The organism is Parolsenella sp. LCP21S3_E11, assembly GCF_052118165.1.
Lineage (GTDB): Bacteria > Actinomycetota > Coriobacteriia > Coriobacteriales > Atopobiaceae > Parolsenella.
Map to the genome: position 1 here is coordinate 1 of NZ_JBQKHS010000005.1, position 112,885 is coordinate 112,885.

Consider the following 112,885-nt stretch of genomic DNA (forward strand, 5'->3'; position numbering starts at 1 on the left):
GGACCGCCGCGGGCTTGGCAGCGGAAGTCGCTGCGGGCTTGCGGCGAGGCAGGGGCGGCGGCGTAAACGGTTTCGGCGCCGCAGCCGCAGGCGCAGGCGCAGGGGCGGGCCTCGGCGCGGGCGATGACGCTACCACAGGCGCCACCGCAGGCGTGGACGCACCGACAGCGGGGGCCACCGCCACTCCCCCGCGCTCGAGGCGCTCGATACGCTCGGCCAGGGCTTCGAGCGTAAGGTCGCCTTCGGGCCTCGCGCAGCGAGTTAGGGCAATCTCGAGAACAAGGCGCTGGTTGACGGCGGTGCGCATCTCGCTCGCCGCATCGCCGAGCACGGTAAGCACGCGCGCAAGACGGTCACTGCTGCCATACGCCGCGGCCTCGTCCGCAAGCTCGGCCAGAGCCTCGTCAGACGCGTTCACCACGCCCGGCTTGGCACCGGCAACGCTCACCACATAGGCATCGCGCACGCGGCTCGCGAGCTCGCGCGTGAACTGCAATAGGTCTCCGCCGTTGTTGACGAGCTCCGCCACCTCGGAGAAGAGCGCGGGCACGTCACGGTTCGCGAGTGCCAGCGACACGCCGGAGAGCGCAGACCCGCTTGCCTCGCCGAGAAGATCGCGCGCGGCCTCGGCACTCACATCTCCCGCGCCAAAGACAGAGAGTTGCTCGAGCGCGGAGAGCGCGTCACGCATGCCTCCGCGAGCATGGCGCACAACGATGTCGAGCGCCTCGCCATCGAAGGTGAAGCCCTCCTTCTCGCACACGTCAACGAGGTGGGCGCGCATCTCGTCCGGCGCGATGGAGTGGAAGTCGAAGCGCTGGACGCGCGACAGGATGGTGGCGAGGATCTTCTGCGGATCCGTCGTGCACATGATGAAGACGACGTGTGCCGGCGGCTCCTCGAGCGTCTTGAGCAGCGCGTTAAACGCCGCAGGCGTCAGCATGTGGACCTCGTCGATGATGTAGACCTTGTAGCGGCCACGCACCGGCGCATAGTCGACGCGGTTGATGATCTCCTCGCGCACGTTGTCAACGCCCGTGCGGCTTGCCGCGTCGAGCTCGTAGACATCCGGGTGCTCGCCGGCGGCGATGAGGCGACACTCCTCACAGGTGCCATCCGGCAGGTGGCCCTCGCCCTGCTCGCACATGAGGGCCTTCGCAAGGATGCGGGCCATGGTGGTCTTGCCAGTGCCGCGCGGGCCGCAGAAGAGGTACGCATGGCTCGTGCGGCCCTCGCACACGGCACGCTCGAGCGTAGAGACCACGTGCGCCTGGCCGACTACCTGCTCAAACGTCTGCGGACGATATTTGCGATACAGCGACTCCATGGGACCTCCGGCAATCGTAGCGGCGCGACCGAGACGGGCCACGCCAGACCAGACCAGTATACCCGGGCCGCCTGATGCGCTCGCGCCTGACACCGCGCGGACACCCATGACGGCGACACTCGACCAGCGGCCCGCGCCGCCGGCAGAGCCTTTTCGACACCCAACGCCATCCCCAGCACATCGGGGGCACCCCGGCCTCCTTCTCCCGCGCTACCGTCCACCTAATACGCACGCCCCGCCCGAGTCGCAAGGCGTACGCTTTCGAAAGTGCGCAGAGACCGAGGGGGAAACCATGACAAATATTGATGACGCGCTCGATGCAGCTGCGGCGAGCAACACGGACGAGGCAGTTCTCGGCCTCGACATCGGCGGTACGAGCATCAAGATGGGCGTCGTGACGAGGGACGGGAAAATCCTCGCCACAGCGAAGGTCCCAACCGGCGAGCTTGATAATGCCGAATCATTTGATAGGGTCTCCACCTCCGCTGTCGCCCTCGTGCGCGAGGCGGGAAAGGACCCCGAGACGCTCAGCGCCGTCGGCATCGACGTTCCCGGCGTCGTCCTCGAGGACGGCACGCTGGCCATGGCCCCCAACACCGTTCTCGATCTCGACGGTCTGACCGCAGCCCTCAAGGCCGCCTTCCCCAGCGCCCGCACCCACGCGCTCAACGACGCGAACGCCGCGGCGCTTGGAGAGGCCTGGCTCGGAGCGGGCGACGGCGTCAGAAGCGCCGTCATGCTTACGCTCGGCACGGGCGTGGGCGCCGGCGTCATCGTTGACGGAAAGGTTGTCGTTGGAACGCACGGCGCGGGCGGGGAAGCCGGCCACATCAACGTTAACCCCAGCGAACCCGAAGCCTGCGGCTGCGGCTGCCACGGATGCCTCGAGCAATATGCGAGCGCCCGCGGCCTCATCCGCCTCTATCGCGAGGAGTGCGCGGCGTCCGGCGCCGTCGAGGTCCCGATTGCCCACGCGACCGACGCGCTTGCCGTCTTCGAGGCCGCACGCGCGGACAATCCCGAGGCCCTGCGCGCCTGCGACCGCCTCGCCGACTACCTCGCGCGCGCCATGTCGATCATCGCCGCCCTTGTCGACCCGGAGATGTTCATTCTGGGCGGGGGCATGTGCGGAGGCTGGGATACGTTTGGTGACGTTTGCCTGGAGAAATACCGTGCCTACGCCATCCCTGGTTGCCGCGACACCCTCATTCGCGTTGCCACGCTGGGAAACGACGCCGGCTTCCTCGGCGCGGCGCGCCTGGCGATCGCGCTGTTGTAAGCAGGCTCCTCACCATAGGCGGGCGACTTCATGAAGCGACGCAGGTCCATGCCAAGCCGCGTTCCCCGATCGCCCGGCGAGCCCATGCGCCTTATAGCCATCGAGCCGCGAGGTCCACAGATTCAGAATCCCAGGCACAAAAAAGCGCCCCGATCATCCGGGGCGCTTGCCGGGCCATGGCAGCCAAAGACTCCTTTTCCCGCTTAGCGGGCGACCCGGATCTTCCAATCGGCGCGCGCCCTCCCAGAGAACAGGGGGTTGGAAGAATCTCTGAAGAACTAAATGGGCGTGCCGTTGAATGCGCCCAGCATGCTACCCGACGACCGGAGGGGAGACGAGCGTTCAGGAGGGCGCGCGCTTTACTCATATTGTGTACAACCGAGCCCGACTTGAATCACTGCCAGGGTTTTTACCGCCGCGAACGGTACTCATGGCCTGGCGAAAGGTATATCGGGAGTATCGGTAAAAGCGGGTGGAATTAGTGTTCTAGCTGCGGTATCGATTTCCGCGGTGGGTAAGATTCGAGCGTGATGCCGGGACACTCGTGGCCGGGGCGCACGGGCACGCAGGACCGAGGCTCACGCACGAGCGACGCGGACGCGCGGCAGCCACGCGACGCACAAAAAGGCCGCGGGAGCACCTGCGTCCCGCGGCCTTCGCCATCACTATGAGGGGCGCCCGCCCCGCGGCGCACGTCCCGCGCTACTCGGCCTTCTTGGCGAGCTTCGCCTTCACGAGGCCCGCAACCGTCGGGATGACGGAGACGAGCACGATGCCCACGATCAGCAGCTCGAAATGCTCCTGGACAAACGGGATTCCACCGAAGAAGTAGCCGAGGAGCGTGAAGAGCGTCGACCAGGTAATGCCGCCCAGGATGTTGTAGATGCCGAAGTTGCGCCAGTGCATGCCGCCCATGCCCGCAATGAAGGGCACGAAGGTGCGGATGAACGGAAAGAAGCGGCCGAGGAAGATGGCGAGGTGGCCCCACTTGTCGAGGAACTTCTCGGACTTCTCGAGGCGCTCGGGCGTCATGGCCTTGACCTTGCCCGAGGCGACGATCTTCTTGCCGAAGAAGTGGCCGATCATGAAGTTGCACTGGTCGCCCAGGATTGCAGCGGCCCAGGCAACGCCGAGAAGGGCCACGATGTTGAAGCCGCCGTTGTGCGCGAAGAAGCCCGACGCGAACAGCAGCGAGTCGCCCGGAAGGAACGGGAAGAACACGACACCCGTCTCGATGAAGATGATGAGGAAAACGCAGCCGTAGGCCATGAGGGGGCCGGCGGCAATCCAGCTGGCGATTGCCGTGCGCGGATCCTGCAGAAGCTCGACGATGAAGTTGATGAAGCCCATGGTCACTCCCGTCCGGCGTGACGGGCCGCAAGCGGCGCGACGTTGCCGAGTCAGAAAAACGCCCCTCGGATGCAGCCATCGCATTCCTCGGGGCGTCGATTTGCTGATCAATAAGTGAGTTCGATGGGAACGGGTGCCCGTCAGAGGCCCCTTATGGCTGCTGCCTTCCGGCCCTGACCAGGTTCGAGGTGTGACGTCACCCGAACCCATCGAACTCACTCGGGGATTAAGTATACAGAAGACGGGCGCCCGGCCGCAAAGGCAGGGCGCCCGCTACCAAAGCTACACGAGTCAGCACCACAAAAGTTGACAAAGGGACTGTCCCTTTGTCACTCCCTTTGTCACTCCGCGCGGCACCACCTGAAAAAGGGACTGTCCCTTTTTCAGGTTTAGAAGAGCGTGCCGGAGACGATGAGGGCGACGGCGATGAGGAGCGCTGCGTAGTCGGTGGCGACGAGCGGGTAGCGTTTGTAGCTGCTCTCGCGTGTGCGCAGGTAGAAGCCGCGCTGTTCGGCGGCGAGAGCGGTGGCGTCGGTCTTGCCCACCGAGCTCACGAGCAAAGGAATGCACAGCGGCAGCATGAGCTGGACCTTCTTCAAGGGGTTCTTCGTGTCGTACTCCACACCGCGCGCGGTCTGGGCCTCCATGATCGCGTTCATCTCCTGGCTGAACACGGGCACGAAGCGCAGCGCCGTCGTAAAAGTGAAGGCGTAGCGATAGGGCACGTGGAGGATCTCGACACAGGCGTTCGCGAGGTCGTTCAGCTTGGTAACGGTGAGCATGAGGATGAGCGGCAGCGCCACGCCGAGGAGGCGCAGGCACGCCTTCGAGCCCGTGACCAGGCCGTCGACCGTCATCCACAGCGCGACGACATCGCCCGTGCGCACGAAGGCGGTCTGGAGCGCGAGCATCACCACGGCAAGCGGGACGAGCAGCTTGAGCAGCGAGAGCAGGTTCTTGAAGACTCCGGCATAGGCGCCCAGCGCGAGCGTGAGGGCAAGCAGGCCCAGAAGCATCGGGTAGGTGTCGCCGAGGAAGGTCGCAATGATGATGCCCGACGCGAGCGCGAGCTTGGCGACGGGATTAAGGCGGTGCAGGACGGTGTCGCCCGGAACGTAGTCAATGACATTAACCACGACGGATCATCTCCTCGGTGACGCGGACGATGTCGGAAACCTCACTCATGCCACTGAACTCGGATGACACGTCAGCCGCAAGGCGTGCGGAAAGTTCGACGGCCTGGGGCGGCGCGACGTAGGCGCGCCTCATGAGGTCCTCGTTCGCGAAGACCTCGGCGACAGGACCGCGGTCGAGGATCTCGCCATTCGCCATGACCACGAGGCGCTCGGCGAAGTCGCTCACGACCTCCATGTCGTGGCAGACCATGATGACGGCACATCCGCGCTCGGCCATCTCTCGCACGGTCTCCATGACGGTCATGCACTCGCGGTAGTCGAGGCCACTCGTGGGCTCATCGAGCAGGACGACGTCCGGATCGGTGACGACGACGCTCGCGAGCGCCACCATCTGGCGCTGCCCGCGCGAGAGGGAGAAGGGCGCCTCGTCGAGGGGCAGCCCGAAGCGTAGAGCGACCTGCTCGGCGCGCCTCTTCGCCTCCTGCGCCTCGACGCCTTGGAGCTCGAGTCCGAAGGCAACCTCCTCGAGGACCGTATCCTTGCACAGCTGGCGATCCGGATTCTGGAAGAGTGTCGCGCAGCGGGCGGCAATGGCGCTCGTCGGCACCTCGCGCGTGTCGAGGCCCGCGACGCGAACGCTGCCGGAAGAGGGCTTGAGCAGACCGTTCAGCAACTTGGTGAGCGTGGTCTTGCCGGCGCCGTTCTGGCCCACGACGCCCACGAGCTCGCCGGGATAGACGCGTATCTCGAGGTCGCGCACGGAGGCGCCGCCATGCGGATAGGAGAAGTTCACGCCCTGGAGCAGAACGACAGGCTCGGCGCCCTCGGCGTGGGGGCGCAGGGCGGGGGCGTGCGGGGACGCGGCGGGGCGGGTCTCCGCCGTCGCGTCGGCCGCGGCCTGTCCGCCAGTCGCGGCACCCTCGCGAACGCCCACGAGCCCGGCGACGAGGGCCTCGGCCTCGGCCACGTTCAGGCAGGGCTCGCCCGCCGTGATGAGGCCATCCCTGACGAGGCAGTTCGAGATGCGAGCGACGCGCGGGCTGTCGACGCCAATCGCGCGGAGCTCCTCGGAGTGGCAGAACACCTCGTGCGGCGTGCCGGAGAAGGCGACGTGGCCGCGGTCCATCACGACGATGCGGCCACAGTACTCGGAGAGCAGGGCGACCTTCTGCTCGATGACGACGACGGTGACGCCAAGGCGTTCATTCGCCTCGCGCAGCGTCTCGAAGACGAGGCGCGAGCTGGCGGGGTCGAGCGCAGCCGTGGGCTCGTCAAGCACGAGGACGCGCGGCTCGAGCGCAAGAATGGCGGCGATGGCGACCTTCTGCTTCTGCCCGCCGGACAGCGTCGCGATCTCGCGGTCGCGGAGATCGGAGATACCCACGGTCTCGAGCGTGGTCGCGATGCGTCTCTCGATCTGGTCGTGCGGCACGCCGAAGTTCTCGAGGCCAAAGAGCATCTCGTCCTCCACGACGGACGCGACCATCTGCGCGTCGATGTCCTGGAGCACGCTGCCGACGACGCTCGAGATGTCCGTCAGGGTAACGTCGCAGGTATCCCTGCCGTCGACGAACGTCGCGCCGAAGAGTTGGCCAGTGAAGTGATGCGGGATTGCGCCGCTCATGACAGCGGCGAGGGTGGACTTGCCGGCGCCTGACGGGCCGATGATGCCCACGAAGTCTCCCTCGCTGATGGAGAGGGACACCCGGTCGAGCGCCTTCTCCCCCGCAGGCTCGCCGGATCCGTCATAGGAGAAGCTGACGTCCTTGAGCTCGATGATTGATGTGCCCGTGGTCATGGTGGATGGGGCCTTTCGAAGCGGTCGCGAACTTTTACGATACGTGCGCGCGGCCCCGCGAGGGCGCGGCGCACGAAAAGGCGCCGGCCCGCATGAGGGCCAGCGCCAACATGGTATCTAAGTTACTTGCCGAGAACCTTGACGAGCGGGATGTAGAGCGCCTGGACGACGGCCGCGTTGAACACGGCGGTGCCGAGGACGAGCGGGACCTTGACCATGGCGCTGGCAATCGGCGCGCCCATCATCACGGTGCCGATGACGGCGAAGAGGGCGCCAGAGACGAGCGTCGTCAGGAAGGTGGCGACGAGCGGGGTCAGGGCGAAGCCCCCGGACTTGCGATCGAGACTGCAGAGGCCGCACATCACGATGGCGGCGACGGTCTCGGTAAGGAAGTTCAGGCCGGGAATGGACGTCGTGATCTGAATGACGCAGGCGGAGACGACGGCGTAGATGACGGACTGGACGAGGTTGGCGCGGGTGAGGATGATCGCGAGCGCGTAGGCGGCGATGATGAACTGTGGCTTGATGCCAACGGTGGCAAGGGCGTTGCCCACGGTCATGTTGAGGATGAATCCGGCGGCGAGCAGAATCGCCAGCAGGACGAGGGACTTGATGTCGACGAGGCCGTTGGACTTGGCAGAGGCGGAGACGGTGCGAGCTTCGGTGCTGGCCATGGTGGAATCCCTTCGGGCGAGCTTTGCGCGAGGTGGTGCCGGCGTGCCGAGTCGAGGTGGCGCCGGCGGGGTGACGCTTTCCGAGTCGTGCCTGGCGACGGACGCAAGCAGCGCCCAAAGCCGGGAGGCTAGTCGTTGAGCTTGAGGGCCTTCTTGATGGGGACGTAGAGCGCGGCAACGAGGATTGCGTTGAAGACGGCGGTGAGCATGATGACGGGGAGCATCGCGGCGGCGAGCTGCTCGGCGGCGCCGACCATCGCGATCTTGATGACCATGAAGATGACGCCGGAGACCGCGGTGGTCGCGAAGGTGGCGACAGCGGCGGTAACCGGGCTGACGGAGCCCTTCTTGGCGGCGGCGGACACGATGCCGGCCATGAGCATGGCGGCAATGCCCTCGGCGGCGAAGTCGATGAAGGGCGAAGTCGTGGTGAGCTGGATCACGGCGGCGGAGATGAGGCCGATGACGAGCGCCTGGGGGATGTTCGGGCGGACGACGAGGATCGTGATGCAGAAGGCCGAGATGATGAACTCGGGGGAGATCATGCCGCCCGACATCGTGGAGATAGCCTTGCCGAGGGTGAAGTTCAGGATGAAGCCGGCGGCGAGCAGGATGGCGAGCAGGACGAGGGCCTTGAGGTCGAGGGCGTCGGTGGACTTGGCGGAGACGGTGCGGGCCTGCTGGGTGTTCTCGGACATTTTTGGATTCCTTCCTTTGTTCCCGGTTGGTCGTCGGGATTGCTTACTTGCTATGGCTAAAGCTTGCGGACATAGCCGCGATACGAAAAAAGGGCCCCCGGTCGCCCGGGAGCCCTTCTAATCGCGAGAAATTTGGCGCGACAAGACTCACCATCGACCGAGAGAGATCGAGTTGCGCCACCACCAGTTGTTGTTCTGGGACTTGAACATGTTGGCACTCCTCTCTGCTCTCTCGACTTCGATTCGATGCGCTCTTGCGCGTTGCCGGAGACTATACGCGCATCCCCCGCGCAGAAGCAAGAACTTTTTCTGTAAACGATACGTTACGCTGCGTATGCGCAGGTAGATGCTCCGTTTTTGTCAATCGGCGAATGGCCGCAAGGGAACGAAGCGGCGCGCGGCGGCTCACGCGTCCGGCTCGACGCCAGCCCTCGCCGTGCTCCGTCGTCCTCGAACGCCTCCTACTTCGTCATCTTCTCGCGCCAGCCGTCGAGACGATCGAGGGCGGCCTTCAGCACCTCGTCAGACTTGGCGAAGTGGAAACGCACAAAGCGGTTCTCCGGCGTGTCATAGAAGCAGCTCGCAGGCACCGTGCCCACACCCACCTTCTTGATGAGGTCCACTGCGCAGTCATAATCGCTCTCGTAGCCCAGGCTCGAGACGTCGGCCATGACGTAGTAGGCGCCCTGCGGCTCGATGAAGTCGAAGCCGAGGCTGCGCAAGCCGTCACAGAACAGGTCACGCTTGTGGGTGTAGAGCGCCGTGAGCTCGTCATAGTAGGACTGCGGCAGCTCGAGGCCCGCGACGGCCGCCTCCATGAGAGGAGCCGCGGCGCCCACGGTAAGGAAGTCATGCACCTTGCGCGCGCGGTCGATGACGTCGGCGGGAGCGATGACGTAGCCCAGTCGCCAGCCGGTCATGCTGTAGGTCTTCGAGAGCGAGCTGCAGGAGAGCGTGCGCTTCTCCATGCCCGGCAGGCTCGCGAAGTAGATGTGCTCGTACGGCGCGTACACGATGTGCTCGTAGACCTCGTCGGTGATGACCCACAGGTCGTACTTCTCGGCCATCTTGGCAATGAACTCGAGCTCGGAGCGCGAGAAAACGTGACCGCAGGGGTTAGATGGGTTGCACAGGATCAACGCCTTCGTGCCCGGCACGGCGCACGCCGCCTCGAGCTCGGCCTCATCGAAGGTGAAGGTGGGCGCGTGAAGCTCCACGTACGTGGGGTCGGCGCCGCACAGGATCGTGTCCGCTCCGTAGTTCTCGTAGAACGGCGAGAAGATCACGATGCGGTCACCGGGGTTGGTGACCGTCATGACGGAGCACATCATGGCCTCGGTCGACCCGCAGGTGACGACGATCTGGGTCTCGGGGTCGATATCGATACCCATGCGCGGGCTCTGCTTGGCAGCAAGCGCCGCACGGAAGTTGGGCGCTCCCCAGGTGATGGCGTACTGGTGCGGGCCCTTGTGGGCGACCTCGGCAAGGCGGTCGGTGATTTCCGCAGGGGGATCGAAATCAGGGAAGCCCTGTGACAGGTTGATCGCGTCGTACTTCATGGAAACGCGCGTCATGCGGCGAATCACGGAATCCGTGAACTGCGACGTGCGCTGGCTGAGCTCTTGCATGCTTGCCTCCCGTAGTGGCGAATAGTCCTCGAGCCACGCTACCACCGCAACGTTGCGCTTCGATAACGGGAGGAGATTGGTTTTTGCTTTGCTGGCGTGGCGGCACGCTTGGCGGCCAACCGCGCCAAATCGCAGCCGGGGTATCGCCAGGCGCCCACGGCGCCCGCGGGTGTCGCGCGCGACATCGCACGCGACGGTCCCGCCGTCGCGCCCGCTACACGTCGATCGTGACGTCGTCGCCAATGACCTCGCGCGTCTTGTCTATGAGCCAGGCATGCGGGTCATCGAGGGTCGAGAGGAGCTCGTTCGCGTGGGCGTCCTCGTCCGAGTAGCCCTTCACGAAGCGAACCACGTCAGCATCGCCCACCATGTGCTCGACAAGCGGGTGCCACACGACATTCTCGACGGCGATACCGCCGGGGCCGACGTTGTCCCCCTCCTCTTCCGTGCGCACGAAATCGAAGGTGATCATGCCGCTCATGATGCAGTCAGGGTTGCCGCCGTAGCCGGCGAGGAAATCGCCCAGGCCATAGGCGCAGAGCATCTTGCCGCCATCCGAGCGGCTCACCCACTCGACCGGCTGGATCACGTGAACATGGCTGCCAATCACCACGTCAACGCCGGCGTCGGCACACACCTGTGCCATCTCGCGCTGCTCGTCACTCGGCTCGTTCTTGTACTCCGCGCCCCAGTGCATGTAGACGAGGACGACGTCCGCCACCTTGCGCGCCTGAGCAACCTCCTCCTTGAGCCTATCCGCGTCATAGGGAACGGCATAGTAGTCATTGGGGAGGTCACTCTGCTCGTAACCGTTCTGGCCATAGCTATACGAAAGCGCGGCGACCTTGATGCCGTTGCACTCGACGACGCGAACCGTCGCGCGGTCTTCCTCGCTCGCATAGCTGCCGATGGTGACGAGGCCCGACTTGCTGTTCCAGACCTCCTGGGCATGCTCGATCGAGGGCGTCCAAGTGTCATAGGTGTGGTTCGAGTTGGTCGCGACGATTCGCCAGCCGGTGTCAGCCACGGCATCTGCCATGGAGTCCGGCGTGTTGTAGCTGGGATAACCCATGTAATCGAAACGGTCCGTGCCACCAAGCGTCGTCTCCTGGTTCACGAAGGAGACATCGCACTGGTCTTGGATGAACGGCTTCACCTCGCTGTAGAAGGGCGTGAAGTCATACTCGCCGTCACCGGTGGAGCCCGCCCAGGAATCCGCGAGTTTGAGGAGGTTCTCGTTGATGAGATTGTCGCCCACGGCAGAGAAGCTCATGCGCCCCTCGCCACTTGCGGTCCTGCGTCCGGCGTCGAGAACCTTGGTCGCGGGAGCCGTCGGGTCTGCGGAGGCGGGCTCGGTCGTTGCCGCGACGGAAGTGGTCGCAGCCACGGGCTCGGGCTCCTCCTGAGGCTTGACTAGGCCGGCGACGCATCCGGAAACGCCGCGCACGATAAGGACGAGAAGGACGACGGCAAGAACGCCCGCCGCGACGAGGCCCCACTTCGGCGCCGCCGACCGCCTGGGCTTGAGAGCCTTAAAACCCCAGCCACCATTGCTCGCGATGGTCTTGTGCATCTGGGGGACGTTCTCCGTGCTCCAACCCAAGGGGCGCTGCTGCTGCGGGCGCCTGCGAGGACGCGGAGCGCGGTCATCAGGGATTGCCGAGCGACCGTAGGACGAGTACTCCGCCGAGCCATATTCATTGCGATGAGCAGGGCCCGAGCGGTGGTAGCCCCCACGCTCCCCCGGACGCTCGCCAGAGACGGAGCGGCGGCGCGCGTTGGGAAGCGACGCCGCGGCACTTCTACCCTCGGCGGGATCGATGCGGCGACCGTCCTTGCGCGGGCGCGAGGGACGCGCGCCATAGCCTCCCGAGGAGGACTCGCGCGCAGGGCCCCGGCGCGCGGGCTGCGCATCGGCATGCGGATAGGACGCCCGACGCTCGTTTACGTCAGGCTCGTCATGCTGCCACCAGGCGCCGTCTGACGGCTCCCCCATCGCGCATCCCTCCGGCTCGGTTGCGTTCGAATTGCGAATTTGTCCGCGAAATCCCTCGTTAGCACATAAGCGTAACCCCTTTGAGCTGCGCGATAAGCATACTTCCGCTACAGTGTTCTCGTCTAATCGATAATCGGTATACCAACGGCCGCGAGCGTAGCAACCCGCCGCCCGCCTAGCCGCAGACGAGGAGCCGGGGCGAATCTCCGCCCCAAGCCCTCCCCACAGATAGGAACGAACTACATGACCCAGAGCACCACCCCGGGCGACGCCGTCGCCTTCTCCGGCCTCGGCCTTTCCGAGCCGGTCCTTGCCGCTGTCGACGCCCTTGGCTACACGGAGCCCACGCCCGTCCAAGCGCGCGCCATCCCCTATGTTCTTGAGGGGCGCGACCTGCTTGCTGCCGCCCAGACGGGCACCGGCAAGACCGCGGCCTTCGTCCTTCCCTCCATGAGCCGTCTCACCCACGTCGCGCGCCATCATGGCCCCGCCATGCTCGTCGTGACCCCCACCCGCGAGCTCGCCCAGCAAATCGCCGACGTCTGCACCACCGTCGAGGCATACACGCATCACCGCAGCGTCACCATCGTAGGTGGCGTTGGCTACGAGCCGCAGAAGCAGGCCCTTCGCCGCGGCTGCGACATCCTCGTCGCCACGCCTGGTCGCCTCGTCGATCTCATCGAGCAGGGCGAGGCTCATCTTGACGAGGTCGAGGTGCTTGTCCTCGACGAGGCGGACCGTATGCTCGACATGGGCTTCCTGCCCCAGATGCGCAAGATCGTGTCCGAGACGCCTTCCACGCGTCAGACGCTGCTCTTCTCCGCCACGCTCGACGAGACCGCCATCGGCGGCATTCGCGACCTCGTACATGACCCCGCCACCGTCGAGATCGCCCACAAGGGCACTGTCGCCGAGACGATCGACCAGTACGTTCTCCCCGTCTCCCTTGACGAGAAGAACGGCCTGCTCACCAAGGTCCTCAAGAGCGAGGGCACGGACCGCGTGATCGTCTTCACCCGCACCAAGCACCGTGCGGACGCCTGCTGCCGTCGCCTGCGCCGCGCCGGCATCGCCTGCGCGCCCATCCACGGCGACCGCAGCCAAAACCAGCGCGAGCGCGCACTTCGCGACTTCCGCGACGGCAAGGTCGACATCCTCGTCGCCACGGACGTCCTCGCTCGTGGCATCGACGTCTCCGACGTTCGATACGTCGTCAACTTCGACGTCCCGGAGGATCCCGAGGACTACATCCACCGCATTGGCCGCACGGGCCGTGCCGGCGAGACGGGCTGGGCGCTCACCTTCGTGACCGTCAATGACGCCGAGGACCTCTTTGACATCGAGCGCCTCATGGGCCAGGTCGTCCCTCCCTACGAGGCAAAGGTCGAACTCGAGCTGGGCGAGGAACTCCCCGAACTCGACCCCAACCGCACCGCGGACGCTCCCGCGCACGGCGCCGGCAAGAAGCACAGGAAGCGCGGCGGCAAGGGCAGGTCTGGGCGCGGCGGCGAGGGTCGCGAAGGCGGCAGGTCCGAGGGTCGCAAGCGTGAGGGCCGTAAGGACCACGAGACGAGCGACCGCAAAGAGCGTGCTGGCCGTGACGCCCAGACGGACCGCGACCCCCGAGAGAGCACCCCTCGCGGCAGGCGCAAGATCGACGCGACCGGCGCTCTCCTCAGCCGCGGTGAGATTGCAGAACTCGAAGCCGAGGCCAGCGGCAAGAAGCGTAGGCGCAAGGGCAAGGGTTCCGGCGTTCGCGCCCAGGCTCCGAGCGGTGTTCGCAAGGGGTCGAGCCAGCGCCAGGGCGACGCCGCGAGGCGCCAGAAGGCCGCTGGCGGAACCTCGAAGTCCGGCAAGCCCGCCTCGAAACACGCGACCAAGCCGACCGGCAAGCCGCGTCGTCGCGTGGGCGACCGTCAGGGCCGCGAGCGCGGAATCTACTAGTCAAACGCCGGACCGCAGGGTCGGCAGGCACGGGAGTCATCATGGCAAAGAAGAGCACCTCAAAGCAGTCCCCGGACAACCACCTTTTCTCGTTCAGCTATGACGTGAACCACACCCTCCTCGAGGATGCCTCTCTCGCCATGATGGGCAATCGCCTCCGCAACCCGTCGAACATCGCGAGCGTCCTTCTGCTCATCGTGATTATCTTCATCGCGATGTCGCCCAACGGAAGGCAGGTGACTCTCCTCCTCGCCTCGCTCGTCTGCGTCGAGGTTGTCCTCTGGTTCGTCTCCGACCACTGGAATCAGTTCCACCTCAGGCGCCTCAAGAAGGCTGGCCTCGACATCACCGGGCTCCCCAAGGAAAGCCGCCGCGTCAAGGTCGAGGTCTACCCCGATCACCTCGTCGCCAACGTTCCCGGCAAAGAGGCCGAGGAGCTTCCGCTCTCGACCGTTCATAAGCTGCACCTCGGCCGCGAGGTCAGCGTGGTCGAGTTCGTGGGCCCGCGCTACGTCATCGTGCCCAAGCGCGCCCTCAGCGAACAGCGTCACCGCGATCTGATTCAGCTCGTTTCGCCCGCAAAGTAGCTCGAATTTCCGGCATGCTTAGCCCGCCTAAGCATGCATCTTTGCAAATCCCTAGTCGTCTACGAAGGCGCAGCAAAAAGCGGGCCACACCCAAACGGTGTGGCCCGCTTTATCGTCAGTTCAAGCTCGCGAACGCGCAACGGCTTGCGCACGCGCGATAGTCCCTACTTGCGGTGAGCGCGATAGTAGGCGATGAGCGCCTGGGTGCTCGCGTCCTGCTCGGCGAGCGCGGCGTCGTCGTGGAATGCCGGGGTAATCTGCTTGACGAGCTGCTTGCCAAGCTCGACGCCCCACTGGTCGTAGGAGTCGAGGCCCCAGACGGTGCCCTCGACGAAGGTGATGTGCTCGTACAGCGCGATGAGCTCGCCCAGCGCGTGCGGCGTGAGCGCCTCGCCAAAGATCGAAGTGCTCGGGCGGTTACCAGTGAAGACGCGAGCGGGCACGATCTGCTCGGGCGTGCCCTCGGCGCGGACCTCGTCGGCCGTTTTACCAAAGGCGAGGGCCTTGGTCTGGGCGAGGAAGTTGCCCAGGAAGAGCTCGTGAACGTCCTGGCCGCCGTCGGTAAACGGGTTGGGCGTGTTCACGAAGGCGATGAAGTCCGCGGGGATCATGCGGGTGCCCTGGTGAATCAGCTGGTAGAAGGCGTGCTGGCCGTTGGTGCCCGGCTCGCCCCAGAAAATCTCGCCCGTGGCGCTCGTCACCGGAGTACCGTCCCAGCGCACGCTCTTACCGTTCGACTCCATCGTGAGCTGCTGGAGATAGGCCGGGAAGCGGTGCAGGTACTGGTTGTAGGGCAGCACGGCGTGGCTCTCGGCGCCATAGAAGTTGACGTACCAGACGTTGATGAGGCCGAGAAGGGCGACGACGTTCTCCTCCAGCGGCACGTTCTTGAAGTACTCGTCGAGGTCATGGAAGCCGGCGAGGAACTCCTGGAAGCGCTTCGGACCAAAGGCGATGATGAGCGAGAGGCCCACAGCGGAATCGACGGAATAACGGCCGCCAACCCAGCTCCAGAAGCCAAAGGCGTTCTCCGGGTCGATGCCGAACTGCTCGACAAGGTCAAGCGCGGTGGAGACGGCGACGAAGTGCTTGCGAATGGCCTCCGCGTCCTTCTCGGCGGAGCCATCAATGGCGCCGGCGGCACGAAGGGCGTCGAGCATCCAGGCCTTCGCCTCGCGGGCGTTGGTAAGGGTCTCGAGCGTGATAAAGGTCTTGGAGACGACGATCACGAGCGTGGTCTCGGGGTCGAGGCCGCGAGTCTTCTCGGCCATGTCGTTCGGGTCGATGTTAGAGACGAAGGTGCAGTCGATTCCGGCGTCGGCATAGGGCTTGAGAGCCTCGTAGACCATAACCGGGCCGAGGTCAGAGCCACCGATGCCGATAGCGAGGACGTGCTTGATCTCCTTGCCGGAGACGCCCTTCCACTCGCCGGAACGGACACGCTCGGCAAAGGCGTACATGCGGTCGAGGACCTCGTGGACGTCGGCCACGGTGTCCTGGCCATCGACGATGAACTTGCCAATCTGTTCCTTCGGACGACGAAGGGCGGTGTGGAGAACGGCGCGGTCCTCGGTAGTGTTAATGTGCTCGCCACAGTACATGGCATTGCGACGCTCCTCGAGCTTGACGGCGCGAGCGAGGTCGACGAGCAGCTTCAGGGTCTCCTCGGTCACGAGGTTCTTGGAGAGGTCGAAGTGGAGGTCGCTCGTCTCAAAGGTGAGCTTCTCGACGCGCTCGGCATCCGTCGCGAAGGCGCTCTTGAGGTTGAACCCATCGGCAACGAGCTTGTCATGGTGCGCCTTAAGGGCCGCCCACTCGGGGGTGGCGGTGGCGTCAATGGGCGCGGGGATGTTCGACATAAGTCCTCCTTGACCGCAGGCCCCGGACACTCCGGGGCGATTCTCAGCAGGCTTAAGCGTAGCGCAACGCGCAAGCGAAGAAACCGAAGTCTGTCGGTTTGTTACGAGCTGCTAGCCTGCGCGGCCTGCCCGCCACCCGGGCGAGCACGCCGCCCCGCCAGCGCCAGACCCGATCCGGTGCCCGGCCCGCCACGCCTAGTACAGCTCGCCCAGCCCGGTCCGCTGCCCAACCCGGCCCGCCGCGCCTAGTACGGCTCGCCCAGCGGCGGAACCTGCTTCAGGCGAGCCCACATGACCTGCTTTGCCTTTGCGTCCGCGAGGCTCTGCTCGAAACCGCCGAGGGCAAGGACGCGCATGCCCAGCAGGCGCACCACATACCCGGGCGCAAGCGTCGCCGCCTCGAGGCTCTCAAGCTCGACGAGCTCATCGGCAAAAGCCTCGCAAATGGCGGAGGCGGCAGGATCGTCCAGCGCAATGACCGTGGCGGGGTCGAGCGTGGCGATGGCAAGGCGTAACGTTCCCGGCACCAGGGGGAATCCCTCCGCATCGCGAACGGAGAGCGCGGCCCACTCCTCCGGCGCATAGCCGAGGGCGCCAAGGGCGGCGCGCAGGGCATCGCCATCCGGGCCAGCCAGAAGCTTGACGCCAGCCTCCTCGGGCTCGCCCTTCACGAGCAGCACGGGAGAGAAGGCGTTGCCAGACATGACCACGCCGGCATCAGCGAGATCGCCGAGCTCGGCCTTCGCCTTGTTCACGTACTCGTCACTCACACCCATGGGACCTCCGCCGCTAACTTAACCGGTCTTTGATTCTAGCGCCCATTTTCCGGGTATAACCCCGTCGTCAACAATCGCGTGGGCCGCGCCTCACGCCACAAGATCATAGGAGGGCCACCATGGCTGCAAAGGCAATCACCCAGGATACATTCGATGACATCATCAGCAGCTCTGACAAGCCCGTCCTCGTCGACTTCTGGGCATCTTGGTGCGGACCCTGCCGTGCTCTCTCCCCCATCATCGAGGAAATTGCCAACGAGATGCCCAGCGAGCTTGCCATCTATAAGTGCAACGTCGAGGACGAGCAGGACCTCGCCATGCGCTTCCAGGTCATGTCCATCCCTACGCTCATCCTCTTCAAGGGTGGCAAGGCGGTTCACACGATGGTCGGCAGCGCCCCCAAGGCCCGCATCCTCGCAGAGCTGCGCGAGTACCTGTAGACAAGCACCGGCAAGCTCAGGGCCCAGACGCGCCGGACACACCGGGACTCCAGCTCATCACTCGCGCCCAGCACCACCAGCAAGATATGCCAAGCGCCCGCGGAACCCATCGGCTCCGTGGGCGCTTCGCGTTCCATATCTCGAATCGTCTCTGGCCGCATCGGCACCATGCTCGCCCTAGCCCACAGCATCAGCCACGCCATCACGGCTCAGGCATAGGCTCACCCCGCCACGGCCAGGCTACCAGCCCATGAAGAAGCGGCCCCTACCGCGCCCGTCCTTCTCGGGGACCTTCAGCTCCACGATATTCGAAGAAACCACGTGGCCGTCCTGCACCATGAGGCGAGCGATCGTCGGGCCCGCCATGCTCCTCGGGAACGTCGGGCTACCCGGGTTCACGATGATGGAACCGTTCGCGCGCTCGACGATCTCCGGCACGTGGGTGTGGCCGCAAACCCCCACGTCGCAGTGCTCGCCCGTAAGGTTTTCGCGATAGTGCGTGACGCTGAACTGCAACCCCTCGTATTCGAAGCGCACGAGACGCTTCACCTCGGGCCCGTACTCGCCCGCCCAGTCATTGTTGCCCAGGCACATCCGCAGGGGCGCAAGCGCCTTGAGCGTAATGAAGTCGTCCTCCGAGGTAATGTCGCCGGCGTGGACGATGAGGTCGCAGCCATCAAGCGCGTCAAGCAGCTCGCGGGAGAGCCTGCCGTGGGTGTCCGAGATAACGTCGATACGTCGCAGCGCCATGGGCTAGAGCCCCAGGGCGCGCTTGAGCTGCACCACGCGGCGGCGCGAGACAGAAATCTTCTTGCCCTCAACGCCAGCAATGCCAAGCTGCATCACGCCACTCGACACGACCTCGACGTCCTCGACGTACCGAAGATTGACGATGTAGCCACGGTGCACGCGGAAGAATCCGTGCGGGGAGAGCTTCGCCTCGAGTTGCGCGAGCGAAATGACCGAAAGATAGCGATTGGAGTCCGTGTAGATGCAGGAATAATCGTCCTTCGCCTCGATATAGCGAATCTGGTCGATGGGGACGAGGACCTTGCGGCCGCCCTTCTCGACGGGAATGCGCTCGGCCGGGGCAGCCGGGGCGGAAGCTTGCTTACCACGAGCCTCAACCTTGTCGAGGGCTCGCTCGAGGCGATCCGTCTCGACGGGCTTCATCAGGTAGTCGACGGCGTCGACGTCAAACGCCTCGAGCGCATACTCGCTGTAGGCGGTGACGAACACCACCGCAGGCGGGTTTTTGAGCTTATGGAGCGCCTCGGCGAGCTGCATGCCGTTCGTCTTGGGCATAGAGATGTCCAGGAACAGCACGTCCGGGCGGCTATCCATCAGCTTCTCGACGGCGTCACGAGCGCTCGAAGCCTCGGTAATGTTCTCAACCCTTCCGGTCTCCTCGAGGAGGAAGCGGAGCTCGGAACGAGCAGGGGCTTCGTCGTCAACGATCATGGCACGCAGCATAGAATCACATTCCTCGTCAGTCGTGGGCGGCGGTGCGCGCGAGGCGCAGCGTCACGCACGTCCCCTCGCCGGGCTTCGACATGATGTCGATTCCCGAGTCGAAACCATAAAACCTCTCGAGCCTCTCTGCAACATTCCTCAGAGCGATGCCCGTTCCCTTCTCCTCGTCCGAGCAGCCACAGGGCTGGTCGGTCGAGACGCTGCAGCGCAGCTTTTCAAGCGTTTCCTCATCCATTCCAAGGCCGTCGTCCGTTACGGCAATTAGGACGTCAGACCCATCGATCTCTGCTCTGATGTCAATGTTCAGGGCACCTTCATCGCGCATGGCATGACGAACGGCGTTCTCCACGATCGGCTGGACGATAAAGGCCGGGACGAGCACGTCCCCGCACCCGAAGCCAACATGCTCGTGCTCGGAGATGCGGTCCTCGCCAAAGCGAGCGTGCTCGAAGCGCAGGTAGCGCCTGGTCTGCTCGAGCTCACGAGCGAGCGGGATGAGTTGGTCAGAGCTCTCGAGCGTCTGACGATAGAAGACCGCGAACTCGCGCAGGAGATTGCGGGCACGCGTCGGGTCCGTGCGCGTAAATGCCGCAATGGTGTTGATGGTGTTGAACAGAAAATGCGGGTTGATCTGCGCCTGCAGAGCCTTCACCTCGGCCTTTGCCGTGAGCTCAGCCTGACGATCAAGCTCGTGGGTGGATAGCTGGGTGGAGAGCAACTGGCCAAAGCCACGCGCGATCGCAAGCTGGCTACGGTTGATGTCCGCAGGCGAGCGATAGTAGAACTTGATGGTTCCGCACACGCGGTCCTGCACGTTAAGCGGAACAACGATGCCGCCACGCATGTTGCGAGGCAACTCCGTGTTGTCATCCTCGTTGCGCGACTGGAACATCCCGAGCTTGCCCGTCTTGAGCACCTCGAGCGTGCCCGCCGTGTGAATGGGGCTGCCGGGAGGGAAGTCCGCGGCAAGCGCACCCTCGTAGGCGAGCACATGCTCCGTGTCCGTCATGGCAACGGCGACGGCCGTGGTCTCAGGCAGAAGGAGGCTGCAAACCGCCTTGCAAGCCTGCGGAGTAAGGCCAGCTCGCATGAGATCGAGCGTCCTGGAGGCAAGGCCCAGGATATGCTCGGTGCCCTGTGAGCTGCGAATGTCCCCGTAGCGAGCGAGCCCCTTGTTCAAGCGGTGCGCCGTCATGCCTCCCCTTCCCTACTCGTGGTGGTGTCTTTCCGATTCTCGCCCTGCGTTCGGGCCCCATATTGGCTCTGAAGCCGTGGCTCGCCCTGGCGCTCAGCGCGCGCCTTGCTCTTTCTCCCACCGCATCGCGGGATGGGTTCCGGGCGCTTCGCCTGAATCTCCGCGACCTTAGCGGCAAGCTCTTCGTCGTTCCAGAGCCCGTCAATCGCGGTTGGCCAGAAGCTCAGCAGGCGCGCATAGTTCTGCGCGTTCGCGCCGGCGTAGGCGCGAGCCTCGCCGATGCCGCGGTGCCAGATAGCAAAGCTCTGGCGCCTTCCCGGGCCCGCCACGATGCGGGCGAGGGTCGCCTTCGTGATCCTGCCCTCGACCTCCGGCGAGATCCAGCGCCCGGGATAGGGCATGAGGGACGCGGGCGTGACCTGGCGGAGCTCCTGCCTCTGCGAGCAGAACGCGAGCTTGGCGCGTTCATACAGCCAGCGGTAGATATCCTGGAGGAAGCGGTTTGGCTCATCCGGCGTCGCGGGCGGCAGATGGCGCACGTACCACTTGTTGTCAAACCACATCTCCAGGCCGGAAAGACGCAGGTTGAAGAGGTAGTCGAGGTCCTCGCCACGCGTGATCCAGGGATCGAAGGGCACCTGGGAGAAGGCACTCGCGTGAATGGCAAGACATCCGCCACAGACGTAGTTGGAGCGGCAGATGCGCGTGCCCGCAAGCGCGGAGGACATCCACTCGTTAAACTCCTCGCGCTTCGACCACCAGCGCTCCCAGAAGCGACGCTTGCCGCCGTCCGCGAGGTGAGATCCCTCGGCATCCACGAAGTGTCCGGTCTTCGCGAGAATCTTCAGGTCCTGACGCGTAAGGTGACCCAGACCGAAGACCGCATCCACGAGGAAATCCGGGGAAAGGGCGACTTCGTCGTCATCCATAAAGACGGCGACATCGTGGCCGAGCATGGCGCAGACGGCGAGGCCGAGATTACGGATGGCACCGTAGCCGCGAAGCGAAACCGGCTCACCGCCGATACCCGGGCAGAGGCTCTCGATGTGGGCGGCAATGAGGCGGGCCTCAGGGGCACCCACAACATACGGCGAAAGGCCCTCGTGATCACGAACGATGGCGTTGATGCGTGCGCGGGCCGCAGCCTGTGCACTCGGCGGGGCAACGACGAGGATGATCGTCCTCATCACACCGCGAACATCGTCGAGCGAGTCGAGACAGCGCGCGAGCTCGGGCAGGGGCTCGTCTATGGACGTGGCATGGTCATAGACTCCCGGCTGCGAGGGATCAGTAGCCCAGTAGGTTGGTATGACGACGACGGGATTCAATGGCACTACCAGCGATATCCAGTGCGGGGAGCGACAGCATGGGCCATGACGTCGCGCACGACGCAAGCCCGCCCGAGGCAGGTAAGAGACTTGTCCATGAATACCAACTCCCCTTCATCTCTTTCTGACATTCTACCTCACGGAGCATTTGCAACCGCTCGCCGCATGGCAGATGAGGGGTCGCGGCAAGCAATACGCGCCGCTTGTCAGGGTCGCGGCAAGCAATACGCGCCGCTTGTCCCACAAAAAGGCCCGCCCCGGTTTCCCGAAGCGGGCCCTAGCCCAAACTATGTCAGGCGCGCGAACCTAGCTCGTGGCTTAGGCCTCGTTGTAGAGGGCCTTGAGCTTGAGCAGGTGAGCGTAACGCTCCATGGCGGCCTGCTCGTTCTCGGCGAAGAGCTCCTTGGCGCGCTCGGGGAACGAACGGGTGAGCGAGGCATAACGGGCCTCGTTCATCAGGAACTCCTGGTAGCCACCCGCCGGCTCCTTGGAGTCGAGCGAGAACTTCTTGCCCTCCGGCGCGGCCGGGTTGAAGCGGAAGAGGTTCCAGTAACCGCAGTCCACAGCCTTCTTCATCTCGGACTGGCAGTTCATCATGCCGCCCTTCTTGATGGAGTGCATCTCGCACGGGCTGTAGCCGATGACCAGGGACGGGCCGTCGTAGGCCTCGGCCTCGGTGATGGCCTTGAGGGTCTGGGCCGGGTTGGCACCCATGGCGACCTGAGCGACGTAGACGTAGCCGTAGGACATCTCGATCTCGGCGAGGGACTTCTTCTTGGTCACCTTGCCGGCGGCAGCGAACTGCGCGACCTGGCCGAGGTTAGAGGCCTTGGAGGCCTGACCACCCGTGTTGGAGTAGACCTCGGTGTCAAAGACGAAGACGTTGATGTTGTGGTTGGAAGCCAGGACGTGGTCGAGACCGCCGAAGCCGATGTCGTAGGCCCAGCCGTCGCCGCCGAAGATCCAGAAGGACTTCTTGGTGAGGTAAGCCTTGTCGGCCAGGATGGCCTTAGAAGCGTCGCAGCCGCACTTCTCGAGCTCGGCGATGTAGGCAGCGGCCGTGGTCTTGGAGGCCTCGGTGTCGTTGCGGTTCTCGAGCCAGGCGGTGGCAGCAGCCTTCAGCTCGTCAGAGGCGTCGCCCTGAAGGATAGCCTCAGTCTCGGCGACGAGCTTGTTCTGGACGGCGGCATAACCAACGGCGAGGCCGAGGCCATGCTCCGCGTTGTCCTCGAACAGGGAGTTGTTCCAGGCCGGGCCGTGACCCTCAGCGTTGACGGTGAAGGGCGAGACGGCAGCCGGGTTGCCCCAAATGGAGGAGCAGCCGGTGGCGTTGGAGATGAACATGCGGTCGCCGCAGAGCTGGGTGACGAGGCGCGCGTAAGCGGTCTCGGCGCAGCCGGCGCAGGAGCCGGAGAACTCCAGGTACGGCTTGGCGAACTGGCTGCCCTTGACGTTGGAGGCAACGAGCTCCTTCTTCTCCGTGACCTTGTTGACAGCGTAATCCCAGACGGGAGCCTGGTCGAGCTCGTCCTCCTGCGGAACCATGGTGAGGGCGTCCTTCGGGCAGACCTGGACGCAGTTGTAGCAGCCCATGCAGTCGAGCGGGGAGACGGCGATGGCGAACTTCAGGCCCTCGGCGCCCTTGCCCTTGGCATCGATCATGCGCATGTTCTCAGGAGCCGCGGCAGCCTCGTCAGCCGTGAGGGCGATCGGGCGAATCGTGGCGTGCGAGCAGACATAGGCGCACTGGTTGCACTGGATGCACTTGGTCTCATCCCAGTGCGGAACCATAACGGCAACGCCGCGCTTCTCGTACTGAGAGGCACCGAGCTCCCACTGGCCGTCGACGTACTTCTCGAAGGCGGAAACGGGCAGCGAGTCGCCGTCCATGCGGTTGATCGGGTCCATGATCTTCTTGACCTGCTCGACGATCTCCGCGCGACCCTCGATAGAGAGCGTGGAGGGAGCGTCCTCGGCAGTGGCCCAGTCAGCGGGAACCTCGAACTTGTGGAAGGCGGTGGCGCCGGCGTCGATGGCCTTGTGGTTGGCGTCGACGATGGCCTGGCCCTTCTTCATGTAGGACTTGGTGGCGGCGTCCTTCATGTACTGGAGGGCGTCAGCGGCCGGCAGGACGTTAGCCAGCGCGAAGAACGCGGACTGCAGCACGGTGTTGGTGCGCTTGCCCATGCCCACCTTGGCGGCGAGGTCGATGGCGTCGATGAGGTAGACGTTCACGTTGTTCTTGGCGATGTAGCGCTTAGCCACGGCCGGCATGTGCTCGGCGAACTCCTCGTCAGACCACTGGCAGTTCACGAGGAACGTGCCGCCCGGCTTGACGTCGCGGACCATCTTGAAGCCCTTGATGATGTAGGACGGGTTGTGGCAGGCCACGAAGTCGGCCTTCGTGACGTAGTACGGCGAGCGGATCGGGGAATCACCGAAGCGCAGGTGCGAGACGGTAACGCCGCCGGTCTTCTTGGAGTCGTACTGGAAGTAGGCCTGGACGTACTTGTCCGTGTGGTCACCGATGATCTTGATCGAGTTCTTGTTGGCGCCAACGGTGCCGTCGCCGCCGAGACCCCAGAACTTGCACTCGATGGTGCTCGGGTCAGCGGTGTTGGGCGCATCCTCGTCCTCGGGGAGGCTGAGGTGCGTGACATCGTCGTTGATGCCGATGGTGAACTCGCGCTTGGGCTCGTCCTTCTTGAGCTCCTCGAAGACGGCGAAGGCAGACGCGGGCGGCGTGTCCTTGCTGCCGAGGCCGTAACGGCCGCCGGAGACGTGGATATTGGTCTTGCCGGCCTCGTAGAGGGCAGAGACGACGTCCTGGTAGAGCGGCTCGCCGATGGAGCCCGGCTCCTTCGTGCGGTCCATGACGGCGATCTTCTTGACGGTCTCGGGGAGGACGTCAACGAAGTGCTTGATGGAGAACGGACGGAACAGGCGGACCTTCACCAGGCCGACCTTCTCGCCATGGGCGTTGAGGTAGTCAATGACCTCCTCGAGCACGTCGCAGAAGGAGCCCATGCAGACGACGACGCGGTCGGCATCGGGAGCGCCGTAGTAGTTGAACAGGCCGTAATCAGTGCCGAGCTTGGCATTGATCTTGCCCATGTACTCCTCGACGACGGCCGGCAGCTCGTCATAGGCCTTGTTGCAGGCCTCACGGTGCTGGAAGAAGACATCGCCGTTCTCGTGGGAGCCGCGGGCGTGCGGGTGCTCGGGGTTCAGGGCGTGGTCACGGAAGGCCTGGACGGCATCCATGTCGAGCATGTCCTTGAGGTCGTCGAAGTCCCACATGGCGACCTTCTGGATCTCGTGCGAGGTGCGGAAGCCGTCGAAGAAGTTCAGGAACGGCACGCGGCCCTTGATGGCAGCGAGGTGGGCGACAGGCGAAAGGTCCATGACCTCCTGGACGTTGCCCTCGGCGAGCATGGCGAAGCCGGTCTGGCGGCAGGCCATGACGTCGGAGTGATCGCCGAAGATGTTGAGCGCGTGAGAAGCGACGGTACGAGCGGAGACGTGGAACACGCCCGGCAGGCCCTCGCCAGCGATCTTGTACATGTTCGGGATCATGAGCAGCAGGCCCTGGGACGCCGTGTAGGTCGTCGTGAGGGCGCCAGCGCCAAGGGAGCCGTGGACGGTGCCGGCGGCACCAGCCTCGGACTCCATCTCGACGACGTTGACCGGGGTACCAAAGACGTTCTTGATGCCCTGGGCGGCCCACTGGTCGACGTGGTCGGCCATCGGGCTGGACGGCGTGATCGGGTAGATGCCCGCCACCTCGGTGTAGGCGTACGAGACCCAAGCAGCAGCCTCGTTGCCGTCCATAGACTTGAACTTACGTGCCATATCCTCTCCTTCTGATGAGGTCGCGCGGCGGCAGGTGACGTGGGTCACCACCACCCCCTGGCGGTTGCCTCTCCACGCGAAATCGCCCCCTGGCCACTTCCCCGGCGGCCAAAAGGCGGCTATTTCATAGCCATTTGATTATCCCGCATTCTGGGCCGGTTCAATCGGGTTTTTGAGAAAGCATGCCAGCGATCTGCCGAGCGGTCATCGACACGTCACAGCGCGACGTCCGCTCGAAGGCGTTATCCTCCGGTATTCACGCTTGCTTCCTGCGGCTTTGCTGCAAAGGGGCCACAGGAAGCGATGGCGTTTCCTACTTTGCGGCCCGGGCGGTCTTGGCGAGCAAGGCCTCCCAGCTCTGGGCGAAGCGCTCGCCCATGGGGCCCTTGGCGTCCGACGCCGGCACGACGCCGTGTTCGTCCGAGACGAGGAAGGCCTCGTCGCAGGCGGCGCCCATCTCGAGATCTTCGGCGAGGGAGTCCGCGCGCTCGACCGGGATGCCGAGGGTCGCCGCGAGGTCGAGGACGAGCGACGCCGCGCCCGAGGAGATCGAGCCCACGCCCGCGCCGTAGACGAGAGAGCCGCCGCGAGCCACCCAGATCGTCTCGGGGGCGACGTCGGTCTCGCCCGCCTCGAGCTCAGAAGCCTTGGCGCGTTCGACGAGCGCCGAAAGCGAGATGTCTGCGAGTGGCTCGTACTCCCCCACGGCCATGGCGGCACGGCCGAGCTCGTCAGTCATCAGCATGAGGACGCCGTTGGGATGCTCATACGAGCCATCCTTGAGGGTCCACTCCACGTGCTGCTTGACCCAGCCCAGAAGCTGCGGAGTGAGATGCTTGCCCAGCACCATGCGCTTACCGAGCGCGCGCATGTGGCGATTCATGGCAGGCAGCTCGCCGCCCTGAATTCGCCAGCGGCACACGAGGACGGGAGCGCCAACCTCGAACTCCTCGGGAATCTTGCTATCTGCCATGAAGAACCGCCTTTCTGCGGGCGCTTCGCGCCAGGACCTAGAGGCGCCGCGCGCACGGCGCCCAACATTACATTTTTGCAACCACACTGTAAGCCAATTCGATGGCTCCGCAGAGGCGGTCGCGCAACGATACTGGTGTCATGCAGCCGCGCCCCGGCGACGGGGCGTAAAAGAAAGGATACCCATGGGCAACCACTATCAGCCCAACTCCAACATTCCTCTCGATGGGCCTGCGGTGCGCCAGGCGCCTGCGAATTCGGTCCTCTCCGTCCAGCACCTCGAGAAGACCTACGGGAACCGCGGCAAGAGGGGTCGTGGAGCGACCACCCGCGCCCTGGCGGACGTCTCCTTCGACGTGAACGAGGGCGAGTTCGTAGCCATCATGGGCGCCTCGGGCTCCGGCAAGTCGACGCTGCTCAACTGCGTCTCGACTATCGACTCTGCCACGAGCGGCCACGTCTTCGTACGCGGTGTCGACGTCACGTCCATGCGCGCCGGCGAGCTCGCGCGCTTCCGCCGCGAGCAGCTCGGCTTCGTCTTCCAGGACTCGAACCTGCTCGACACCCTCACTGCCCGCGAGAACATTGCCCTGCCGCTCACCATCTCCCGCGTCTCCGCCGGCGAGACGCTCGCCCGCGTGGAGGAGATGGCCCGCCGCCTGAACATCGCGGACGTGCTCGACAAGTATCCCTACCAGCTCTCCGGCGGCCAGCAGCAGCGCGTCGCCGCCGCCCGCGCGCTCGTCACCAAGCCTGCCGTCATCATGGCAGACGAGCCCACCGGCGCCCTCGACTCCAAGAGCGCCCGCCTCTTGCTCGAGAGCCTCCAGCAGCTCAACGAGGAGAGGAGCGCCACGATCCTCATGGTCACCCATGACAGCTTCGCCGCGAGCTACACGGGACGCGTCCTGTTCATCCGCGACGGCAAGATCTTCACCGAGCTCCGCCGCGGAAGCTCTCCTCGCCGCGAGTTCTTCGACCGCATCATGGAGGTTGTCGCGATGATGGGCAGTGAGGGTTCCGATGCTCTGTAAGCTCGCCTGGGGCAACGTCGCCCGTGCGCGGCGCGACTACCTCATCTACCTGCTCACGCTCACGCTTGGCGTGACCGTCTTCTACGCTTTCAACACCATCAGCCTGCAGGTCGACCTCGCCGGCGTCGACATCGAAGGGCTGGGCGAGCTCCTCGGAGAGCTGCTTGGCGGCCTCACCGTGTTCCTCGGCGCGGTCATGGGCTTTCTCATGGTCTACGCCAACAACTTCATCATGAAGCGTCGCAATAAGGAGTTTGGCCTCTACCAGGTGCTGGGCATGACGCGCGGCCAGGTCGCCCGCATCATGGCGCTCGAGACGGTCATCGTGTCCGCCGCGGCACTCGCCCTCGGCATCATCTTGGGCGTGGGCCTCTCCCAGTTGATGGTCTTCTTCACCGCGTCGCTCTTCAAAACGCAGATCGCCAACTTCAAGTTCATCTTCTCCACGAGCGCCCTGGCGCTCACCGTGGAATGCCTCGCCACGATCTTCCTCGTGACGCTCGTGTTCAACCTTCTCGTGGTGCGCAAGTCATGCCTCGTCGACCTCATGGGGTCGGGGCGTCGCAACGAGTCGATCAAGACGCGCAACCCGCTGCTCGCAGGTCTGGTGTGCCTGTTTGGCGCCGTGCTCATCGGGGCGGCCTACTCCCGTCTGCTGCGCGACGGCCTCCCCATCACGGCCAGGAGCGAAGAGCTCGGGGCCGCGATGACCCAGTTTGAGATCACCACGGGGATGGTGACCCTCGGAACCGTCCTGTTCTTCTTCGGTCTCTCGGGCCTGCTGCTGAAACTCCTCCAGGCGGCGCGCGGAATCTATTGGAGGGGGCTGAACGCCTTCACGCTTCGCCAGCTTTCCGCCAAGGTCAACACCGTCTCCTTCTCAATGGCCATGATCTCGATGATCCTGTTCCTCGCCATCACCTCCGTCACCACCGGCATGTCGATGGTCAACGCCATGACCAACAGCATCGAGCGCGTGAACCCCGTCGACTTCAGCCAGAGCTTCTGGTACAACTACAGCCTCTCCGAGGGCACCGACGAGGACCTCAACCCCGTGCGCTACGTCGCGCTGGACCAGCCGCTCGATGTCGCGAGCGAACTCGAGGCACGCGGGGTCGACCTTGGCTCCGTCTGCGACTCCACGGTCCAGCTCGACACCTACTTCCCGCTCGGAAGCGAACAGGTCACCCGCATCACGAGCGGCGAGGGCACACCCGACGAGAATCCACTCACCATTGGCGCCCTCGCCGAGAGGACGGGAGCCGAAGTTCCCGGCGGCATGACCAACTCGGACGCCGAGCTCCTGGGGCTCGACGTCATGAGGGAGAGCCAGTACAACCAGCTCCTCGCCTATCTCGGCAAGCCGCGGGTGGACCTGGGCGAGAATGACTACCTCATCACCTGCGACATGGGCGACACCATCGCCGGTTTCTACGACAAGGTCCTCGCCTCCGAACCCACCATCAAGCTGGGAGACCACGAGCTCAAGCCCGCGACCCAGAAGGTCGACGTCGACAACAGCGCCCTGACGAACTCCGCCATGGGCTCCAACTCCGGCACCGTCATCGTCCCCGACGCCGTCGTCGACGACGCGCACCTCCAGGTCAAGAGCTCATACCTGCTCGTCAACTACAACAAGCGGGGCGTCAGCACCGAGCAGGGCGACGAGTTCATGAGCCAGGCGGCGCTTAGCCACATCGAGTACAGCAACATCAGGTCGGGCAGCGACGTCTTCGGCTTCTTCGGGCCCAGCGTGACCCGCAGTCAGATGCTCGCCCAAACCAACACGACGGCGGGCGCCGTCAGCTACCTCGCCATCTACATCGGCTTCGTGCTCGTGATCGCCTGCGCCGCCATCCTTGCCATCCAACAGCTCTCCGGCGTGTCCGACGCCAGCCGCAGCTATCGCGTGCTCTCCGAGCTCGGCTGCGACAAGCGACAGGTCGCCCACTCCATGCTCGCGCAGCAGACCGTGTTCTTCATGTTCCCGCTCGCGGTCGGCGTCGCCCACTCGCTCGTGGCGCTGAGGGTCGTCATCGACCTCGTCAGGTTGTTCGGCGGCCTCACCATCAGCGCCATGGTGGGCTTCACCTGCGTGATCTTCCTCGCTGCATACGGTGGCTACTTCCTGGTCACCTACGCCATGAGCCGCGGCATCCTGAACGACGCAGTTCGCATCCGTTACACGGCGTAGCGCGAGCGGCGAGCAGGACACTGCCTGGCACCCGAGGGTCGGCCACATGGCCGGCCCTCTTTCTTTCGTCCGAGCTCGGACCCGCGGGCGGCGGGGCGAGCGCGCCGGGCGCTCGGCAAGCCTCGAGCGGCAACGCCCGAACATGCGGGCGGCCAGGCCGAGCCAACAGCGCGCAGCCGCTAGTCCTCGAAGTAGTGCATCTTGTTAGCGGGGAAGGCAAACGTCACGGAGAAGAACTCGTCCTCTGCCGAGTCAACCGCGACCGAGACGCCCATCTTCCGGGCGAGGCGCGCGACGAGCCAAAGGCCCAGGCCCGTCGACTGCTTGTGGGTGCGGCCGTTGTCGCCCGTGAAGCCGCGCTCGAGCACGCGCGGCAGGTCCGCCGCACTCACACCGCATCCGTTATCCCGCACGGTCAGTTCAACGCGCTCGTTCGCGAGGCCCTCGTCCAAGAGGCGCGCGTCAAACCAGACCTGAGGCCAGCCCTCGCAACCGGGGCGCACGTAGCGGGCCGTGTTCTGGAGGAGCTGCCCCAGCATGAAGACGAGCCACTTGTCGTCCGTGAAGACCTTGAGGTCGAGGCCCTCGCCCAGGCGCGGCGTCACGCCGGCGGCGATGAGCAGGTTCGCGTTGGCCTTGATGGCCGAGGCCACCATCTCGCGAAGCGAGTGGGAGCGGACGAGGAAGTCACGCTCGAGCGTCTCGGAGCGCGCGTAGAACAGCGCCTGCTCAACGTAGCGCTCGACGCGGGCGAGCTCGTCTTCGACCGAGCGCAAGCGCGGAACGACCGGCTCGACCTCGCGCGGGCAGACCGCGCACGCATCCGCGTCCTCCTCGAGGTTTGAGAGCGCCAGGCGCGCGGCGGTAATCGGGCTCTTTGCCTCATGCACCCAGGTCTCGACGTAGGCGCGATACTCCCCGACGAAGCGGCGCTGCTCGGCGACCTCGTCGTTGGCGGACTTCGCCACGGAGACAAGCGCGTCATAGGCCGCCTGGCCCTCGGGAAACTCCGGCCTGTCGATGAGCTCGGGCAGCAGGCACGCGTTGTCGAGCGAGGAGCAGGTCTCGGAGAGGGAGTCCCAGAAGCCGCGCTCGCGGGCAAACCCCAGCGCGACGGCGACAACCGCCGAGACGAGCACGATCGAGCAAACGAACGCGACAAAGTCCGTACCCATGCCGGAGATGCGCAGCACGAGCACGAGGAGGAGCTCGAGCGCCACGAGGACCAGAAGCTCCGGGACGCGCGAGCGGATGTAGCTTCCCAGCCTCATCGGCTACGCCCGGACCGAATAGCCCTGGCCACGGTGCGTGACCAGGAAGCCCTCGACGCCCACCCTCGCGAGCTGGGCACGGAGGCGGTTCACGTTGACCGTAAGCGTGTTGTCATCGACGAAAGCGTCTGAGTCCCAGAGCTCGCGCATAAGGTCCTCGCGCGAGACGATCGCGGGGGAACGGCGCATGAGCAGGCCCAGAATACGCATCTCGTTCTTGGTGAGCTCGACGGTCTTGCCGTTCGCGGCGGCGCAGGAGCGGGAGAGGTCGAGCGTCACGGCCCCGCGCTCGATGGTCGAGGCGGGTGCCGCAGCCTGGCCCGCGCGACGCAGCAGGGCCTGGATGTGGGCCACAAGCACGCGAGGGCTATAGGGCTTGGGCACGAAGTCGTCCGCGCCCAGCGTCATGGAGACCACCTCGTCCGCCTCGGTCACGCGGCTCGTGAGCACGATGACCGGGACGGAGGAGGCGGCGCGGATCTCCCGGCAGACGAGCTGCCCATCCGTGCCCGGAAGCGTGAGATCGAGAAGGGCGAGGTCCGGGGCGGCGGCGAGGGCGAGCTCGGCGGCACGGGAGAAGTCCTCGCACGCCTCGACCTCGAAGCCCTCGCGCTCGAGCATGCGAACGAGCTCGACGCGGATGCCTTCGTCGTCCTCTATGACATAGATTTTGGACAACGCTCCCCCAAACCAAATGCCGGCGGGCCGAAGCCCGCCGGACTACCACCAGCTACTAGTGACGGAAGTGCCTGGTTCCGGTGAACACCATGGCGATGCCGTGCTCGTCGCAGGCCTGGATGGACTCCTCGTCGCGAATGGAGCCGCCGGGCTGGATGATCGCGGTGATGCCGTGTTCGGCGAGGACGTCAACGTCATCGCGGAACGGCAGGAAGGCGTCGGACGCGGCGACCATGCCCTCGGTCGAGACGCCCATGCGCTCGCAGGCGGCCTCGGCGCGCTCGCAGGCGATGCGAGCGGAGTCCGTGCGGTTGGGCTGGCCGGGGCCCATGCCGATGCCGGCGCGGCCCTTGGCGACGAGGATGGCGTTGGACTTCACGGCCTTGCAGACGCGCCAGGCGAACAGCAGGTCGTCCATCTCGGGGTCCGTGGGCTTGCGCTTGGTGGGCACCGTGAAGGTCGCAGGGTCCTCGCTCACGTGGTCGATGTCCTGGACGAGGACGCCGCCGTCGACGGTGCGGACCTCGTGACCGATCGTGCGGTCGACGCCGCCGGTGGCGAGCACGCGCATGTTCTTGCGCTTGGAGAGGCGCTCGAGGGCCTCGGGCGTATAGCTCGGGGCGATCATGACCTCGACGAACTGCTTGTTCACGTCGGCGAAGTGCTCGCACAGCGACAGGGGCACCTCACGGTTGACGGCGATGATGCCACCATAGGCGGAGATGGGGTCGCAGGCGAAGGCACGGTCATACGCCTCGGTGACATCCGCGGCGGTGGCGGAGCCACACGGATTCTGGTGCTTGAGGATGACCACCGCGGGCTCGTCGAACTCGCGGACGGCCGCCCAGGCGGCGTCGGCGTCGAGGATGTTGTTGTAGGAGAGCGGCTTGCCCTGGATCTGCTCGGCGCGAGCGAGCGAGTGCTCCGGCGCATCCGGGCTCACGTAGAAGGCGGCAGCCTGCTGCGGGTTCTCGCCGTAGCGGAGGTCCTGCTCCTTCGTGGCGGTGAGGACGAACTTCTCGGGGAAGGCGCTCGTGGCCTCGCCCTCGGCGGAGGCCTTGGCGGCCTGCTCGCCCAGCCAGGCGGCGATGGCCGTGTCATAGGCGGCGGTCGTCTGGTAGACCTTCAGCTGCAGGCGGCGACGGGTCTCGAGCGTGGTGGCGCCGTCGTTGGCGCGCATCTCGGCGAGGACGGCGTCGTAGTCCGCCGGGTCGCTGACGACGGTCACGGCGTCGGCGTTCTTGGCGGCGGAACGGAGCATGGAGGGGCCACCGATGTCGATGTGCTCGATGGCGTCCGCGAAGGTGACGTCGGGCTTGGCGACGGTCTTCTCGAACTCGTAGAGGTTGACGACGACAAGGTCGATCATGCCGATGCCATGCTCCGCGGCCTCGGCCATGTGCTTCTCGTCGTCGCGGCGGGCAAGCAGGCCGCCGTGCACCTTGGGGTGCAGGGTCTTGACGCGACCATCCATCATCTCGGGGAATCCCGTGTACTGCTCGATGGGGACGACGTTGACGCCGGCGTCCGCGAGCACGCGGGCCGTGCCGCCGGTAGAAATCACCTCGACGCCGAACTCATCCTCGAGCGTCTTGACGAACTCGACGACACCGGTCTTGTCAGTGACCGAGACGAGCGCCCTCTTGATGGAACCCTGTGCCATGAAACCTCCTCGTTGATTGCTAGCAGTCCGGGAGCGGCCTCCGCCAGGCACGCGCAGCGCCAAAAGATGGCACAGGGGACGCCCGGGGTTTCAACTCCCAACGCTTCATTGTGACGCATGCGGCGCCTTCTCGCCCGTCCAGAACGCGAAAAACGGGTAGGCTTTTGGAATAGCACCCGAAACGGAGGAATTATGGCTTTGTTTGGCGACGGCATCACGTTCGAACCACTCACCGTAGATGACCTAGACGACATCGCAGGCCTTGCTGCGGACGCCTGGTATTCGCCCGACGGGCTGGGGGACATGACGAGCGCCGCCATGGAGGGCACGTGGCTCGACGACTCAGAGCGCGACCGCGTGGCGCGCCTCATGGCGACCGATGAGATCGCCGCCTATCTCCAGGAGATGACGTGGGGCGTGAAGGCCCTGCTCAAGGGCAGGATGGTTGGCGTCATTGTGACGCATGGCACCCACACGAGCGCAGAGACTGCCGAGCATTTCGGGCACGTTGGTGCGGAGGCCCGCAAGCGCGCCGAGGAGCTCCTCACGGCGGCACGCGAGCGCGCCGAACACCCGGACAACATCGAGCCAACCGAACCCATCTACCTCGATGAAATCCGCGCCACGAAGGAAATGCGCGCCGAGGCGGACCTCAGCTCTATTCCGCGCATCCTCCTGCTCGTAGTCAGCGCGGAGGCGCGCGGCCACGGCCTTGGCAAGCGCCTCATCAACCGGGCACTCGACCACTTCCGTCGCCACGGCGCGGAGCGCTATTGGCTCGTCACGGACACGGACTGCGATTGGACCTTCTACGAGCACCTTGGCCTCGAGAGGCTCGCGGATCGCCCCGGCATGGTGCCTGGCGCCCCGGAGCATTACTTTGTCTACGGAGGCAGGGCCTAGGCGCCAGAGAACGCAAGCGCGGCCAGCGTGCCAGAGGTGGAATCCTGCAGGCTGCGCAACGTCGCGAGCGCCAGAGAGCACAAACACGACCGGCGTGCCTGATGCACCAGGCACGCCGGTCGCTCAACAAAGGCCGCGCGGACGCGCGAGCACGCTAGAACGCGCCGCCTCCGCCGCCTCCGCCACCGCCTCCGCCGCCACCGCCGGAGAATCCACCGCCGCCACCGCCGCCGGAACTCGAGGAAGACGCAGCGAGGGCGGCAGTGCTTACGTTGTGGGCGCTGCCGAAGTCCGTGGTGAGGCAGCTGGCGGGCCTATCGAGGCCGACATAGCCGTAGTCGTGGAGCCAGCAGTAGCTGTAGAAGTACGGACTTGCGAGGACCTCGGGCGCCGCGACCTTGAGCTGCTCGATCACGCGATCCGCCACGCCGAGGACGACGGCCATGACGAGCAGGCGATCCCACAGGGCGACGTCGCGAGGCACCGCCTCGTTGAGCAGCGTGAAGTCCTTGAGCCAGCGCTTGAGGGCCTCAAGCTTGCCCGCAAGCTCCATGCCCTCGCGAGACATCGGCGCGAGCCTGGCGCACGTGATGATGCCGACCGTCATCGCCACGATAGAGAGCACAAGCACGGCAATGCCCGCCAAGATGGCGTCATCAGCCAAGAGCACAACGCCGCAGACCATGCCCACCAGGCCAAACAGCACGGAGAAGATGGCAAGAGGAACACGGCCGGTCACCTCTTCGCCATTGAAGAAGCCTCGTTTCTCTGCGACCGCCTTGACCTCGTGCTCCCAGTCGCTCAGGGCCTCGCTATAGGTGGCGGGTGCCTTCTTGGCGGCGCGCTTGAAATCCGAGAAGCGCAGCGTGGAATAGCCGGCGGCGGGAGCCGTGCTCATCTTGCGGTCCTTGCCGCGGGGTGCCACGACGTCAAACATGAGATGCATCGCGGCATCATCGATAGGATCGGTCGCAACGCGCGCACTGCGAGTGATCTGATAGTCCTTCGCTCTGCCCTTGCTATCGCAGACGAGGTCAAGGCCGATGATGCCATCGTCCGTGAGCTTCATAAGCGTGGCGGTGAAGCATTCGCTCGGAACCTTGCCACCCTTCAGCAGCGCGCCAAGCACGGCGGGATGGTCTGCAGAGGGGACGTCGCGGAAGTACTCGTCTGGGAAGGCCTTCCTGCGCATACGCTTATAACGCCTCGTCAGGAAGAGCGTCAGACCTCCCGTCGCCGCGATCGAGATGCCGCCCACGGTCCCAAAGATCGCAAGCTCGAGGCGAGCGCGCTCGCGACGCTCGTTCGCCTCGTCTGCCCAGCGCTGCTCGTCACGCAGGATCGAAGACATGTGCTCGGTGGAGCTGGGCACCATGCCCGTGAGCCACTCGACCGGGAAGGTCACGCGGGCCTCGGCGTACTCGCTCGTTCCCACGCCGGGAATGGTGTAGACGATCTCGTTGCCGTCGAAGGCGAGCGACGCGTCAAGCGGGCCATGGCCCCAGGCGCGGACGTTATCCTCGGGACGCACCGTCTCACCAGCGGGGACGGGAAGATGAACGCGATAGGTGACGTTATCAGAGGGCACGTCCCAGCCGTTCGAGACGAGCTTCCAGTAGAGTTCGCCGGTATCGGCCCAGGCGTTGACCACGTTGGTGACGGTGTAGGTGATGCGCACCGTGGCAGATTCGTCCTCGTGCGAGGAGAAGATCTTCACCTTGAGCGCGCTGCCGCTGTCCGTGAGCTGATAGGTGCCATCAGCCCCCGAATCAGACTCGGTGAAGCCGCCCAGCTCGGGAGAGGACAGGTCCTCCACCGCGATGTTGGTGATGTTCACGTCACCAGAGTTGGTGGTGGCAACGGGCCCGCGCTTCGAGAGGTTCCAGTAGACGCCATGGAAAGACCCGTCGAAGTCGAAGGTTCGCTCCTCGGCAACCGTAATCGACCCGTCCGTGTTGACGGTTAGATCCCCAACAACCTCGTTAATCGAATACTCGCGCGCCTGCGCCGGCGTGGGCGCGAGGACGAGGGCAAGTGCGAGAAGCGCGATGACGGGGACGAGCGCCCCGACTATCCCGCGCCACCTCTTGCAAGACATAGCCATGTGGCTCCCTTGAACGGGCCAGTGTTGGCCACATGGTACCCGATGGAGGACGATGTCAGCCTGCGGGTGGGAACACGGCGGCCGCCCAGTGCGACGACGCGAATCGGCACTCACGGCAGCGGCCCGGTACGGTTGGGGGCCACAGCACGACAACACAGGCCGGCACAGCGCATCGGCGCAAAAGAAAAGCCCCGCGGGGATGAATCCCTGCGGGGCTGCGCGTTCTGGCGGAGAGCTGGGGATTCGAACCCCAGATACCCTTGGGGGGTATACTCGCTTAGCAGGCGAGCACCTTCGGCCTCTCGGTCAGCTCTCCGTAAAAGGTGCTAGAGAATCATACCTCACACCGGCAAAACTGCAAGGGTTTCCTCACACGAAAGACAAGAAGTCTTCGTCCACCACTATATCCTCGCGATGACTGGCGACCGTCCCCCACGAAAAACGGGGTACGAGGGCATCCGCAGTCAGGCTCTCCCCCACCTCGGCAAGGCCCAGACGGCTCGCGATGGCGCCAATCAGAAGACCGGGAGTCTCGAAACGCTCGCGGAGGGCGCCCAGATCGAGGTCTCGCTCGCGCTTGGAGAGGCGGCGGCCGTCCGGCGCCACAAGCAGCGGCACGTGGCCATACTCCGGATTGCCGTAGCCCAGCAGGCTCTGGAGATACATCTGACGAGGCGCGGAACCCAACAGGTCACGCCCGCGGACCACCTGCGTGACGCCCATCTCCGCGTCATCGACCACCACGGCAAGCTGATAGGCGACCACGCCGTCGCTTCTCCGTACGAGAAAGTCCCCGCACTCGTGTGCCAGCACCTCGCGTTGCGCCCCATAGGCGAGGTCACAGAAGTCGATGGTGCCCGCCGGATCGGCGGCATCGGGCACTCGCAGGCGCGTCGCCGGGGGACGCACGGCAGCTCGCGCCGCAACCTCATCGGCGGAAAGGCCACGACACGTACCGGCATAGACGTAGGTGCCGTCGCTCGCATGGGGCGCCGTCGCCGCATGGAGCTCGCTGCGGGTGCAGAAGCATGGATACGTGAGCCGCAGGCCCTTCGAACCGGCCTCTATGCCGCTGCCGCCGAGACGGTCGATCGCGGCGGCGTAGACCTCGGCGCGCTCGCTCTGCCAGAAGGGGCCCTCGTCCCAGTCAAGGCCAAGCCAGTTCAGGTCATCCATGATGAGGCGGGCTGCCTCGCGACTCTGGGCGCGAGGGTCGAGGTCCTCGATGCGGAGGACCATACGTCCGCCCGCAGAGCGAGCCGACAGCCACGCCAAGAGGCACGACGCAACGTTTCCCAGATGCATACGCCCGGACGGCGTGGGCGCAAAACGCCCGACGACGCGCTTGGGCGCCGTCGGGCGGGCGATGTTGGTGTCATGAGCGATATTCATGTCGTTCAGTATGGCACATGCGGAGCGAACGCCATGGCACGGCGCCCGAGCGGCACGAGGTACTGGACGCGGAGACTACATCGGCAGCGTGGTCTGCGCGATATAAGTGCGCGTGGCGTACTCGCGATCAAGATCGTACAGGCCCTTGGGGTCAGTGCCGAAGAGCTTCATGTTGCTAATCATGTCGCGCGCGTTGGCCTCTTCCTCGCCCTGCTCCTTCACGAACCAGTCGAGCATCTGCATGGCGCGAATGTCGTGGGCCTCCTGGGCAACCTCGTAGCAGTGGTGGATGAGGCTCGTAACGTACTCCTCGTGCTCGAGGCCGGCCTCGAGCGGCTCGAGGTCGTTGGAGAAGGTCTTGTCGGGCTTGTCGATGGCCTCCATCGTGGGCTTGTAGTCATTGTCGAGCAGGTAGCGGCGGAGAGCCTTGGCGTGGTCCGTCTCCTCCTGGACCTGGATCATGTACCAGTTGGCAAAGCCCTTGAGACCACGATCCTCGTAGTAGTCAGCGAAGGTGAGATAGAGGTAGGCGCTGTAGAGCTCCTTGTTGATCTGGTCCTCAAGCACCTTGGCGACGTTCTCGTTGATAGCCATAGAGTCTTCCTTCCAACGTATTGAACAGACTGTTAATCCGATAAGCAAACATACCCAAACGCCCGCGTGTCATGCTCGCCATACGAGATTCCCAACAAAGATGAACCCACTACGGACGCAAAGACACGCGACTTCTATTCGCCCTCAAGATCAGCCATTGGTGTCTGATTGGAAAACCCCTGCTCAAGGGCGTTGCTCAAAAATTTTTTACTGAATTTCGAAAAAGTACTTGACGAAGAGTAGGTCGAATGCGAGTATATCTAACTGCACTGCGGCATTAGCTCAGCTGGATAGAGCGTTTGACTACGAATCAAAAGGTCATAGGTTCGAATCCTATATGCCGCACCATTAAAAAGACGCAGGTGGTTGTCTTCGGACGGCCACCTGCTTTTTTGTGTATCGCGGCAAAGCCATCTTCCGACTCGAATTGGGCCGAGGCGAATAGAGCTGAGGCGCCTCATCCCGAATAGGGCCGAGCCTCCCCTGACCTAGGAAAGCGCCAAGGGGGCTCGGCCGGACCACCAATCACACCCACGCACGGACCCAGTAGGCAGCCCATCGCAAGCGGCTATTCGAACAAGGCCCCCATCAGCGCCTCGTCTCCCTCAAGGCGAACCGCCGTTGCATCCGGACCAAACGCTCGATAGGCATAGGGCACCTTCGCCGCATCAAGGATGTCAAGGAGATCCGAAAACTGCACCTCATCATCCGCGAAGAGCGCCGTGAGCAGTGCGGGCAGAGTCCTCTCAACGCTGGGGAGGGGACCGGCCAGCACCTCAATGAGCGCAGGCAAATTCTGGGCCGTCACGCACGCGCAGCCGATATGCCACGGCACATCATAGACATCAAGTGTGGTATCGCCCTCCGTACGGCAAACGACAAGCACACCTTCTGGCTTCTCGACAAGGCCCATCTGGACCGTCTCCCGAGAAGAGCAACGCCTTGCCAGAACCGTGCATCCATCAGACGTGATCGTGATGTCGCGCATACCATCTCCCATCTCTTGGCCTCTGATAGACAGAGGATACAGCCCCTATCTGACACTAAACCGAACTAATGTTTGCTTACACAAACGCTCTACCTCGTGTTATCCATTCCAGATTAGTCATAAAAAGAGGGGCTGCCGCCTAAGCGACAGCCCCTCCTCAAAAAATCGCACTCGCTACGTTGCTAATCTAGCGTGGCTGAGCCCATCTAGTCGATGGAGACCTTGGTGACGTTGGCCTTCTCGTCCTGCTTCGGGACGTTGACGGTCAGGACACCGTCGGCGAGCTTGGCGGACAAGCCACTCGTAGCAGCATCCTTCAGGAAGACGCCGCGCGTGCAGGTGTACTCGCCGGTCTCACGCTGCAGATAGTTCTTTGCCTTCTGCTCGTCAGAGTCCTTCTTATCAACCGTGATGGAAAGACGACCCTCGTTGAGCTCGACGTCGATCTGATCGCGCGTGACACCAGGAACGTGAGCGCTGACCACATAGGCATCGCCAGCATCCTCGACATCCATCTTGAAGTCTGCCGCCGCAGTGGCCGGAGCGAGGAAGCTGTCGAAGACGTCATCGAACGGGAAGGCCACACGCGCGAGACGGTTGTAACGGTCATACGGAATCATGCTTGCCATGGTTACCACTCCTTTTGTGGTTGTGGGCACCTCGCATTGCCTGTGCCCCTTGTGTCGCTGGTATATGTTCCCGCGACGATTGTTTCTAAACACGTCAATACAAGATTTCTTAGTCTTTTTGCTAATAAAATCTAAGTCTGTCTATATAAGGTCTCATAAGCGAACAAGAGCCCGTGCAAGCTTTCGTCGCTCCGGCGCCCTCCCCTCCCCGCCCCAACGCCACATCCACGCAGCACATTCGCGCCGAGACGTACGAACGGCAGTATCCCGGCATGGGAAAAGGTCATGAGAAATTGAGCCATACCAACCCTGAGGGGGTACACTCACAGGGACTGAGACATGCTCCAAAAGGGGACTGGAATGACGAACGATCAAGACCGCAATTCCACGGATGAAATCGATGCCATGGGCGCCGAGGCACAGGAGCCCTCTGGAGAGGGCCAAGAGGAGCGTCCCGCATATTCGCAGGAGTCTTTTGAGCGAGATAGCGAGGGGCGTCCCGCGTACGTGCGTCAACCCAAGCCTCATCGCCGCCAGCCGCCCGTGAATGACCTCCAGGCGGACAAGGCCTACGAGAACAACTACTCCTTCGACTCGAGCTACACGCTCAAGAATCGCGTCGCGCCCTCAAGGGGCGTCTATCGCCACTCCCGCTCCCAGCAGGAGAAGGTGCGCCAGGAGCTCAAGTACGGCCAGTATCTCTCCGTCCCAAAAGGCAACCGCGAGATCTTCGGCTCGCATGAAAAGGAGCAGAAGCGCCACATCGTGGTTGTCGGTATCGTCGTAGTGGCCATCGTTGCGATCCTGCTCATCATTTTCTGGCCCAAGTAGGGCACACGAGATCACACACCCGTCGAGCCCAACGGCGCCACGAATCGTATGCACCAAGCCCAACGGCGTACCGCAAACTGACCAGCAGCGAAGAGCCCGGCTCCGAATCCCATCGGAGCCGGGCCTTCGCATTAGCCTGTCGCCCACGCGAGGCGATGATGGCTCTGTCTGAATTCGATTTTTGTTACTTCGAAGTTGTATTTGTGCTGAGCCATAATTTTGATTCCAGAAGCGATCTAGACAGATAGCGCTCATCTCAGTTTTTCAACCGCTTGCCGACTGTTTGTCAATTCTGGGAAGCGACCAATCATCCGCTGCAAACCAATAACACCTCAAAGCTGGCAAACAGTCTACCTGCACTTTTCTGCACATTTCGCTGCGCAGATTTCATTTTGATCAGCCCGATATTCGATTTTCACGCCGTGAAATTTTGTAGCGTCAATATTTACACCTTCAAAATCCTCCTTTATATTGTCCTCAGTCATGGAAGGCCCATCATCAACAAAGGAGACTCTATGGAAGGCATCATGTTCTATGTTCCCCTAGGAATCGGCGTGTTGGGTAACATCCTGTACAACGTCTTCGCCAAGTCGACTCCCGATGACGCGGACACCTTCGCGTCCCTCACCCTCACCTATGCGGCCGGCATGGCTGCCACCTTCGTGATCTACATGGTCACCTCCGGTGGCGACAACATCTTCGCCGAGTTCGCTAAGGCAAACTGGGCTTCCTACGCCCTCGGTTTGTGCATCGTAGGCTGCGATGTCGCGATCATCCTGCTTTATCGCGTCGGTTGGGACATCAGCGTCGGCACTCTCGTAGGCAACATCTCTGTCTCCCTTGCCCTCGTCGTTGTTGGCGTCCTCCTCTGGAATGAGTCCCTCGACGCGATGAAGATCGCCGGCATCGCAGTCTGCCTGCTTGGCCTTTACGTCGTCAACCGCCCCGAGAAGGCGGTCGAGGGTGCGGAAGAGGCTGTTGAATACGAGCCCTAAAGCGAGCATGCACCCCCTGGTACGCGGGGTCGAAACCCCAAAAAACGTGATGAGGCGAAGGAGTCCCTTCCCCTCGTGTCCCCTTCTCCCCCGCGTACCCCCCCCTCCAAACTTAAGGAGAGCACAATGAGCAACCGTATCGACATGGTCATCCTCGCAGGCGCCATGTGGCGCGGCATCAGCCGCGACGAGATACCCGCCGCCGGCGGCATCGCGATCAGCGGCGAGCGCATCGTCGCCGTTGGCACCCCCGAGCAGATTGAGGCTCTTGCCGGTCCCGACACCGTCATCCGCCGCTACGGCGATGACAAGCTCCTCATGCCCGCTCTCTGCGACGCCCACCTCCACCTCGAGAACACCGTTCTCTGTGAGAGCGGCCCAGTGCTTCGCTACGTCGGCACCGAGGAGGAGTGCGTCGCCAACTGTAAGGCTTGGCACGAGGCCAACCCGGACTCCCACTGGGTCATTGGCTTTGGCTGGCACCAGGCCAACTGGCCCGGCTGCAAGGTCCCCACTAAGGACCTGCTGACCGAGGCCCTGCCCGACAACCCCGCCTTCCTGCTCGACATCGACACCCACTGCGCTTGGCTGAACCAGAAGGCCCTCGACGAGCTCGAGATTACCGCCGAGACCCCCGATCCCATCGGCGGCCGCATCTGGCGTGACGAGAACGGCGAACCGACCGGCTACCTCGAGGAGTCCGCCGCCCTCAACATCGAGCCCGACGTCCTCAAGCGCGCCATCTCCGATCCCGCCGTTCGCGCGGGCAAGCTTCTCGAGACCATCGAATTGCTCAACCGCCGCGGCGTCACCGAGGTCTGGGACGCCTTCGACACACCTGAGACCTGGTACGAGGCCCTTGAGGATCTTCAGGAGCAGGGCAAGCTCAACCTTCGCGTCAACACCTGCGCCCTAATCAATGACAACCCCGACTTCATCGAGACCGCTCAGAAGATGGCCGAGCGTTATCCCAACATCGAGGACTTTATTACCTTCTGGGGCTTCAAGGTCATCGGCGACGGCGTCGGCGGAGCCCACACCGCCTGGATGTGCGATCCCTACGCTGACGATCCCTCCACCTCCGGCGGCTGCCTTCTCGAGCCCGAGGAGTTCAGGCGTCGCATCCTTGCCTGCGAGGAGACCGGCATGCCGGTTCATGTCCACGCCTGCGGCACCCGCACCGTCGAATACGCCCTTGATTGCTTCGAGGAGGCCGTCAAGGCAGGCTATGTCCAGGGCCAGCGCAACTGCATCACCCACTGCGACACCGTGAACCCCAAGGACTTCCCGCGCTTCCGTGAGCTCGGCGTTGTCGCCGCGCTGCAGCCCGACATGCTCGCCCCGACGCCTACGTACGAGACCGACTTCTATCGCAAGACGTTCGGCGACGCTGTCTACAAGTACGCCTGGGCCAACCGCTCCATGTTCGACAACTGCGACTACATCTCCTTCAGCTCCGACTCCCCGGTCGGCTTCGCTGGCAAGCTCGACCAGGTCTTCCGTTCCACCCAGCGCACCTTCAACGACGGCCTGCCCGTCGGCGGCATCCATCCCGAGCAGAAGATTTCCGTCTCCGAAGCTCTGTGGGCCTTCACCTGGGGTGGCGCCTACCAGCTCAACAAGGAGGGAATCAAGGGCTCCCTCGAGTGCGGCAAGTTCGCAGACGTCGTCGTTTTCGATCACAACCTGTTCACTTGTGATTCCAAGGACATCCAGATCACCGAGTCGCAGCTGACGCTCGTCAACGGCCGTATCGCCTACGACGCCGAGGCTTAACCAAGTCGAGCAACCGAGAGGAAACTACCATGACCGAAACCGCTAAGAAGACGGGCTTCGCATTCCTCTTCCCCGTCATCCTGATGATCTTCGTGAACGTGGCCTACAACATCGTGGCCAAGCTCACCCCGACAGACGTCAACGCCGTTGCCTCCGTGTTCCTTACTTACGCAACCTGCTGCGCCGCCTCCTTCATCTTCTTCTTCACCACCGCAAAGGATAAAAACTACGGCCGCGCCATCAAGAAGTGCAACTGGTCAGCTCCCGCCATGGGCCTCTCCCTCGTCCTCATGGAGCTCGCCATCCTTCTGCAGTACCGCGCCGGCTGGGACGTCTCCGTCGCTTGCCTGGTCCTCTACGTTATCCTCGCTGTCTGTCTGCTTGCCATCGGCGCAATCTTCTACAAGGAGCGCGTCACGATCTCCCGCATCATCGGCTGCGGAATCTGCTTTGGTGGCCTCGCGCTCGTCATGATGTGCTAATCGCACGCAGACCGCATAAGCTTGGCCTACGGGACGCCGCGTGCTATACAATAGCGGCGCCCCGTAGAGCTATAAGGAGTTGATATGGGAACCTACGCGGTGGGAGATGCCACCAAGGAAAGCATCAAGAACACCGCCCGTACGCTCTTCTACGAACAGGGTGTCTCTTCAGTGTCCGACGCCATCATCTGCCGAGAGGCGGGAGTCCAGCGAGGACTCGTCGGATATCACTTTGGTAGCCGCGGCGGACTTGTTGCTGCCATTTACCACGAGCACGTCGAGGCATTGCGCGAAGCCGTGGAGCGTCGCTTCCCAACGGACGATCCGGCTCTTGCCTACTGCATCCTCGAGTATCTGCTCGTCGATTGCCTTCATCGCAACGAGCGTCTCCGTCGTTTCTACGTCGACATCATCGCGTACCCCGAGGTCTCTGACGACGAGGTCCGCGTCCAGCACGAGCAGTTCTCGAAGATCTTGGCACGCAAGACCGGCAGCTGTGACATTACCAAGCTCAAGATTGCTGTCACGCTCTCTCAGGGAGCGTTCAACGAGATGATTCGCTGCATCGAGTCCGGCTATCTCGACGGCGAACTCGACAAGCTCCTCGCGGTCGACCTCCGCATGTCCATGTCACTCGTCGACGTCCATGACGCGGAGGCGCAGGACCTCCTCAGGAAGACCATCGAGATGACCGAGGGCTATCGCCTCGCCGTGGGCAAGACCCTGAGGCCTCGCATCATGAAGGCGAGCCCGACGCTCTAAGCGAGCGCCTACGAGGCAGCGTGAGGGCTTCCCAACACGCCGACGTCGCTCACATAGGCAGGCTCGGGGACACCATCGCAGAATGGAGCCCCTGTTTGCATGCACGGGCTGCATACAAGGTCTGCGCGCGCAGGTTGTGTATGCGGGGACGAGGGCCTGGCTAGGCGAGACTTCCAAGGACGGCGGCGATGCGGTCAGAGAGCTCCCAGAACCTGTCGGGAACCTCGATGGGACCATGCTCGCGCATGTACTCCGCCTCCTCGCGCCCGTCGGGCTCGAACTTGACCAGCAAACAACCTAGCAGGGAGAGCACGTCGTGGCCCTCGGCGCGGATTGTCTCGTCGTCGACGCCGAGCCCGAGTTGGGCCTCGTACGCCTCGACGCATGCCTCCACGTACGGGAGGGTGCGCTCGCCGCACTCCTCGATGCCGGAAACGACCACGACCATAAGGTCGGCGATGATCAGATTGCCCGCGACCGAGAGGTGCTGGGCCTGGTCAGCCGCATGGTGCATCTGGCGGCAGCTGTTGAGCAAACGGAAGAGGGAGTGGCATATCTCGCCGAAGCGCGCGGGATCAACGACCTCGCTGCGGGCGCGGTTAAGGTCATAGACGAGGTCGCTGGTCTTCCACTCGCCCACGCTGACGCCAGAGACGAGCTGGTCGACGAGCGGCATCAGCGACTCCGCGCCATCCCATCCCCACCTCACATCCACGCGGATGCCATGATCGGGATAGTGGTTGATTGGCTGGAGCCAATAGACTTGGTCTTCGGAATCGACGACTGAGAACCGTGTGACGAGCACGGAGCAACCCTGTGCCTCGACGACACGCTCGTCAAGAAAACGCCAGCCCGGCTCCCGTACGTCAAGCACGAGGAGTCGGGCGTAGGCATAGTAGAGCTCGATGAAGCCGGACTTGTCGAACTGGAGAAGATCCTCAAGAGAGACGGGCATCGCGACGCCGGATATCACCCGAATGGGACTCGTCTCGTCCCGGGACGTGGCCACGAAGGCGGACCCGTCCGTCGGGGAACCGTCGAGGACGAAGCCGTCCGGAATGGCGATGCTGAAATGCGGGCAAGACCCGCGCACGCCGTCCTCGAAAGTGAGGGTTGGGGGCTTGAAGGGCTCACACGCGCTACGCTCAGCAGCTTTGGCGGCCATGTTACTCCCTAAGACGAAGAGCTCGCGACCAGAACAAGGGGTGACACGCCGACATTCCAAATATGTGGAAACGTTTTCGTTTTATACGTCAGGCGTTAGGCAAGTCATCGCCATTTAAGGACTTCGCCCCGCCGAAGCGACGGGACAGAGGCGTGACGTGCCAGCAATCAGACGTTTGGCCAGCAAGTACCTCCTACCCCTCCCTACGCCTTTTTATGCAAGGAGCCCGCCAGCCGGCGCAAAACCGGTCTGACGGGCTCTCTTATGTGTTACGGCTCTAATGGGCACAGCGGCTGCGCGGCCGTGGAGCGCGGGCGCGCGGTGGATGCGGCGCCGCGGCGCGGGGGGCGGTGGCCCAGGGCTAGCGGGGACGCTTCCTCACTACGACCACGGGTCGCGCTCGAAGAGGGGCTCGGGCGTCGGCCTGCGGTCCGAGAAGGGGTCGTAGCCGTCGTCATCCTCGTTCTCCGCGCGGAGGAAGGGGTCGGTCACGGGAGCCTTGCGCGCCTCGGGCTGCGCGGCGGGCACGCCCGCCTGCGACGCGGAAATCTCCATGGGCTCGTCCGGGGTTGCCACTACTCCACCTCATCTGCCGTGACGGGTACGTCTGACGCAGCGACGCGTTCGGCGAAGAACTCGTTGTTGCCGCGGACATCGATCTTAACCGAGTCACCCTCGTGGAGCTCGCCGGCGATGATGAGGTTGGCGACGTTGTCCACGACCTGGCGCTGAATCAGGCGCTTGAGCGGACGCGCGCCATAGACCGGGTCGAGGCCATCGAGGGCCAGCGCCTCGATCGCGGCAGGCGTGAGCGTAAGCAAGATGCGCTCGTTGTCGAGACGCTCGCGAACGCCCTTGAGCTGGATGTCCACGATCTTCTCGATATCTGCCAGGCCAAGCGGATGGAAGACGACGATGTCATCGATACGGTTCAGGAACTCCGGCTTGAAGGTGGCGCGAAGGGCGTCATTGACCTTCCTGTCGACGACGGCCTTGTCTTCTCCACTCTGCTCGCCCGCGGCGATTGCCTGGCTGCCGACGTTGCTCGTCATGATGATGATCGTGTTCTTGAAGCTCACGACACGACCCTGGCCGTCAGTCAGGCGACCATCGTCGAGCACCTGCAGAAGGATGTTGAAGACGTCGGGGTGTGCCTTCTCCATCTCGTCCATGAGGATGACGGAATACGGGCGACGACGCACGGCCTCGGTCAGCTGGCCACCCTCGTCATAGCCCACGTATCCGGGAGGGGCACCGATAAGGCGCTGGACGCTGAACTTCTCCATGTACTCAGACATGTCGATGCGCACGAGGGCGCGCTCGTCATCGAACAGGTAGTCCGCGAGCGCCTTCGCGAGCTCGGTCTTGCCGACGCCGGTGGGGCCGAGGAAGAAGAAGCTGCCAAGCGGGCGGTTCGGGTCCGCGAGGCCGGCACGGCTGCGGCGCACGGCCGCGGCGACCGCGTTCACGGCGGCATCCTGGCCCACAACGCGCTTGTGCAGCTCCGCCTCGAGGTTCTGGAGCTTCTCGACCTCGCCCTGCATCATCTTCGACACGGGCACGCCGGTCCAGGCGCTCACGACCTCGGCGATCTCCTCGCTCGTGACCTCCTCCTTGAGAAGGCCGCCCTCCTGCTGCTTGGCGGTGAGGGCCGCCTCCGCCTCGTCATAGCGCCTCTGCAGGTCTGGGATCGTGGAGTAGCGGAGCTCCGAGGCATGGGCGAGGTCGCCCGCGCGGGTGGCGCGCCCCTCCTCGGTCTTGGCATCATCAATCTGGCGCTTGAGGTCCTGCACCTGGTCGATGGCGCTCTTCTCGTTCTGCCACTTGGCCTTCATGCCATCGAGCTTCTCGCGGGTGGTGGCAATCTCCTTGCGGAGGGTCTCGAGGCGCTCCTTGCTGGCAGCGTCCTCCTCCTTCATGAGGGCCTGCTCCTCGATCTGCATCTGGGTGAGCTGGCGGTCGACGGCGTCGATGTCAGAGGGCATGCTGTCAAGCTCCATGCGCAGGCGGCTCGCCGCCTCATCGACCAGGTCAATCGCCTTGTCAGGGAGGAAGCGATCCGCGATGTAGCGGTTGGAGAGATCTGCGGCGGAGACGAGGGCGGCGTCGGTAATGCGCACGCCGTGATGCATCTCGTACTTCTCCTTCAGACCGCGCAGGATGGAGATGGTGTCCTCCACCGTGGGCTCCGACACGAGCACCGTCTGGAAACGGCGGGCGAGGGCGGCGTCCTTCTCGATGTACTTGCGATACTCGTCGAGCGTCGTGGCACCGATCGCATGGAGCTCGCCGCGGGCCAGGGCCGGCTTCAGGATGTTACCGGCATCCATGGAGCCCTCGGTCGCGCCCGCGCCGACGATGGTGTGGAGCTCATCGATGAACAGGATGACGCGGCCGTCTGCCTTGGCAACCTCCTTGAGCACGCTCTTGAGGCGGTCCTCGAACTCGCCACGGTACTTGGCACCGGCAACCAGGGCGCTCATGTCGAGCTCAACGAGCTCCTTATCCTTCAGCGTGGAAGGAACGTCGCCCGCGACGATACGCTCTGCGAGGCCCTCGACGATGGCGGTCTTGCCCACGCCGGGCTCACCGATGAGCACGGGGTTGTTCTTGGTGCGGCGCGAGAGCACCTGGATGGTGCGGCGAATCTCCTCGACACGGCCGATGACCGGGTCGAGCTTGCCCTGGCGGGCGAGGTCCGTCACGTTGCGGCCGTAGCGCTCGAGCGCCTCGAACTCCGGCTTGGAATCCTGGCTGGTCACGCGCTCGTCACCGCGGAGGTCGTTGTAGGCCTCCTGGATGCGCTTGCCCGTGAGGCCCGCGTCCTTGAGGATGCGGCCGGCATCAGAGCAATCGTCCGCAAGGGCGCAGAGGAGGTGCTCGCTCGTAACATAGGAGTCACCCATCTTGGTGGCGAGCTTCTCCGCGGCGTCAACGACCTTGACGAATTCGTTAGCGAGACCAACCTGCTGGCCCGAACCGCTTACCTTGGGCTCGCGCGCAATCTGGTCATCGACCGCCTTCGCGACGGCGTCAGGGTCCGCCCCGACACGCTCGATGATGGAGCTCAGGTTGCGCTCTCCGGAGTCGAGCAGGGCCTTGAGCAGGTGGGTGGGCTCGACGGAGCCCGCCTGCGCATCCGAGGCGATGCCGATGGCGGCCTGAAGAGCCTCCTGGGCCGTGACGGCCATTTTATCTAGCCTCATAGTTATCACCTCTCTTGGGTGCCCGCCACGACGGTATCCTCGCGGCGGGCTCGCTGTTTATCGCTGTTGATTGTACCCCGCAAGTGTCGCGCGCAAACATAAATCTAAGTGTCTCTGTTATAGATTTCCTAACCTTGTAACACGCAGGGTTCGCAAGTTGACAAAGGGACTGTCCCTTTGTCAACTCAACCTGCAAAAGGGACTGTCCCTTTTGCAGGTTTTGCAGGTCGCACGGATAGCAAGGCCGCGGCACCCGGGAGGGGCGCCGCGGCCTGGTGTTGCGGATATCTTGGAGGCGCTATTCGTCTTGTAGCTTCTCGACATTGCCGCCGAGAAGACCGCGCATGACCTTCTCAGGCGTCATGCCCTCGTAAGGGGCGAGAGCCGTGATGCGCTCGCGGGTCTTGAACTCGCGCACCTGGTCCTCGAGTTCGCGCACGCGGTCGCGGAGCTCGTCAATCTCGCGCTCCATCTCCTCCTCGTGCTCGCGCATGTCGAGGATACGCACCACGCCGGCGAGGTTAATGCCCTCGTCAGTGAGGCGGCCGATAAGCTCAAGGCGCTCGATGTCAGCCTGGGAGTACAGGCGGGTGTTGCCGCGAGAGCGACCAGGGTTCACAAGGCCCTTCTGCTCGTAGACGCGCAACGTCTGCGGATGCATGCCCGTGAGCTCGGCGGCGACACTGATCATGTAGAGCGGCTTGTTGCGGCTCTCCTCTTTCTTGTGGGCCATAGTGGCCCTCCCTCTCCCAAAGCCCGCCGGGCGTCGCTGGCAGGCGGCTTCTCTCTAGCGTCCCTACTCCTTGGCGCCGATGTACTTGTCTACCTCGGCATGATAGCTGCGCTCGTCCGCGTCGCGAAGAGCCTCGAGCGCATCGCGCTCCTTGGTGGTGAGGCGAGTCGGGACCTTGGCGCGAACAGTGACGAACAACGCGCCCCACGATCCCTTGCGCTTCACGCTGGGAGCTCCCAGGTCGCGGAAACGGAAGGTACGGCCATCCTGAGTGCCCGCCGGAACGCGCAGGCGCACCGTGGCCCCGGAAGGCGTGGGAACGTCAACCGAGGTACCCAGAGCAAGATCCCACATGCTCATGGGAAGCTCCATCTTCACGTCCGCGCCGTCGCGCTTGAAGATCGGGTGCTCCGCGACACTCGTCGTGATGACGAGGTCGCCACGGCCGCCGCCGTTCCTGCCGTACTCACCACGGTCATGGTAGCGGAGCTTCATGCCGTCATAGGTTCCTGCCGGCACCTTCACGGTGAGCTTCGCGCGCTCGCCGGACGACGGCACCATATAAGAGACGTCGCGGCTCGTGCCCTTGAAGGCCTCCTCCGGAGTGAGGCTGATGGTGAGCGTTAAATCGCCGCCGCGCATCGACCTGCGCGCTTGAGAGGCGCCCGCGGCACCACCAAATATCTGGGAGAAATCGAAGTTGGCTCCGAAGGCGCCGTCTCCGCTCCGCACGTTGTTGAAGATGTCAGACCAGTTGCCACCCACATTCGTGGTGTACGAGTACCCGCCACCCGGAGCACCGTAGCCACCCCCGGGAATGCCGCCGAACATGAGCATCTGATCGTACTCACGGCGCTTCTTCTCGTCAGAGAGGGTCTCGTACGCCTCGCTGATCTCCTTGAACTTCTGCTCGTCTCCGCCGGCATCGGGGTGATACTTCACCGCGAGCTTGCGGAATGCCTTCTTGATCTCGTCGGCAGTGGCGTCTTTCTTGACGCCAAGCACGTCGTAGAACGTTCTCTGTGCCATGGCGAAGGGCACCCCCTTTCCTAGTCACTTGGCCGGCATGAAGGAACTCGCCCTCACGCCGGCCTGATTGCGTACAGATGCGTGCGCCCGGGATTCCGCCCGGGCGCACGCTTGAACCTACTTAGCTTCGGCGTCCGCCTCAGGCTTTGCCTCGTCTTCCTTGGACTCGACTGGGCGCTTCGGGCCACCGTAGGTCACCGTGACCATGGCCGGCCTCACGACCTTGCCACCAAGGCGATAGCCCTTCTGGTAGACGTCGCGGACCGTCTCGTCATAGGCCTCCGCGTCTTCGACGCGACCCACGGCCTGGTGGTCCTGGGGATCGAAGGGATCGCCGGCAGGGTCGATGACCTCGGCGCCCTGCTTCTCAAGGACGGAAACGACCTTGGCATGAACGGCAGTGACACCGTCCACGAGCTGCTTGGCAACCTCGTTCTCCTCGGCGGCGCTTGCATGCGCAATCGCACGCTCGAGGTCGTCAATTGCCGGCAGGAGGTCCTTCACGAGACCCTCGCAGGCACGCTCGCGCTCGATTGCGCGCTCGCGGTCCATGCGACGACGGTAGTTGTCCCAATCGGCCTGGAGCCTTGAGAGGCGATCGGTCGCGGCAGCAGCCTCGGCCTTAGCGGCGTCAATCTCATCCGAGACGCCGGCGAGCTTCTTGGCGAGCTCGTCGCGCTCGGCACGAAGACCGTCCGCCTCGGACTTGAAGTCCTCGTCCGCAGCGGCCTCACCCGCCTTGATGGCAGCCTCTACGCGGGCGCGCTCTGCCGCCTCGTCATCGGCGTCAGCCTCGACAGCGTCCTCCGCCACCTCGTCGGGCTCGATCACTTCGGCCTCGACAGCCTCGGGCTTCTCAACCTGCTCGGGCTTCTCAACCTGCTCGGGCTTCTCCTCGCCCCCCTTGGGGTCCGGCGCGGGAGCCGGAGTGGCTCCCGCCTGGTTGTTCTTACTGGTGGTGCGAGGCATCGTGACTCACTTCCCGCCTACTGGTTGTTCTGATCGTCGTCGACGACCTCGTAGTCAGCATCGACCACGTCGTCAGAGCCGCCCTGGGCGCCACCCTGAGCGCCAGCCTGGCCAGCGTCAGCCTGAGCGCTGGAGTAGACGACCTCAGCGAGCTTGTGGCCAACCTCCTGGAGCTTCTCGCCGGCAGCCTTGATGGCGTCGATGTCAGTACCCTCGAGGGCCTTCTTGGCCTCGGCGATGGCATCGTCAGCCTGCTGCTTCATGTCAGCGGGAACCTTGTCGCCAAGCTCCTTGACGGTCTGCTCGGTCGAGTAGGCGAGGCTGTCAGTCTGGTTGCGGACCTCGATCTCGTCCTTGTGCTTCTTGTCCTCCTCGGCGTGGGACTCGGCGTCCTTGACCATGCGGTCGACTTCGTCGTCAGAGAGGGCGGTGGAGCCGGAGATGGTGATCTGCTGCTCCTTGCCGGTGCCCTTGTCCTTGGCGGTGACCTTCACGATGCCGTTGGCGTCGATGTCGAAGGTGACCTCGATCTGCGGCACGCCGCGACGCGCGGCGGGGATGCCGGTGAGCTGGAACTTGCCGAGGCTCTTGTTGTCGGCAGCCATCTCGCGCTCGCCCTGGAGGACGTTGATCTCGACGCTGGTCTGGTTGTCAGCGGCGGTGGAGTAGACCTCGGTCTTGGACGTCGGGATGGTGGTGTTGCGGTCGATCATCTTGGTCATGACGCCGCCCATGGTCTCGACGCCAAGGGACAGCGGGGTCACGTCGAGCAGGAGGATGCCCTCGACGTCGCCGGTGAGAACGCCGCCCTGGACGGCAGCGCCGTCAGCGACGACCTCGTCCGGGTTCACGGACATGTTGGGCTGCTTGCCGGTGATCTGCTTGACGAGCTCCTGGACAGCGGGCATACGAGTGGAGCCGCCGACGAGGATGACCTCAGAGACGTCAGAGATCTGCATGTTGGCGTCGTGCAGGGCCTTGGTGACAGGGGCCTTGCAGCGATCGAGCAGGTCACGCGTGATCTTTTCGAACTCAGCGCGGGTCAACGTGTAGTTGAGGTGCAGAGGACCAGACTGGTTCATCGTGATGAACGGCAGGTTGATGGTGGTCTGCTGGCCAGCGGAGAGCTCCTTCTTGGCGTTCTCGGCGGCCTCCTTGAGGCGCTGGAGGGCCATCGGGTCCTTGCGGAGGTCAACGCCGTTCTCCTGCTGGAACTTGTCAGCCATCCAGTCGATCACGCGCTGATCCCAGTCATCGCCGCCGAGGTGGTTGTCACCGTTGGTGGCGAGAACCTCGAAGACGCCGTCAGCGAGGTCGAGCAGGGAGACGTCGAAGGTGCCGCCGCCGAGGTCGAAGACGAGAACCTTCTGCTCCGTGCCCTTCTTGTCGAGGCCATAGGCGAGGGCCGCGGCGGTGGGCTCGTTGACGATACGCTTGACGTTGAGACCGGCGATCTTGCCGGCGTCCTTGGTGGCCTGACGCTGGGCGTCATTGAAGTAGGCAGGGACGGTGATGACGGCGTCAGTCACGGTCTCACCGAGGTACTTCTCGGCGTCAGCCTTCATCTTGGCAAGGACCATAGCGGAGACCTGCTCGGGCGTGAAGTCCTCGCCGTCAATCTCGACGACGGCGCGGCCGCCCTGACCCTCCTTGACCTTGTACGGGACGGTCTTGAGCTCAGAGGTGCACTCAGAGTACTTGCGGCCCATGAAGCGCTTGATGGAGAAGACGGTGTTCTGCGGGTTGGTGACTGCCTGGTTCTTAGCAGACTTACCGACGATACGATCGCCCTCGGCGCGGAAACCGACGACGGACGGAGTGGTGCGGTCGCCCTCGGCGTTCACGATGATGGTGGGCTGGCCGCCCTCGAGGACTGCCATGGCGGAGTTGGTGGTACCGAGGTCAATGCCGAGAATCTTGCTCATAGTTGGCACGTTCCTTTCTTCTTGCGCGCGAGTGCGTGATGCCTCCGCGCTCGCTTGGCCGGCCAGCCAGGTGCCCTGCCGGCCTGCCCGCATCTGCGGGCGCGTTTGTTACTGCACACTATATATCCTTTGCGCGCTCAACTTATACAAAATCTAAGTCGCTTTACGATAGATTTCTTGTTTTGGACACTTTAGGGATCACCGTGAGGCAAACCCCCAGCTCTGGGCTGCGCATGCGCTCCAAACCGCCACCGGCCGTTCGTCCCGGTTAAATACCCTATTAAAGGTGGGGTTTTACCTCGAAGTATGCCGTTCGCGAATGCAAGCCATGCAATTTCCGACAACGTCTTGCATTCGCGCCGCCGATTGGTATTCTCACCTAAAGGAGCAGCTAGAGAGGTTACCAAGGTTTACTTTTTGGCTGCCCCAGCAACTGGGATTCACATTGCTATGGCTTTTTTGGAGAAGGGATCTATCATGGCTCACCCCGTAATCGATACTGACGAGTGCGTCGCCTGCGGCGTTTGCGTTGACACCTGCCCGTGCGATGTCCTCGAGCTCGGCGACGACTCCGCTCAGGTCAAGGACGAGGACTCCTGCGTCGCCTGCGGCTCCTGCCAGGAGGCCTGCCCGGCCGGCGCGATCACCGAGATCGCTGAGGACTAACTAGTTGGGGGACGCCCGGATTCATCCGGGCGATTTGCCGGGCTACGGAGAGGTAGTCCGGCTTGGGCGAATGCCCAGCGCCACAAGGGGGCTTTCGGGCTTGGCGCAAAAAGCGAGAGGGAGGCGAACCGCAAGGCTCGCCTCCCTCTCCTGTTATATGTCGGATGTGTCGGCACCGCGCGACGCCATGGGCGCGGGGCGCATGTCCTCGCGCGTTCCACGGGTCCGGGCGCGCGGGTGCGTGAGCGCGCAAGCACGCGGGCGCGAGACGGCGTTTCCGCCACCCCACGCCCAGACTTCCTACAGGTTGCGCAGGGCGTCAACCAGAGACACCTTGCCCTCGGCCACCTCGCTCGCCTGCTTGATGACCTTTGCCGGCACGCCAGCCACCACGGCGCCCGCAGGCACGTCCTCGACGCAAACGGCTCCCGCGGCGACCACGGCGCCCTCGCCCACGCGAACGCCCTCAAGCACGACGGCATTCGCGCCGATAAGCACGTTGTCCTCGATGATGACGGGCGTGGCGCTCGCCGGCTCGACGACGCCCGCGAGCACGGTGCCGGCACCGATGTGGCAGTTCTTGCCCACCGTGGCACGGCCGCCCAGCACGGCGCCCATGTCGATCATCGTGCCGTCACCGATGACCGATCCGATGTTGATGACGGCGCCCATCATGATGACGGCGTTGTCGCCAATCTCCACCTTGTCACGGATGATGGCGCCCGGCTCGATGCGGGCGTGAATGCCCTTCTTGTCGAGCATCGGCACGCCAGTGTTGCGGCCGTCGTTCTCGACCACCATATCCTCAATGGAGCCAGCGGCGGCGTCGAGCACCGGCTCGAGAAGCGCCCAGTCGCCAAAGACGACCTTGTTCTTATCCGTGCCAAAGACGTGGTCGGCGCAGGAAAGGTCGACGGAGGCGCCCTCCTTCAGACGGATATAGACCTTGACCGGCGTCTTCTTGGGAGCCGTCGCGATGTAGTTGATAATCTCCTGTGCGTCCATGCGGCGCGTCCTTTCGTAGTGAGTCGCCCGCCTCCGCCCGCACCGATGCGAGCGACAGAGACGAGCGAGCGCTTCGAGCCCGTACGACGGGACATACCCCGCCGTACGGGCAATAATCGATTCCTAGCCGAACATAACCTCGTCGAACCCATAGAAGCCCGGCTCGCGTCCCGCCATCTTGCGCGCGGCGGCGAGGGCGCCGTTCACGAAGATCTGGCGGCTCGTGGCGCGGTGCGTGAGCGAGATCTCCTCGTCCGTCCCAAAGAAGCTCACGGTGTGCACGCCAGCGACGGTGCCGCCGCGCAGCGCGTGAACGCCGACCTCGCGCGGGTCGCGCTTGCCCAGCATGCCCTCGCGGCCGTAGACGGGGTAATACTCGCCACGTCCCTCCTCGGCCTCGGTCTTAACCACGGCGTCGAGCAGCAGTTTCGCCGTTCCGCTCGGGGCGTCGACCTTCTGGTTGTGGTGCGTCTCGACGATCTCCACATCGAACCCGGCAAGTTCGCGCGCGGCAAGCGCCGTGGCGTGGCGCAGCGCCGCGATGCCCAGCGAGTAGTTGCCGGAGTGCAGCACGGCAGCCGCGCCGGCAAGCTCACGAAGCTCGGCCATCTGGTCGTCGGAGTAGCCCGTGGTGCCCGAGACGAGCGCAGCACCACAGCGACGCACGTATGCGCACACGGCAGGAAGCGTCGCGACGTTGGAGAAGTCGATCAGCACGTCCGCCGCGGGAGCGGAATCCGCCACGGAGAGGTCGAAGCCGATCTGCGCGACGACCTCGAACGCAGGCGAGCCGTCCTCGTTGCGAGCCGCCTCAGCCGTGGAGCGGATGAGCGAGCCCATGCGGCCCTCGCCCATGATGGCGAGCCTGATAGGCGCCTTCTGCGCAGCCATCTCGTTAGTCAAGGAGCCCAGCTCCCTTCATGGCCTCGACGAGCTTGGCCTTGGGGCCCTCGCTCATGGGATACAGCGGCAGACGATAGTTGGCGTCGATCATGCCCATCTGGGCGAGCGCCTCCTTGACCGGAATCGGGTTGACCTCGCCGAACAGGGCGGAAATGAGCGGCTGGCCCTCGACCTGGATGCGCGTGGCGCGCGCGACGTCGCCGTCGAGGTAGGCGCGGCACATCTCGTGGACGAGCGCCGGCTGGACGTCGGCCCAGACGCTAATCGTGCCGGAGCCGCCAAGGGCCATGAGCGGCACGGTGAGCGCGTCCTCGCCGGAGTACAGGCGGAAGTCATCGGACAGGCAATGGGCGATGCTCGCGGCATAGGCCATGTTGCCACTCGCCTCCTTGATGCCCATCACGTTGGGGTGGGCGGCGAGGCGCTCGACGTTGCGCACGGAGATGGAGCAACCCGTGCGACCAGGGATGTTGTAGAGGATGCAGGGGATGTCCACCGCATCGGCGGTCTGCTTGAGGTGCTGGTAGATGCCCTCTTCGTTCGACTTGTTGTAGTAGGGCGAGATGATGAGCAAGGCGTCGGCGCCAAGCTCCTGGTACTTGAGGCTCTTGGCCGTCTGAGCGGCGGTGCTGTTGGAACCCGAGCCTGCGATGACGGGGATGCGGCCCGCGATGTGGTCCACGACGAACTTGACGACGGAGTTATCCTCCTCGTCCGTCATCGTGGCGCTCTCGCCCGTGGTGCCGAGCGTGAGGATCGCGTCCGTGCCGTTCTCGACGTGGAACTCGAGCAGGCGCTCGAGCTGGTCGAAGTTGACCGAGCCGTCCTCGTTGAACGGCGTGATGAGGGCTACGATCGAGCCTTCGAGCTTGCGTACGTCCATGGTTTTCTCCTTATGTGATTGCCCAGCATAGCTGCCGAGCAAGCCTGATACCTGGTTGTTTGGCCCCTCGGCCGGTTATCGAGCGAGCCTTGCGGCCAGACGCCCGGCAGCCGCCGCACGACCCGGTCCGCACGGCTGCGCGAGGCTACTTGATCCCCGCGAGCCCCTCGGACTCGGCCGCGAGGCGCGCGTGAACGCCCGGGAGCACGTCGAACGTGGCGAAGTAGTCCGCCGGGGTCTCGGCGCGACGAATGAGCTCGTCTCCCCCGTCCTCGCGGAGAAGGACCTCGGCGGCGCGCAGGCGGCCGTTGTAGTTGTAGCCCATCGAATAGCCGTGAGCGCCCGAGTCATGGATGACGAGGAGGTCCCCCACCTCGATCTTCGGCAGGTGGCGGTCGACGGCGAACTTGTCGTTGTTCTCGCAGAGGTTGCCCGTCACGTCATAGGTCTCGCTCGCCTCGGCGCGCGTCTTGTCCTCGCCGCCGGGCTGGCCCACGACGCTCACGTGGTGGTAGGCGCCATACATCGCGGGGCGGATAAGGTCGACGGCGCTCGCGTCGACGCCGATGTAGTCCTTGTAGATGCGCTTCTCATGGACGGCGCGCGTCACGACGCAGCCATAGGGCGCCAGCACGAAGCGGCCCATCTCGGTATAGATCGCGACGTCCCCCATGCCGGCGGGAACGAGGATCTCCTTGTAGGCGGCGCGCACGCCCTCGCCGATCGCGCGGATGTCGTTCGCGGTCTGGCCGGGCAGGTAGGGCACGCCCACGCCGCCTGAGAGGTTGACGAACGCCACGTGCGCGCCCGTCTTCTCCTCGAGCTCGACGGCAAGCTTGAACAGGATGCGCGCGAGCTTGGGGTAGTAGTCGTTCGTCACGGTGTTGCTCGCGAGGAACGCGTGGATGCCGAAGTTCTTGGCACCCTTAGCCTTGAGCTGGGAGAACGCCTCGAAGAGCTGCTCCGTCGTCATGCCGTACTTGGAGTCGCCGGGGTTATCCATGATGCCATTGGCGAGCTGGAAGAGGCCGCCCGGGTTGAAGCGGCAGCTCACGGTCTCGGGGATGGGGCCGGCGACCCTTTCGAAGAAGTCGATGTGGCTGATGTCGTCGAAGTTGACGATCGCCCCCAGCTTGCGGGCGAGGGCGAAGTCCGCCGCGGGCGTGTCGTTGCTCGAGAACATGATGTTCTGGCCGGTGGCACCCACGGCCTCGGCGATCATGAGCTCCGTGTAGCTCGAGCAATCGCAGCCGCAGCCGTACTCGCGCAGGATGGAAATCAGCGCGGGGTTGGGGTTGGCCTTCACGGCGAAGTACTCGCGAAAGCCGGGGTTCCACGAGAAGGCCTCGCGAATGGCCTCCATGTTGCGGCGAATGCCCGCCTCGTCATACAGATGGAAGGGCGTGGGGTACTTCTCCGCCAGGGACTCAAGCGTGGCCTTGCTGGCGAAGGGGACCTTGAGGTCATATCCATGATTTGGGAGACGGCCGAGGTCAGCGGCGGTGCGGACCTCCGACGTCTCACCTTGCGCTGCCCCAGTGGGCAGACAGGTGTCTTCCGGCGCGCTCATGCGGCTCCAATCGATAGCGCTCCTGCAGGGACGGTGAGCCACGCCCACGGCGCGGCCACTGCAGACAGTCCGGCGGGTCTCCCCCGACGGCCCACCCGGTTCGCCGCGCCCGACGCCCAGGTTCGGCGGGGTTGCCCACGCAGGGGGTCGATGCCTGCCGGCTCGCCCGTGCGCCCTCTCTCCCGCACCTCTATCAGTGGGGCAACCCTACCACAAACATGCCCCCGAAGCAGCGAAGACCATATCCGGTAAAATAAGGTTTACGAGACGTCGACATGACATTCCCCTTAAGGAGGAGCCATGCTCATCACGAGAAGGGCGTTCTTGCTCAGCGCCGCCACCGCGGCATTCGGCCTTGCCGCCTGCCAGAAGCAGGGGACCTCTTGGAGTGCCGAGGCGGATGACTCTCTCGACTACCTCTCTCGCGAGGGCGCGGACGGCGGCCCATCCGTCCTGACCGGCGACGCCTGGGCCCCGCGCGAGGGATTCATCCAGCTCCAGCTTTGCGGCGCGTCCATCCCCGGCCAGAAGATCGAGTCCGTCTCCGAGAAGGACGGCACGCTCACGGTGACGCTCGAGGTGCAGGACGGCCCCCAGACGATGGATCTCCTCATCACCGAGTGGCGCCTCGTACCCGAAGACGCCGCCAGAGCCTCTTCCATCGAGCGCGTCATGGTTGATTACGGCGGAGGCGACGTCCGCGAGGCGGAGCGCGCCGACTAGCCAAGCGGCCCGCTCCGGGCGCGCAGCAGTCCCGAGCGCTCGCCCCCGGGCGCACGCCGCTCGAAGACAGCCGCTCGAGGCTGTCGCGCCCGTCGCCTTTCCGGCCGCAGCACTCCCGGCGTGGCGTATATTCTCGTAACGAAATCGATGCGCGCGGTACCCGCACCCGCAGGCGCCGCGCGAACTTGAGCCGCACACGCTCGCCAACGCCACGCAACGGAGGTCCCATGACCGATCTTGAGCTGCTCACGAAGTTCCGCCGCGACCTACATCGCATACCAGAGCTTTCCTTTGACCTCCCCGAGACATGCGCCTACGTGCGCGATGTCCTCGAGAGCCTCTCCTGCGAGGTGACCGCCCCCTGCGAGAGCTGTGTCGCCGCCTTCTTCGACGTCGACGCCGCCTGCGGTCGCGAGCCCAGCGGCCCCGCTACCGCCATCCGCGCCGACATGGACGCCCTCCCCATCACTGAGAACAGCGGCGTCGAGTTCTGCTCCTCCAAGCCCGGCCACATGCACGCCTGCGGCCACGACGGCCACATGGCCATGGCCCTCGCCGCGGCCTGCTGGGTGGACGAGGTGCTGCAAGGCGCCCGCGACGGCGGCGCCTGCCCCCTGCCGCGCAACGTCCTGTTCGTGTTCCAGCCCGCAGAGGAGACCACCGGCGGCGCCCTCATCGTCTGCGAAAGCGGCGTGTTCGAGCGCTACCACGCAGACCGCATCTTCGGCTTCCACGTCTGGCCGGACCTTCCCGCCGGCGTCATCGCGACGCGCCCGGGCGCCCTTCTCGCCCGCGCGAGCGAGACCCACGTGAACATCCACGGCACCTCGAGCCACATCGCCAAGAGCGCGGACGGCAACGACGCGCTGCTCGCAGGCGCGCACTTCCTCACCGGCGTCGAGGCCCTCATGGCGGAGCTCTCCGCCGAGGAGCCGTGCCTGCTCAAGTTCGGCCTCATGCAGAGCGGCACGGTCTGCAACGCCATCAGTGCGGAGACGAAGGTCGCCGGCAGCCTGCGTGTCTTCTCGGACGAGATGTTCGACCGCGCCCGCGCTGGCGTCGAACAGTGCCTCGCGGACGCCTGCGCCGCCTACGGCTGCACCTATGACCTCGACTTCGCTGAGGGCTACCCGCCCGTCACGAACGACGCGGCCCTCTATGACCTCGCGAAGTCCGCCCTCGGAGACACGCTCGAGCTCGTGCCCGAGCCCCTCCTCATCGCCGAGGACTTCGCCTTCTACCAGCGCCACCTCCCGGGCCTGTTCATGCTGCTCGGCACTGGCACCGGCATCCCGCTTCACTCGGACGAATTCCGCATGGACGAGGACGTGCTCGTCCGCGGACTCGAAACCTATCGCGCCCTTCTGCGGTGCGAGTAAGGAGAACCTCATGAAGTTCCTCATCGCAAGCGATATCCACGGCTCCGCCGCCTGGTGCCGTCGCCTTATGGATGCCCTCGACGCCGAGCAGCCCGACCGCTTGCTCCTCCTCGGCGACGTCCTCTACCACGGGCCGCGCAACGACCTCCCCGAGGGCTACGCGCCCAAGGAGGTCATCGCCATGCTCAACCCGCTCGCGTCGAGCATCATCGCCGTGCGCGGCAATTGCGAGGCGGAGGTCGACCAGATGGTCCTCGACTTCCCCTGCATGTCGGATTACACCACCATCTTCGATCCCACGGCCGCGCTCGCCGCGGATGGTTCCGAACGCGAGAAGACCGGCTGCGAGCTCTTCCTCACGCACGGCCACGTCTACGGAGCGGGCTTCCACAACAGCGTCGACAAGCTGCCTGAGCTTCCCGTCGGCTCCATCCTGCTCTACGGCCACACGCACAAGAAGGTGAGCGAGCCCGCGCCCACGCACGAGGGCGTCTGGGCGTTCAACCCCGGCAGTGTCTCCATCCCTAAGGATGGCACGCACAGCTATGGCGTCTACGAGAACGGTGCCGTTCGCCAGGTCGTCATGGAGGCATAGACGTGTTTTGAGTACTACGACAAGTACTACGTGACCGACGGATATGTCTACTACTTCAGCTTCAAATACCCGGTGTCCGCGGCACAAGCTGGCTCCGACCTCATCGAGGCCTACATCCAGTACTTCAAGCCCGGAACCGAGTAGCACCGCGCGCATCCTGGCGCATTTGTCGTGGGACGGTGGGTCACCACCGCCCCACGACAAACAGCCGGACTGAAATCACTGGGGTCTACGACTTGGCAGATTTCCTCAGCATGCTTTTCCAATTCGAGGATGCGTTATACAAGCGCAGAAAAACAACCCTACGGGCATGCGCGTCTATGCGAAACACCGCAACCCTCTTCTTAACCGGTACCCAACGATAATCCGAGCCCTCGACTTGCGGCATAAAGGCAGGAAAGGAAACCGCCGCATCTTTTGCCTGCTCGAAGGAATCGAGAAAGCTCGCAGCACTCCCCGGCCCCACTTCATGCGCTCGCCATGCCAGCTCCGTATCCAAGTCTTCCTCGAATAGGTTGGTAAGCACGGCCTCGTAGCCATCAGCGGCCATACCTCGACCTCATCTCTGATACGACCTCGTTGGCGGAGCGGGTTTTGCCGGCCTCTACCTGTCTCTCCGCGTCCGCAATCCCCCGCCAGAACTCCTTTGCCGAAGTCACCTCCGGCAAAGGCGAGGGCGTGGAGGCGATGTAGGCGTGCTCGCCATCCCAGAACCAGTACACGCGAGAGTCATCCGCAATGCCAAGCGCGGTACGGATCTCCTTTGGAACGGTGGTCTGCCCGGCCTTCGTCATCTTCGTGCTCATCATCGTCACCATGACAGCCTCCAATACAATGAAATTAATAATTTCATTGTAGCAACCACCCTATCGACATGCGAAGCCATCTTGCGATGTGTCGTCACTCGCTAGCTACGCCGAATGCACCTTATCGAGTCCTCGAGAGGCCCAGATAAGGTGCGTTCGGCACGATGAATCAACAGTCTTACGTTTTGGGGTGCGTTCGACGCGATACGGGCAGGCAGCGGGTACCGGAGGAACTCGCCCCGGCACCCGCCAGTCCCTAGAACTTTGTCGGGATGCCACCCTTTGCGAGGAGCGCCTCGGTATGCTCGCGAAGCTCGCGGACGACCTCGGGGATGCGCTCGAACTCGTAAGGCGTCGTCTGGTAGACGTAGTTAATCCAATTACGGTACAGCAGGTTGGCATGGCTACGCCAAGTGAAAATGGGCTGCTTCTCCGGGTCATCGTCGGGGAAGTAGTTCACCGGCAGCTGGATGGGCAGGCCCGCGTGGAAGTCGCGCCAGTACTCGTCCGCCAGCGTGTCACGACCGTACTCGAAGTGACCGAGCGCGTAGATCTCGCAGAAATCGCGCGTAGCGATAAGGGCCGGGCCGCTCGTCTCGCCGCGGCTGAGCACCTGGAGCGACGGATCGGCGTCAATCTCCTTCTCATCGGGCGCGGCGTGGCGACTGTGCGGCATGTTGTGGATCTCGTCGAAGCCGTTCGTGAGAAAGTTGTACTCATCACAGAGGCGCTGCGGGAACACGCCAAAGAGCTTGCTGCCCAGCAGACGCTTGTGAACACCGTGAAGGTGATAGAGGCCCGCGAACGCGCCCCAGCAAAGGAACATCGTGGAAAGCACGTGCTCCTGGGCCCAATCCATGATGCGGCAGAGCTCGTCCCAATAGTCGACGCTCTCGAACGGCATCTGCTCGACGGGTGCGCCCGTAATGATGAGGCCGTCATAATTGTTGGACTTGAGCTCGTCGAACGTGTCGTAGAACTTCACGAGATGGTCCGCCGCGTGCGTGGCCTCATGGCTCGAGACGCGCATGAAGTCGACGCTCACCTGGATGGGTGACTTCGAAATCAAGCGGAGGATCTGGGTCTCCGTCTCGATCTTCGTGGGCATCAGGTTGAGCAGGGCAATGCGCAGCGGACGAATCTGCTGCTTGCTAGCCACGTCCTCCTCGAGGGCGAAAATGCGCTCCTGCTGGAGGATGCGCTTGGCGGGCAGGCCGTCTGGGATGTTGATGGGCATTGGAGCGAAAGACCTTTCTGGGCCCTGGCGCCCGGCGAATGAGACCCGGCGCGAGCCATGGTGCCGGACGGTCTGCCGCCGGCAGTCAAACGTACGGTTCTTTATGGTAACGCAGCGAGGTGGGGCACAACGCGGCGACGTCGTTGGGTTGGGCCCAAACGCCGATAATGGAGCAGACGCCAGCGAACGAGGAGTGCCCATGCCCAAACTAGCAAGCTACTACCTGCCCGGCCTTTACGTCGAGGACCACTCCGTGGAGGTCCCGCTCGACTGGCGCGGCACCGAGCCCGAACGAGCCGCCACGGACGGACTGCCGGCCGACGAGCGCATCCACGTGTTCTATCGCACGGTCTGCACGCCCGAAAACGTCGGCCGGGACCTGCCCCTGCTCGTGTTCCTCCAGGGCGGTCCGGGTGGCCAGGGCCCGCGTTTGCTCTCGCCCACCTCGGACGGCTGGATCGCCGAGGCCATCAAACACTTCCGCGTGGTGCTGCCAGACCAGCGCGGCACTGGCCGCAGCGAGCACGCGAGCGCCAAGTCCATCGCGCGCCGCGGGGATGCGCGCGCCCAGGCGGATTACCTCAAGCGGCTGCTCGCCCGATCCATCGTGCGTGACCTCGAGTACATCCGCCTCACCGAGTTCGGGGGTCGCGCCTGGACCACGCTCGGCCAGAGCTATGGCGGCTTCCTCACGCTCACCTACCTCAGCTTCTACCCACAGGGCATCGCCGCGAGCTTCACGTGCGGCGGCATCCCGCATGTGCCGGCAAGCGCTGCGGACGTCTATGCCCACACGTTCCCGCGCATGGCCGCCAAGACGCGCGCCTATTACGCACGCTACCCCGAGGACGAGGACCGCATGGCCGCGGTCGCGGACCGACTCGCCACAGGCGACGTCACGCTGCCCGATGGCAGCCCGCTCACGCCACGCCGCCTCCAGACGCTCGGCGGCGGGCTGGGCATGAAGCCCGCGCCCGAGCGCCTGCACAACCTTCTCGACACCGCCTTCGAGTCGGGCGATGGCTCCCCCGCCTGCGCCGGCTCCATGCCCGAGCTCACGGACGGCTTCCTCATGGCCGCGCTTCAGAACCTCACGACGGCCGGCAATCCGCTCTACTGGACGCTGCAGGAGTTCATCTACGCCAACGGCACGCTCGACGCCCCCATCCGCTGGGCAGCCGAGCACGAATACGCGCGCCATCCCGAGTTCAATGCGGCGGCGCGGCCGCTCATGCTCACGGGCGAGGCGGCGTTCCCCTTCATGTTCGAGGACGACCCGCTGCTTGCCCCGCTCAAGCCGGCCGTGGACCTGCTCATGGAGGACACGGAGTTCGACGAGATCTACGACGAGCGCCAGCTCGCGGCAAACGAGGTGCCCCTGCAGGCCGCCGTCTACTTCGATGACCTGTACGTGGACTCGGGCCTGCAGCTCGACACGCTCTCCCGCGTGGCCACAAGCCATGCCTGGGTCACGAACGAGTTTGAGCACGACGGCCTGCATGGCAGCGTCGTGCTCGCGCACCTGTTCGAGGAGGCGCTGGGCCGCGGTGACCTCGAGCGCGCGCTTCGCTCGTAGCCGCGGGTATAAACGCAACAGGCACCAACCACGAGAAGGGACCAGAGCATGAACGAGGTCATCGAGGCGCTCGAGCAGCGCCGCAGCTGCAGAAAGTTCTCGGACAAGCCTGTCGAGGACGAGAAGGTAAAGCAGATCGTCGAGGCGGGGCTGTACGCCGCGAGTGGCATGGGCAGGCAGGCCACGCACCTCGTCGTAGTAACGAACCCGGATGACGTGGCGCAGCTCAGCCGCATGAACGCGGCCATCATGGGCACCGAGGGCGATCCATTCTACGGCGCCGCGACCGTCATCGTCGTACTCACGGATCCCGCCGTTCCCACCTGCGTCGAGGATGGCGCGCTTGTCATGGGCAACCTCATGAACGCGGCGCATGCCCTGGGCGTGGGGTCGTGCTGGATTCACCGCGCCCACGAGGAGTTTGACTCCGACGAGGGCAAGGCACTGCTCGCCAAATGGGGTGTCGAGGGCGAGTGGCGCGGCGTCGGCCACTGCATCCTGGGATACGCTGCCGAGCAGGGCGAGAAGCCAGCGGCCGAGCGCAAGGCGAGCCGCGTCACCTACGTGAAGTAGCCAGGTGCCCCAAAAGGCCCGAGTAGACGCCGCCGAACCGCCATAGACTCGCCGGGACACCTCCGAGCCACCCGAGCACCAAGCGGCACACCCCGGCCGCCGCCCGCGCGATGCAGGCGACGACTCTTTTCCCTGGATGGCCATAGCTTTGTCCTATGGATTCGTATCAGTAATTCATGGTGGGGTTATAGGGTTTTATTTAGCTCGACTTTCAGATTCGCTGATATACTCGTCCGCATGATTGAACTGACTAACATATCCAAGGTTTACGACACGCCCGCTGGCCCCTTCCGCGCCATCGATGACGTCACGCTGAGCATCGGCTCTGGCGACATCTTCGGCATCATCGGAGAGTCCGGCGCCGGCAAGTCCACCCTCGTGCGCTGCATCAACCTTCTTGAGGAGCCCACGAGCGGTACGGTCGCCATCGACGGCCGCGACGTTACGAGCCTCCGCGGCCGTGAGCTCCGCGAGCTTCGTGCGGACATCGGCATGATCTTCCAGAGCTTCAGCCTGTTCCAGCAGCGCACCGTGCTCGACAACGTCATCTTCCCCGCAACGCTCGCGAGCACCGGCAAGCGCATCTCCCGCGCCGAGGCTCCGGAGCGCGCCCGCAAGCTCCTGCGCCTCGTCGGTCTCGAGGGCAAGGAGGGCTCCTACCCCTCCCAGCTTTCCGGCGGCCAGCAGCAGCGCGTGGCAATCGCCCGCGCACTCATGACGCGCCCGAAGACCCTCCTGTGCGACGAGGCCACAAGCGCCCTCGACACGCTCACCACCAGCCAGGTCCTCGATCTCCTTGCGCGCATCAACGAGGAGCTCGGCGTGACCATCGTCCTCATCACCCACTCGCTCGCCGTTGCCCGCCGCATCTGCAACCACGTTGTCGTCATGGACCACGGCCATGTGGTCGAGCAGGGCACCGCGGAGGAGATCTTCAGCAACCCGCAGGCAGACGTCACGCGCGCCCTGCTCCAGTTCGAGGGGGAGACGCGCTAATGGAGCTGTCCGCATTCTTCGACAAGTACGGCGAGCTTCTCGCGCAGGGCACCGTCGACACCATGGTCATGGTGCTCGCATCGACGCTCGGCGCCTATGTCATTGGCATCGTCCTGGGCACGCTCCTCACGGTGCTTGGCCCGGACGGTCTGCGCCCCAACCGCGTCGCCTACTCCGCCCTTGGCTGGCTCGTCAACATGGCGCGCTCGCTGCCATTCATCATCCTCTTGCTCTTCATCATTCCCGTGACGCGCGTCGTCGTGGGCACCACCCTCGGCGTGCCGGCGGCGGTATTCCCCCTCATCATCTCCGCGGCCCCGTTCGTCGCCCGCATGGTCGAGTCGAGCGAGGCAGAGGTCTACCGCGGCCTCATCGAGGCGGCGAGCTCCATGGGAGCCTCCACCTGGGAGATCATCGTTAAGGTCTATCTGCACGAAGGCCTTCCCAGCCTGCTCCGCGGCCTTCCCATCGTGATCATCACGATCCTTGGCTACACCGCAATGGCCGGCACCGTTGGCGCCGGCGGCTTGGGCGACATCGCCATCCGCTACGGTTACCAGCGCTATCAAGATGACGTCATGTTCGCGACCGTAATCATCCTCATCATCATGGTCCAGGTCATTCAGACGGTGTGTAACCTGCTCGTCCGCGTCTGCGACAAGCGAATGCGCTCCTAGCGAGCGCACATTGTCAGCGCCAGACGGCGCAATCCAAACTCGGAGTCTTGCCTTTGGGCGATGCCCTTTGGCCACTCATATCGAAATTGCCCACCACGATCAGTCAAATCGTTCTCTTTCGAAAGGAACCACCATGTCCTTCAAGCAGCACATCAAGCCGCTCGCCGGCATCGTGGCCGCCGCCGGCCTCGCTCTCGCCCTGACCGCTTGCGGCGGCAACTCCGGCGCCGCAACCACCGCGGCCGCCTCCTCCAGCGCCGCCTCTGACAACGTCATCACCGTCGGCGCCTCCCCCTCGCCCCACGCAGAGATCCTCGAGGCCATCAAGCCCGAGCTCGAGGCCCAGGGCTACGAGCTGAAGGTCGTCGAGTACAGCGACTACGTCCAGCCCAACGTCGCGCTCTCCGAGGGCGACCTGGATGCCAACTACTTCCAGCACCTCCCCTACCTGGAGAACTACAACACCGAGAACGGCACTGACCTCGCGAGCGCTGGCGCCATCCACTTCGAGCCGATGGGCCTCTACGCCGGCAAGAGCTCCGACATCACCAACGTGCCCGACGGCGCCAAGATCGCCGTTCCCTCCGACGCCACCAACGAGGCTCGCGCGCTGCTGCTGCTCCAGGACCAGGGCGTGATCAAGCTCACCGACGGCGTGGGCCTCGAGGCCACCGCCAACGACATCGTCGAGAACCCGCACAACGTCGAGCTCGTCGAGGTTGAGGCCGCTGCCGTTCCCCGCTCCCTCCAGGACGTCGACTTCGGTGTGATCAACGGCAACTACGCGCTCTCCGCCGGCCTTGACACCTCCGCCACCCTCGCCAGCGAGGGTGCTGACTCCGAGGCCGCCCAGACCTACGCCAACATCATCGCCGTCCGCAATGGCGACGAGAACTCCGAGAAGACCCAGGCCCTCCTGAAGGCCCTCACCTCGGACACCGCCCGCAAGTTCATCGAGGACACCTACAAGGGCTCCGTCATCCCGGTGTTCTAAGAGGCATCAACCCCATATGATGGGACCAACGCCCCCGTCTCGCGTGCAGAGACGGGGGCGTTGCTGCATACTTGCAGCTATGACTACTTCATTTGCCGAGCTCGGGCTAAACGAGCAGATTCTCGCCGGGGTCAACGCCCTCGGCTTCACGGAGCCAACTCCCGTCCAGGCAGCCGCCATCCCCGCCGTCCTCGACGGCAGAGACGTGCTCGCCAGCGCGCAGACCGGCACGGGCAAGACCTGCGCCTTCACCCTGCCGACGCTCCAGCGCATCGCTGAGACGAAGGGCAAGGCCTCGCCCAAGAAGCCCCGCGCCCTCGTCATCACGCCCACGCGCGAGCTCGCGGCGCAGATCGAGGACGTCACGAAGGAGGTCTGCGCGCAGACCGGCCAGTCGACCGTCGTCGTGATGGGCGGCGCCAAGTTCGACAAGCAGATTCGTGCGCTCGAGAGGGGCTGCGACCTCCTCGTCGCCACCCCCGGCCGTCTCATCGACCTCATGGAGCATGACCACGTGAGCCTCTCCGAGGTCCAGGTCCTCGTTCTCGACGAGGCCGACCGCATGCTCGACATGGGCTTCTGGCCGAGCGTCCGCCGTATCGTGAAGGCCTGCCCCGAGAAGCGCCAGACGCTCCTGTTCTCCGCGACCATCCCGCCCAGCATCAAGGGCACGGTCGACGCCATGCTTCCAGACCCGGTCGTGGTCGAGATCGCCCGTGTCGGCGAGACGGCCGCCACGGTTGACGAGCACCTTTGCCCCGTCACCCAGGGCGACAAGATCTCGCTGCTCGAGGCCCTTATGAAGCAGGAGAGCTTCGAGCGCGTGCTCGTCTTCTGCCGTACCAAGATGCGCGTCGACGGCGTGTGCGGCACCCTGAAGAAGAATGGGATCAAGGTCGACGTCATGCACGCAGACCGCCCGCAGAAGGCTCGCGAGAAGGCGCTCGAGCGCTTCCGTGATGGCAAGATTCGCGTACTCGTCGCCACGGACGTCATGAGCCGCGGCATCGACGTCTCCGGCATTGACGCCGTCGTGAACTTCGACGTCCCCATGGACCCGGAGGATTACGTCCACCGCATCGGCCGCACGGGCCGCGCCGGCGCCGCGGGACAGGCCTACACCTTCATGGCGCCTGACGAGGTGAGCCCGCTTCGAGAGATCGAGTACTTTACCAAGAAGCTCATCCCCCTCTTTGACCTCGAGGGATTCTCGTACTCTGAGGGCCGCATCGTTCCCAACGAGCGACGCAGCACCTCCAAGCCCACCCGCAGCCTCTTCAGCGGCTCGCGTGGTCGTGGCCGCGGCCCTCGTGGCGGCCGCTACGGAAGACACTTCTAGGCGACGCGCGGGCGCGAAAGCGCGGGCGCGAAACGAACGGCACGCAACAGCAGGGCCATCGGCGCAGGTCGATGGCCCTTTCTCATACTCTTACGCCGAGGTTGTCGAACAGGCAGTGGTTATCGAACAGGCGGGCCTGCCATGCGGTCAGGCCTCGCTTGCGGCCATCTCGCTCGCGACAGACGCCGCCTTCTTCTTGGCGCGCCTCTCTCGGAAGAACATCCTCAGCTCGTCCGCGCACTCCTGCTGGAGCACTCCGGACGTCACCTCAAACTCGTGATTAAGTCTCTCGTCATGGCTTACGTCGAAGAGGGTGCCGAGCGCACCACCCTTTGGGTCCGGCGCGCCATAGACGCACCTATCGATGCGCGAGTTGACCATAAGGCCTGCGCACATGATGCAGGGCTCGAGCGTCACATAGACGGTGCAGCCCGTTAGGCGCCAGCGGTCAAGCGCGCGGGAGGCGGCACACATGGCAGAGAACTCCGCATGAGCCGAGGGATCACGATCGGTCTCGCGACGATTGTGCGCCCGCGCCACGACCTCGCCATCGCACACGACGACGGCACCGATGGGCACCTCGCCCTCCTCGGCGGCCAGGTGCGCCTCATCAAGCGCCAGGCGCATGTAATCCTCGTCCGTCATAGCGCTCTCCCCTCGTCCGCCTTCGCCGCCGCATGGCGGTTGTCGAACCTACAGCATACCCAATGCGCCCGGATCCAGTGGAAGGGGAGGAACTGGACCCGGGCGCGGGAGGCGACCCTTCGTCTGAGGCTAGGGGTCGCATATGAAAGAGCTAGCTAGTGTCACTCGCATTCGCAGCGAGCGCGAAGGCCATGCTACTTGGCGATGTCCTGGAACATCTCCCAGGCCTCGACGTCGGTCATGCCCTCGTGGACAATCTTGTTGACGCACTGGGCCATCTCGATGGGGTGCGTGGACTGGAAGATGTTGCGGCCCATGTCAACGCCGTGGGCACCCTTGCGGATGACGTCGTAGGCGAGGTGCAGAGCGTCCTTCTCGGGAAGCTTCTTGCCGCCGGCGACGACGATGGGCACGGGGCAGGCAGCCACGACCTCCTCGAAGTCATCGCAGTCATAGGTCTTGACCATCTGGCAGCCCATCTCGGCGATAATGCGGGTCGCGAGCTTGAAGAAGCGCGGGGTGCGCTCCATATCCTTGCCCACGGCGCAGACGCCGAGCGTCGGGATGCTGTAGCGGAAGCCGGCGTTGATGGTCTGGCTCAGGTTGTCGATGGAGGACAGCTGGCCGTCGCCACCGATGAAGGTCTGAACGGCCATGCAGTCGGCGTTCATGCGAATGGCGTCCTCGACGTCCACGGCGATGACCTCGTGGGAGAGGTCGGCCTGGAGCATAGAGGAGCCGGAGGTGGTGCGGAGGGCGATGCCCTTCGTGATCTCGGGCGGGACGCAGGAGCGAATGGCGCCGCGGGTGCCCATGAAGCAGTCGACATAGGGAGCGAGCTTCGGCAGGAGCAGGTCAAGACGCTCGAGACCGGCGGTGGCGCCCATGAAGTAGCCGTGGTCGAAGGCGAACATGACGGTGTTGCCGCTCTTGGGGTTGAAGATGTTGGAGAGATGCTTCTTCATGCCCCAGTCAAGGCTGTTGGCGCCCTTAACGTAGAAGCCCTTGTCGTTCGCAAACGGGGTGTCGACGTGGTAGTCGTGAGCGACCTTCAGTCCATCCAGATCAGCCATAGGTGGATTCCTTTCCTCGTTCGCCTCCCACGCCCCTGCGGGAGGTCGCCAGTATGGTAGCGATTTGACAGATGCAGCCCGCGCCAGCGAATGCGCTGCGCAAGCATGAGGCGGAGCCTCTGTGGTGTCGGGCGATGATGCCCCCACTCGTGTGTGCCCCGCGTGAGAGCGTGCGTGAGTCGCTAGGCGAACGACCTCACGCGGGGCAAACGGGGACGCCGCCGAGCGGCGACGCCCCCTTGCAAGGAGCGAAGCGACAGCTTAGAAGCTGTAGTCGTTCATGTTGTCCTTGGTGAAGACGAGGCGCTCGGGCAGGAGCACGACGCCGTTGTTCTCGGCGAGCGTCTCGGCACCCTCGGAGATGGAGTCGTTGGCCTCGACGGTGACGTCACCGATGCTCGGGATGGAGATGGTGTCGCCAACCTTGACGGTGTTGCCAGCGGCGAGGTAGGCAGCGACGAAGCAGCCCATGGCGCCCTGGACGGCGCAGTCCCAGAGGCCCCAGTTGTAGATGGTGCCGTGCTCGCAGTAGCTCTTGATGGACTGCGGGGAAGCGAAGCCCGTGATCGTGATCTTCGTGGCGTCGTAGCCCTTGTTCTCGGCGGCCTGGAGCTGGCCGGGGAGAGCGGTGGAGTCGTTGCAGATGATCAGGTCAATGTCGGGGTAAGCGTCGAGAACGGCCTCGCCGGTCGTGATGGCGAGCTCGGCGTCCTGGTTGCTGTAGTAGTTGTCAGCGACCTTCTTCCAGTTCGGGTAATCCTTCTGGATGATGGCCTCAGCGGCAACCTGCCAGGAGTTCTGGTCGGTGACGGTGGCCTGAGAGTAGTGCCAGACGTAGGTGATCTCGTCGGCAGAGGGATCCTTGCCGCGCTCCTTGAGGCCGTCGACGGACATATCGACGAGCATCTGGCCGAGGATCTCAGGGGTACCCTGGGAAACCATGAGGGTACGATCCTCGACCTGGGCGTCGGAGTCCCAGGTGGTGACGACGATGCCGGCGTCCGTGGCCTTCTTCAGGGCGTCAGACACACCAGCGGCGTCAACCGTGGAGATGCAGAGGGCGTCGACGCCATTGGCGACGGCCTGGTTGATGACGGCGACCTGAGCGGACGCGGAAGCGGTGGAATCGCCGATGTAGTCAACGGTGATGCCCCAGTCCTTGGCGTACTTCTGAGCGCCGTCGTTGGCGGACTCGAAGAAGGCGTTGCCGGTCACCTTCGGGATGAAGGCGACGGTCTTGCCGGTGATGTCTCCACCCTCGGCAGCACCGCTGGCGGCAGCGGTGGTGGCGGCGGAACCAGAGCCACCACAGCCGGCCAGGCCAAGGCCTGCGACGGCGGCGCCAGCACCGGCAACCTTCAGGAATCCGCGACGAGTCATGTTCTTCATAACTAACGAACCTCCCTTATCTTGCCCGTTATTGGGCACTTGCCTCCGAACTATCCTTCCTTGCAAACAGCGAGCGCAGCCACGGGACGATTCCCGTGTTTGTCGCCGCAGAACGCCCAACGATGACCGCGACAAGCAGGACACCAACCGGAATGTCGAGGTACTGGGTGCCGATCTTGAAGCAGAGCGGAAGACCGAAGCGAAGAAACGCGATGGCGAGAGATGCCAGGGCGGTTCCGATGATCGATCCCTTGCCGCCCGTGGAGAGCGTGCCTCCGAGGACGACGGCCGTGATGATGTCCATCGTGAGATCGCCACCGAGATCGGACTTAGCGGTGCCGAGGTATGCGGTGAGAACGGTGCCGGCGATGGCGGCGGCGAGCGCACTCAGGACATACGTGGACATTATCACCCTGCGCGTATTAATGCCCGAGTATTCGGCAGCCGAGGGGTTTACGCCGGTGAGTATCACCTTGCGGCCATACTTGGTCTTGTGGAGCAGGATGTAAGCGACCACGAGCATGACAACATAGATGATAATCTGGAACGGGATCTCGCCGCCGACCTTGTAGTTCGCGATGAATTTGAACTCGTCGGGGAAGCCTCCGATGGACTCGTACGAGGCGGTGCTGGAAAGCGTGGAGACGAGCAGGGCGAGGCCGGAGTACAGGAAGCTGCCGCCCAGGGTAATGACCATCGCTTGGACGCCGCAATAGCCAATCAGGAAGCCAGAGAGAGCGCCGCAGAGGCAGACGACGACGGTAGCGAGCGAAACGGCGGCCCAGATGGACAGGCCGAAGTCCTGCCAGGATACGCCAATGATGATCGACGTGAGGCCAACGAGCGAGGCAACCTGAATGTCGATGCCGCCGGTGCACATGACGAGCGTGACGAAGAGCGACAGGATGAACACGGCAAGGTTGTCGTTGATGCTGGTGAAGAGGAGCGCCGGGCGCAGGAACTTGGGGTTGGCGCCGCTAAAGACGGCGAACTCCAGGATGATAAGAACCACGAGCAGGATGTTCCAGGTGGACTGGCCGCGGGTGAGCACCTTCTTGAGCTTATCCATTACTGCTCACCGCCCTTCTCGGCGTTGACATCCGCAGCAGTGGCCTCCGCAGCGGGAGTCGAGGCGGAGACGCGGGCAGCGAGCCTCGCGTGACGGTTGTTGACGAGCGAGCGGTGCTGGATCACGGCGTCGACGACGACGATGACAAGCAGGATGATGCCGGTGATTGCGTTGTCGTAGTTGGACGAGAAGCCCATGAAGACGAGCAGGTAGGAGATCGAAGCCATGATGACGGCGCCGATGGCAGAGCCGATCACGGAGCCGACGCCGCCGGCGAGCGAGATGCCACCGAGGACGCAGGCCGCGATGGCCTTCATCTCATAGCCGTTGCCGCTCATCGGGGTAACGAAGCCGATACGGCTGCAGAAGATCACGCCGCCGATGGAGGCCATGACCGCGCAGATCACGTAGGCGAGCATCTTTGTCTTGAGCGTGGGCAGGCCGACGAGCGTGGCACCCTGGGCGTTGTCGCCCACGGCCACGAAGTAACGGCCCTGACGCGTACGGGTGAGGATGAGGTGGATGATGATAACGAGCGCGATGACGGCGCAGTAGTAGACCGTCAGGGGGCCAACCAGTGTGACGGACGAGAAGTCCTTGAAGGACTTGGGCAGGTTCTCAACCCAGGCACCATTCGTATACAGGTAGATGATGCCGCGCAGGATGCCGTTGACGCCGAGGGTGAAAATCAGCGACGGCGCACCCATGATGCAGACGCCCCAACCATTGATGAGGCCGATGACGACGCCAATGATGATGGCGACGACGATTGCGACTACGAGCGACTGCCCGTCGCGCAGGAACGTGCCGACGACGGCGGCGACGAGGCCGAGGTTCGAGCCGACGGAAACGTCGATCTCGCCAATGAACAGGACGAAGGCCATACCAACTGCAATAAGCGTGTAGACGACGGACGTGTTGAAGCACGCGGAGACGTTGGACGGGTTCAGGAACATCGGGTTCATGAAGCCGACGATGGCAAACAGCGCGATGAGGAAGATCAGGCTGGTGAGCTCGCGCGCCTTGAAAAGCTTCTTTACCTTCTCCATCGATTACACCTCTTTCCTCTGGTCGCTATCCGAACGGGTCTCTTCGATCTGGCGGTTTAGGCTCATGCCGACACCGCCTCCTTGTCGCCGGAGACGCCAAAGGCGGCGGCCATGAGGTTGTCCTGTGTGATATCCGCCTTCTTGAACTCGCTGTTGATGCGGCCCTGGAACATGACCACGGCGCGGTCGGCGAGCTCGACGACCTCCTCCATGTCAGAGGAGATGAGAAGGATCGAAACGCCGGTCTTACGGAGCTCCTGGAGCACGGCGTAGACATCACCACGAGCCGCGGCGTCGATGCCGCGAGTAGGCTCGTCGAGGATGACGAGCTTGGGCTCGGTCGCGAAGATGCGACCGATGATGATCTTCTGCTGGTTGCCGCCGGAAAGGCCGCCAACCTCCTGATCGAGGCCCGTCACCTTGGTGCGGAAGTCGTTGACGTAGCCCTGGCTGATCTCGTCGGCCTTCTTGGAGTTGAGCAGGAAGCTGCCGATCTTCTTGCCGCAGAGCAGCGAGCTCGTCGTGTTCTCGGAGACGTCGCGAATACGGAAGAGGGCATCGGCGAAGCGGTCCTCGGGCAGGTAGTTGACACCGGCGTTGATGACGTCAGGCGTCTTCATGCCCGTAATGTCGCGACCGTCGAGGAGCACCTTGCCGCCCAGCACCTTGTCGCGGCCGAAGATGGTTGTCGCCATCTCGGTGCGGCCGGCGCCCACGACACCAGCCATGCCCACGATCTCGCCGGGGTAGACCTTGAGGTTGACATCGGCGAAGCCATAGCCGCTGAAGTCCTTGAGCTCGAGAACGGGCTTCGCGTCGTAGTCGATAACGTCAGACGCGACAACCTTCTCCTTCTCGATGTTGCCGGCATCGGGCGGAAGCAGGCCGCGGACGAGGTCCTCACGCGTGAATTCCTTCACGCTGCCCTGCATGGCGACGATGCCGTCGCGGAGGATGGCAACCGTCGTGGCGAGCTCGAAGACCTCGGCCAGACGGTGGGTGATGTAGACGATGCCGATGTTCTTCTTCTGCAGTTCGTGCACGCAGTTGAACAGGCTCTGGACCTCATCGAAGGTAAGTGCCGAGGTGGGCTCGTCGAGGATGAGCACCTCGGGGTCGCGCATGAGGCCACGGAGAATCTCGACCATGCCCTGCTCTGCAATGGAGAGCGTGAGGGCCTTGCGGTCAAGGTCCATGTGCCAACCCGTGGTATCCATGACCTTCTCGAGGCGCTCGGCCAGCACGGAGGGTTTCTCGTTAAAGCCAATCGTGATGTTCTCGCGCACGGTCATGTTCGGGAACAGCATAGGCTCCTGCGGAACCATATAGATGCTGTGGGCGAGAGCGGCCTTGGGGTTGGAGATGTCAACCTTGTCTCCGCCGATCTCGATTTCTCCGCTATCAGCCGAGTAGATGCCCATGATGATCTTCATGAGCGTCGACTTACCAGCGCCGTTACCTCCGATGAGCGCGAGCACCTCGCCCGGACGGACCTCCAGGCTAATGCCCTTCAGGACCGCGTTGGTTCCAAAGGACTTATAGATGTCGTGCACTGACAGAAGCGTGTCACGGCTCTGGATGTCCTCGACAACCTCGCGGAGGGCATGCGTGGCGCCCGTCGTGGGCGTCGTCTGGGTATCGTTGGTCATTCGATTCCCTCCCCTTGGACAAATGACACAGTCAGCAACGAAATACTTCGATACGCCTAAGACGGTATCCATTCGAGTCCGCCCGCCAAATACCGCGGAGACCGAACGGTAGGAATTGGTCAACGAACGGTTATTTGCTCACGAGGTGGACGATTGTCCAGAATTGTAAGCAATGAAGTGTCGCCATAACAGGCTTGTGGCGGGCCATCAACCAGGCCCAACATATTGCGGACAGATTTGCATTTCACGCAGCAGCTTTATTTCATGCGGATTAAGCCCCATATAAATGCGATTATTTACGCGTCAGCATCCCGTTGGCGCTGTTCGCCTAGGAGTTCAGACCTCTCGCGGGAATTACCATCGCATTCGATTGACTCTCCCTTATGTGAGGGGTATAGCAAAAGCGTACTTTTGTTGGACGCTTCGACATTTGTTCGCTTTTAAGGGTCATTCAGAACCCCACATGAAAGCGGCCGCGCGGCACGGGAATGGCCATACGGTAGAGAGGCACACACGAGGAGAGGGGGCGGCACATGGCCGATGCAGACTACCAGTTGATGCTCAAGGCAACCTGGTACTACTACATGGAGAACTACACCCAGCAGCAGATCTCACAACTCCTGGGCGTGAGTAGGGCCAAGGTCATCCGCCTTCTCGACGAGGCGCGTGCCACTGGCGTCATCCGCTTCCTGTTCCGCGAGGACGACCGCGCCCGCATGGAGGTCGAGCGCGAGCTGATTGGCCACTTTGGCCTCGAGGACGCCTTCGTCGTGCCCACGCCCGCCCACACCGCGGAGCTCACGCAGAGCATCGCCCAGGCGGCCTCCGTCTACATCGCGGACCACCTGCGCGCGGACGGCTTCCTCAACATCGGCTATGGCGACATGACGGGCCTCATTCTCGACAACCTCGCCTCGAGCCGACGCTCCGACATTAACGTCGCGAGCCTCACGGGCGGCGTGAGCTACTACCTGCCCAAGGTGAGCTCCGAGGTCTTCGCGATGCACCTCTATCTCGTGCCCTCGCCCCTGATCCTCTCCTCCGCCGAACTCAGGGACCAGCTCCTCAAGGAGCCGGCGATCCAAGACGTCTTCCGCATGACTTCCCACGCGGACATGACCGTCGTGGGCGTGGGCAGCATGGACGAGGACGCCACGATCATCCGCAACGGCATCCTCTCCAAGACGGACTTCGCGCTCCTCAAGATGCAGGGCGCCGTGGGAGACATCCTCAATCATTTCATCGACGCAGATGGCAACCCCGTTGGCACCTCCATCGAGAAGCGCATCGTCAGCTCGAGCCTCGACAAGCTCCAGAGCATGCGCAACGTCATCGGCGCGGCGGGAGGCTCCGTGAAGGTGCCCGCCATGCACGCGGCCCTCACGCACGGCTATTTCAACGTCCTCGTCACGGACGAACAAACGGCAAAGGAACTCCTCGAGTATTCGACCAAGAGCTAGGAGATGTACGCCATGGCAAAGTACCTGATGGCAATGGACGCGGGAACCGGCAGCGTGCGCGCTGTCATCTTCTCCACCGAAGGCGACCAGGTGGGCTGCGTTCAGAAGGAGTGGACCCACAACGAGGATCCCCGTTGGCCCGGCAGCATGGACTTCGACTGGGTAACCAACTGGGAGCTTGCCCGCACCTGCGTGAGCGAGGTTCTCGCCGAGACGGGCATCGACGCCTCCGATATCGCCGCCGTCTCGACCACCTGCATGCGCGAGGGCATCCTCCTCTATGACGAGGAGGGCAACGAGATCTGGGCTTGCGCCAACGTCGACGCCCGCTCAAACGACGAGGTGGGCGAACTCATCGCCATGAACCCGGAGCTTGAAGCGGAGCTCTACCGCGAGAGCGGCCAGACCTATGCCCTCGGCGCCCTCCCGCGCCTGCTGTGGGTCAAGAACAAGATGCCCGAGGTCTACGAGAAGACCGCCCGCATCGGCATGTTCAACGACTGGCTCATCTACAAGCTCACCGGCGAACTGGCCGTCGAGCCCTCCAACGGCTCGACCACCGGCATCATGAGCCTCGAGACCCGCAATTGGGATCCGACCATCGCCGAGCGTTGCGGCCTGCGCACCGACATCTTCGGCGCGGTCAAGGAGAGCGGTGAGCTCGCCGGCCACGTCAACGCCAAGGGCGCCGCTGACACCGGCCTCGCCGAGGGCACGCCCGTCATCGTTGGCGGCGGCGACTGCCAGCTTGGCATGATCGGCGTGGGCGCCTGCCTCCCCAACCAGGCCGGCGTCTTTGGCGGCAGCTTCTGGCAGTACGAGTTCAACACCGACAACGCCGCCACCGACCCGCAGTGCCGCGTGCGCGTGAACTGCCACGCCACCCCAGGCGTCTGGCAGTACGAGGCGCTCGCCTTCAAGCCGGGCCTCGTCATGCGCTGGTTCCGCGATGGCTTCTGCCAGGCGGAGAAGGAGCAGGCCAAGGCCGAGGGCCGCGACGTCTATGACGTCATGAACGAGCACGCCGAGAAGATCCCCGCGGGCTCCTACGGCATGCTCTGCTGCTTCAGCGACGTCATGAACTACATCCACTGGACGCACTCCTCGCCCACCTTCACCAACTTCGAGCTCGAGCCGGAGAAGTTCAACAAGTACACCTTCTACCGCGCCATCCTCGAGAACACCGCGCTGCTCGTCCGTGGTCACATCGACCTCGTCCGCGAGGCCACGGGCAACGAGCCTGACGAGCTCATGTTCGCCGGCGGCGCCTCCAAGAGCCCTCTCTGGAGCCAGATCGTCGCCGACGTCACGGGCAAGACCGTCAAGGTCCCCGTGGTGAAGGAGGCCACCGCCCTTGGCGCCGCCATCATCGCCGGCACCGGTGTGGGCATCTACCCGAGCGTCTCCGAGGGTGCCAAGCAGGTCGTCAAGTTCGAGCGCACCTTTGAGCCCAACCCCGAGAACGCCGCCGTCTACGAGGAGCTTTACAAGACATGGCGCGAGGTTTACAAGGCCCAGTTTGCACTGAGCGAGGCCGGCGTGACCAAGAGCATGTGGCGCGCTCCCGGCCTGTAACGTCCTCGCACGCCGCGGTGGCTCGTAGCTATGCGCCACCGCGGCGCCGATTCGCCCATCAGGCACCCCGCGACTCCGATCCGTCCCTCAGGCACCAACGCGAGCGTTTGCCCGCCAGACATCCGGCCACACGCGCTCGTATAACAATTAGTCCCAGTCCGCACGCCCAGCACTTGGGCGAGTAAAAGGAGCAGAACATGGCAGAAACCTTCGTCGTCAACGAGAACGACTTCGAGTATCGCTTCGGTGATTCCGGCCCCAAGTACCTCATGAAGGGCCCACGCATGAACTACGCGCTGGTACAGTTCCAGCCCCACCAGAACTTCCAGGCTCACCATCACAACATCATGGAGGAGAACTTCTTCATCCTCGAGGGCAAGGTCGACATCGTGGTCGACGGCATCGTTCACACGCTGTCCGCCGGAGACTTCATTCACATTGGCCCGGGTGAGGTCCACTTCGTGAACAACCCGTATGACGAGCCCATCAAGATGGTCTCCACCCTCGCCCCCTTCCAGGAGGTCGACAAGGTCGAGGACCCGAACCCCGAGTTCTAGAGACATCGTGCCCGACACGAAAACCTCGTGTTCGGTAGAATATTCTTCTGCTCGGAGGAGTGGCAGAGCGGTTGAATGCGGCGGTCTTGAAAACCGTTGGGCGGCTCGTTCGTCTCGAGAGTTCGAATCTCTCCTCCTCCGCCATTTGACGTGCAAGCGGGGCAGCGATGATAGTGTCGCTGCCCCGCTTTTGCTTACCTTAGAATGACCAGTGCCGCGCCGGACCAAAACCGAGCCGGTCCACGTTCGCCCGCCATGGCACCTGGGTATACTCCACACCAAGCGTCGCAGGAAGCGACATTACTGCAAGGAGACACCGTGCCCGCCATTATCGTCATCGTCGTCATCGCGATTGCCGTCGCGCTCTTCTGCATCAAGATGAGCAATGACATCGTTCGCGCTTCCAATCGCTGTGACAATGCCTGGGATCAGATTAATGCTCAACTCAAGCGCCGCGCAGACCTCATTCCCAACCTCGTCGAAACCGTCAAGGGCTACGCTTCGCACGAATCCGGCACGCTCGAGGCCGTCATCGCCGCCCGCAACGGCGTTGCCGCCGCGGCCACGCCCGAGGATGTCATGGCCGCCAACAACCAGCTCTCCGGCGCTCTCCGCCAGCTCTTCGCCCTCTCCGAGAGCTACCCTGACCTGAAGGCCAACGCCAACTTCCAGCAGCTCCAGACACAGCTTGAGGAGACTGAGAACAAGATCGTCTATGCTCGCCAGAGCTATAACGACTGCGTCCTCATGTTCAACAACGCCATCCAGACCTTCCCCGGCAGCCTTTTCGCCGGCGGCCGCATGCCCAGGAAGGGCTTCGAAATCTCCGAGGCTGACGCCACCGCACCCCGGGTGCAGTTCTAGTCTCACCCACATATAAGCCGGAAGCCCCCATCCCATCTCGTCGCATTCTCGCGCTTTGCGCTCGAAAAATGCTCCTCGATGGGATGGGGCCTTCCTCTATGTTGTCGATACGTTTCCCTTAGCTTCTATTTTCAACTTGCCCTTAAGAAGCGAATGAAAGCACTCTAACGAGCGCGGCGGGGCGAGGGGAAGGTTGAGAGGCATTCCCCGCCCGCTCTTAAGAAGCGAATGGAAAGCGCTGCAACGGGCGCCGAAAGGGTGGGGGAGGGTTGAGGGGCATTTTCGCAGCGCGCAACGCGCGCAAGTATGCCCCGAGGCCCTCCCCCACCCTTTCGGCTTGGGATCCGTTAGCAGCCGGCCATGATCTGGATTCCGGCGCTGCAGCCGAGACGGTCGGCTCCGGCCTCAACCATGGCGCGGGCCTCATCGGCGGTGTGGATGCCGCCGGCAGCCTTAACCAGGCAGCGGTCGCCCACGGTCTTGCGCATAAGGGCGACATCGGCCACGGTGGCGCCACCGGTGGAGAAGCCCGTGCTCGTCTTCACGAAGGTCGCTCCAGCCTCGACGGAGAGCTCGCAGGCCTTGACCTTCTGCTCGTCCGTGAGCAGGCAGGCCTCGATGATGACCTTCACGCACTTGCCGTCAGCAGCCTTCACGACAGCCGCAATGTCGTCGCGCACAGCGTCGTACTCGCCATCGAGCAGCCAGCCGACGTTGATGACCATGTCGACCTCGTCGGCGCCCGCCTCGACGGCAAGGCGAGTCTCGGCGGCCTTGGCCTCGGTCAGCATGGCGCCGAGGGGGAAGCCGACGACGCAGCACGTGTTAACCTCGCTGCCGGCCAGCTTCTCGTGGGCAAGCGGTACCCAGCAGGTGTTCACGCAGACAGAGGCGAAGTTGTACTCGAGAGCCTCGTCGCAGAGCTTCTCGATTTGAGCGCGCGTGGCATTAGCCTTCAGCAGCGTGTGGTCGATCATGCGGTTAAGTTCCATGGTTCCTCCTTTGCTTAGCGCCCGCAGGCGCTCTGTCTACAAAGCGAGACACGCCAAAGGTGTGCCTGGCTTCAAAGGCAGATCTGCTTTGCCTTGCTGAAGATTGGCGCGCGACCAACCGCGAGATGACTTTTGTAGCACCAGAGTTCATATCCAAATGAAAGGCCCGGGCCGCCGCCAGCTTTCGCCACGCGACAGCACCGGGCCCGTTCCTCTGGAAAGGATTCCATCAAATTTGATGGTGTGCGCCCATGGGGCGCGGAGATGCCTACTGCTCGAAAGCAGCGACCAGCTTCTCCTTGAGCTCGTTCTTGTCAACGATGTTGGTGAGAACGACCTTGCGCTCATCAGGAACACCCTTGATGAAGTCGGCGAGGTCACGGCCGACGACGAAGAGGTCAGCCATCTCAGGGGTGACGTCGGAGGTGGTGGTGTGACCCACAGTGACGTCGCTCTTGCCAAGCTCCTTGAGGACGCTCTCGATGTTCATCTGGACCATAAGGCTGGAGCCGAGGCCAGAACCACAAGCGCACATAATGCTGCGGACTTCCATGTTTCCTCTTTTCATATCGCGATTGGCCGGAGGGCCAGCCGCTTGTTGGCGATACGCGGATGCCCGCGCATATCTGATATTACCCAATTGCGGGGCCGAAGCCGCAGCCCCGACCCCGCAACCGGTAAGTGACACTATTTAAGGGTTGGACGGATAACACGAGCTAAAGCGCTATGTTGGTCGCCAACCCTCCGCAGCAGATGCTACTCGGCAGCAGCAGCCTTGGGCTTCGGGGCGACGAAGTTGTAAACAATCGGCACGACGAAGCAAAGGAGGCAGATGACGAACAGCGGCATGCCAGGGGCGGCCTGGGCGAGGTTACCGAACACGATGCCGAGCCAGGAGAAGTCAGCGTCGGAGAAGGTAGCGGAGGTGAAGCCCAGAGCCGTGAAGACGGGCATGCAGATGGCAGGCAGGAAGGTGATGAGCAGGCCGTGGACGAAAGCACCGGCGACGCAGCCCTTGAGACCACCCTCAGCGTTGCCGAAGACACCAGCGGAAGCGCCGCAGAAGAAGTGCGGGACGACGCCGGGGAGAATCAGGGCAACGGGAGCGAGGTTGGCGTCGACGGCCATGAGGATGAGGAGGCCCACGATGCCGCCAACGAAGGAGACAAGGAAGCCGATGATGACCGCGTTAGGAGCGTACGGGAAGCAGACCGGGCAGTCGATGGCGGGGACGGCACCAGGGACGAGCTTCTCGGAGATGCCCTTGAAGGCGGGGACGATCTCGCCGACGATCAGACGGACGCCGGAAAGAACGATGTAGACGCCACCAGCGAAGGCCATGCCGGACTCGAGGGCCCAGACGATCCAGTTGGTCGTGGTCTCGGTGCCGACGTTGAGGAGGACGTTGAGGTTGGTGAACTGCGACGGGTCAGCGTCGAGGATGCCGTTAGCAACGGCAACACCGGTCACGATGAGGAAGAAAATCATCATCGTGATGGAGATGGCGACGGTGGTGTCACGCAGGAAGATGAGGCGCTTCGGGAAGTTGATGTCCTCGGTGGACTTGCTGCCCTTGAAGAGCTTGCCGACCTGGCCGGCGATGGCGTAGCCGATGCCGCCGAAGTGGCCGAAGCCCACGGCGTCACCAGCACCAGTCACCTTGCGGAAGGTGGGCTGGCAGTAGGCCGGCGAAAGAACCATGATCATAGCGAGGACGCAGCCACCGCCGATGATGAGCATCGGGCCCTGGAGGCCACCGATGCTGAGCACGACGGCGAGCATGCAAGCCATGTACAGCGTGTGGTGACCAGTGAGGAAGATGTAGTGCATGCGAGAGAAGCGGGCAAGCACGATGTTCAGGACCATGCCGACGCACATGATCAGAGCGGAGTCAGAGCCGAACTGGGTGAGAGCCATGGAAACGACGGCCTCGTTGTTCGGGACGACGCCCTGCATGTGGAAGGCGTAGTTGAACAGCTCACCGAAGGCGAGCAGGGAACCGGACTGCAGGTAGCTAGCACCAGCAGAGAGCACGAGGAAGCCGACAACGGTCTTCACGGTGCCCATGACAATATCCTCGATAGCCTTGCCCTGAAGGGCGAGACCCACGAGAGCAAGGAGGCCGACTAGCAGTGCCGGCTCGGACAGAATGCTGACGATAAAGTTAATAACAGCCATTCTTTCCTTCCTTTCCTTCCAACTTACTTCCTATACATGCCGCGGTTCGTGGCTGCGGACACTACGCGCGGCGCGATCGCCAAAATCAAAAAGTTACGCCTCGGCAGGGGCGACGAAATCGGCGTAAACCTCATCCGCGTCCTTGGCCTCGGCAATCTTGGTGATGTTGGCGGGATCACTGAACATAACGGCGAGCGAGCGCATGACCTCAATGTGAGAGTCAGCGTCCTCGGCGGCGAGCGTCACGAGAAGGCGGACATCCGGGCCCTCCTCCTTGAAACGGACGGGCTCGCGAAGCACGGTGACGGCAAGCTGCTGCTTGATGACGCCCTGCTCGGGGCGGGCGTGAAGAAGAGCGAGATCGGGGCAGATCACGAAGTAGGGGCCAAACTCCTTGGCGTTCGAGATGATGCCGTCGATGTAGTCGCTCTTGACGTAGCCCTGGTCGACGAGCGGCTGCACCGCGACGTGGACGGACTCCTCCCAATCAGAGACCTTCTCGATAATCTGCACGTTCTCGCGCTTGAGCATGTCCTCCATACCGGCCATGGACAAACCCCTTTCTGCACTAAAAAGGCATAGTTCCATTCATATTCTTCACCGATTGTACACGACCGGAGAGATTTGGACTTCTGATTTCCTGATTTTTCCTGTTTTGCCCGTCCTACTTCCCGCTTACGGTAGGTATTTGGCGGCGAACGGTAGGATCAGCTTTGCTCAATAATCGATTCGTTGCACCTTCTGCTTGAGTAAGTAAAGAATTTTACCTCGTGTTTTGCAGTATCGAGGCATTGCGTTGGGGACATCTAGCATATTTTCTTTAGGTATGGGCGATACGATTTCGGCCCTATTATGTAAGTCAAAGCATCATTAGTCCGCCCCCACCCCACCGGAGTCTACGTTGTCCCCGAAAGAGCGCCGCAAAGAGATCATCAGCATTGTGAATTCCACGGGCTTTGCCACCGTGGACGATCTTGCTAAGCGCTTTGCCGTCAGCGTCGACAGCATCCGCAAGGACCTCAAGGCCCTTCAAAAGGAGGGCAAGATCAAGCGCGAGTACGGCGGCGCCCTCAAGGTCGACGGTCCGGTCGCGCAGACGCAGCCACACGACAGCGTGGCGGAGACCGTGGCTCTCCAGCGCGATGCCGAGGACGACGGGCGTCGAGCCGTTGCCGCCCGCGCTTTCCTCGAGATCAACGATGGCGATGCGATTTTCCTGGGCGTCTCTCGCACGAACCTCTATCTTGCAGACATGATCGCCTCGAGCGACAAACGCCTTATCGTAACCACGAACATGATTGACGTCCTCCCCCGCCTCGCCAGGAACCCCAAGGTCACGGCACTTGCTACGGGTGGCTACCTCAACGTGCACCTCAACGGTTTCACGGGCCCCGCCACGATCAGCCTTCTCGAGCCACTGCTGTTCTCTAAGGCGTTCATCGGTGCCTGCGGCGTCGATCTCGCCAAGGGCGCGGTGCTCGCGACCTCCGTCGACGACGGTCGCGTCAACGAGCAGGTCCTCAAGAACGCCTCCTACTGCTTCCTCCTTACCGAGGAGGGCAAGTTCGCCGTCCACAGGGGCTACCGCTACGCCTCCGCGTCCGACTTCAGCGCCATCATCACGGACTCCACCAACCGCGACATCCTCACCGCCATCGCCTCCACCGGCACCCCCGTCCTCTGCTAGCGAATAGCATCCCAGCGCATCGCGCCTCATGCGAAGCGGAAAGCAACCACCCTTCGCACCCATCTCAACCAGCAGCTAAAGAGTCGATTTAACCACCCGTGAGCACCCGCGGCCACACACGGGGGGTGATGGGCCCGCGAAGACAACGGACCAGCCAACAGAGATACAAAAGGCGGGCGACCATCGTTGCCTGCGAGTTCTTCGCCGCAGGCGAAGCTGTCTGAGCAGGAAATGATGGCCGCCCGCCGCCGTTGGGAATCCGTCAGCTAGGGCCCGTTGGGAATCCGTGATCTACGCCCTCAGCGTGGTGCGGCCGTAGTTCTTCTCCCACGAAGCGGTGAAGTCGTGCACGGCACCCACGGTGCCCGGCTGGTCAATCATCGAGTTGAGGATCGCCGGCGGGAAGGTGATCGCCTGAATGCCCGCGAGGATGAGCTCGTGCACCTGGTTGGTGTTGTGCAGCGACGCGGCCATGACCTTCGTGTCGAGGCCCTGCACGGCAAGCATCTCGATGAGGTCCGCGACCTGTTGGATGCCGTCGCCGTAGTTGGACATGCGGTTCACGTAAGGCGCAAGGTAATCAGCGCCGTTGAGGGCAGCGAGGAAAGCGGACTCGGGCGAGAAGATCGCCGTGGCGAGGACGCCGAGGCCCTCGTTGTGGGCATCCTTCACGGCCTTGAGGCCATCGCGGGTGACGGGGATCTTGGCGTAGGTGTTCTCCGGGCGAAGGCCGTTGATGTAGCGGGCCTCCTCCATGATTCCGTCGTAATCCTCGGAGACGACCTGGACGAAGAGCTTCTGGTCCGGGCGGAGATACTCGATGATCTCGGGGAGGACGACCTCGGGGGTCTTGCCGCTACGCGTGATGATCGTGGGGTTGGTGGTCACGCCGTCGACGTTGAGCAGGGCGTCGAGCTTCTTGATCTCGTCGAGGTTGGCGGTATCGATGATGAGTTCCATAAGCAATCCCTTCGACTGACCGCGTGCGGTCGTTTTTTGCGAGGCCGTCACGCGCAGCGCACGCTTCCAACCTTCGCACGATTCCTTTTGCGACGCCTCGCGACGACGCCATTCTCTGCGCTCAGATTACTTCGGGCTGTATTGATTTGCAAGCACTTTCTCTTATTCTGTCGTAGTTTGTCCGTATTCGGCAGAATTTGGATGGTATGATTTGGGCGCAAGCTACGAACTCGAACAAAGTGGGACGGAAAGCGGATGTTTCTCGAAGCACGCCAAGAGGTGATAGCCCGGCTCATCGAGCAGGAGGGTCACGTCACCGTCTCCGCCCTCGCGGAGAAGTTCGACGTGACGGAGGATTGCATCCGCAAAGACCTTCGCAGGCTTGTCGCCGAGGGTCGCTGCCGCAAGGTCTACGGCGGAGCCACGCGAATTGACCCCGAGGTAAACCGCGTCGTCGCGGAGCGCGTCGACCTCCTCCGCCCAGAGAAGCAAGCCATCGCCGCAAAGGCGTTCGCGATGCTCAAGCCCAGGCAGACCGTCTACCTCGACTTCTCCTCTTCGAACATCCTCCTCGCCCAGCTCATAGGCGCGAGCGACCTCTCGCTCACCGTCGTCTCGAGCTCCGTTGACGTGATGCGTGCCGCCAGCTCCGGCACCAACGTGCGCACCTTTTGCCCCGGCGGCTCGTATGACGCGGAGTACAACGGGTTTGTCGGCAACCTCGCCGCGAGCGCGCTCGACCCGTACCGCTTCGACGCCGCGTTCATGGGTGCCGTGGGCATCGAGGCCGAGGCTGGCGACGTGCTCACACTCGATATGGAAGACGTCCCCGCCAAGCAGGCCGCAATGGCCCGCGCCGAGGTAAACGTGCTGCTCTGCGACACAGACAAGCTCGGCCACGCGGGGACCTACCGCTACGCCACACTCGACGACTTCGACCTCGCCATCTGCGACGAGGTCCGTCCGGACGCCGTCGAGCGCCTCCGTGCCTCAGGCCTCACGGTGATGTAGCGCCGAGACGTGGCCGACGCGCGGTACGGCCAGGCCGACTGCCATCGAGACCTACACTTTCTCGAGTTATGGCGTCGCACGCGAGCCAATAGCTCGAGAAAGTGCATGTCTCGGCGCACCAGCAGGTCTCGCGCAGCGTCGGGCGAGCGGTCACCGGGCGCAGCAACACGCGGCCGACGTTGGCTCGCCCGTCGCCAGGTCGCACCGCCGCCAGGTTGCACCGCCGGCGTGCCCGCTGGCTCGCCCGCTGCCGGATCGCCCGCCGCCGACTTGCTCGCTAGCCCTTGCGCTTGAACGGCGCCATCGCGAGGCCATGAAGGCCGCGGGAGACCTCGATGTAGGCAGGGTGGCAGCGCTTCTCGAGCTCGCGCACCACGGGCTCGAGGCTCGGCGTGGCGAACAGCACGGAGGTGGGAACGATTCCAACACGATCCCGCGCGGCTTCGCCCTCGTAGGTGACATACACCCAGGCAGGCGTCTTGACCTGGAACCTCTTGTCGATGTCCTCCACGATGCGGCACGAGAAGCTCTCGTCACCCGGCACGAATACCTCGGTCTCGAACGCGCAAAGACGATGCGGCATCAGGCAGATGTCGCGCGCCTCGCCCAGCTCCTCGATCTTGTCGATGCGCGCGAGGGCGATCTTTCCGCGGCGCACGCGAAGTGCCACGAGCACGGCCTCCGCGCGCACGGCAGCGAAACGCAGCATCAGATAGGCAACGGCTGTCGCGGCAACGACCATCAGCAGCGCGGAGATTGGACCACCCTTCGGGTCCGCATAGATGCCCGGAAACACCGCAAAGATCGCGATAGCAAGGGCCGCGATGATCACAGCCGCCACAATCCCCATCCTACGCTGCGCAAACCTATACATATGCCTTCTCCCGGATACAGACGGGGCGCCGGCCACGCCGACGCCCCACCAGCTCAAATCAACATTGCCAAGCTCGTCGCCCCACCGCGCCAGGAAGTGGCGCTCGGACGCGGAGCAGAAGACACTCTAGCAAAACCTACTCGAAAGGCATGATCTTCGAGATGGAAGCCGTCTTGGACTCGCAGATCTTCCTGAAGTTGTCGAACATGGGGTGCTTCTCCCACTTGTGGAGGTCGGTCGTCGCGCGATACGCCAGGATCTGGAACAGCGGCAGTACGTAGAGCGGCATGAGCAGCGGCTCCTCGATATCCTCGGGCAGGCGCAGCGCATGTGCATCGTCGACCTCGGGGTTGTTCGTGACCACGAAGACGCGGTCGCTCACACTGTGGGAGGCACGGGCGAGCTGGACGAGGCGATCGGACGTCTTGCCGAGGTCATCGATGAAGAACAGCGTGTAGTTGGGCGTAAGCTGCAGGTTGGGACCGTGGTTGAACTCCTCCGCCTCATAGGCGAAGCTCGGAATCTGGATGGTCTCGCCAATCTTGAGGGCGCCCTCGCAGGCGATGCCATAGCCCTGGGCGAAGCCGCAGGAGTAGGCGACCGTCATCGAAGTGAGCGCAGCCTTGTTGCGGTCATAGAACTCGTGGACCTGCTTCTGGAAGGCAACGTGGCGCTCGGGGCACTTCTCCATCTCGGCGATAACCGCATCGTGGGCCTCGGCGGAGACGACGCCGCGCTTGGCACCGGCCTCGATGGCGAACAGCATGAGGAACTCGGCGAGCGTGGTCACGCCCTTCGTGACGTATCCCACGTACTCCTCACCCACACCATAATCAACGAGGACGTCGGCGTGGTCCTTGAAGTCAGACTCGAGGTTGCCGGTAAGGCCAACGGCCTTGCGGCCCATCGCGCGAAGCTTGTCGAGCGCCTCGATGGAGTTGGTGGAGCAGCCGCTCTGGGAAACCACGAAGACGAAATCGTCCTCCGCGAGGCGATCCTTGTAGGCGATGAACGTGTTGGGCGGCACAACCTGCACGTCAGCGTCGAGGTACTTCATCATGAACGGCTTGGCGCACTGAGAGGCGTTGGAGCTGGAGCCGCACGCAACGATCCAGATGTTGTGGTAGCCGCCGTCGACATAGGCATCGACGAGGCCGCCGACGAGCGCCTGGCGGTTCTCGATGTTAGCGGCGAGCTGAGCCGGAGTCTCCTCGATGTAGGTGAGCATAGTTGGACGGTTCTCTTCGGACATATCCATTCCCTTCCCTTGGGGCCTAAGTTTGGCCTGAAGGACAAAGCGCTACTTAGATGTCGTCATCCTCGTCGTCATCGTCGTTGGCGCCCGCGGGCATCTCGAACTTCACGAGCGAGGCGTGGCCGGAGGCAATCGCAGCGTCCGCAAGGGCATCGACGGAGTCAAAGCCGGCGCGCGTGAGATGCGTCTCGACAAGAAGCGGCAGGTTGGTACCAGCGATGACACGGACGTCGTCGCGACCCTGCGCAAGCACCACGGCGGCCTTGAAGGGCGACCCGCCGAGAAGGTCGCAGCAGACGAGAACGCCTTCGCAGCCGGCAAGCTCATCGAGCGCCGCCGTTAGCTTCGCAGCGAGGTCCTCAGTGGTGTCGCCGTCGGGGAAATCGACGGCGACGAAGTCGCTCGGCTCGCCGCCGAGAAGGGCAAGCGCGCTCTTGAGGCCGGTCGCGAAATGGCCGTGGCCCGTGACGATCAAACCGATCATTTGGACTCTCCAATCCTTCTCTTGAGATACTCGAGAATTTCCTGGTGCGTATCGAATGCCAGCGTAGCGTCGCGGTCGCTGATGTTGCCATGCGTCTTGCAAAGGGCAACCACCTCAGCGCCCGCTCGCCTACCGGCGGTGATGCCATATTCGGAATCCTCCACGACAACCGCCTCGCCCGGCTGGCAGTCAAGCTCGCCAAACGTGTGGAGGTAGATCTCTGGGTTGGGTTTGGACTCCTCGAAGTCATCGCCCGTGACGACAGCGTTAAATGCATGCCCAAGCTCGCACTCGTCGAGCATCTGGCGAATCTCCGGCATGGAGCTTGAGGAGGCAAGGCCAACGGCGATACCCTCCTCATGCAGCCACGCGAGAAGCTCGCGGATACCGGGAATGAGAGCTTCGCGATAGTCAATAGGGCGTGCAGCGAAATACGCCGTGACGGCAGGCGCAATCTCTTCCGCAGTCTCGTCGAGGTGCTTGGCGATGGTCATGTTCTGAATCTGGGTCGTGCAGCCGTACATCGCGTTGCGGTCTTCCTCGGTGAGCTTGGTAGCACCACGGCTCGTAAGGAAGTCATCGATGATTGCGAGGTAAAGCGGCTCGGACTCGATGATCACACCATCCATGTCAAAGACGACGGCACGAACCTCGCCATCGCGCGCGGCATGGCCAAAGGCACCTTCGACCTGGCACATCCTCGCGGCGTGCGCGGCGGCGGCAAGCGCGTCCTCAAGCCGGCTCGTCTCAGGCAGGGCCGCGCCTCGACGCCAGCCCCTCTCGACGAGGGAGGTCACGAGCGCCGTCACGAACGAGTCGCCCGCGCCCATCGTGTCCACGGCGTCGCCCGCAGCAGCGACCCCATGGACCCGCCCTCCGTCCCAAGAGAGAAGCGGCGGCAGGCTACCCCTTGTAACAAGCACGGGGCAATCAAACTGCCAGCTGGCAAGAAACTCGTCAATGACCGCCTGGTCGGTGCCGCTCATCGAGAACTGCGCCAAATCGATATGGGGGGCTATCTTGGCGAGGTTCTCAGGCGTACGGTACTTGTCCTTCTCGCCAAAGTCATAGGAAAGGACGCCCTGACGCCCGTCGAGCAGGGGCAGCCAATCGTCGACCTTCGCGTTACAGCTCGTGAGGATAGCGTCGAACCCGCAGGCGTACTCAACGGCAGGGCCGCTCGGCACGGGAGCTCCCGGCCAGGCCTCCCCCAGCTCAACGCCTTTGAAGTGGCGCTCGCCATCAATGCGGTCCTGATGGCAGACCTTGGTCGTACCGCCGGGGACGATCTCGCAGGCGCTCGCGTCCACGCGCTCTGCCTTGAGCGTGCCGAGCAGGCGCTCTCCCCAGAGGTCATCCGCCACACGGCCAAGGTAGCTGGCCTCGTGCCCGAGGCGCGACGCACTCACGGCAACGTTCACGGCGTTGCCGCCGGGATAGGCGATGCCGAGGTTGTCGTAGGAGTCGAAGACGTTGTCTCCCAGGCCGAGGACCTTCATTAGTACTCCAGCTTGCGGTAGTAGCGACGGATGTCGAGCGAGTGGCCGGTAACGTCCTCCATGTTCTTGGAGATGCGCTGGAGGGCGGCGTTCATCACGACGGGGCCAAGCCAGTGGCGGGTCTCGGCGGAAATACCGGGCATGTCAAACTCGGCGGCGTCGATGACGGTGAGCTCATCGGTGACCTTCTCGGCGAAATCCTTCACGCGAAGATCCAGGGCGCGCGTGGAACCTTCGCCCACGAGCAGTGTGAGGGGCACGTCCTTCTCGAGGAGCTCGAGTGTGCCATGGAAGAACTCGGGGCTCGAGACGCTCTTGGTGCGAATCCACTGGCTCTCCTCGAGCACGCACATGGCATAGGCGTAGCAGGTGGGCCAGATGTCACCAGAGGAGACCCAGATGTGATAAGGCGCGTCGTGATAGCGCTCGCAGTAAGCGCGAGCTCGGGCATCGAACTGCTTGCGCACGGAGACGAGACCCGGAACGAGGTTGGCGAGCTCGTCGGCAAAGGTGGAATAGGCGTCGAAGCAGCCGGCGTTGTGAAGCAGGCGGCCCAGGAACAGGTAGACGATGAGTTCCTGCGGACGACCATCGCCGTAGACGAAGCTGAAGTCAGAGACCTCCTCGAGCGGAGAGTCCGCCTTGCCGATGACGGAGAAGATCGTGCAGCCGCGCTCCTTGAGCCAACGGGCGGCGGCGAGGGTCTCGGCGGTGTCGCCGGACTTGCTGGTCATGAGAACGAGGGTCTTCTCGTCCACCATGTTGCAGCCGGTGAGCACAAGCTCGGCGGAGAGGACGGAGCGCCAGGGGATGTCGCTCAGCTCGTCAATCATCGCGGAGAACGGAGCGAGCATGGCCTGTGAGCCGCCGGAGGAGGAAATGAGAATGCCGGAGAAGCCCTTCTCGGTGACGGCATCCGCCATCGCCTCGATCTCGGCGCGGCGGCTATAGATCGCCTCGCCCTGGGCAAGGATCGTCTCCTCGTTGAATGTGACCATTTCTGCCATGGACCTTTAACCTCCAAGGTAGTTAACGTATTTGCAGAAGGGTGCACGCGAGCGCTTCCGGATGCGCCCGCACGAGCAAGGCCGATGCCCCATCGGTCCGCCCTGCGACGGCTCGCCCGAGACGGGGCGTCGCAGGAAGGACCCCACAGGGAGGGACCCGAAGGTCCCTCCCCTAACCAGGGTGTTGCTAGACCGGACTACATCCAGCCCAGGAACGACATAAGGATGCCGAACGCGATGATTCCGAGAATGATCGCGATGACGTTGACCTTCTTCTTGAAGAGCCAGTAGATGAAGAAGACCAGGGCGAGCGGGAGCATGTTGGGCAGCACGCCATCGAAGACGCTCTGCACCGTGGTGCCGCCGATGCCGAAGACGAGCTCCTCGCTGAAGGCGAGAGAGACGTAGGACGGGATCAGGCCGCCCACGACCATCGTGCCGAGAATGCCAGCAGCCTCGGTGACGTACTTGGTGTTCTCGCTGATCTTGTCGATGAACTTCGAGCCGAGGTTGTAGCCGAGCTCAGCGAACCAGATGCGGGAAATGGCCGAGAAGCCCCAGATGAGCATGTAGAGGATTGGGCCGAGCGGGGAGCCGTTCTGGGCGAGGGAGCAGCAGATGGCGGCAGAGATCGGCAGGAGGGTGAACCAGAAGATGGCGTCGCCCAGGCCGGCGAGCGGCCCAAACAGGCCGTTACGGATGCCGGCGATGAGCTTGCGGTCCTCGTGCTTCTCCTCCATGGAGAGGATGAGGCCCATGAGGAAGGTGCCCATGTGCATCTCGGTGTTCATGAACTCCATGTTGTAGGTCATGAACTCGACCATATCCTCCTTGGAGTCGCCGTAGAGCTTCTCGAAGGTGGGCATCATCGACATGGTGAAGCCAGGGGCCTGCATGCGCTCGAAGCTGAAGCCAGACTGCATCGCGATGGAGCGGATGCCGAGCTTGTAAAGATCGTTGCGGGTGAGCTTGCGCTCGGTGGTCTCGTTAGATGTCGTCATCGTCGTCGCTCCCATCGGTGTCGCTGTGCGAGGAGGTGGCGAGGGCAATAGCGTCGTCACCCTTCTTCTCATGCACGAAGTTGATGTAAGCAAGGCACACCGCGGCAATGGCGATGGGCAGGACGTTCGGGAGGTTCATGAACGTGGCCATGATGAAGCCGAGGAACAGGTAGGCGATGTTGCTGCTCTTGAGCATTACCATGAGCAGGAGGCCAAGGCCGACCGCGGGCAGGATGCCGCCAGCAACCTCAAAGCCGTGGACGAGCCAGACGGGGAAGGTGTTGACGAAGGCCTGAAGCGGAGCCTGGAGGGCGAAGGAGCAGAGGAACGCGAGCAGCGCCACGGCGCCAGCCTTCAGGATGAGGGCGCCCCAGACGGTGCGGTTGAAGGCCTTCGCGTCGCCAGCCGCGGCGCAGGCGTCGCACTTGTGGGCGACGGAGACGTACACGGTGTTGAAGAAGATGCCGAGCCACTGCGCGAGGAGGGCGAACGGCAGGGACAGGCCGAGGGCCGCCTCAGCAGACTGGCCGGTGGTCTAGGCGATGACCACGGTCATCAGGCCGGCCATCAGCGGGTCGGGCGGGACGGTTCCGCCGACGGTGAGCAGGCCGAGATAGCTCAGCTCAGCCACGGCACCGCAGGCGATGCCTAGCTGCATGTCTCCCAGCATGATGCCGGCAAAGAACGACACGACCAGCGGACGGAACCAATAGAACGCCTCGAAGACCTGGTCTAGCGCACAGATAAATGCGACGAGCGCGAGAAGCAGGCCTTGTACAAGGGTAATCTCCATGCTTTCCTTCCTTTCTTCCAAACAGACACGTGCAATCGTCTAGCTACGCAGGCATCGCCTCCTAAATCTCGGTCTTGCGGTCGGTGGGGAGAATCTGGATGAAGAGGTCAACGCCAGCCGCCTTGATGGCGTCGAAATCGGCGAGGTCCTGATCGTCCACATAGACGTGAGACTCGTGGTAGACGGTCTTCTTGCCGTCAGCGTGCATGTTGCCAACGTTCACGCTCTTGATGGGCACGCCACCCTCGACGAGCTTGCGAACGGCCGCGGGATCATGGACCACGAGCAGGATCAACTTCTTCGGGGTCTTACGAGAGAAGACGTCAATGGTGTGATCGAGCGTGAAGAACTTGATGTCGCAGCCTGCGGACTCCGCCGTCATCTTCATGAGCTGCTGCTGGACCTTGTCCTCGGCCGCCGCGTCATCAGCAACAATAACGAGATTAGCGCCGGTGGCGCCCACCCAGGCGTTTCCCACCTGGCCGTGGACGAGACGGTTATCGATGCGCGTCCAAACGATTCCTGCTTCTGCCATGATGCTCTCCGTTCTCCCTGGTTAGTTCACCGGGTGCTTTCGCACCCCTCACAGGACAATATATGCCCAGCGGGACCCTCGTCCCTGCACGTCACACGACTATCGAGAACGAGGTTGATGACGATGCTTGCTACGATCATCATGGCGCCTATGAAAGCGAAGCGCCCGAAGGATTCGCCAAAGGCGAGAAATGCCCAGGTCGGCGCGAGGATGACCTCGCTCATGCAGATCATGTTCGCACTGAACGCAGGAACACGGCGAATGCCGCGGGCGTAGAAGATGCTCGAGATTCCAGAGCACACGATGCCCTGGCCAAGCATGAGTGCCCAGTTCATAGGAGAGACGGTTGGAACCTCGGGCGCGACGACAAGGAAGCCGAGCGAGGCCACGGCAAACCCCACGAGCGAAGAGGGCATAGGAAGGGCGCCCGGCTTGGCGTTCATGAAGAACGCAAGGCCAAAGAACGCGCCCGAGACGATTGAAAGGAGATTGCCCAACATTCCCTCGGCCGTAAGCTCATCAAAGAAGAACAGCAGCATGCCGGCAAACGCCATCAGCACAACGCCGATCTTCGAAGCGCGGGGGAAGTGACGGCGCTCGATCGACTCGTAGATGATGACGAAGATCATCGAGCTGTACTGCAGGACAATCGCATTGCCCACGGAAGTGAGCTTGTTTGCGAACACAAACGTTACGCTCATCACGCAGTTCGCAAGGCCAACGAGCACAGCGCGCTTGGTGAACCTGAGAGTGGGACGCACGACGACGAGAAGAAAGAGCAGCCCGGACAGCGAGGCCACGGCAGAAGTAAGCCATGCGGAGCACGCGTTAGACCTCGTGAAGAGTCCGACGAAGCTCCAGCACAGCGCCGTAAGGAAGAGATCGGCGTAGCCACCCGTCCTGTCTTCTGCCGTCAAGTTCGCCATCTTCACCTCGCCCCCGCGTCTGTCCGCGTCCTTCATCGCTTTACGCGTTATCCAAGCGCGTCTCGAATCGTCTTGAGTGTCGTCTCGATTTGTTTCCAACTATTGCATGCGACTATTTCCATTTGCAAAACGTCATATATCGTTATAACGACAGATTCACCATAGACACCGCGGAGCCATGTGACCAGCTGAACGGGGCGAACGGTATAAGACTTCCGGCAAACGTTATATATCGTTATATTCGTTATCGATAACGCTGGGTGGAGAAAAGCCCTGGACGTCGCGATGCCCAGGGCCTCTGCGCGGCTTTCAAGCTCGCTGCTAGATCGCGAGTTTTGAGTGCGAAGGTGTGGCGGGGTCACACGATACACCGCCGCTAAAACGCGAAGGTGCAGCGAGAGCCCACGACGCGCCGTCGCCAGAACGCAAAACGCGCCGTCGCTGAAACACGAGGCGCGGAGTCGCTAGAACGCGAAGGTGTAACGGGACCCCACGACGCGCTGAACGCCCATGTAGAGAGGCTTCTCGTCCTGATCGTTGTATTGCGCCGTGAACACGAAGAGCGGCTCGCCGACGGATACGCTCAGCACATCCGCGAGCGCGACGTCGGCACGAGTGGAACTGATTCGACACTCGCCCACCATGTGGGGAACTTTGCCGGCCTTCTCCTCAATCAACTTGTAAAGCGAAATGCCACCGAGCTTCGCATCTACGAGGAACTCGAACCCCGCCCTCGGAAACACGTTCGTCTCGATCATGATGGGCGTCGAGTCTGCAAGACAGACTCGCGTGAAAGAGATAACCTCGTCGCCCTCGGAAAGGCCGAGGAACGCGCACTCATCCGGAGCTGCCTCGCGAACGCAGTGCTCTGTCTCGATTGATCCGGGAGTGTAGCCACTGTTGCGACAAGCCTCGCTAAAGCTCTGGACCTCGAGGTCCGTCCTGTGCTGCACCATCATGAGATCGCGCGAGCTCTTGACGAACGTTCCGCGCCCCTGCTGCTTCACGAGGTATCCAGCCTCAACGAGCTCGCTCACGGCACGACGAACGGTGATGCGGCTCACGCCGTACTGCTCGCCCAGCTCGGCCTCGGTGGGAATCTTGTCGCCGACCTTATACTTGCCGGAATCGATAGCGTACTTGATATTACCAACAACCTGCAGGTACAAGGGCATAAGCGACGATGTCATCACTTGCTTTGCCATACGTCCCGTACCTCCCGGTTCCGTTTGATTGTCGTGCCGCCCACGCAACAATGAAGTGTTCGACACGCCGCCGGGGCACCGCCACGCCCCCAACGAGACGCTTGTCCAGCGGCATGCATCTGTCCTTTTATAGTAACGCCTAACCAGCTAGAACACTTTTCGGACAATAACATCGCTAGTCTCGCACCGCTCGCCGAGAAGAAGCGACGTGCCGGCTTTAATACGTATTGTAACGTTATAAGGTGGCTGTATTCACGTGTCTCTTCGTCGATAGGAGTGCTCCATGACCAAACGCTATACGCTCGATGACTTCGCCCGCCTCTTCGACCACACGAACCTCCAGCCGGACGCCACCGACGCCGACATGCGCAAGCTCTGCGACGAGGCGCTCGAGAATCACTTCTGCATGGTTGCCATCAACTCTGGCCAGAGCGCTCGCTGCCACGCCATGCTCGAGGGAACCGACATCCACGTTGGCGCCGCGATTGGCTTCCCTCTTGGCCAGACCTCCATTGCCTGCAAGACCTTCGAGACCAAAGATGCCCTCGCCGCCGGCGCAGACGAGATCGACTACGTGGTTAACCTCACCGAAGTCAAGGAGGGCAACTGGGCCTACGTGACCGAGGAGATGCGCTCGATCGTCGACGTCTGCCGCGAGGAGACCGAGCGCCGCGGCGTCCTCGTCCCCTCGAAGGTCATCTTCGAGAACTGCCTGCTCACGCACGACGAGAAGCTCAAGCTCTGCGAGATCGCGCGCGAGGTCGAGCCCACGTTCGTCAAGACCAGCACCGGCTTCTCGACGGGCGGCGCCACCGTCGATGACGTGCGCCTCATGCGCGAGAATGTCGGTCCCAACGTCAAGGTAAAGGCCGCCGGCAAGATCCGCGATGCCGAGACGATGCTCGCCATGGTCGCCGCCGGAGCCGAGCGCATCGGCGCTCGCGCCAGCGTAGCTATCATGGACGAACTCCGCCAGCGATTCGCCGCCGAAGGCCTCGACTACCTCGAGATCTAGCGCGTTGCGGGTCGCGCCAGGCTGCCGCCGCACGCGGGCCGCAGCCTGCGACCTGTTCGTCGCGCGCGACCCGCACCTGCCCGCCTCCTGCCGCTTGCAGCCTGCACCGACCCGCCCGCCCGGGTGGCCCGCGACCGACACCTCGCGTCCGCCCGGGCCCGCCCACACGCGCCGAGACATACACTTTCTCGAGCTATAGCGCCGATTCGGCTTCGACATCTCGAGGAAGTGCGTGTCTCGCCAACCACCTTCGCCGCAACGCGCTTTCAACGTGCCACTCGCGGAATCCGATACGCATCCATCAGCCTCTTGAAACGCCCCTCGTCCATCACGTCCTCGTAGCGCAGGCGCATCACCTCGACTCCGTGCGACGTGAGCAGCGCTTCGCGCTGGCGCTCGTCGAGCAGGACTCTGAGTGGAGTCCTTCCGACAAGCATCTCGGGGTCCTCGTACTTGCACTTGCCATCGAGCTCAACAACGACCAACCTCTCGCCGCATCGAATTAGCATGTCGGCGCGATACGTGTGCCCGGGCTCAAGCGGATTGGGAAACTCAACCTGTAGCTCTGGCTCCTTGTAGCCAAGCTCAATCATGCGCGCACGAACCATAGACTCCCCGCCACTCTCCGCGCGGCCGTCCATACACTCGAGGACGCGACGAGCGTTTCTGATTCCCCTCGATCGACCGGCGCCAACAACAAGCCTCGCGGACTCGCTCCCCTCCATCAGCTTCATGTGGAGTGCCGAGTCCGCCATCGCCAGCGACTCGTCAAATGGCAAGCAGCGGACGCAGTCGAATACCGTTTGCACTGGCGAAGCAACAAGCAGGCCCGAAGCTCGCCAGACGGTATCGGAACCCAAACGAGGCAACATACGGATGCCATTTCGCTCGCCACAATGCGCCTCCGAAGGCGCCGCGATCTCGATTGGCAGCCCTTCGAAATCATGGCGCGCGTACGTCATGGATAGACCCAACGCCATAGCAGCCGTCATCCTGCAGAAAACCCAATCCGGATGCTCGCGCGCGAGCGCACGCGCGACATGAAGGTGCCTTTCGATCGGGCTCAAGTCCGCCCAGTAAGACGTGCGGGCATAGAGGCCTCGCCGCACCCGAATAACGCCGCCGTTCTTGGTCCTCACGCCAAGAGCCGAGGCGAGCCACGGAGCATCCCCGGCGAGGCAACGCCCGTCTCGCTCCGCAAGCTCAAACAAGCCGTTGAGCCTTTCGCTGACACGCCGCTTTTCCCGAGTGCTACTCCCCATGAACGCCCCCTCCGCATCGTATGGGCAAGAGCATGGATGGAAGAATCACGACAAGCTCGAGAAAGCGAAAAAAGACCCGCGCGTTCAAACGCGAATCAGACAGCAACCCAACACGTTTTGGCGATTATATGCCAAACGAATTCAAACAAGAGGGCGGGCACCACGATAAGCTGCGACAACGTTAGGGTGTACGATGTTAAAACTGGCCGGCCGCACCAGCGAGATTCATTAGTGTCCGCCTGACTGCACGCTAGCAAACGAGAAGCCCCTCGAGACATGCAAGTATTCGAGTTATTGAGGGCGAATCGGCCCCACATCTCGAAAAAGTGCATGTCTCGGCGAAAGAACGAGAGGGACGGCCGCGCGGGAGTCGGCGCAGCGCAGCGGCGCCGTTGGCGGCCCGACAGCGCGGCGGCTCGGCTGCGAAAGCGCCGCTAGTAGCCCATGGCTTGCAGCACGAACATCACGACGGTGAGGATTGCGACGACGACCACGATGAACCAGGTCAGCGTGGTCCAGAGACGGCTGTTGGCGTAGGCACCCATGACGTGACGGTCATCGGCAATGCGCACCATGAAGACGAGAAGGACCGGCAGCAGTACGCCGTTGATGACCTGCGCGACCATCATGATGCCGAAGAGGTCCACGTTGGGCATGACGACGACAAGCGCGGAGAGCAGCGTAATCGCCGTGACCATGCCGCGATACGCCGGGGCCTCGGCCCAGCTCTTGTCCTGACCGCGCTCCCAGCCAAAGGCCTCGCACACGGCGCTCGAGGTGATGCCCGGCAGCACGCACGCGGCAAGGAAGCTCGCGCCCACGAGGCCCACGCCAAACAGGACCTCGGCATACGGGCCGGCAAGCGGCGCCAGCGCGCGGGCAGCGGCCTCGGCCGAGTTGACCTCGATTCCCGCCGGGTGCAGCACGCTACCCGTGCAGACCACGATGAAGAAGGCGATGAGCTGCGCCACCACGGCACCGCTCACGGTGTCGATACGCTGATAGGGAAGGTCGTCGGCGTCGCAGTTCTTCTCCACGACGTTACCTTGGCCCATAAAGATCATATACGGCGAAATAGTGGTACCGATGTTTGCCACCAGCAGGCTCACGTATGCGGGCGTCACGTTGACCTGCGGCAGGAACGTGGATTGGAGCACCACGCCCCAATCCGGCCCCACCATGAAGCTCGCCGCGACGTACGTCACGAACACGCAGCCAATAGCGAGGAGGATCTTCTCAATGCGCTTGTAGGACCCGCTCATGCCCAAAAGCCACACTGCGATGGCGGCAATGGGCACGCTCACGATGGGCGGAACGCCAAACAGCTGCATACCGGAGGCAATGCCCGCGAACTCAGACAGCGTAACGGCCGTGTTGGAGACGATAAGGGCAAGCATCGCGAACGCAGAAAGGCGCACGCCATACTGCTCGCGAATGAGCGCCGCAAAGCCCTTGCCCGTGACGCAGCCCATGCGCGCGGCGGTCTCCTGCACGACGATGAGCAGGAAGCACATCACCGGGATACTCCACAGCTGCTCATAGCCAAAGACGGCGCCGGCGTTTGAGAAGGTCGCCACGCCGCCGGCGTCCATGCCGGCGAGGGCGGTCAAGAGACCCGGTCCCATCGCGCCGAGAACGAGCGCCGCCTTAAGCGGCTTGCGGATGGGCGAGATGGTGGAGGTGTCGGCGCCCACGGCTCGGACACCTCGAAGGTTACGCCACGCTTTGAAGGACCTCACGCGGCATCTCCCCCTATGCAGTCACGTTGGTTCGCCATGTTCGCTATCCCACGATTGGCGTGGTCAGCAGGAAGGCCACCACAACGAACACGACTAGGGCGATCGCTAAAGCGGCGATCTGGAGAGCCAGGCCACTCGTATCCGCACCATTGGCATCACGCTGACGGAGGATCTTGAGGTACGCGGGCGCCGTGGCGAAACTCAGTACAATCACGACCGCAGCCGCCTCGAAGCCGCGAAGCAGCTCAAACACAACGGCACCAAGGCCCTCGCTCGCGGTCGAGAGAACGCCGTTCACGCCCACGACGACGAGAAGAACAATGGCGGCCCAAACCACACCGATCGCGAGACCCTTGACGGCAAAGCCGCCGATGGACGGCGCGTCCTCGTCATCCTCGTCATATTCGATGAAGAAGCCGGTCACGTAGCGAATCATCTCGCTAGCCGCAACGAGCGCGACGGGCGCACCCACAGAGATGGCAATGCCAATCTCCGGGCCGAGAAGAAGCGCGAGCGCAAGACCGGCAATCGTCCAGAAGAAGAACCACATCTGGTTGCGGAGGAAGCGCAGGAACTCGCCCGAACTCTCGCCGGAATCAGAGGTGTTGGTCGAGCCGCCCGCAATGCGCAGGTCCTCCTCGTGCTCTTCCTCGAGAACGTCGAGCGCGTCATCGACCGTGACGATACCGAGAATCTTGCCGCTGTTCTCATCGACGACGGGCATAGCAAGCAGGTTGTACTTGGCGATGTTCTCGGCGACGTCCTCCTGATCGTCATCCGGCCTGGCGGTGAGAACCGCGTCGTCACTGGCAAGTTTGCCAATGGTGTCCTCGGGCTGCGAGACGAACAGACGGCGCACGGGGACGACCCCGGCGAGCTTTTCCTCGTCATCGGTCACGTAGATGTAGTTGACGGGCTCGAAGTCCTCCGGGAGTGCACGCATGCGGTCGACGACCTCGGCGACGGTGGTGTCGCGCGGCAAGGCAACGAACTCCGAGGTCATGATTCGACCCGCGGTGTCGTCCTTATAGCCCAGCAGCTGTCGAATAGCGCGCTGCTCCTTGATGCCCATGAGGCGCAGGAGCTTCTCGGCACGCTCATAGTCGAGCTCTCCCACGAGCTCGGCGGCGTCGTCTGGGTCCATCTCGGACAGCATGCGCGACGCGTCGGCGTCTTCCATGTTGTCCATGATCCTCGCGGCCATCTCGTCGTCATCGAGCTCCGCGATTGCCTCGGCGGCCTGGGCGTCATCCAGCTGGGCGAAGACCTGACCACGCAGACGCGGGTCGAGCTGTTCGATGATGTCCGCGACGTCAGCGGGGTGCAGGTCATCGAGCGTCTGGTGCGAGACAGAGAGCTTCACACTCGAAAGGTCGCGATCGATGAGGTCCATGTAGTTCCACGCGATGATCTTCTCGGGAATCTCATCACCGAAAGCGTGGGCAGCGCGAACGGCCAGGCGCTCGAGGGCGGGAGACAGCGCGCGGAGGATGCCACGAGCGCCCACCTCGGCACCAAGGAGGCGCAGCTGGCTCTGGCTCGTGTCGGAGAGCTTGAGGTCGTTCACGCGGACGACGCGCATGCCGCGCGTGTCGACGATCTGTTTGTTGAGGAGGTCGCGCGCGATGAGGACCTCGTCCGGCTGCAGGTAGGAGAAGCGGATATCCGTCGCGGGAACCGCGAGCCTAACCTCGCCATCATCAAAGGAGTCGACGTACTTGCGCCACGAAATCATGAACGGCGTCTTGCCGGGGCCGCGGAATGCGAGCGAGGTAACGCGGGGGAAGACCTCGCGCGTGGCGATGCCGAGGTCGTTGACGACGCCGATCTTCTCGCCGTTGGCGTCAAGAACTGGATTTCCCAGAAGCTGGGACAGATAAATCATTCGTGCTCCTTCGCGCTTGCGATCAAAGCGATCGCAACCTTAGCCACCCGCGCGAGACGCTCTCAGGCGACGGCGCCGAGGCTCGGACACCCCATGCGGCGCGTCCGTTTGAAGCACGTCACACGGGGTCATCGACTCACAGGTCGAGGTTTCATCAATGACCCTTCTCTTTGGATAGGGGCGCGGCGAACATGCCGCACCACCGCCGAAACTAAGCCGGCGGCGCCGGACCATCGAGGCCCTGGCGCCGCCAATTGTACACGCAAAACGTCAGCCGAGGGTAAGGGGCAACTACCTTGCCCAAAAAAGCTGCGGCCAGGCACACCCGTGAGCGACTCGCTCCCAAGCGGGCACGCCCGCAAGCGGCTCGTTCCCGGTCAGGCACGCCCGCAGGCGGCTCCGCTCGCAAGCCGTCGCATCCGCCCGGCACGCGCCCAAGCCGCCCGAGCACCGACAGCTCTTAGTCCTCGCCTGAGCCGTCTCCGCTTGCCGCCGCGGTGGTGGCGGCAGCCGTCGCATTGTCGTCATCGCCCTTGATCTCCGTGGGCCAGACGCAGCCCTCCGGCATCGTCGCGTTACCGGACGCGATGTCCTCGGGAATGGAGCTGTCGCTCTTCATGAGCTCCGTCACAGTAACGAACTCATATCCCTCCCCCTGGAGGGTCTCGATGATGGTCGGGAGCGCCTCAACATCCTGGTCGCGGTTGCCGCCGCCATCATGCATGAGGATGATGCTTCCCGAGGTAATGCCCTTGAGGGAGTTCTGGACGATCGCATCCGCGCCGGGACGCTTCCAGTCAAGCGAGTCCTGGTTCCACAGCACGCTCACACTGGCGAGACCACCCGAGTTGAGCCAGGCATTCTCGTTGAAGTCGCCATAAGGCGGACGGAACGCCGTGGTATCGGTACCGGCGTTGTCCTTAATATCCTGGAAGGCGCTTGAGAACTCGTTCTGCAACGCCGAGGCATCGAGCTTGGTGAGTTGTGCGTGCTGGTAGGTGTGACTCTGGATCTCGCTGCCCTGGTCGATGACCTTCTTGGCGATATCCGGATACGCCTCGATGTTCTGGCCAAGGTTATAGAACGTGGCGTGAATGTTGTACTTGTCAAGAATGTCGAGGTAGGCCTCGGTGTATTTCTCCGCAGGACCATCGTCGAAGGTGAGGGCGACGAGCTTCTTGCCGTCATCGGGCACAATCTGGTGCACGGTGATGATGGCGTTCTGGGTCTCCTCGAGAGTGTCGCCGCGAGCCGTCTCACCCGAGCGCTTACCGGTACGCATCTCGTACGAACCGGGCTTCGGCCACTGGGAGATATAGGTGATGTTGCCCCAAGCGTCACCGCCCATCTCGAGCTGTGGGTTCTCCTGCATCACCTCGACGTCGTAGTCCTCCATGCGGTCCCCGCCGTCGGTGATCTCAAGCTCGTCGCCGCCGGTCACGCGATACGCCTTGGCGTCTTCGGAAGAGAGTTCGTTGCCCCCGAGGGACGCCGTGAACGCATAGCCGGCGCCGTCCTCCAGGTTCTTGCCAGAGACCGAGACGAGGTTGCCCGCCTTGGGCGAGAGCTCGGCGGCAGAGATGACCTGCTCGCACGTGCTGTTCACGCGGACGCTAAAGTCCTCGCCGTTGAGCTTGATGTCGACCTTGCGATTCGACCACAAAAGGATGCCGGTGATCGCAAAGATGGCAACGCAGGCAATGCCGATGATCGCAGGGCGGGCACCGGCGAAGTCAACGCGACGTCCGCCACCGGCGGGCATACCACCGCGGCCATGGGCGCTATGGGCGCTAAACGCGCTGGTAGTAAGCCTGGGCATCCCGATCTTGGGTGCGCCGCCGCGGCCGTTCGCGGACCGGCGGCCCGCCTGGCCACGGCCACGCGAGCTCGAGTGCCCGCCTGCCGGCGTGGAATAACGGTTGCCAGCGCCCTGACGCGCATACGATCCAGACGCGCGGCGACGATCCCCTCCACCCAGCTGCGGGGCATCCTGATAGCGACCAGGCTGACGAGACGCCGCAGGCCGCCCGTCTCGAGACGCAACCCGCCTAGGAGAAGAGTCGCCCGTACGCGAAGAAGCAGCGCCTGCCGAACGCCCTCCAGCACGGCGGTCGCGGGCATACGCATCTCCACGAGGGGCGCGCGGATCGCTGGCGTAGCCACGAGAGCCGGCGCCAGCCCCGTAGCTCCCCGTCCTGCCATAGGCATCAGGGGAAGACCTCTGGCTGCGGTAGTCACCGGCAGGGCGCTGTCCATGGTAGCCTTCACCACCGGCGCGCTGATACGAGTCATAACCACCGGCGCGCGAGTCGCGAGCGCGACGACGGTCGTCGCCGCGGCGCTGGTCGCCGTAGGGATTCTGGTCATAGGACATGTCGTTTCCGTTCGTTCGGGAATGCGGGCACGCCGTTACTTGCTCGCGTCCTTGAACTCGCGCAGAAAGCCGGAAAACATGCCCTTGGTCTTGCCAAGCTGCTCCCCAACGACGCGAGCAGCCTTCGCACCATTATCGGACGTGGCCTTGGCTTGCGCTACCCTATTTCCGGCGGCCGCCGAAGCGTCTCCTGTAGCCGTGTTCGCCGCAGCCTTGCCGGTCTGTGCCGAGCCGTTCGCACCGGAAGCCTCCTGGAAGTCCTCCACCGCATGTTGAACGCCAACCTTGGCCTTGCCAATCACCCTGCCAAGCCCATGGCTTCCCTTGTCGACGGCGACCGAAGCGGCGGCTCCGGCCTTGGAAGCAGCCTGCTTCGCACCCTCCTTGGCGGCCGCATATCCCTCGCCCGCCTTACCGGCGAGGCCACCGGAAAGCTCGATTTTCGCAGCCTGATCCTTCACGATCATGCGCCCGCGGTCATAGCGGACGACCCACGCCGCCGGGATGTCAAAGGTACCCACGAGCGAAGAGGCCGTGGAGCCTTCCTGGGCGCAGAAGCAATCGACCTCGCCCGTCTCCACATCGACGCTGGCATCCATGACATAACCGAGGAACTTTCCGGACTCGCAGTAGACGTCCGCACCACCCCAGATGATGCAATGGTCGAGGTCGAGGCTCAGGCGCTTGCAGGCGTCCTTGTCGAAATCACCCTTCTCGCCACGGCAGATGACACCCGCGTCAACGAACTTGAGCGCATCAAGCGGAATGAAGCGGTCATCCTGCTTGACCATGCCCGCGATGTCCGGGCGCTTGAGCATCACGCCGACAACGACGCGGCTATCCGCGGAGAAGACGAGGTTGTGCACCTTGCCGATCTTTTTGGGATCAGCCGGCTGATCGTTCTTCTTCTGCTTCTTGGTCTGCTTTCCGCGCACGTAGACGCGTGAGCCCACGAGCTTGGCCATCATCTGCTTTGCCATCAATACCCCCGGCTATCTATGGGCGCGCCTGAGCCCAAGCACGCGACGGGGCGCCCGCGGTTGACCGCCGGCGCCCCGTGTCTTCTTACTTCTATGACCGAGACCTACTCCTCGGTGCCCTCAGCATCCTCGGCGGCATCCTCGACGCGGACGTCCGCGGCCTCGGCGGCAGGAGCCTGAGGAACGGCGGCACCAACCTTCTCGGCGACGTCAGAGACGGCGGCGGTCACGTTGTCAGCAGCGACGGCGACGTTGTCAGAGATGGTGTTGCGGAGCTGATCCATGCGCTCGCGGGCAAGATCGATCTTGGCACGGAGCTCGTCAGTCGTGGCGTCAACGGACGGACGAATGTTGTTCAGGCGATCGGCGACGGCGTCGCTGCCCTTCTCGTAAGCGTCAGCGGCAGCATCCCACGCGTCATTCATGGCATCCGCAGCCATGGCGCGGCTCTCAGCTCCGGAGCGCGGAGCCAGCATCATGCCGGCAGCGGCACCCACCGCAACACCAAAGACGCTGCCAAGGACAAATCCAACTGCACCCTTGCTCATTGTTGCCTCCTTAGGCGCTCCGCATACGCGGACGCACGGCTATTCGGTCGTTGTAGGCGATTATACCCACGCAGGCGGTTATGCTTCCTCGTTCTCGGTAGACGCGGTATCAGCACAATCGCCCTCTTGATCGGCAACGCCCTCGGGCTCAGCGGTCTCCTTGGCGGCAGCATCCTCCGCGGCCTCGCGGCTGGCAATCTCCTCAGCGTGCTCCACGAGCTCACGAATGCCGGAGACGATGGCCTCAACGTCAGGCTTGGGGTCAACCGCGCCCGCATAGGCCCACTGCAAGATCCACGCCGCACTCGAAAGAGCGGAGGCAACGAGGACGTCATCCGGGCAGGAAAGCTGCACGTCATAGGTGCGAGGCTCGCCCGTGACCTCCCAGGTGCGGCCGCACGAGATGTCGCCGGCGAGGCCGGTGCGGGCGATGAGCTCGATGGTTACGTGCTCAAGCAGGTGGGCGACCTCGGTGGCGCCCATGGCCTCCTTGAAGGTCTCTCCCGCGTCACCAAGGCACGCGTGATTGATAATCTCCGGCAGGAGGTTATAGACGTGGGTGGTGCCGATCAGGTCCTCGTCCGTGGTGAGCGGGCCACCGTTGGCGATGCGCACGCGAGCCGTGAAGTGCTGCGGCGAAACCGCAACGCGCTTGATTTCGATGAGCTGAGCCATGCTTTGGTTCCCTCCGTTGTCGCGCCCCTGCGGCGCGCCCATGCTGCAATGGTAGCCGATAAAAAGACATCCGCCCGACGGCGTCAGGCGGATGGCACGGATTAATGACTCTTATGTGGCTCGGCGGGCAGAAAGAGTCCCGGCGTCATCTCCCCTACAGGAAACGATAGCTGACGGTGCGAACGCCCCAGTTATCCGTGGAGGTTGCGCCAAAAGCGCGCCAAACGCCACCTGCGAGGTCAAGATCGCGGCCGAGGGGAGCGAAGCCGCCCGTGTCGGTGACCTTGGCGGTGACGGTCACACCGTTGTAATAGATCTCGACCGTGCGGCCGAGAAGATCGGAGCGGCTGGAGGGGACGGCGACGGTCATGCTGTCCTCGGTAAGCTTGGTACCGGAGGCCGTGGCGTCATAGCCATCGTTGCAGGCGAGCGTGTATGCAGAAGCGGTGCCCTGCTGCCAGCCTTCGTCGCGGGTGACGACGACGTTGTCACCGTCCATGGCGACACCGGCGGAGACAGAACCGGCCTCAGAAGGGCCAATGGTCTTGACCACATAGCCGGTACGAGTGGAAGAGCTGGTGAGATCAGTGGTGGCGGGGGTCTCCGCCTCAGCGAACTTGCCCGAGGCATCGCTGGAGAGCTGCGCCGTCGAGGACAGGTCGCCGACTCCGATAGCCGCCACGTCATCAGTGCCAATCGCCGCGCGAGCGGGACCAACGTGAGTGACGGCAAAGACGACGGCCACCATGATTGCGACGCCCAACGTCACCGTGAGCGGCACAACCCTAAAGCGCCTCGTCTTATTCACGCGTTTTGCCAAGCGCGTCCTCCGCCTCGGGGGAGCTCGAAAGAACAGCATCCCTGCGTATGATCGAGGCGTGGTCGTGTTTGGTGTTCAATACCCCGACGCTGCAGCATCCGGCTGCAAGCTTTGATGCCCACATGCGACATCAGGAGGGTATTTTATCCTAAATATGCAAGGTGCCGCCCGCCCGCTGGCGAACGGCACCCGTTTTATGAAGCGTTAATGAAGAATCCCCGTAAATTCGCAGGTCACGGGCTTATGCGTTTGCTTGCCGATTCTATGCATCCGCGAACGGCTAGTCCTCCTCCGCGTCTACCTCATCGTCCTCGGCGGGAGCATCCGGCGCGGTCACGCGGAGAAGCGCGATGCGACGGCCGCGAAGGGACTGGACGCGGAAGGTATAGCCGTCGACGGTAAAGACCTCACCGGGGCTAGGCACGGAGTCCGCGAGGTCGAGCACGAAGCCGGCGACGGTCTCGAACTCGTCCGAGTCAGGGATGGGCCAGCCCAGGTCGCGCGCGTCATCGATCGAAAAGCGACCGTCAACCAGCCACTCTCGCTCGGAGAGGCGCGTGAGGTACTTGTTGTCCGGGTCGAACTCGTCCTCGATCTCGCCCACGACCTCCTCGACGATGTCCTCGATCGTGATGACGCCGGCAGTTCCGCCGTACTCGTCCACGACGATGGCCATCTGGTCATGGCTGCTCTGCATCTCCGAGAGAAGCGGGATGATGTCCTTCGTGTCCGGTACGAAGATCGGAGCGCGGACGTAGGCGCCCACGGCGCGGTCTGCCTCGTCCTTGTCGACGATGGGCGCGAGAAGATCCTTGATGTGGGCGATGCCCACAATGCGGTCGACGTCCTCGTGGTAGACGGGGATGCGGGAATAGCCGGTGCGGCGCATAAGCCTGAGGACGTCAGACAGGGTCTCGGTGTCCTCGACGGCAGTGAGGTCAACGCGCGGAACCATGACCTCGCGGGCGATGGTGTCGCCAAGGTCAAAGATCTCATGGATCATCGACTTCTCTTTGTCAGAGAGATCGTCGGCGTCGGTCACCATATAGCGAATCTCCTCTTCGGAGACATCCTGGCGATCGTCGGCGGACTTGATGCCCAAGATCTTGGAGAGGCCGTCCGAGGATTTGGCCGTGAGCCACACGAGGGGTGCGACCACCTTGGAGAACGTGCGCAGGAAGGGCGCGACGCTCTTCGAAACCTCCTCCGCATTAGCGAGCGCGATGCGCTTGGGAACGAGCTCGCCCATCACGACGGAGACATAGGAGACGATCACCGTGATGACGATCGGCGCGATGGCCTTCGTGGGGGCAGCGGGCGCGCCGAGGGAGATGAGCCACGACGCCAACGGATCAGACAGCGTGGTGGAGGCGACCATCGCGGAGAAGAACCCCACGAGCGTGATAGCGACCTGGATCGCCGCGAGGAACTGGCTGGAATCGCCCGAAAGCTCGAGCGCCACCTTCGCCTTACGGTCCCCCTCGTCAGCGTCATGCTCCAACACGGCACGCTTCGCGGCGACGAGCGCCGCCTCTGACATAGAGAAATAACCGTTCGCAAGCGTGAGAAGCAACGTGAGGATGATGCTGAGTGCTACGCCCATGATCCCACCTCCCCCAAGCTGGAGGTTTGGCAGGAAAGGGAGCTGCTACTGTGGCAGTCTCCGGTATCACTCTTGGCGTTCATGGGCTCCTCGCTCTTAATTCGCCGGACGCCTCCGGCAGGTGCCGGGTCCGTCCCGGCACTTATACCAGCAACGGCCGGCACAGTCCTTTTAGTATACCCAGCTTGAGCGCTTATGTTTGACCCATGGCCAATCCCTGACAAAAGGCGAGGCCGCGACCCCCGCTACAGCGGACAATGTGCAGCCAGCGCATCGCATCTGCTAACAAAAGGCGAGGCCGCAACCCCCCGTTACGACCCCGCCTTACATAGTGCCCCCTGGAAGCTAGGGACTACCTACCAGCGTTGCGGCGGTTCTGCCACTCCTCCGCGAGCTTTGCCTGGACGTCATACGGAACCTGCTCGTAGCCATCGATCTCGAGCGTGAACTCGCCCGTGCCGCGGGAGAGCGAGCGCAGACGCGTGGCATAATCGACGACCTCCGCATACGGGACGCGAGCCTGGATGACAGTGGTGCCACGCTCGCCGGCCTCCATGCCCTCGACGCGACCGCGAGATGCCGAGACGTCACCCATGATGGAGCCCGCGTAGTCCTCCGGAACGGTCACCATGAGCTTGGCCATGGGCTCGAGCACGACGGGCTCCGCCTGCTCCGCGGCCTTCAGGAAGCCGAGACGGGCGGCGGACTTGAAGGCCATCTCGTTCGAGTCAACGGAGTGATAGCTGCCGTCATAGCAAGCTACGCGCACGTCGATCATCGGGTAGCCGGCGACGACACCCTCGCGCATGGTCTCCTGGACGCCCTTGTCGACCGCGGGGATGAGGCCCTTGGGAATGCGGCCGCCGACGACCTCGTCAACGAACTCGTAGCCCGCGCCCGGATTGGGCTCGAGGCGCAGCCAGCAATCACCGTACTGGCCGGCGCCACCAGTCTGCTTCTTGTGGCGACCCTGGGCGCTCGCGGTGCGACGGATGGTCTCGCGATAGGGCACGCGCATCGGCACGATGTGGGCCGTGACGCCCGCGCGGGCGGCCATGCGATCGAGCAGGACGGAGACCTGGGCCTCTCCGATGGCGGAGATGACGGTCTGGCCGGTGTCCTCGTTGCGGGAGACGGACATCGTCGGGTCTGCGTCGCAGCTCTTCTCGAGGAAGCTGTAGAGCTTATCCTCCGTGCCGCGCTTGTCCGGCTCGATGGCGACCTGGTAGAGGGAGTTGGGGAAGCGGAAGGCCGCAGCCTCGACCTTGCCCGTGACGGATAGGGTGTCACCGGCCATGGCGGCAATCTTCGGCACGACGACGATGTCGCCGGCGGCAGCGGACGGAACCTCGGACATGTCGCGGCCAACCATACGATAGATGTGGGCCAGACGCTCGGGCTTGCGGGTGCGGGCGCAGATGAGCTCGAGGCCCGGCTTGACCGTGCCGGCGAGCACCTTCGCCAGGGCGAGGCGGCCGTTCTGTGGGTCATTCAGGACCTTGAACACGAAGGCGACCGGGCGATCATCGCCCTCGTCGATGTCGAGGTAGTCACCGTTCACCAGAGGCACGGAGCCGAAGTCGCTCGCGCTCGGGAAGTAGGTCGCGATGTCATCCATCAGGCTCGTGACGCCTTCCTCGGCGGTGCAGGAGCCGGCGAAGACGGGCACGAAGATGCGCTCCGCAATGGCCTTGGCGAGCAGGCCCTCAAGCTCCTCCTGGGTAAGCTGACCGTCACCCTCGAGGTACTTGAGCATGAGCTCGTCATCCGCCTCGACGACAAGCTCGCACAGGTGGGCGCGAGCCTCCTCGGCGGCGTCCGCGTACTCCGCGGGGATGTCGCACTCGGCGGGCTTGCCCGCGTCATCAAGGTGACGAGCCTTCATGCGGATGACGTCGATGATGCCCTTGAAGTCCTCACCGATGCCCCACGGCAGCGTGACGGCGCCAAGGCGCTGGCCAAAGCGCTCCTGGAGCGCGGCAAGCGTGGCGTCGTACTTGGCCTCGGAGCGGTCGATGCGGTTGACGAAGACGGCGCGCGCGAGGGAGAGATCCTCGGCGGCATACCACAGACGGGTGGTAACGGCACCCGGGTCTCCGGCGGCGTCGACGACGAAGATGGCCGTCTCGACGGCGGACATGGCGGCGTACGCGTCACCGATGAAGTCCGGATAGCAGGGGGCGTCAATGACGTTCAGGCGCGCGCCACCCCAAGAGACGGGCGCCATGGCGAGCTTGATCGAGAAGGAGCGTTTCTCTTCCTCTGGATCGTAGTCGAGCGTGGGCTTGGTGCCCTTGTGGCCACCCAGGCGGCTAGTGACGCCTGAAAGGTGAAGCATGGCCTCCGCGAGCATGGTCTTGCCCACGCCACCTTGGCCCACGAGGGCAACATTCCTGATCTTCTCGCTCATGATGACTCCCTCCGTTGAGGTCCACGTGGCCCAACGGAGAGGGAAAATCGCCGCACGCGACCCACCCAGACCGTTGGCTAGATGGGCGTCGGGGTGCCCATACGCACGCCACGGCATTCGTTGGATTTACCGTACCCAAACATCTGGACAAAAAAGCCCCACCCGCCAGCGTGTCTGGCGAGCGGGGCATGAAGCGTGGCGAATGGCACAGAGCCTGGCATCTCTCGAGGGAGCGCTCCCCCGTGAGGAGGGCCTACTCCTTATGGACCGTCGGATGGGT

99 protein-coding genes, 3 tRNA genes, 1 other RNA gene and 1 pseudogene (1 of these 104 cut by a window edge) are annotated in these 112,885 nt (G+C 63.6%); 31 read left to right on the plus strand and 73 right to left on the minus strand.

The window, feature by feature from the left end; genetic code table 11:
* Window positions 1-1,327: DNA polymerase III subunit gamma/tau (dnaX, locus tag ACTQ1Z_RS05695; RefSeq protein WP_441859475.1), on the minus strand; the 1,327-nt coding region annotated here is incomplete at its 3' end.
* A gap of 292 nt (window positions 1,328-1,619) precedes the next feature.
* Between dnaX and ACTQ1Z_RS05700 the strand changes: the two genes are divergently transcribed.
* Window positions 1,620-2,606, plus strand: coding sequence for an ROK family protein (locus ACTQ1Z_RS05700; RefSeq protein WP_441859477.1), 987 nt, complete (start codon window positions 1,620-1,622; stop codon window positions 2,604-2,606).
* A 702-nt stretch (window positions 2,607-3,308) separates the two neighbouring features.
* Here the strand turns inward: ACTQ1Z_RS05700 and ACTQ1Z_RS05705 are convergent.
* The 8 genes from ACTQ1Z_RS05705 to ACTQ1Z_RS05740 all read right to left on the minus strand — a co-directional run bounded on the left by ACTQ1Z_RS05705 (window position 3,309) and on the right by ACTQ1Z_RS05740 (window position 11,886).
* Window positions 3,309-3,956 (minus strand): DedA family protein, encoded by a 648-nt coding sequence (locus tag ACTQ1Z_RS05705; RefSeq protein WP_330027500.1) that lies wholly within the window; start codon window positions 3,954-3,956, stop codon window positions 3,309-3,311.
* A gap of 117 nt (window positions 3,957-4,073) precedes the next feature.
* Window positions 4,074-4,169, minus strand: an RNA gene (ffs, locus tag ACTQ1Z_RS05710) — signal recognition particle sRNA small type.
* Between the two features lie 176 nt (window positions 4,170-4,345).
* The gene (locus ACTQ1Z_RS05715; protein ID WP_441859479.1) at window positions 4,346-5,092 is read right to left on the minus strand and encodes an energy-coupling factor transporter transmembrane component T family protein; all 747 of its coding nucleotides are present in this window, start codon (window positions 5,090-5,092) and stop codon (window positions 4,346-4,348) included.
* Window positions 5,085-6,890, minus strand: a complete 1,806-nt coding sequence (locus tag ACTQ1Z_RS05720; protein WP_441859481.1) for an ABC transporter ATP-binding protein — start codon at window positions 6,888-6,890, stop codon at window positions 5,085-5,087. Before ACTQ1Z_RS05720 ends, ACTQ1Z_RS05715 begins: the two co-directional genes overlap by 8 nt.
* Window positions 6,891-7,012: 122 nt before the next feature.
* A complete protein-coding gene (locus ACTQ1Z_RS05725) occupies window positions 7,013-7,564 on the minus strand; it encodes a hypothetical protein (protein ID WP_441859483.1) in 552 nt (183 codons plus the stop codon).
* 128 nt (window positions 7,565-7,692) lie between these two features.
* Complete coding sequence (locus tag ACTQ1Z_RS05730) at window positions 7,693-8,262, minus strand: hypothetical protein (RefSeq protein ID WP_441859485.1); 570 nt, start codon at window positions 8,260-8,262, stop codon at window positions 7,693-7,695.
* A gap of 461 nt (window positions 8,263-8,723) precedes the next feature.
* Window positions 8,724-9,890, minus strand: a complete 1,167-nt coding sequence (locus tag ACTQ1Z_RS05735; RefSeq protein WP_441859487.1) for a pyridoxal phosphate-dependent aminotransferase — start codon at window positions 9,888-9,890, stop codon at window positions 8,724-8,726.
* Window positions 9,891-10,104: 214 nt separating this feature from the next.
* A complete protein-coding gene (locus ACTQ1Z_RS05740; protein WP_441859489.1) occupies window positions 10,105-11,886 on the minus strand; it encodes a CapA family protein in 1,782 nt (593 codons plus the stop codon).
* A gap of 243 nt (window positions 11,887-12,129) precedes the next feature.
* Between ACTQ1Z_RS05740 and ACTQ1Z_RS05745 the strand changes: the two genes are divergently transcribed.
* The gene (locus tag ACTQ1Z_RS05745; RefSeq protein ID WP_441859491.1) at window positions 12,130-13,830 is read left to right on the plus strand and encodes a DEAD/DEAH box helicase; all 1,701 of its coding nucleotides are present in this window, start codon (window positions 12,130-12,132) and stop codon (window positions 13,828-13,830) included.
* Between the two features lie 41 nt (window positions 13,831-13,871).
* Complete coding sequence (locus ACTQ1Z_RS05750; protein ID WP_320678551.1) at window positions 13,872-14,417, plus strand: hypothetical protein; 546 nt, start codon at window positions 13,872-13,874, stop codon at window positions 14,415-14,417.
* 164 nt (window positions 14,418-14,581) lie between these two features.
* On the opposite strand, the gene pgi is transcribed toward ACTQ1Z_RS05750, so the two are convergent.
* On the minus strand, window positions 14,582-16,276 hold the full coding sequence (gene pgi / locus ACTQ1Z_RS05755) for a glucose-6-phosphate isomerase (RefSeq protein ID WP_441859493.1): 1,695 nt from the start codon (window positions 16,274-16,276) through the stop codon (window positions 14,582-14,584).
* Window positions 16,277-16,521: 245 nt separating this feature from the next.
* Entirely contained in the window at window positions 16,522-17,052 is a 531-nt protein-coding gene (locus tag ACTQ1Z_RS05760) for a hypothetical protein (RefSeq protein WP_441859495.1), read from the minus strand.
* A 119-nt stretch (window positions 17,053-17,171) separates the two neighbouring features.
* Here ACTQ1Z_RS05760 and trxA point away from each other — a divergent pair, with 119 nt between their 5' ends.
* Window positions 17,172-17,492: a thioredoxin gene (trxA, locus tag ACTQ1Z_RS05765; protein ID WP_441859497.1), complete on the plus strand. Its 321-nt coding sequence runs from the start codon at window positions 17,172-17,174 to the stop codon at window positions 17,490-17,492.
* A 240-nt stretch (window positions 17,493-17,732) separates the two neighbouring features.
* On the opposite strand, the gene ACTQ1Z_RS05770 is transcribed toward trxA, so the two are convergent.
* The 6 genes from ACTQ1Z_RS05770 to ACTQ1Z_RS05795 form a co-directional block, all read right to left on the minus strand.
* Window positions 17,733-18,242 carry a YfcE family phosphodiesterase gene (locus tag ACTQ1Z_RS05770; protein WP_441859500.1) on the minus strand — a complete coding sequence of 170 codons (510 nt, stop codon included), beginning with the start codon at window positions 18,240-18,242 and terminating at the stop codon, window positions 17,733-17,735.
* Window positions 18,243-18,245: 3 nt separating this feature from the next.
* The gene (locus tag ACTQ1Z_RS05775) at window positions 18,246-18,965 is read right to left on the minus strand and encodes a LytR/AlgR family response regulator transcription factor (RefSeq protein WP_441859502.1); all 720 of its coding nucleotides are present in this window, start codon (window positions 18,963-18,965) and stop codon (window positions 18,246-18,248) included.
* Window positions 18,966-18,981: 16 nt separating this feature from the next.
* Window positions 18,982-20,160 carry a histidine kinase gene (locus tag ACTQ1Z_RS05780; protein WP_441859503.1) on the minus strand — a complete coding sequence of 393 codons (1,179 nt, stop codon included), beginning with the start codon at window positions 20,158-20,160 and terminating at the stop codon, window positions 18,982-18,984.
* Complete coding sequence (locus tag ACTQ1Z_RS05785) at window positions 20,157-21,494, minus strand: glycosyltransferase family 2 protein (RefSeq protein ID WP_441859505.1); 1,338 nt, start codon at window positions 21,492-21,494, stop codon at window positions 20,157-20,159. The genes ACTQ1Z_RS05780 and ACTQ1Z_RS05785 overlap by 4 nt, the downstream gene beginning before the upstream one ends.
* Window positions 21,495-21,806: 312 nt before the next feature.
* Complete coding sequence (nifJ, locus tag ACTQ1Z_RS05790; RefSeq protein ID WP_441859507.1) at window positions 21,807-25,340, minus strand: pyruvate:ferredoxin (flavodoxin) oxidoreductase; 3,534 nt, start codon at window positions 25,338-25,340, stop codon at window positions 21,807-21,809.
* A 313-nt stretch (window positions 25,341-25,653) separates the two neighbouring features.
* Complete coding sequence (locus ACTQ1Z_RS05795) at window positions 25,654-26,313, minus strand: hypothetical protein (protein WP_441859509.1); 660 nt, start codon at window positions 26,311-26,313, stop codon at window positions 25,654-25,656.
* A gap of 184 nt (window positions 26,314-26,497) precedes the next feature.
* Here ACTQ1Z_RS05795 and ACTQ1Z_RS05800 point away from each other — a divergent pair, with 184 nt between their 5' ends.
* Both ACTQ1Z_RS05800 and ACTQ1Z_RS05805 read left to right on the plus strand, forming a co-directional pair.
* Window positions 26,498-27,346 (plus strand): ABC transporter ATP-binding protein, encoded by an 849-nt coding sequence (locus ACTQ1Z_RS05800; RefSeq protein WP_441859511.1) that lies wholly within the window; start codon window positions 26,498-26,500, stop codon window positions 27,344-27,346.
* Complete coding sequence (locus ACTQ1Z_RS05805; RefSeq protein WP_441859513.1) at window positions 27,336-29,540, plus strand: FtsX-like permease family protein; 2,205 nt, start codon at window positions 27,336-27,338, stop codon at window positions 29,538-29,540. The genes ACTQ1Z_RS05800 and ACTQ1Z_RS05805 overlap by 11 nt, the downstream gene beginning before the upstream one ends.
* Window positions 29,541-29,719: 179 nt before the next feature.
* Here ACTQ1Z_RS05805 and ACTQ1Z_RS05810 read toward each other — a convergent pair whose 3' ends face one another.
* The 3 genes from ACTQ1Z_RS05810 to purH are packed head-to-tail and all read right to left on the minus strand — an operon-like array spanning window position 29,720 to window position 33,152.
* Window positions 29,720-30,811 (minus strand): sensor histidine kinase, encoded by a 1,092-nt coding sequence (locus ACTQ1Z_RS05810; RefSeq protein WP_441859515.1) that lies wholly within the window; start codon window positions 30,809-30,811, stop codon window positions 29,720-29,722.
* A 3-nt stretch (window positions 30,812-30,814) separates the two neighbouring features.
* The gene (locus ACTQ1Z_RS05815; protein WP_441859517.1) at window positions 30,815-31,489 is read right to left on the minus strand and encodes a response regulator transcription factor; all 675 of its coding nucleotides are present in this window, start codon (window positions 31,487-31,489) and stop codon (window positions 30,815-30,817) included.
* A gap of 55 nt (window positions 31,490-31,544) precedes the next feature.
* Window positions 31,545-33,152, minus strand: a complete 1,608-nt coding sequence (purH, locus tag ACTQ1Z_RS05820) for a bifunctional phosphoribosylaminoimidazolecarboxamide formyltransferase/IMP cyclohydrolase (RefSeq protein WP_441859518.1) — start codon at window positions 33,150-33,152, stop codon at window positions 31,545-31,547.
* 192 nt (window positions 33,153-33,344) lie between these two features.
* On the opposite strand from purH, the gene ACTQ1Z_RS05825 reads away from it, so the two are divergent.
* Complete coding sequence (locus tag ACTQ1Z_RS05825) at window positions 33,345-34,055, plus strand: GNAT family N-acetyltransferase (protein ID WP_441859520.1); 711 nt, start codon at window positions 33,345-33,347, stop codon at window positions 34,053-34,055.
* 154 nt (window positions 34,056-34,209) lie between these two features.
* Here the strand turns inward: ACTQ1Z_RS05825 and ACTQ1Z_RS05830 are convergent, their stop codons facing one another.
* From ACTQ1Z_RS05830 to ACTQ1Z_RS05845, 4 genes are all read right to left on the minus strand, one after another.
* On the minus strand, window positions 34,210-36,159 hold the full coding sequence (locus ACTQ1Z_RS05830; protein WP_441859522.1) for a DUF2207 domain-containing protein: 1,950 nt from the start codon (window positions 36,157-36,159) through the stop codon (window positions 34,210-34,212).
* Window positions 36,160-36,384: 225 nt separating this feature from the next.
* Window positions 36,385-36,475: transfer RNA gene (locus ACTQ1Z_RS05835), tRNA-Ser, on the minus strand.
* A 53-nt stretch (window positions 36,476-36,528) separates the two neighbouring features.
* Window positions 36,529-37,551, minus strand: a complete 1,023-nt coding sequence (gluQRS, locus tag ACTQ1Z_RS05840; RefSeq protein WP_441859524.1) for a tRNA glutamyl-Q(34) synthetase GluQRS — start codon at window positions 37,549-37,551, stop codon at window positions 36,529-36,531.
* Between the two features lie 75 nt (window positions 37,552-37,626).
* The gene (locus ACTQ1Z_RS05845; protein WP_293814735.1) at window positions 37,627-38,145 is read right to left on the minus strand and encodes a ferritin; all 519 of its coding nucleotides are present in this window, start codon (window positions 38,143-38,145) and stop codon (window positions 37,627-37,629) included.
* Between the two features lie 271 nt (window positions 38,146-38,416).
* On the opposite strand from ACTQ1Z_RS05845, the gene ACTQ1Z_RS05850 reads away from it, so the two are divergent.
* A tRNA-Arg gene (locus tag ACTQ1Z_RS05850) sits at window positions 38,417-38,493 on the plus strand.
* A 220-nt stretch (window positions 38,494-38,713) separates the two neighbouring features.
* Here the strand turns inward: ACTQ1Z_RS05850 and ACTQ1Z_RS05855 are convergent.
* Complete coding sequence (locus tag ACTQ1Z_RS05855) at window positions 38,714-39,133, minus strand: hypothetical protein (protein WP_320680660.1); 420 nt, start codon at window positions 39,131-39,133, stop codon at window positions 38,714-38,716.
* A 206-nt stretch (window positions 39,134-39,339) separates the two neighbouring features.
* Window positions 39,340-39,762, minus strand: a complete 423-nt coding sequence (locus tag ACTQ1Z_RS05860) for an Hsp20/alpha crystallin family protein (RefSeq protein ID WP_320680662.1) — start codon at window positions 39,760-39,762, stop codon at window positions 39,340-39,342.
* Window positions 39,763-40,122: 360 nt separating this feature from the next.
* Here ACTQ1Z_RS05860 and ACTQ1Z_RS05865 point away from each other — a divergent pair, with 360 nt between their 5' ends.
* The gene (locus ACTQ1Z_RS05865; RefSeq protein WP_441859527.1) at window positions 40,123-40,593 is read left to right on the plus strand and encodes a hypothetical protein; all 471 of its coding nucleotides are present in this window, start codon (window positions 40,123-40,125) and stop codon (window positions 40,591-40,593) included.
* 350 nt (window positions 40,594-40,943) lie between these two features.
* Here the strand turns inward: ACTQ1Z_RS05865 and ACTQ1Z_RS05870 are convergent, their stop codons facing one another.
* Window positions 40,944-41,078: a hypothetical protein gene (locus ACTQ1Z_RS05870; protein WP_320680666.1), complete on the minus strand. Its 135-nt coding sequence runs from the start codon at window positions 41,076-41,078 to the stop codon at window positions 40,944-40,946.
* Between the two features lie 30 nt (window positions 41,079-41,108).
* Here ACTQ1Z_RS05870 and ACTQ1Z_RS05875 point away from each other — a divergent pair, with 30 nt between their 5' ends.
* The 4 genes from ACTQ1Z_RS05875 (at window position 41,109) to ACTQ1Z_RS05890 (ending at window position 44,608) form a co-directional block, all read left to right on the plus strand.
* Complete coding sequence (locus ACTQ1Z_RS05875) at window positions 41,109-41,588, plus strand: hypothetical protein (protein ID WP_441859529.1); 480 nt, start codon at window positions 41,109-41,111, stop codon at window positions 41,586-41,588.
* A 126-nt stretch (window positions 41,589-41,714) separates the two neighbouring features.
* Window positions 41,715-43,364 (plus strand): amidohydrolase, encoded by a 1,650-nt coding sequence (locus ACTQ1Z_RS05880; protein ID WP_441859531.1) that lies wholly within the window; start codon window positions 41,715-41,717, stop codon window positions 43,362-43,364.
* Between the two features lie 29 nt (window positions 43,365-43,393).
* The gene (locus ACTQ1Z_RS05885; RefSeq protein ID WP_320680671.1) at window positions 43,394-43,846 is read left to right on the plus strand and encodes an EamA family transporter; all 453 of its coding nucleotides are present in this window, start codon (window positions 43,394-43,396) and stop codon (window positions 43,844-43,846) included.
* Window positions 43,847-43,930: 84 nt separating this feature from the next.
* Entirely contained in the window at window positions 43,931-44,608 is a 678-nt protein-coding gene (locus ACTQ1Z_RS05890) for a TetR/AcrR family transcriptional regulator (protein WP_441859533.1), read from the plus strand.
* A gap of 160 nt (window positions 44,609-44,768) precedes the next feature.
* Here the strand turns inward: ACTQ1Z_RS05890 and ACTQ1Z_RS05895 are convergent, their stop codons facing one another.
* The 7 genes from ACTQ1Z_RS05895 to dnaK all read right to left on the minus strand — a co-directional run bounded on the left by ACTQ1Z_RS05895 (window position 44,769) and on the right by dnaK (window position 53,635).
* Window positions 44,769-45,773 (minus strand): hypothetical protein, encoded by a 1,005-nt coding sequence (locus ACTQ1Z_RS05895; RefSeq protein WP_441859535.1) that lies wholly within the window; start codon window positions 45,771-45,773, stop codon window positions 44,769-44,771.
* Between the two features lie 381 nt (window positions 45,774-46,154).
* Window positions 46,155-46,349, minus strand: a complete 195-nt coding sequence (locus tag ACTQ1Z_RS05900) for a hypothetical protein (RefSeq protein WP_320680678.1) — start codon at window positions 46,347-46,349, stop codon at window positions 46,155-46,157.
* The gene (gene clpB, locus ACTQ1Z_RS05905; RefSeq protein ID WP_441859537.1) at window positions 46,349-48,979 is read right to left on the minus strand and encodes an ATP-dependent chaperone ClpB; all 2,631 of its coding nucleotides are present in this window, start codon (window positions 48,977-48,979) and stop codon (window positions 46,349-46,351) included. The genes ACTQ1Z_RS05900 and clpB overlap by 1 nt, the downstream gene beginning before the upstream one ends.
* Window positions 48,980-49,277: 298 nt before the next feature.
* On the minus strand, window positions 49,278-49,712 hold the full coding sequence (locus ACTQ1Z_RS05910) for a heat shock protein transcriptional repressor HspR (protein ID WP_320680682.1): 435 nt from the start codon (window positions 49,710-49,712) through the stop codon (window positions 49,278-49,280).
* A 63-nt stretch (window positions 49,713-49,775) separates the two neighbouring features.
* Window positions 49,776-50,741, minus strand: a complete 966-nt coding sequence (locus ACTQ1Z_RS05915) for a DnaJ C-terminal domain-containing protein (RefSeq protein WP_320680684.1) — start codon at window positions 50,739-50,741, stop codon at window positions 49,776-49,778.
* Window positions 50,742-50,858: 117 nt separating this feature from the next.
* Window positions 50,859-51,710, minus strand: coding sequence for a nucleotide exchange factor GrpE (locus tag ACTQ1Z_RS05920; protein ID WP_441859539.1), 852 nt, complete (start codon window positions 51,708-51,710; stop codon window positions 50,859-50,861).
* A gap of 17 nt (window positions 51,711-51,727) precedes the next feature.
* Window positions 51,728-53,635 (minus strand): molecular chaperone DnaK, encoded by a 1,908-nt coding sequence (gene dnaK, locus ACTQ1Z_RS05925; RefSeq protein WP_441859541.1) that lies wholly within the window; start codon window positions 53,633-53,635, stop codon window positions 51,728-51,730.
* 477 nt (window positions 53,636-54,112) lie between these two features.
* Between dnaK and ACTQ1Z_RS05930 the strand changes: the two genes are divergently transcribed.
* Complete coding sequence (locus ACTQ1Z_RS05930; RefSeq protein ID WP_293814750.1) at window positions 54,113-54,301, plus strand: ATP-binding protein; 189 nt, start codon at window positions 54,113-54,115, stop codon at window positions 54,299-54,301.
* A 300-nt stretch (window positions 54,302-54,601) separates the two neighbouring features.
* On the opposite strand, the gene dapD is transcribed toward ACTQ1Z_RS05930, so the two are convergent.
* From dapD to ACTQ1Z_RS05950, 4 genes are all read right to left on the minus strand, one after another.
* Entirely contained in the window at window positions 54,602-55,306 is a 705-nt protein-coding gene (dapD, locus tag ACTQ1Z_RS05935) for a 2,3,4,5-tetrahydropyridine-2,6-dicarboxylate N-acetyltransferase (RefSeq protein WP_293814751.1), read from the minus strand.
* Between the two features lie 123 nt (window positions 55,307-55,429).
* A complete protein-coding gene (gene dapB, locus ACTQ1Z_RS05940) occupies window positions 55,430-56,209 on the minus strand; it encodes a 4-hydroxy-tetrahydrodipicolinate reductase (RefSeq protein WP_441859544.1) in 780 nt (259 codons plus the stop codon).
* Window positions 56,202-57,092, minus strand: coding sequence for a 4-hydroxy-tetrahydrodipicolinate synthase (dapA, locus tag ACTQ1Z_RS05945; protein WP_441859546.1), 891 nt, complete (start codon window positions 57,090-57,092; stop codon window positions 56,202-56,204). Before dapA ends, dapB begins: the two co-directional genes overlap by 8 nt.
* 145 nt (window positions 57,093-57,237) lie before the next feature.
* Window positions 57,238-58,662: a diaminopimelate decarboxylase gene (locus ACTQ1Z_RS05950; protein ID WP_441859548.1), complete on the minus strand. Its 1,425-nt coding sequence runs from the start codon at window positions 58,660-58,662 to the stop codon at window positions 57,238-57,240.
* A 300-nt stretch (window positions 58,663-58,962) separates the two neighbouring features.
* Between ACTQ1Z_RS05950 and ACTQ1Z_RS05955 the strand changes: the two genes are divergently transcribed.
* The 3 genes from ACTQ1Z_RS05955 (at window position 58,963) to yfcE (ending at window position 61,359) form a co-directional block, all read left to right on the plus strand.
* Entirely contained in the window at window positions 58,963-59,385 is a 423-nt protein-coding gene (locus ACTQ1Z_RS05955) for a hypothetical protein (protein ID WP_441859550.1), read from the plus strand.
* A gap of 227 nt (window positions 59,386-59,612) precedes the next feature.
* Window positions 59,613-60,764, plus strand: coding sequence for an amidohydrolase (locus tag ACTQ1Z_RS05960; RefSeq protein WP_441859552.1), 1,152 nt, complete (start codon window positions 59,613-59,615; stop codon window positions 60,762-60,764).
* Window positions 60,765-60,774: 10 nt separating this feature from the next.
* Window positions 60,775-61,359, plus strand: coding sequence for a phosphodiesterase (gene yfcE, locus ACTQ1Z_RS05965; protein WP_441859554.1), 585 nt, complete (start codon window positions 60,775-60,777; stop codon window positions 61,357-61,359).
* A 229-nt stretch (window positions 61,360-61,588) separates the two neighbouring features.
* Here the strand turns inward: yfcE and ACTQ1Z_RS05970 are convergent, their stop codons facing one another.
* The 3 genes from ACTQ1Z_RS05970 to ACTQ1Z_RS05980 form a co-directional block, all read right to left on the minus strand.
* On the minus strand, window positions 61,589-61,909 hold the full coding sequence (locus ACTQ1Z_RS05970; RefSeq protein WP_441859556.1) for a type II toxin-antitoxin system RelE/ParE family toxin: 321 nt from the start codon (window positions 61,907-61,909) through the stop codon (window positions 61,589-61,591).
* Window positions 61,899-62,177 carry an AbrB/MazE/SpoVT family DNA-binding domain-containing protein gene (locus ACTQ1Z_RS05975; protein WP_441859558.1) on the minus strand — a complete coding sequence of 93 codons (279 nt, stop codon included), beginning with the start codon at window positions 62,175-62,177 and terminating at the stop codon, window positions 61,899-61,901. The genes ACTQ1Z_RS05970 and ACTQ1Z_RS05975 overlap by 11 nt, the downstream gene beginning before the upstream one ends.
* 244 nt (window positions 62,178-62,421) lie before the next feature.
* Window positions 62,422-63,402 (minus strand): homoserine O-succinyltransferase, encoded by a 981-nt coding sequence (locus tag ACTQ1Z_RS05980; RefSeq protein WP_320679208.1) that lies wholly within the window; start codon window positions 63,400-63,402, stop codon window positions 62,422-62,424.
* A 199-nt stretch (window positions 63,403-63,601) separates the two neighbouring features.
* Here ACTQ1Z_RS05980 and ACTQ1Z_RS05985 point away from each other — a divergent pair, with 199 nt between their 5' ends.
* From ACTQ1Z_RS05985 to ACTQ1Z_RS06010, 6 genes are all read left to right on the plus strand, one after another.
* Window positions 63,602-64,978, plus strand: a complete 1,377-nt coding sequence (locus ACTQ1Z_RS05985; RefSeq protein ID WP_441859560.1) for an alpha/beta fold hydrolase — start codon at window positions 63,602-63,604, stop codon at window positions 64,976-64,978.
* A 48-nt stretch (window positions 64,979-65,026) separates the two neighbouring features.
* Window positions 65,027-65,551 (plus strand): nitroreductase family protein, encoded by a 525-nt coding sequence (locus ACTQ1Z_RS05990; protein WP_441859562.1) that lies wholly within the window; start codon window positions 65,027-65,029, stop codon window positions 65,549-65,551.
* 237 nt (window positions 65,552-65,788) lie between these two features.
* Complete coding sequence (locus ACTQ1Z_RS05995; protein WP_441859564.1) at window positions 65,789-66,547, plus strand: methionine ABC transporter ATP-binding protein; 759 nt, start codon at window positions 65,789-65,791, stop codon at window positions 66,545-66,547.
* A complete protein-coding gene (locus ACTQ1Z_RS06000; protein WP_441859566.1) occupies window positions 66,547-67,224 on the plus strand; it encodes a methionine ABC transporter permease in 678 nt (225 codons plus the stop codon). Before ACTQ1Z_RS05995 ends, ACTQ1Z_RS06000 begins: the two co-directional genes overlap by 1 nt.
* A 133-nt stretch (window positions 67,225-67,357) precedes the next feature.
* Window positions 67,358-68,218, plus strand: coding sequence for a MetQ/NlpA family ABC transporter substrate-binding protein (locus ACTQ1Z_RS06005; RefSeq protein ID WP_441859568.1), 861 nt, complete (start codon window positions 67,358-67,360; stop codon window positions 68,216-68,218).
* A 79-nt stretch (window positions 68,219-68,297) separates the two neighbouring features.
* Complete coding sequence (locus ACTQ1Z_RS06010; protein ID WP_441859570.1) at window positions 68,298-69,557, plus strand: DEAD/DEAH box helicase; 1,260 nt, start codon at window positions 68,298-68,300, stop codon at window positions 69,555-69,557.
* 147 nt (window positions 69,558-69,704) lie between these two features.
* Here the strand turns inward: ACTQ1Z_RS06010 and tadA are convergent, their stop codons facing one another.
* From tadA to ACTQ1Z_RS06040, 6 genes are all read right to left on the minus strand, one after another.
* Complete coding sequence (gene tadA, locus ACTQ1Z_RS06015) at window positions 69,705-70,202, minus strand: tRNA adenosine(34) deaminase TadA (RefSeq protein ID WP_441859572.1); 498 nt, start codon at window positions 70,200-70,202, stop codon at window positions 69,705-69,707.
* A 194-nt stretch (window positions 70,203-70,396) separates the two neighbouring features.
* Window positions 70,397-71,275: a 3-hydroxy-5-phosphonooxypentane-2,4-dione thiolase gene (gene lsrF / locus ACTQ1Z_RS06020; RefSeq protein WP_317285575.1), complete on the minus strand. Its 879-nt coding sequence runs from the start codon at window positions 71,273-71,275 to the stop codon at window positions 70,397-70,399.
* Between the two features lie 261 nt (window positions 71,276-71,536).
* Window positions 71,537-72,664: a substrate-binding domain-containing protein gene (locus ACTQ1Z_RS06025; RefSeq protein ID WP_320679199.1), complete on the minus strand. Its 1,128-nt coding sequence runs from the start codon at window positions 72,662-72,664 to the stop codon at window positions 71,537-71,539.
* Between the two features lie 28 nt (window positions 72,665-72,692).
* Complete coding sequence (locus ACTQ1Z_RS06030) at window positions 72,693-73,733, minus strand: ABC transporter permease (protein ID WP_441859575.1); 1,041 nt, start codon at window positions 73,731-73,733, stop codon at window positions 72,693-72,695.
* On the minus strand, window positions 73,733-74,782 hold the full coding sequence (locus tag ACTQ1Z_RS06035) for an ABC transporter permease (RefSeq protein ID WP_441859577.1): 1,050 nt from the start codon (window positions 74,780-74,782) through the stop codon (window positions 73,733-73,735). The genes ACTQ1Z_RS06030 and ACTQ1Z_RS06035 overlap by 1 nt, the downstream gene beginning before the upstream one ends.
* A 62-nt stretch (window positions 74,783-74,844) precedes the next feature.
* Window positions 74,845-76,431 carry a sugar ABC transporter ATP-binding protein gene (locus tag ACTQ1Z_RS06040; protein ID WP_320679195.1) on the minus strand — a complete coding sequence of 529 codons (1,587 nt, stop codon included), beginning with the start codon at window positions 76,429-76,431 and terminating at the stop codon, window positions 74,845-74,847.
* Between the two features lie 533 nt (window positions 76,432-76,964).
* Here ACTQ1Z_RS06040 and ACTQ1Z_RS06045 point away from each other — a divergent pair.
* The 5 genes from ACTQ1Z_RS06045 to ACTQ1Z_RS06065 all read left to right on the plus strand — a co-directional run bounded on the left by ACTQ1Z_RS06045 (window position 76,965) and on the right by ACTQ1Z_RS06065 (window position 80,887).
* The gene (locus ACTQ1Z_RS06045; RefSeq protein WP_320679193.1) at window positions 76,965-77,891 is read left to right on the plus strand and encodes a sugar-binding transcriptional regulator; all 927 of its coding nucleotides are present in this window, start codon (window positions 76,965-76,967) and stop codon (window positions 77,889-77,891) included.
* 12 nt (window positions 77,892-77,903) lie between these two features.
* The gene (gene lsrK, locus ACTQ1Z_RS06050; RefSeq protein ID WP_320679192.1) at window positions 77,904-79,466 is read left to right on the plus strand and encodes an autoinducer-2 kinase; all 1,563 of its coding nucleotides are present in this window, start codon (window positions 77,904-77,906) and stop codon (window positions 79,464-79,466) included.
* Between the two features lie 197 nt (window positions 79,467-79,663).
* Window positions 79,664-80,023, plus strand: coding sequence for a cupin domain-containing protein (locus ACTQ1Z_RS06055; protein WP_441859580.1), 360 nt, complete (start codon window positions 79,664-79,666; stop codon window positions 80,021-80,023).
* A 53-nt stretch (window positions 80,024-80,076) separates the two neighbouring features.
* Window positions 80,077-80,167, plus strand: a tRNA-Ser gene (locus tag ACTQ1Z_RS06060).
* 174 nt (window positions 80,168-80,341) lie between these two features.
* Entirely contained in the window at window positions 80,342-80,887 is a 546-nt protein-coding gene (locus tag ACTQ1Z_RS06065; protein ID WP_320679189.1) for a LemA family protein, read from the plus strand.
* Window positions 80,888-81,234: 347 nt separating this feature from the next.
* Here ACTQ1Z_RS06065 and deoC (ACTQ1Z_RS06070) read toward each other — a convergent pair whose 3' ends face one another.
* From deoC (ACTQ1Z_RS06070) to ACTQ1Z_RS06085, 4 genes are all read right to left on the minus strand, one after another.
* Complete coding sequence (deoC, locus tag ACTQ1Z_RS06070) at window positions 81,235-81,879, minus strand: deoxyribose-phosphate aldolase (RefSeq protein ID WP_320679353.1); 645 nt, start codon at window positions 81,877-81,879, stop codon at window positions 81,235-81,237.
* A 268-nt stretch (window positions 81,880-82,147) separates the two neighbouring features.
* Window positions 82,148-82,432, minus strand: coding sequence for a PTS sugar transporter subunit IIB (locus ACTQ1Z_RS06075; RefSeq protein WP_320679352.1), 285 nt, complete (start codon window positions 82,430-82,432; stop codon window positions 82,148-82,150).
* A gap of 203 nt (window positions 82,433-82,635) precedes the next feature.
* On the minus strand, window positions 82,636-84,057 hold the full coding sequence (locus tag ACTQ1Z_RS06080; protein WP_441859583.1) for a PTS ascorbate transporter subunit IIC: 1,422 nt from the start codon (window positions 84,055-84,057) through the stop codon (window positions 82,636-82,638).
* Window positions 84,058-84,150: 93 nt separating this feature from the next.
* Window positions 84,151-84,606: a PTS sugar transporter subunit IIA gene (locus ACTQ1Z_RS06085; RefSeq protein ID WP_293814788.1), complete on the minus strand. Its 456-nt coding sequence runs from the start codon at window positions 84,604-84,606 to the stop codon at window positions 84,151-84,153.
* Between the two features lie 352 nt (window positions 84,607-84,958).
* On the opposite strand from ACTQ1Z_RS06085, the gene ACTQ1Z_RS06090 reads away from it, so the two are divergent.
* A complete protein-coding gene (locus tag ACTQ1Z_RS06090; protein ID WP_441859585.1) occupies window positions 84,959-85,744 on the plus strand; it encodes a DeoR/GlpR family DNA-binding transcription regulator in 786 nt (261 codons plus the stop codon).
* Window positions 85,745-86,035: 291 nt separating this feature from the next.
* Here ACTQ1Z_RS06090 and ACTQ1Z_RS06095 read toward each other — a convergent pair whose 3' ends face one another.
* The gene (locus tag ACTQ1Z_RS06095; protein WP_320679347.1) at window positions 86,036-86,704 is read right to left on the minus strand and encodes a transaldolase family protein; all 669 of its coding nucleotides are present in this window, start codon (window positions 86,702-86,704) and stop codon (window positions 86,036-86,038) included.
* A gap of 255 nt (window positions 86,705-86,959) precedes the next feature.
* Between ACTQ1Z_RS06095 and ACTQ1Z_RS06100 the strand changes: the two genes are divergently transcribed.
* Window positions 86,960-87,715, plus strand: a complete 756-nt coding sequence (locus ACTQ1Z_RS06100) for a DeoR/GlpR family DNA-binding transcription regulator (RefSeq protein WP_441859587.1) — start codon at window positions 86,960-86,962, stop codon at window positions 87,713-87,715.
* A gap of 277 nt (window positions 87,716-87,992) precedes the next feature.
* Here the strand turns inward: ACTQ1Z_RS06100 and ACTQ1Z_RS06105 are convergent, their stop codons facing one another.
* The 10 genes and pseudogenes from ACTQ1Z_RS06105 to ACTQ1Z_RS06150 all read right to left on the minus strand — a co-directional run bounded on the left by ACTQ1Z_RS06105 (window position 87,993) and on the right by ACTQ1Z_RS06150 (window position 97,294).
* Window positions 87,993-88,589: a hypothetical protein gene (locus tag ACTQ1Z_RS06105; protein ID WP_441859589.1), complete on the minus strand. Its 597-nt coding sequence runs from the start codon at window positions 88,587-88,589 to the stop codon at window positions 87,993-87,995.
* Between the two features lie 136 nt (window positions 88,590-88,725).
* Window positions 88,726-89,841, minus strand: coding sequence for an SIS domain-containing protein (locus ACTQ1Z_RS06110; RefSeq protein WP_441859591.1), 1,116 nt, complete (start codon window positions 89,839-89,841; stop codon window positions 88,726-88,728).
* 52 nt (window positions 89,842-89,893) lie between these two features.
* On the minus strand, window positions 89,894-90,328 hold the full coding sequence (gene agaF, locus ACTQ1Z_RS06115) for a PTS galactosamine/N-acetylgalactosamine transporter subunit IIA (protein WP_441859593.1): 435 nt from the start codon (window positions 90,326-90,328) through the stop codon (window positions 89,894-89,896).
* Window positions 90,325-91,827 carry a PfkB family carbohydrate kinase gene (locus ACTQ1Z_RS06120; RefSeq protein ID WP_441859595.1) on the minus strand — a complete coding sequence of 501 codons (1,503 nt, stop codon included), beginning with the start codon at window positions 91,825-91,827 and terminating at the stop codon, window positions 90,325-90,327. The genes agaF and ACTQ1Z_RS06120 overlap by 4 nt, the downstream gene beginning before the upstream one ends.
* On the minus strand, window positions 91,827-92,834 hold the full coding sequence (locus ACTQ1Z_RS06125; protein ID WP_320679339.1) for an SIS domain-containing protein: 1,008 nt from the start codon (window positions 92,832-92,834) through the stop codon (window positions 91,827-91,829). Before ACTQ1Z_RS06125 ends, ACTQ1Z_RS06120 begins: the two co-directional genes overlap by 1 nt.
* A 197-nt stretch (window positions 92,835-93,031) precedes the next feature.
* Window positions 93,032-93,835, minus strand: a complete 804-nt coding sequence (locus ACTQ1Z_RS06130; RefSeq protein ID WP_293814802.1) for a PTS system mannose/fructose/sorbose family transporter subunit IID — start codon at window positions 93,833-93,835, stop codon at window positions 93,032-93,034.
* Window positions 93,822-94,628, minus strand: a pseudogene (locus ACTQ1Z_RS06135) (PTS mannose/fructose/sorbose/N-acetylgalactosamine transporter subunit IIC). The gene ACTQ1Z_RS06130 and the pseudogene ACTQ1Z_RS06135 overlap by 14 nt, the downstream one beginning before the upstream one ends.
* 61 nt (window positions 94,629-94,689) lie before the next feature.
* Complete coding sequence (gene agaB, locus ACTQ1Z_RS06140; protein WP_320679337.1) at window positions 94,690-95,163, minus strand: PTS galactosamine transporter subunit IIB; 474 nt, start codon at window positions 95,161-95,163, stop codon at window positions 94,690-94,692.
* A 26-nt stretch (window positions 95,164-95,189) separates the two neighbouring features.
* On the minus strand, window positions 95,190-96,089 hold the full coding sequence (locus ACTQ1Z_RS06145) for a DMT family transporter (RefSeq protein ID WP_414153555.1): 900 nt from the start codon (window positions 96,087-96,089) through the stop codon (window positions 95,190-95,192).
* Between the two features lie 464 nt (window positions 96,090-96,553).
* Complete coding sequence (locus ACTQ1Z_RS06150; protein WP_441859599.1) at window positions 96,554-97,294, minus strand: GntR family transcriptional regulator; 741 nt, start codon at window positions 97,292-97,294, stop codon at window positions 96,554-96,556.
* 283 nt (window positions 97,295-97,577) lie between these two features.
* Between ACTQ1Z_RS06150 and deoC (ACTQ1Z_RS06155) the strand changes: the two genes are divergently transcribed.
* Window positions 97,578-98,309, plus strand: coding sequence for a deoxyribose-phosphate aldolase (gene deoC, locus ACTQ1Z_RS06155; protein WP_441859601.1), 732 nt, complete (start codon window positions 97,578-97,580; stop codon window positions 98,307-98,309).
* A 266-nt stretch (window positions 98,310-98,575) separates the two neighbouring features.
* On the opposite strand, the gene ACTQ1Z_RS06160 is transcribed toward deoC (ACTQ1Z_RS06155), so the two are convergent.
* The 11 genes from ACTQ1Z_RS06160 to ACTQ1Z_RS06210 all read right to left on the minus strand — a co-directional run.
* Window positions 98,576-99,064 (minus strand): hypothetical protein, encoded by a 489-nt coding sequence (locus ACTQ1Z_RS06160; protein ID WP_441859603.1) that lies wholly within the window; start codon window positions 99,062-99,064, stop codon window positions 98,576-98,578.
* A 941-nt stretch (window positions 99,065-100,005) separates the two neighbouring features.
* Complete coding sequence (locus ACTQ1Z_RS06165; protein WP_320679354.1) at window positions 100,006-101,196, minus strand: Nramp family divalent metal transporter; 1,191 nt, start codon at window positions 101,194-101,196, stop codon at window positions 100,006-100,008.
* A gap of 157 nt (window positions 101,197-101,353) precedes the next feature.
* Window positions 101,354-103,195: a magnesium transporter gene (locus tag ACTQ1Z_RS06170; RefSeq protein ID WP_441859604.1), complete on the minus strand. Its 1,842-nt coding sequence runs from the start codon at window positions 103,193-103,195 to the stop codon at window positions 101,354-101,356.
* Between the two features lie 460 nt (window positions 103,196-103,655).
* Window positions 103,656-105,569 (minus strand): polysaccharide deacetylase family protein, encoded by a 1,914-nt coding sequence (locus ACTQ1Z_RS06175; RefSeq protein ID WP_441859606.1) that lies wholly within the window; start codon window positions 105,567-105,569, stop codon window positions 103,656-103,658.
* Window positions 105,570-105,604: 35 nt separating this feature from the next.
* Entirely contained in the window at window positions 105,605-106,549 is a 945-nt protein-coding gene (locus ACTQ1Z_RS06180) for a PRC-barrel domain containing protein (protein WP_441859608.1), read from the minus strand.
* 104 nt (window positions 106,550-106,653) lie between these two features.
* Complete coding sequence (locus ACTQ1Z_RS06185) at window positions 106,654-107,097, minus strand: YtxH domain-containing protein (RefSeq protein ID WP_441859610.1); 444 nt, start codon at window positions 107,095-107,097, stop codon at window positions 106,654-106,656.
* 78 nt (window positions 107,098-107,175) lie between these two features.
* Window positions 107,176-107,772, minus strand: coding sequence for a cyanophycin synthetase family protein (locus ACTQ1Z_RS06190; RefSeq protein ID WP_320679321.1), 597 nt, complete (start codon window positions 107,770-107,772; stop codon window positions 107,176-107,178).
* Window positions 107,773-107,926: 154 nt separating this feature from the next.
* Window positions 107,927-108,592, minus strand: a complete 666-nt coding sequence (locus tag ACTQ1Z_RS06195; protein ID WP_441859612.1) for an RlpA-like double-psi beta-barrel domain-containing protein — start codon at window positions 108,590-108,592, stop codon at window positions 107,927-107,929.
* A gap of 280 nt (window positions 108,593-108,872) precedes the next feature.
* Complete coding sequence (locus tag ACTQ1Z_RS06200; RefSeq protein ID WP_320679319.1) at window positions 108,873-110,195, minus strand: hemolysin family protein; 1,323 nt, start codon at window positions 110,193-110,195, stop codon at window positions 108,873-108,875.
* A gap of 352 nt (window positions 110,196-110,547) precedes the next feature.
* Window positions 110,548-112,605 (minus strand): elongation factor G, encoded by a 2,058-nt coding sequence (locus ACTQ1Z_RS06205; RefSeq protein ID WP_441859614.1) that lies wholly within the window; start codon window positions 112,603-112,605, stop codon window positions 110,548-110,550.
* 253 nt (window positions 112,606-112,858) lie between these two features.
* Window positions 112,859-112,885: the end of a helix-turn-helix domain-containing protein gene (locus ACTQ1Z_RS06210; RefSeq protein ID WP_293814827.1), read on the minus strand. The gene runs 189 nt beyond the window's last position; the window shows 27 of its 216 coding nt (coding positions 190-216); the start codon falls outside the window, past its right edge; it ends in the stop codon at window positions 112,859-112,861.

Excerpts from the sequence above, each read along its gene's own strand:
- ACTQ1Z_RS05700 (WP_441859477.1), top strand. The coding sequence starts at position 1,620 with ATGACAAATATTGATGACGCGCTCGATGCAGCTGCGGCGAGCAACACG.
- ACTQ1Z_RS05705 (WP_330027500.1), bottom strand. The coding sequence starts at position 3,956 with ATGGGCTTCATCAACTTCATCGTCGAGCTTCTGCAGGATCCGCGCACG.
- ACTQ1Z_RS05720 (WP_441859481.1), bottom strand. The coding sequence starts at position 6,890 with ATGACCACGGGCACATCAATCATCGAGCTCAAGGACGTCAGCTTCTCC.
- ACTQ1Z_RS05725 (WP_441859483.1), bottom strand. The coding sequence starts at position 7,564 with ATGGCCAGCACCGAAGCTCGCACCGTCTCCGCCTCTGCCAAGTCCAAC.
- ACTQ1Z_RS05730 (WP_441859485.1), bottom strand. The coding sequence starts at position 8,262 with ATGTCCGAGAACACCCAGCAGGCCCGCACCGTCTCCGCCAAGTCCACC.
- ACTQ1Z_RS05735 (WP_441859487.1), bottom strand. The coding sequence starts at position 9,890 with ATGCAAGAGCTCAGCCAGCGCACGTCGCAGTTCACGGATTCCGTGATT.
- ACTQ1Z_RS05740 (WP_441859489.1), bottom strand. The coding sequence starts at position 11,886 with ATGGGGGAGCCGTCAGACGGCGCCTGGTGGCAGCATGACGAGCCTGAC.
- ACTQ1Z_RS05745 (WP_441859491.1), top strand. The coding sequence starts at position 12,130 with ATGACCCAGAGCACCACCCCGGGCGACGCCGTCGCCTTCTCCGGCCTC.
- ACTQ1Z_RS05750 (WP_320678551.1), top strand. The coding sequence starts at position 13,872 with ATGGCAAAGAAGAGCACCTCAAAGCAGTCCCCGGACAACCACCTTTTC.
- pgi (WP_441859493.1), bottom strand. The coding sequence starts at position 16,276 with ATGTCGAACATCCCCGCGCCCATTGACGCCACCGCCACCCCCGAGTGG.
- ACTQ1Z_RS05760 (WP_441859495.1), bottom strand. The coding sequence starts at position 17,052 with ATGGGTGTGAGTGACGAGTACGTGAACAAGGCGAAGGCCGAGCTCGGC.
- trxA (WP_441859497.1), top strand. The coding sequence starts at position 17,172 with ATGGCTGCAAAGGCAATCACCCAGGATACATTCGATGACATCATCAGC.
- ACTQ1Z_RS05770 (WP_441859500.1), bottom strand. The coding sequence starts at position 18,242 with ATGGCGCTGCGACGTATCGACGTTATCTCGGACACCCACGGCAGGCTC.
- ACTQ1Z_RS05775 (WP_441859502.1), bottom strand. The coding sequence starts at position 18,965 with ATGCTGCGTGCCATGATCGTTGACGACGAAGCCCCTGCTCGTTCCGAG.
- ACTQ1Z_RS05780 (WP_441859503.1), bottom strand. The coding sequence starts at position 20,160 with ATGACGGCGCACCGCTTGAACAAGGGGCTCGCTCGCTACGGGGACATT.
- nifJ (WP_441859507.1), bottom strand. The coding sequence starts at position 25,340 with ATGGCACGTAAGTTCAAGTCTATGGACGGCAACGAGGCTGCTGCTTGG.
- ACTQ1Z_RS05795 (WP_441859509.1), bottom strand. The coding sequence starts at position 26,313 with ATGGCAGATAGCAAGATTCCCGAGGAGTTCGAGGTTGGCGCTCCCGTC.
- ACTQ1Z_RS05800 (WP_441859511.1), top strand. The coding sequence starts at position 26,498 with ATGGGCAACCACTATCAGCCCAACTCCAACATTCCTCTCGATGGGCCT.
- ACTQ1Z_RS05805 (WP_441859513.1), top strand. The coding sequence starts at position 27,336 with ATGCTCTGTAAGCTCGCCTGGGGCAACGTCGCCCGTGCGCGGCGCGAC.
- ACTQ1Z_RS05810 (WP_441859515.1), bottom strand. The coding sequence starts at position 30,811 with ATGAGGCTGGGAAGCTACATCCGCTCGCGCGTCCCGGAGCTTCTGGTC.
- purH (WP_441859518.1), bottom strand. The coding sequence starts at position 33,152 with ATGGCACAGGGTTCCATCAAGAGGGCGCTCGTCTCGGTCACTGACAAG.
- ACTQ1Z_RS05825 (WP_441859520.1), top strand. The coding sequence starts at position 33,345 with ATGGCTTTGTTTGGCGACGGCATCACGTTCGAACCACTCACCGTAGAT.
- ACTQ1Z_RS05830 (WP_441859522.1), bottom strand. The coding sequence starts at position 36,159 with ATGGCTATGTCTTGCAAGAGGTGGCGCGGGATAGTCGGGGCGCTCGTC.
- gluQRS (WP_441859524.1), bottom strand. The coding sequence starts at position 37,551 with ATGAATATCGCTCATGACACCAACATCGCCCGCCCGACGGCGCCCAAG.
- ACTQ1Z_RS05845 (WP_293814735.1), bottom strand. The coding sequence starts at position 38,145 with ATGGCTATCAACGAGAACGTCGCCAAGGTGCTTGAGGACCAGATCAAC.
- ACTQ1Z_RS05855 (WP_320680660.1), bottom strand. The coding sequence starts at position 39,133 with ATGCGCGACATCACGATCACGTCTGATGGATGCACGGTTCTGGCAAGG.
- ACTQ1Z_RS05860 (WP_320680662.1), bottom strand. The coding sequence starts at position 39,762 with ATGGCAAGCATGATTCCGTATGACCGTTACAACCGTCTCGCGCGTGTG.
- ACTQ1Z_RS05865 (WP_441859527.1), top strand. The coding sequence starts at position 40,123 with ATGACGAACGATCAAGACCGCAATTCCACGGATGAAATCGATGCCATG.
- ACTQ1Z_RS05870 (WP_320680666.1), bottom strand. The coding sequence starts at position 41,078 with ATGACTGAGGACAATATAAAGGAGGATTTTGAAGGTGTAAATATTGAC.
- ACTQ1Z_RS05875 (WP_441859529.1), top strand. The coding sequence starts at position 41,109 with ATGGAAGGCATCATGTTCTATGTTCCCCTAGGAATCGGCGTGTTGGGT.
- ACTQ1Z_RS05880 (WP_441859531.1), top strand. The coding sequence starts at position 41,715 with ATGAGCAACCGTATCGACATGGTCATCCTCGCAGGCGCCATGTGGCGC.
- ACTQ1Z_RS05885 (WP_320680671.1), top strand. The coding sequence starts at position 43,394 with ATGACCGAAACCGCTAAGAAGACGGGCTTCGCATTCCTCTTCCCCGTC.
- ACTQ1Z_RS05890 (WP_441859533.1), top strand. The coding sequence starts at position 43,931 with ATGGGAACCTACGCGGTGGGAGATGCCACCAAGGAAAGCATCAAGAAC.
- ACTQ1Z_RS05895 (WP_441859535.1), bottom strand. The coding sequence starts at position 45,773 with ATGGCCGCCAAAGCTGCTGAGCGTAGCGCGTGTGAGCCCTTCAAGCCC.
- clpB (WP_441859537.1), bottom strand. The coding sequence starts at position 48,979 with ATGAGGCTAGATAAAATGGCCGTCACGGCCCAGGAGGCTCTTCAGGCC.
- ACTQ1Z_RS05910 (WP_320680682.1), bottom strand. The coding sequence starts at position 49,712 with ATGGCCCACAAGAAAGAGGAGAGCCGCAACAAGCCGCTCTACATGATC.
- ACTQ1Z_RS05915 (WP_320680684.1), bottom strand. The coding sequence starts at position 50,741 with ATGGCACAGAGAACGTTCTACGACGTGCTTGGCGTCAAGAAAGACGCC.
- ACTQ1Z_RS05920 (WP_441859539.1), bottom strand. The coding sequence starts at position 51,710 with ATGCCTCGCACCACCAGTAAGAACAACCAGGCGGGAGCCACTCCGGCT.
- dnaK (WP_441859541.1), bottom strand. The coding sequence starts at position 53,635 with ATGAGCAAGATTCTCGGCATTGACCTCGGTACCACCAACTCCGCCATG.
- ACTQ1Z_RS05930 (WP_293814750.1), top strand. The coding sequence starts at position 54,113 with ATGGCTCACCCCGTAATCGATACTGACGAGTGCGTCGCCTGCGGCGTT.
- dapD (WP_293814751.1), bottom strand. The coding sequence starts at position 55,306 with ATGGACGCACAGGAGATTATCAACTACATCGCGACGGCTCCCAAGAAG.
- dapA (WP_441859546.1), bottom strand. The coding sequence starts at position 57,092 with ATGGACGTACGCAAGCTCGAAGGCTCGATCGTAGCCCTCATCACGCCG.
- ACTQ1Z_RS05950 (WP_441859548.1), bottom strand. The coding sequence starts at position 58,662 with ATGAGCGCGCCGGAAGACACCTGTCTGCCCACTGGGGCAGCGCAAGGT.
- ACTQ1Z_RS05955 (WP_441859550.1), top strand. The coding sequence starts at position 58,963 with ATGCTCATCACGAGAAGGGCGTTCTTGCTCAGCGCCGCCACCGCGGCA.
- ACTQ1Z_RS05960 (WP_441859552.1), top strand. The coding sequence starts at position 59,613 with ATGACCGATCTTGAGCTGCTCACGAAGTTCCGCCGCGACCTACATCGC.
- yfcE (WP_441859554.1), top strand. The coding sequence starts at position 60,775 with ATGAAGTTCCTCATCGCAAGCGATATCCACGGCTCCGCCGCCTGGTGC.
- ACTQ1Z_RS05970 (WP_441859556.1), bottom strand. The coding sequence starts at position 61,909 with ATGGCCGCTGATGGCTACGAGGCCGTGCTTACCAACCTATTCGAGGAA.
- ACTQ1Z_RS05975 (WP_441859558.1), bottom strand. The coding sequence starts at position 62,177 with ATGGTGACGATGATGAGCACGAAGATGACGAAGGCCGGGCAGACCACC.
- ACTQ1Z_RS05980 (WP_320679208.1), bottom strand. The coding sequence starts at position 63,402 with ATGCCCATCAACATCCCAGACGGCCTGCCCGCCAAGCGCATCCTCCAG.
- ACTQ1Z_RS05985 (WP_441859560.1), top strand. The coding sequence starts at position 63,602 with ATGCCCAAACTAGCAAGCTACTACCTGCCCGGCCTTTACGTCGAGGAC.
- ACTQ1Z_RS05990 (WP_441859562.1), top strand. The coding sequence starts at position 65,027 with ATGAACGAGGTCATCGAGGCGCTCGAGCAGCGCCGCAGCTGCAGAAAG.
- ACTQ1Z_RS05995 (WP_441859564.1), top strand. The coding sequence starts at position 65,789 with ATGATTGAACTGACTAACATATCCAAGGTTTACGACACGCCCGCTGGC.
- ACTQ1Z_RS06000 (WP_441859566.1), top strand. The coding sequence starts at position 66,547 with ATGGAGCTGTCCGCATTCTTCGACAAGTACGGCGAGCTTCTCGCGCAG.
- ACTQ1Z_RS06005 (WP_441859568.1), top strand. The coding sequence starts at position 67,358 with ATGTCCTTCAAGCAGCACATCAAGCCGCTCGCCGGCATCGTGGCCGCC.
- ACTQ1Z_RS06010 (WP_441859570.1), top strand. The coding sequence starts at position 68,298 with ATGACTACTTCATTTGCCGAGCTCGGGCTAAACGAGCAGATTCTCGCC.
- tadA (WP_441859572.1), bottom strand. The coding sequence starts at position 70,202 with ATGACGGACGAGGATTACATGCGCCTGGCGCTTGATGAGGCGCACCTG.
- lsrF (WP_317285575.1), bottom strand. The coding sequence starts at position 71,275 with ATGGCTGATCTGGATGGACTGAAGGTCGCTCACGACTACCACGTCGAC.
- ACTQ1Z_RS06025 (WP_320679199.1), bottom strand. The coding sequence starts at position 72,664 with ATGAAGAACATGACTCGTCGCGGATTCCTGAAGGTTGCCGGTGCTGGC.
- ACTQ1Z_RS06030 (WP_441859575.1), bottom strand. The coding sequence starts at position 73,733 with ATGGATAAGCTCAAGAAGGTGCTCACCCGCGGCCAGTCCACCTGGAAC.
- ACTQ1Z_RS06035 (WP_441859577.1), bottom strand. The coding sequence starts at position 74,782 with ATGGAGAAGGTAAAGAAGCTTTTCAAGGCGCGCGAGCTCACCAGCCTG.
- ACTQ1Z_RS06040 (WP_320679195.1), bottom strand. The coding sequence starts at position 76,431 with ATGACCAACGATACCCAGACGACGCCCACGACGGGCGCCACGCATGCC.
- ACTQ1Z_RS06045 (WP_320679193.1), top strand. The coding sequence starts at position 76,965 with ATGGCCGATGCAGACTACCAGTTGATGCTCAAGGCAACCTGGTACTAC.
- lsrK (WP_320679192.1), top strand. The coding sequence starts at position 77,904 with ATGGCAAAGTACCTGATGGCAATGGACGCGGGAACCGGCAGCGTGCGC.
- ACTQ1Z_RS06055 (WP_441859580.1), top strand. The coding sequence starts at position 79,664 with ATGGCAGAAACCTTCGTCGTCAACGAGAACGACTTCGAGTATCGCTTC.
- deoC (WP_320679353.1), bottom strand. The coding sequence starts at position 81,879 with ATGGAACTTAACCGCATGATCGACCACACGCTGCTGAAGGCTAATGCC.
- ACTQ1Z_RS06075 (WP_320679352.1), bottom strand. The coding sequence starts at position 82,432 with ATGGAAGTCCGCAGCATTATGTGCGCTTGTGGTTCTGGCCTCGGCTCC.
- ACTQ1Z_RS06080 (WP_441859583.1), bottom strand. The coding sequence starts at position 84,057 with ATGGCTGTTATTAACTTTATCGTCAGCATTCTGTCCGAGCCGGCACTG.
- ACTQ1Z_RS06085 (WP_293814788.1), bottom strand. The coding sequence starts at position 84,606 with ATGGCCGGTATGGAGGACATGCTCAAGCGCGAGAACGTGCAGATTATC.
- ACTQ1Z_RS06095 (WP_320679347.1), bottom strand. The coding sequence starts at position 86,704 with ATGGAACTCATCATCGATACCGCCAACCTCGACGAGATCAAGAAGCTC.
- ACTQ1Z_RS06100 (WP_441859587.1), top strand. The coding sequence starts at position 86,960 with ATGTTTCTCGAAGCACGCCAAGAGGTGATAGCCCGGCTCATCGAGCAG.
- ACTQ1Z_RS06105 (WP_441859589.1), bottom strand. The coding sequence starts at position 88,589 with ATGTATAGGTTTGCGCAGCGTAGGATGGGGATTGTGGCGGCTGTGATC.
- ACTQ1Z_RS06110 (WP_441859591.1), bottom strand. The coding sequence starts at position 89,841 with ATGTCCGAAGAGAACCGTCCAACTATGCTCACCTACATCGAGGAGACT.
- agaF (WP_441859593.1), bottom strand. The coding sequence starts at position 90,328 with ATGATCGGTTTGATCGTCACGGGCCACGGCCATTTCGCGACCGGCCTC.
- ACTQ1Z_RS06120 (WP_441859595.1), bottom strand. The coding sequence starts at position 91,827 with ATGAAGGTCCTCGGCCTGGGAGACAACGTCTTCGACTCCTACGACAAC.
- ACTQ1Z_RS06125 (WP_320679339.1), bottom strand. The coding sequence starts at position 92,834 with ATGGCAGAAATGGTCACATTCAACGAGGAGACGATCCTTGCCCAGGGC.
- ACTQ1Z_RS06130 (WP_293814802.1), bottom strand. The coding sequence starts at position 93,835 with ATGACGACATCTAACGAGACCACCGAGCGCAAGCTCACCCGCAACGAT.
- agaB (WP_320679337.1), bottom strand. The coding sequence starts at position 95,163 with ATGGCAGAAGCAGGAATCGTTTGGACGCGCATCGATAACCGTCTCGTC.
- ACTQ1Z_RS06145 (WP_414153555.1), bottom strand. The coding sequence starts at position 96,089 with ATGGCGAACTTGACGGCAGAAGACAGGACGGGTGGCTACGCCGATCTC.
- ACTQ1Z_RS06150 (WP_441859599.1), bottom strand. The coding sequence starts at position 97,294 with ATGGCAAAGCAAGTGATGACATCGTCGCTTATGCCCTTGTACCTGCAG.
- deoC (WP_441859601.1), top strand. The coding sequence starts at position 97,578 with ATGACCAAACGCTATACGCTCGATGACTTCGCCCGCCTCTTCGACCAC.
- ACTQ1Z_RS06160 (WP_441859603.1), bottom strand. The coding sequence starts at position 99,064 with ATGGCGGACTCGGCACTCCACATGAAGCTGATGGAGGGGAGCGAGTCC.
- ACTQ1Z_RS06165 (WP_320679354.1), bottom strand. The coding sequence starts at position 101,196 with ATGGGACCGGGTCTCTTGACCGCCCTCGCCGGCATGGACGCCGGCGGC.
- ACTQ1Z_RS06170 (WP_441859604.1), bottom strand. The coding sequence starts at position 103,195 with ATGATTTATCTGTCCCAGCTTCTGGGAAATCCAGTTCTTGACGCCAAC.
- ACTQ1Z_RS06175 (WP_441859606.1), bottom strand. The coding sequence starts at position 105,569 with ATGTCCTATGACCAGAATCCCTACGGCGACCAGCGCCGCGGCGACGAC.
- ACTQ1Z_RS06180 (WP_441859608.1), bottom strand. The coding sequence starts at position 106,549 with ATGGCAAAGCAGATGATGGCCAAGCTCGTGGGCTCACGCGTCTACGTG.
- ACTQ1Z_RS06185 (WP_441859610.1), bottom strand. The coding sequence starts at position 107,097 with ATGAGCAAGGGTGCAGTTGGATTTGTCCTTGGCAGCGTCTTTGGTGTT.
- ACTQ1Z_RS06190 (WP_320679321.1), bottom strand. The coding sequence starts at position 107,772 with ATGGCTCAGCTCATCGAAATCAAGCGCGTTGCGGTTTCGCCGCAGCAC.
- ACTQ1Z_RS06200 (WP_320679319.1), bottom strand. The coding sequence starts at position 110,195 with ATGGGCGTAGCACTCAGCATCATCCTCACGTTGCTTCTCACGCTTGCG.
- ACTQ1Z_RS06205 (WP_441859614.1), bottom strand. The coding sequence starts at position 112,605 with ATGAGCGAGAAGATCAGGAATGTTGCCCTCGTGGGCCAAGGTGGCGTG.